The sequence below is a fragment of the Emergencia timonensis genome (assembly GCF_900086585.1).
Classification (GTDB): Bacteria; Bacillota; Clostridia; order Peptostreptococcales; family Anaerovoracaceae; genus Senimuribacter; species Senimuribacter timonensis.
In genome coordinates, this window is the sequence record NZ_FLKM01000008.1 from 517,921 (window position 1) to 633,263 (window position 115,343).

Consider the following 115,343-nt stretch of genomic DNA (forward strand, 5'->3'; position numbering starts at 1 on the left):
TTCCGTTGAAAGAGCCGCCCAGCCGTCGCAGATGATTTTTGTATTGTAAAAATAGGACTGTGAATTGCTCATCGTACAGTGAGTACGAGTATTGCCCTTGATTTCCAGTGCCGGCGGCGGTGTGGACATCAGTTCTTTCGGCTCAGGAATCTCATCACCGAAAGGCATGCCGTGGGACCAGATGACAGAATTGTAAACCCGCAGTGTTGCGTTTTCTTCTGCGGCAGTGGAGTATCTAGTTCTGCCGCTGGTGTTGATAACGGCGTTTTTAAGGGTCATGCTGGCGCCGCGCTTTACTGCTGCGCCGCTTGAGGGGCCGCCAATACCGCTGCCGTTTCCAGCGGTACTGATATATGCGCCGTCCACGGTAACCTTACTGCCGGGGCCTTCCGCATAGATGCCTCCGTCCCGGCCGTCGTAAGCAACGACTTTGACATTCTTCAGATTTTGATCGTCTATGGTTCCGCCGTATAATGCTTTGCTGTTAGAAAGGCTCTTATCAATTCTGCCGTCTCTGATGTGAATGGCAGCCTTGGCCTCTGGGTCGGGGGCAAACCAGTTTATCTCGGGTTTACCCGGATTAAGAACTGCATTGACGCCTTTGATGATATTTGTCATCATCAACATGTTGCTGGATTCTTTCCTTGCAGGCTTCTCCATGCGCATTCCTTTTATTGTCTTATTCATGTTATCTCCTTATATAATAAACCGTTTCCAACTGGTTCCTTTGTTACCTTAAATATACTAGATTCTGAGCCTTGTGTAAAATCGATAATTTGGTATAATTATTATAACTAAAAAAGTATTATTCAGAAAATTTTGATGTTTGGGATGGAGGGACAGAGATGAATGATTTACAGATCGATTATTTCTTGGCCGTAGCGAGGAATTTGAGCTTTACCAAAACCGCAGAAGAGATGTATGTATCGCAGCCTGCCATCAGCAGACATATTTCACATTTGGAAAAGGAATTGGGATTCGCCCTTTTTGATCGGAGCAAGAAGACGACGCAGCTGACTCCGGCGGGAGGCCTCTTTTACGATTTCTTCTCTGAGTACAGACAGAATTTGGCCAGGGCAAAGGAACAGGCCTACCGTTTGACCAATGCGCAGATCGGCAGTGTCAGATTGGCTTGTTTGGATGGGTGGAAAAACGTGGAGGCCATACCTATGGCACTGCAGAACTTTAAAAAGAGATTTCAGAATGTGGATATCGCTTTGAGCAGTTATGGCTTTCGAGGCCAGTTGAAGGCGCTGGGTTCAGACAAAGTCGATGTCATCCTCTCCTTAGAGGGCAATACAGATGACTATCCGGATATTATGACCAAGACGATCACCACTGTACCACTGAAGATGATTTATTCTGTCCATCACAAGTATGCTGGGCAGGAAGGTCTGACGCCTGTCGATTTTAAAGAAGAAAAGCTATTTGTGCCGACTACGGAAGAGACCAAACTGGCAGAAGTCAATAACAAGCGTTTTTGCAAACCTTTCGGTTTTGTGCCGACCCAGGTAAAGGTAGATAACATAGAGTCCATGCTGCTTAATGTACAGAATGGTTTTGGTATTGCGATTATCGACGAGTGGGCATTACAGTCAGCCGGAAAAGACTTTCTGTCTATCGATTTAGGCGTGTCTAACGATGTGATTCTGGCCTGGAAAGAAGGCAATCTGAATCCGGCAATCGGCGCGTTGGTCAGCGAGATGATCTTCATGTTTAATCAGGAAAAATAACTTTTCTGTTATAGATGGAAAAGATAAGCGACAGCGGGCAGGACGATGGGAACGAGCAAGGTCAATATGGTGCCCGTAATCAGGGTCACCAGACCAAGACGCACGCCGACGAATTTAGTGACGGGAGCCAGCATCGTATCCATATTGCCTGCAGCACCGCCTGCTATCGGACTGCCTAAGCTGATCTTTATGAGCAGGGGCATCAGCAGGACTGTAAAAAACTCTCTCAGTACGTTGACGATAAAACCGTAGGTGCCTATTTCCAATCCATAAGCCTGTGTCATATAAGCTCCAGTGATGCTGTAAAAGCTCATACCACTTGCTGAGATTACCGATACATAGAGAGGCAGTCTTAAAAGGATACCAGCGATGATTCCTCCCAGAATACTGCCCAGCAGAATTGCTGCTGATAACCAGATGATTCTAAAACCCAGGCGTTTTACAAATCGGAAGACTTCTCTGTTAGCTCCTTGGGAGATACCGACGCAGACGTATAAGACGATTAGGGAAATAGTAAAAATAGTATCCATTATATCTGAATTTAGATAAGAACGGAAGAAAATGCCAGCAAAAAGACCTGCAAGGATGCTGCAGGGCATGATCCAGACGAGATGACTGGTGCTTTTTTTCTCCGTTTCCTCTTGTCCGGCGGCACTGCTAAGGGTCAGATTTTTCTCGCTGAGTTGTTTGTCGAGATGATCTAAAGGCAAAACTGTCTTTTCACATAGAACAGTAAAGAGTACGCTGCCGCCAATGGCACATAAGGCAATGACCACGCAATGGATACCGATGGTGCCGAATTGCCTTATGACAGATTGATCTAATCCGATTCCTACGCCGATGGACAGCATTAGAAAGATTAGCGCGACAGTGGAAACTTTTTCTGATGCGGACGTAAATTTGGGAGCGGTGACAAAAAGACCGCAGATAATTCCCATACCGAGGCAAATAAAAGGTAAAATTGTCATAATTTCCTCCTTCTTCATCTGAATCGCAAGATTATACAGTAATAGTATTTGAAAAGTGACTTCGCTTCAACAAGCTGACCCTCAGATGCAGAAAATGCACTCGAAAAGAAAGTGCTTTTGGAATTGATAAGTCAGAAAGGGTATTCATGATTCATATTCTCATCTTGTGTAAAGAAAAAAAGGATATTGCTGTACTTTCGGACAGTATCTGCAGATGTGTTGAAGATTCGCTCTGTTTGATCTCCACTGTCGATCCAGAGGAGGCCAAAACGATCATTACGCGAAGAGAGATTACCTTCGATCTCTTTATACTGGGGGTGAGGCTGGGAAAAAGAAGCGGCTATATCATGGAGAAGATGATTCGTCAGTACCACATTTACAAGCAAACGCCAATATTGTTTATAACGGAAGAGAGCTATAATTTAATCGGATTTCCGCCCCTCGCAACCTTTCAGGCATATAAAAGATGCAATTACCTGTCTCTGCCTTTAGACAAGATAGATATACAAGCAAAAGTAAGTCTCTATCTGGACGCCATTGCTGACAGGCAGCGGCAAAACGAGGAATCCAGGCGGTGTTTGGATTTAAAGGGGTCTGGAGGAATTGAAAAGGTGCCTTTGAAAAGTATTTTGTACTTGGAAATTCAGAATAAGACCTGCTCGATCTATACGCTGCAGGGAAAGTATATTGTTAAGAGAACCAGCCTCATAAGGGTTCTGGAAGAAATCTGTTCGGATGATGTAATCAGATGTCACAGGTTTTTTGCAGTCAACATTAAAAACATAGATTTTGTTGAACGCCATGATTCGAGAATCTGGTATCTTCATCTTAAAGGGACCAATCAAACCTGTCCTGCGAGCAGAGTCTATCTGAAAGACATATTGCCTTTTGCGTGACAGAAATACAAAAGGGATTTCCTAGCATATTTGCATGGGAAATCCCTTTCTAATTTTATAATTCATCTTTAGCCCATTTTGCTATACGTTGAAATTTCAACACCAGTTCCCCGTCATAGATATTGACAGGGATGTCAGCGTTAATCGGGTAGATTGTGGGTCCAGTCTCGCTTTCGAAGAAATATACGATGACTCGCCCTTGATAAGGATCTACAATCCAGTATTCCCTCACCTCGGCAGCCGCGTATTTGGCAAGCTTGATGACGTGATCTCTCCGTTTCGTTCCCGGAGAAATAACCTCCAAAACGAAATCCGGTGCGCCGACAATGTTACGCCTTATAATTTGCTCTGCATCACAGATAATGATTACATCCGGCTGAATCATGGTCCTCTCGTCATTGTCCAGTTGCACATCCACAGGTGAGATAAACGGCGTACAATCTCCGCCTTGGTCTACAATAAAGTTGGCGATTTGCCGATATAGCTCTCCCGCCATCAACTGATGGAAGGTGGTAGGTGCCGCCATATCGTAGAAATATCCATCAATCAGCTCAACTCGCTGGTCTTCTGGGAGCGCACGGTAATCATCGATGGTATATTCTCCCGGTTTCTTGCGCACCTGATAGGCTGGTGTGTATTCCATTACTACCATCTTCTCCTTAAACACTCGTTCAAGCGCCATGACAGTGTCATACCGGGGGCTTTGGGTTTCACCACTAAAAATCTTCTGAACAGTGCCAAGGGGAACACCGGATAAATCAGCAATCTGTGCATATGTATACCCGTATTCTCTCTTCTTCTCTCTCATTTTTTCGATTTTCATAACAGACCCCCCCTAAACATCCACTACATTGCAGCAACGCTGTCAATATCGTTGTGTTCATTATACCATGACGATACCTTTGAAAATAGAATCGAAGGTCATGATTCAATGAACGCTTCCTTGCAGCAACGCTGTCAATATTGTTGTGTTCATTATACCATGAAGGGACCCGCTACAAAACCGAAGACTGTAAAAAAACGGTTAAATTTTGGTTATATCCATTTGATGAGTCCGCCGACAAGAGACGGATCTAAATTCCAAACGTGCTCATAGGCGGCTGGAATACCTGTATAATTGAATCTGTGCGTAATTAAAGGCTGGATATTTAATTTGCCGTAGTGGATCAAATCCAAGAAGACTCTGATATCTTCATCGCAAGTCCAGATGTCAGTACCAGTATATCTTTGCAGGTTGGCATTCATTATAGGCGGCCAAGCCCCTTTGATGACCAAATCTGCACGCTTGAGGGCAAACGGTTTGGAATTGACATAAGTGCCGATGAGGCTGGCGCCCTTCTGCATTAGATTATCGTCATAGTTAGGCATAGATTCCCCATGAACCTGGGAGATCATGACGACCCTTCCCCTTTCGCTGACCAGCTCGAAAGCCTGTTCCAGAGGCTGTCTGGAGCCGGTGGCCTCAAAGATGACAGGACAGCCGCCTCTGTCTAGGGATTTAACGACTTCAGCCAGCTTTTCTGGTTCTTTGGCCGGGTTGATGGCGAAGTCGACACCCATTTTTCTTGCCATATCCAGTCTTTCTTCATCTAAATCTGTTACAATGATAGGAAGCGCGCCGGCACATTTAGCACATTGTGCGGTAATTGCGCCGACAAAGCCCTGACCCATGACAATGGCAGGCTCACCCAGCTGCAGATTAGCCCTTCTGAGGGCATACATGCCGGTATGACCCAGGTTGAAAAAGGCGGCCTGCTCCATATCAATCCCCTTTGGCGCAGGGGTACAGTTGTATTGGTCCATAATTAGGTATTGGGCGTGCTCGCCAGTGGTGACCACATTATCGCCGGGCTTGAAATCGGTAACGCCCTCACCTGTTTCAATGACTTTTGCAGCCATACTGTAGCCAATGCTGGTTGGCAGCGGAACAATGTGTTCTCCCATAAGTCCGTTTTCTGTGCCTGGGCTCATGGTAGAGTATTGGGCTTCTAAAAGCAATTGTCCCGGACCTGGAGCAGGTAGTTCTTTCTCTTGTAAGACGACGCTGCCGGGGCAGGCCTGTGCATATATTGTTTTCATTTTATTATCTCCTATTTTATTTCTGGGACCAGTTTGGAAACTTTATACCTCGTGTTTATTGTTTCATATTTCCTGGGAAAATGCAAGAAAACATTGGAATTTCAAAGATATCGAAAAGCAAATGAGAAGTATAACAAAAAAGTAATTTTATTTTTCCTTAGATTTGAATCCTTTTGGTATATCAAACGGGTTTACTATTATAGAACGTTCGATTTAAAAAAATGAGTGCATGAGGTCCCTTCGCCCAGCCGTAAACGCGAACTAGCGAAAGCGGGGGCGTTCTGGCATGAGACCTGCATCAGCGCTGACTTCACCAGTCGCTGTGCCGGGGCTTCCAATGCACTTATGCCGCCCGCTAGGGGCGACGCTTCGCAAGGTACGTTCTTTGAAACATAGGGGATATGTCTTTTGAACGATAGTCCCTATGTTATAAAGAAAGGAGCTCCCCCGGTGAAAGACGCAGAATTAATTACGAGAATTAAACAGGGAGAAAGAGATCTGCTGGGAATTCTCATAGAAAGGTATTACGATCAGATTTTCAAATTCTGCTATTATAAGACAGGAGATGAAGCCTTGGCCTACGATTGCGCGCAGGATACCTTTCTGAGAATGATCCGCTACATGGACTCTTATATTGAAAAGGACCGGTTTAAGCCGTATCTATTTCAGATTGCCAGCAATGCCTGCAATGACGGTCTGCGCAAAAGGGACGACTGTTTTATTGAAGATGAGGCAGAGGCAAAAGAAGGGCTTACCGCTGCATTTGATAAAGAAGATATAGGGAATCAGATAGCCGTGGCGGATACCGTCAGGACGGCGCTGAATGCTTTGCCTCAGATGCAGAGAGATGTGATCATACTGCGTTTCTACAGTGATTTAAAGATCAATGAGATTGCTAAGGTTACGGGAGTTAACATTCCCACAGTGAAATCACGTCTCAGACAGGGAAAAAACAAATTAAAAAAAATATTAGAGAAGGAGGGACTGTTTTGAGGAGACACATGGAAGAGCAACGATTGCGGAAAGCACTGCGTCAATATACAGTGCCTGTCCCGAGACCAGAGCAGAAAGCAATGACAAAGCTGCTGGCTTCAAAGGCTCTTGCGAATAAGCCGCTGACACAGGGGAAGCCCTTTTTACAGCGGCTGAGAGAGCTGGCTGCATACATTTCCCCTACAACTTGGATTCTTCAGGCAATGGTACTCCTGCTCGTCTTGAGCGGACTTACAGGATCTAATGGGGCGCAGCTCTTTACAACGTTTTCAATCGTGACTCCCCTGTTGGGAATTATCGGCGGCTGCGAACTAATCAGAAGCTATGGACACAATATGTGGGAACTGGAAATGTCGTGCAGACATAATCTGCGGAGTATCTTTGCCGTGAAAATGTTGATTTTGGGATGTGTGGATTTTTTCGTTTTGGGCGCTGCCATCTTTATAACAGGACTTAGCGGCACAAAATTCGCTTTGACGGCTGTCATGATCCTTGTCCCGTTCAATCTTTCTAACAGCTTGTATTTATGGCTGATTGTAAAACTGCGCCACAGGTGTACCAATTACGTGTTGGCGGGAACAGGAGTTTTTTTATCTTTGATTATGCTGTGGATTAACGGTGCACTGAATCAGACCTTATTTGCGAAGATTTTTTCTCAGTACATGGTGGCGGTGCCAATACTGACAGCCAGTTTGGTACTGCTCATTGCTGCCGCAGCCATCTTATTGCGAAGCAGCGGAAAGGGGTATAACAAATGGAATTATATTTGAATCATATATCAAAAGTCTATGATACGAAAACAGCCGTAGATGACGTGACGCTGAAATTGGGACCAGGGATCTATGGGCTGCTGGGCGCCAATGGCGCTGGAAAAACGACTTTGATGAGAATTATCTGCGATATTCAGCAGGCTACGGGAGGCCGCGTGGAATACGATCATGAGGATATCACCGGTCTGGGCGAGGAGTATAGAAACGTTCTGGGTTATCTGCCACAGCATTTTGGTTATTATCCTGATTTTACTGCCTATAAATTCATGCTGTATCTTGCTTCTCTGAAAGGGCTGAGCAAGGGATATGCGAAAGAAAAGTCCCTGCAGCTTCTTGAAGAAGTAGGGCTCATGGAGGTGCGGAACAAGAAGATCAAAACCTTTTCAGGCGGTATGCTGCAGAGACTGGGTATCGCGCAGGCACTTCTTAACGATCCGCTGGTCATGGTTCTGGATGAACCGACTGTCGGACTGGACCCAAAAGAGAGAGTGAAATTCAGAAATATGATCAGTTCTCTGTCTTCAGACAAGATTGTCATCTTTTCTACTCACATCGTATCTGACATCGAGTATATTGCGGATCAGATTCTTGTGATGAAGAGTGGAAGGATTATGCATCAGGGACGGCCAGAGGAAATTACGAAAGAGGTTGAAGGCAAGGTATGGGAGTGCAGAGTACAAGGCAAAGAGGTAGACCGTTATGTGGCTGAATATAACGTGGGAAATTTAAAACACGAAGGAAGCGACACAGTGCTTCGTATTGTGTCGGACGAAAAGCCGATGGAAGAGGCGATACAGGTTGCGCCGACTTTGGAAGATCTGTATTTGTATTATTTTGAAGAGGCAGGTGAAGAACAATGAGCAGACTAATCGGATTTGAACTGGAGAAGATCTGCAGACGAAAGATCGTCTGGGCGGGGCTGGTTGCCTTGATCGGATTGAATCTCGTATTCTATATCTTTACCGCCATGCCGTCCATGGGCGTGATGAATGATCAGGGAGGATACAGCAAAGGCGCTGGAGCCATTGCCGTGGACAGGGAACTGACGAAACCCTATGAAGGCGTCCTTACTGACGATACCGTAAAGCAGATTCTGCTGGATCATCAGGAAAAAATCGAGAAAACAGATTTTTATGCGCGGATGGATTACGCCTATGACTCTGTAGGTAAGTTGTTTCTGGATGAAACGGGCAACTACAACGGATTGTCCGTCAAAGAACTTTATGGTGCAGACTCCTCCCACAGAGAGTTTCATTATGCCCGTGGAGAACAGCAGTTTTTGGGATATATGCCCATGCTGCTCCTGGTCATGGGGTATTTTCTCATCGTAGCCCTCTCTCCTGTCTTCTCGGATGAATACATGCGCGGCACAGATGCGCTGATTCTGACGTCAAAGATGGGAAAGAAGCAGTGCGCCATATCAAAGGTGACGGCGTCTTTGATTTTCACCGCAGTCGTTGCCGGCGTTGTCATTTTGGTCAACTGGCTGCTGATGGTGCTGTTTTTCGGCACAGAAGGATGGAGTATGAGTATTCAGCTCGAAATGACAGCGGGCGATTATTCCGGCGTGCCATACGCCATGACCATGGGACAGACCATCATCTATGCGGTGCTGCTCTGGATGACGGCGATGTGCGGACTTACCGGGATTGTGGTGATCTGCTCTTCCTTTGCAAAGTCATCCTTTATGGCGCTGATTACGGCGCTGCTGATTTATACCATTCCGCTTACGCTTTCCTCCTTGAGCTTCGAGTGGCTGCAGCGGATTCTGTCCTTTATGCCGGTGATCATGTCTACGGTGGGCAGCGTACTGCAGTTTCCGCTGGTGGAGCTGGGCGGCTTTGCCTTTAACTTCGGCTGTCTGCCGATGCTGACCATGGTTGCCGTCTGTATCCTGTCCTTTGTGGTGACAAAAAGGGTTTTTCGGCGGAAAATGGTGTAATTCTTTGATCGCAGTTTATTTGAATAGGCGGAAATAAATTAAGGCGGTATGCCAGTGCATACCGCCTATTGTAATTTTATATGAGATGGGATAAAATAAGTATCATAATATCACAGAGAAAAGGATGGCAACGATGGAAAAACCAACTTTGATTATAATGGCTGCCGGCATGGGCAGTCGCTACGGTGGTCTTAAACAGATCGATCCAATCAGCGATAAAGGAGAGATTATCTTGGACTTTTCTCTCTACGATGCTATGATGGCGGGCTTTGAAAAAGTCATATTTATTATCAAAAAAGAGAACGAAGAGGATTTCAGGGCTTTGATCGACGAGAGAGCGGGAAAACACCTGCAGGTGGAATACGCTTTTCAGGAGCTTACTGACATTCCTGAAGGCTACCAGGTTCCAGCAGAGAGGGAAAAGCCGTGGGGCACGTGTCATGCGGTACTCAGTGCGCGAAAACTCATAGACGGACCTTTTGCGGTAATTAATGCGGATGACTATTATGGTCCTGGCGCTTTTCAGTCTATCTACGACTACTTAGCGACAGCAAAAGACGATGAAAAATATAGATACTGCATGATAGGTTATCTGCTGGAGAACACTTTGACGGAAAACGGCCATGTGGCGAGGGGTGTCTGTGAGGTTTCCCAGGACGGCACTCTGCAGGATATCGTGGAGAGAACGAGAATCATGTGGCGCAATGGGGAAATCGCTTATACAGAGGATGAGGGTGATTCCTGGTACCCTTTGGCGGAAGGAACTACCGTCTCTATGAACTTCTGGGGCTTTACAGAGTCCTTTGTCAAGGAGATGGAAGCGAGATTCCCGGCGTTTTTGGATAAAGCGCTGGCGGAGAACCCGCTGAAGGGAGAATATTTTCTGCCCGGGGTGGTAGATCAGCTGATCAAAGAAGACAAGGCATCTGTCAAGGTGCTTCAATCACAAGACAGGTGGTACGGCGTCACATATAAGGAAGACAAGGAAGGCGTGGTAAGCGCCCTGCAGTCCATGAAGGACAAAGGGATTTATCCCGATAAGCTGTGGAAATAGGTCATGGCGCAGTCATAATGAGAAAGCTCGCACAATACCATAACGGTATGTACGAGCTTTTTTGACGTTACAGCCATTAGACTGTCATATCATATACGTAGAACTCCAACTCTCCTTTTTGACCCCTTATATTGACAAACTGCTTATGCTGCTGCTGACGTTTCATCCCCTGATGTTCGTAGAATCCAAAATTGCAGCTGGTATCTGTATATAAATAGAACTCTTTGATACCTTCGCTTTGCATATAATTCAGCAGGCATTGAAACAGTTTCTTACCGATGCCTAGTCCCCTGTATTCCGGGGATAATGCAAACAAAGAAATTTCGCCTTTGTAGTTTTTGCTGCACTTCTTTAGCAGCTGGCTGTCTATACCGTTGATATCCTTATAAAACTTTAAGATGTCACGGCCTTCTTTTGAAAGCAGCAGCCGTGTGATTGCACTGAACTGCCGCAGGCGGTATTTTAACGGGCACCGATGCTTTGCGATGTTTTTGCCTAGTATTAAACCGGCTGGAATTCCGTTCACTTCAGCAACCTGAGCATACGTTTGGTTCGCAAGGCAGGTTGATAAGTACACTCTGGCTAGTGTTTCAGCTGCTTTGGGAGTGGCGAATTTATCGTAACTCCATGTTTTTCTGATTACATTTTCCAGTGCTTTGAAATCTGCTTTCCTTAACGCTCTTAATACGATTTTTTCTGCCATATCTCTATTCCTTTCTATCTCCTTTTGTTTGGTATATACTAATGGTAAACTATCTAGTTGGTGTAAAGTCAAGGAGGGAATTTTGTGAAAAAAGAAATGATAAAACTGACAACGGCACAATTTGCAAGGCTGCATCACGTGAACAAAAGGACGCTGCATTATTATGACAATATTGGCTTGTTTTCCCCGGCACATAAAGGTGAGAACGGATATCGGTATTATGACTACACACAGAGCATAGAATTTGAATTTATACGAATGCTAAAAGAAATTAATCTCAGTATCAGCGAAATTCAAAAACTTGTGCATTTTTTTGATACAGAGGATTTCCTGCAGACCATCTTGCGTAAGCAGAAGGATATTGATGAAGAAATCAAAAAGCTGAAGAGGGTAAAGGCTGTGCTGGCACAAAAACAGGAACATCTTTTGCTCTGCCGACAGATTGACGACATGGAAATACAAATGATTGAGCAGAAAGCGGAGTATTTACGGACAGTTCCATATCAGTTCGAAGACGACGACTTTATAAAAGTATTTCAATATGTACAAGATACATGGCCTCCAGAACAATATCGCGCGGGAGTTGGCAGTTATATTTCTTTAGAAAAAGTGAAAAGTAAACAATTTGACAAGTATGATGGTTTGTATTCTCCGATTATGAACGGTGAAAAGGTGAAAAATGTCATGATCAAACCAAGTGGGGTGTACTTGTGCGGTTATTTAGAAGGCACATGGGACAGGCTTCCGGAGTTATATGAAAAAATGTTTGACTATGCAGATGAACGACAGCTAAGGTTAACTGGTTATGCGTTTGAAAAGGGCATCAACGATTTTGCCATGGCAAGTGAAGAGGAATACATCACGCAGGTGGCTATAAGAATCAAAGACTCTTCTAAATTAGTACCAGAAAAGAAAGCATAGAAAGCTTTGCAAAAATGTACTTGCATTTATCACTTGATATGTGTATAATAATAAGGCGTGTTTAAACGCAAGATCTCTGCATAAGCACAGGGCTTATGCCATTTAGTCCACAGGGAGGTGAAACCAATGACAAATTATGAAGTTATGTTCATTATCGATCCTACTTTAGAAGAGGAAAAAAGAGAAGCTACAATTGAGAAGGTCAAGACAATTATTGCAGCGGACGGAGAAGTCGACAAAGTAGATGCTTGGGGAATGAGAAAACTTGCTTATCCAATCGAAAAGAAATTCGAGGGTTACTATGTTGTAATGGAATTTAAAGCAAGCACAGAATTACCTATGGAATTGAACAGAAGAATGAGAATCTCTGACGATGTAATGAGACACATCATCATCAACAAAGACGCTAAATAGGAATGGGGTGTAGTTAAGAATGAATAGTGTAGTACTAATCGGAAGACTTACCCGCGATCCGGAAATCAGATACACTTCTGGAACACAGATGGCGGTAGCGACATTTACCGTCGCTATTGACAGGCCAGTTAGGGCTGGCGGCGAAAAGCAGACAGACTTTCCAAGAATTACGGTTTTTGGCAAGCAGGCCGAAAACTGTGAGAGATATCTTGCAAAGGGCAGATTAGTCGGTGTTCAGGGAAGAATTCAGACCGGAAGCTATCAGAATAAAGATGGCGTCACTGTTTATACGACCGATGTTGTAGCAGACAGAGTAGAATTTTTAGAGTGGGGAGACAGACCGTCAGGCGGCAGTTCCGCTCCACGACAGAATGCATCTTCAAATTATGGCGGCGGCAATGCTGGCGCCAGTGCTCCTAGAGGCAACGATATGCCTGAGGAGATGCCGGATTCATTCCAGGCAATCGATGAAGATGTTCCATTCTAAGGAAAGGAGATATGAATCATGATGGATAGAAGACGTGGTGGCATGAGAAGAAAAAAAGTATGCCAATTCTGCGCTGATAAAACAGAAGCAATTGATTACAAGGACGTAGAGAAGCTTAGAAAGTACATTACCGAAAGAGGTAAGATTCTTCCTAAGAGAATCACAGGAACTTGCGCTGTACATCAGAGAGAAGTAACGACAGCAATCAAAAGAGCAAGAATTGTTGCGCTGCTTCCATATGTTGCAGACTAATTTTATTTTATAAGATGCAATTGAAAGACTTTCCTAATTAGGAAAGTCTTTTTTAGTGCATTTTGCCAAAAATTTTACAAAAATATGTTTATTAAGCCAGACGTCTTTGCTGTGAGTTATTTTTCAGTTATTTATTGGAATTTCAATGTTTTTATTGCTCATAGTCCTTTACGAACGAGTAAGAAAAAGGTAAAATATCAAGTGTTATATTATGTAAAAATAACCAATTTGATATAGAGAAGTCAAACGTAAGGGAGAGTGTAAAATGTTAAAAAAGGGGAAGAAATTTTTTGTTGTCCTTCTGGCTATGTGTATGATATTTATCGCTGTCTGTCAGGTCGCCTTTGCAGAGGACCCGGCGGCAGATGGTTTAGGCGCTGGCGATGGAACAAATATCGCCGAAAATGGAGATGAAGGCCTTGGAGACGGTGACGCGGGGCAGATTGACGATGGCAATTCTGATGGGGAGACAATCGATAAACCGAAAGAAGACAGTATTGGTTCCGGAGAAAGTGGGAATGATTCGTCAGAAGACGAGAAAAAAGATGACGAACAAGACGTGATGAACAATGACTTTTCTGACTTTTTGACGAGATTTAGTTTCTATAATACCATTACTAAAGAAGAATATAGCAAAGAAAATCCGGTAAAGGACGGCGATCCCGTCGCGATTCGGTATGAATTTACTATTCCAAATCCGGAGGAGGTAGAGGAAGGCACAAGCTATGTTCTGCCAGCATTGCCAGAGCAGTTGGATTTGTCAGGGATTAATATTGACTACGATTATTCCGTAGGCAAAGACGGGTACGCTGTTTGGTCAATTAACGCAGAGCGAATGATCACTGTAAAGTTCACCAAAGCGCTGCCCGAAAACAATGTTTCCGGGCATTTGGAGATAACTTGCAGCGCTCAAGTAGATGAGTCAAAAGGCGGCACGATCAAGTTTGACCTAGGCAAATTCCCTGCCAATGTGGATAGCTTTGATATTTATCAGAAACCGGAAGAAGAAAAAAAGGAAATCACCGTCAAAAAGAAGGGTACACTGAACGATGATAACACTGTGACGTGGACCATTACAGCGACGCCGGATAAAGAAGATACCCTGGCTGGATATACCATTACAGATGCGTATAACAAAAATCATCTGACTTATGTTTCTGGCAGTATGAGAATGGAAGAGCAAGTCATTGCCGACGAATCACTGCATCTGACGGACGAAGGCTTTTCATACACGTTCCCCAATGATGTCAGCGAAGGTTCCCACGTACTCACTTACAGAACTACTGTCAGCGATACGGTTTGGTACACAGCAAAAGGCAGTGATCTCGATAACAGTGTGACAGTGAAAAACAAGGCGACCCTAAAGAGTGCTGATAATAAAGCAAAAGCAGAAGCAACTGCCCAAGTGAAGGTGCGAGATACCTTTGTGCAGAAGGGGAAAGATGGAGCAGTAAGCTGGGAAAAAAGGCTTGATAAGGATGGTAATTATCTTCTCACTTATAAAATCGAAGTCAGATACGGAAAAGGAAATGATCATTTTACCGCTGCAAAGATTGTAGACACGATTAATGCGCAGAGTGGTGCCGAATTTGTGGCTGACAGCGTAAGCATCAACTATACAAGAGATAATAAAGCAGAAGCAGAAGCAGTAACGCCTGAACTTGGCACGAATAAGGAAGGCAAACCGACGATGACCATTCCGCTGTCTGCGGATCATCAAAAAGCTTGGGTATATTACACGATTAAAGTCTTAAAAGACAATAATTTTAACAATGATGGTTTTACGGGTTTATCCATAAGTAACGTTGCCGCGCTGTGGGTGGATGACACGCATAAAATTGGCGGCGACTACGAGGACTGGGGGAACGCTCTCGGTCCGTATGATAAGCTTATCTACTTTGCAAAAAATGGCAAGTTTTCAACAAGTGAAGAGAAAAACTGGATTAATTGGACGATTAATGTTAACAATGGGAAAAAAGATTTAGTGAAACCAGTTACTATTACAGATACCATTGGTGATAAGCAGAAGCTGGACGAAAAAAGTATCAGCATAAAATATGATGGTGAGGAACAGCTTGGGAAGAATGTAACGTATAAAATAGATGAAGCAAATCCAAACAAAATTACTTTTACCTTAAATAATGTTGGAAATAAGGCGGTCAGCATCACCTATAGAACAGAAGTTACAGAATTCAGAGTAGAAAACGGCGGAAATACCACTGGTTTTGAGAACCGCGCAACACTCAAATATGAAGGAATTGACGAGCAGGAGATCAAAAAAGTAAAAGTTGATGTTAACCACTCTGCACTGCTGAAAAAAAATGGAACTTTTGACTCCTCAGCCAGTACGTACGGTGGAAAAGGTTATTTCGATTGGACGATTACCTTTAATGCAAATAAATATGCGCTGACCAATGGGATCATTACAGAGGCCCTGCCAGACGGCCACGATTTTGTCGAAGGCAGTCTCATGGTAAACGATGAGGCCATTGGAACAGCTGTTAGCAAAACGTCCCCTTATTATGAAATGAAGGACGGCAATCCGATTATTCATTTTCCTGGTTCCGTGAATGAGTCACAGACGATTACATTGAAGACCGCTTGCGATATTGCGGAGGGTACAGAAAGCTTGGATGTAACGAATAATTGCCAGGCGACAGCAAAAGAGTTTAAGGGCAGTCTAAAGGTAAAGGCACCCGTAAAGGTGAATTTCAAGCCTTCCTTAGATAAGAGCACCAATTATAAAGTGGGAAATACCGTTAACTGGGAAGTCAAGATTAATAAAAATGGAGCAAATATCACGAAACAGAATGCGCTGCTTACGGATGTTTTGCCTCCAGGACTTGAGTATCAGGATAAAAGTGCGAAGCTGTATGGTGCTGATGGAAACGAAATCAGCGAATTGACAACAAAATATGATGAGAACACTAAGACGCTTGAGATGAAGCTGCCTGCAGGGCTGGACTTGACCAAATCATATACCGTTAAATTTAAGACAGATATAACGAACAACCTGAGTGAAATCAAAAATACGATAGCTTTTGACGGTTCTGCTGAAGAGGTATATGCGACTAGCGGGTCTGTGGATTTAATGGCCGGGGGCCTTGACGGTTCCATCAGTGGTGATAATATCCGTTTAGAGATGACGAAAACAGATGCAGAAGACAGTTTAAAATTATTGCCAGGCGCTGAATTCACTCTGTATAATGAGGCTGGTAAAGCAATTGGAACTGCAACTAGTGACGAAGCAGGGAAGCTCGCCTTTGACAAGGGTATAAAATTCGGGAAAGAATATACCTTTAAAGAGACAAAAGCACCGAAAGGGTACATCCTTGACAATACCGTGCATACCATGGCTGTCGGTAATGTAACGGAGATTGGCGGGCAAAAAAGTGCAGAAATCATGATTGACGGGAAACCGTTTACTGCGGATTGTGATTCTAATAACACACTGCGCATCGGGATAACTGTTTTTAACACCGCCGAAGAAGATAAACCGACGCCTCCGCCCACACCAACGCCATTGCCTCCAACGCCTACACCGACGCCAGATCCTCTACCGGAGCCAGATCCTACGCCGGACCCGAAACCACTTCCGCCAGACGAGAACTTGGAGGACCCAGAAAATCCGGGCGGTGACGATGTGGTGAGACCTGAACTTCCGGACGATGAACATTTGGAGATTGACGAGACGACACCGAATAAGAGCAATGATGGCAGCAAGGCGACAGCAGAAAATTCCAACCAGCCGCAGACTGGTGACAGCGCCCAACTGATGTTGTGGACGCTGCTGTTAATCACTTCGCTGTCAGCAGCGGCAGTTGTGATGGTCTGCAGAAGAGAAGGAGAATAAAATACACGAAATAGAGGCTGCTATCAGCCTCTATTTTGCTTTTAGTGCCCAGCCCGCAGCATCCATTCTATTTCAGCCTTGACAAGGCGGCAATCTTTTGCTTTAATATAGTAATGTGATGAATTGATTTGTGTTTGAATATAGAAAAAGAGGTAACAAAATGAAGGTGATTAAGCAATCAAAAGAAAGGACCGCAGAGGACAATCGTGCCCTCCGTGATGCGGTGACTGCAATCATAGATAATGTATGTGCAAGGGGAGACGAAGCATTACACAAGTACAACGAACGCTTTGATGCCTGTAAAAGAACGTGCTTGAGAGTTAGTCGCGAAGAGATTGAGGAAGCCTATGACCAGATGACAGATCAGGAGCTTTTAGATTTGAAAGAAGCAAAAGCCAATATAGAGGGGTTTGCGGCAGCCCAGCGCGGCACGGTAACGGAACTTAAAAACTATTCGCCGCAGCCCGGCATCTATCTGGGACACAGAATCATTCCGGTGTCCTCCTGCTGCTGCTATGTTCCTGGGGGCGGCTATCCCCTCTACTCTACAGCTTTAATGTTGATTACGCCGGCAAAGGTGGCAGGGGTCAAAAGAGTGGCAGCCTGTTCCCCGACAGTCAAAGGTACGTCTAAGATTCACTATAAGACGCTGGTGGCAATGGATCTTGCCGGAGCTGATGAGATTTATGCAGTGGGAGGAGCGCAGGCGGTTGCGGCATTCTCTTACGGCACAGAGGAGATCAAACCGGTAGACATGATCGTGGGTCCGGGCAACCAGTATGTAACCGAGGCGAAACGTCAGTGCTATGGACAAATCGGCATCGACTTTGTGGCCGGACCAAGCGAGGTACTAGTCATTGCGGACGATAAAGCCGACAGCAAAACCATTGCGGCAGATCTGCTGGCGCAGGCGGAACACGATCCCAATGCGAAGGGCATCCTGGTGACGACTGATGGAGACTTTGCAAAAAACGTGATTGCTGATGTCGAAGCAGAGCTTGCAGTTCTTTCCACGGCGGGCATTGCGCGAAAATCATGGGAGGATTACGGTGAGGTCATCGTAGTGGATTCTTTGAAGGAGGCCGCGGCGATTTCTAATGATTATGCGCCCGAGCACTTGGAAGTCAATATTGAGACTCCAGATGATATTGTTGAACAGTTATATAACTATGGCTCTCTATTTATCGGAGGAAATACCGCAGAGGTATTCGGTGACTACGCTTCAGGCACCAATCACACCCTGCCGACGGTCAAAGCCTCCCGCTACACTGGCGGCGTCTGGGTCGGCACGTTCCTCAAGACCTGCACACACCAGAGCATGAGTTTAGAAGCATCGAAGGCGATTGCGCCTCTCGTAGCCAGGATGGCATACGGCGAAGGTTTGGAAGGCCACGCAAAGGCTGCCGAAGCGAGAAAATAATGATGACTCTGTTTCTGACCCTCCTAGATGCAAAAGAGGAAAAGAGTAAATTTGATAAGCTTTATGAGAAATATAGAAAGCTGATGCACTATGTAGCAAAAGGCATTCTTACCGACGACCAATTGGCAGAGGACGCGGTACAGGAGGCCTTTTTTCGCATTGCTAAAAATTTTTACAAGGTAGGTGAAATTGATTGTCCCCAAACTAAAAATTTTGTGGTTATTATAGTTAGAAACGCAGCGCTGACAATTGCAAAAAAGGAAGCGACAGCGGGCTCTATAGAAGATATTGACTTACTGCCCGATAGCGAACTGCGCCAAGATGACAGCGTTTTTGACAAGGTTGAAATCGACGAACTAATTAACGAAATTCTCAGCTTGCCGGAGACTTACCGATATCCGCTGTACCTTTATGGTGTATACGATTACAAGATAACAGAAATCGCAAATTTGCTGGGCATTACAACGGAGACGGCAAAGAAAAGAGTACAGCGGGCTCGGAAGATATTAAAGGATAACCTGGAGAAAGGAAGGTGAGGCAGATGGAAAAGCAGCTGCGGGCTGCGCTATTTGAGGCGGTAAAGCAAGAGTTTAGTTGTATTCCAGATGCAGATGATTTTAATGAGCAGGACACCTTTTCTGGCAGCTTTCAAACAGAAATGAAGCGGATATCCAGACTTGCCGACAGAAATTATGTCAGCGTAGGCAGACACCGGATTAGGAGGGCTGCTGCGATGGCGTTAATTGCAGCGATGCTTATGGCCGCAGCTGCTGGTGCTGCGGCTATCCGCAGGCCAATTGTCCAGTGGCTTACAAAGGACAATAAGGCAGAAGGCTCTTTAGACGTCTCCTTTAAAGTGGACGATCCCGACGGACTGACGAAACAGTTCACTTACATCAAGCCGGAGGTTCCTGCGGGTTATGAAGTCATCTACGAGGATAAAGTTGAAGGACAGCAGTATTCCATTATCTATCAAAACGAGGAAGGGGAAGAAATCTCATATCTTCAGACGGGTGATATTGAGGGGCTGGGATTGGGGCTGGATAAGGAGACAGGCGACTTGCAAGAGACGAAAGTAAACGGCTATAAGGGGTACGCCTACTCCAGCAACGACAACAATAGCCTCATATGGTCAAACGGAATCTATCTTTTTCATGTAGGAGGAACTTGCTCTATGGAGGTCATCAGGGAAATGGCGGAGAAAACATACTAAGACAATATTTCCTATGCTATAAAAAACCTCCCAGCCGATTGATCTAGCTGGGAGGTTTCTATTTTTAGGTTTCATTAGCGTTTACGTTCACTGACAGTACTTTTGTCACAGTTTGATACGGCGTGTATTGATTCTTAATAGAATATTGAATCTTATATTCGCCAGTCTGATTGAAAGTGTAGGCTTTTGCCTCACTTTGGGTATAACTGGTGTATTCCGTTTCCCCTGGAGCTAGAATACTGACCTTTACGCGACTTGTGACGTCTTTCCCATTATGTACTGCGGATACGCCCTCAAAGGCGTTGACGGCACCTATAAGGACGGTCCTGTCCGCAGGAATTGTGAGAACAGGCTTTTTGTTGACGGCACCTTGTTTTACGGTGATTTTAATCGTTTTTGTGGCCGCTTTGTATGGAGAGTACTTGTTTTTGACCACATATTTTACATAGTATGTCCCGGTCTTGCTGAAGACATATTTTTTGGCGCTGGCATTGGAGTAAACCCTATATTCGCTGCTGCCAGGCGCTTTGATATGTGTTTTTATGGCAGACGTTCTGCTGGCAGAAGCCTGCTTTGCGGTTACCTTGCCTAGTGCGTTTTTGTCACCCCAGGTTACAGTGCGGTTCTTTGCGCCTGATATGACCGGCGCTTTTAAATTATCGACCACTTTGATTTTAACGATCTTGGATGCAGACTTGCTGTACGGATCGTTAACGGTATAAGTAACTTTATATGTACCCAGAGACTTGGTCGTAAAAGACGCCTTCACATATTTTTTCTTTGTGGAAGAATACTTCTGCACCTTGCTGACCTTGATTCTGGACTTCAGATTCATGAAGGTATTTGGATCTTTTGCATTGACGTAGGATTTCAGGTCGTACTTACTGCCGTACTGCACGTTTAATTTCTTCTTAGAAGATACAGTGATTACTGGCTTTCGTATCTTAAAATACGGATTAGCCGGATCTGGATCTGTCGGGTCCCAGTAGGCATAACGGCTCTGAGACACCTTAATTGGCTTAGGTTTTCCCAGCGGACCTGAAGTAGCGCTTCTGTAGACTGTAACCTTGGTTCCCACTTTGCAGTTGTTATAAATCCATTTCGCATCCATGACCGAAAGCCTGATACAGCCGTGAGAGGCGGCGCTCCCTAACAAGTTGAACTGACTAGTCACCTGAGTATTTTTTTTGTAGCAGTCTTTGTAATATACCGAATGAAACAAAATATCCTCGGTGATGTGTGTGCAGTATTGACCGTAAACGTCGTTCATCAGCGCACCCCAGCGCCATTTCCCCTGTGTATAAAAAGTCCCCTTTGGTGTGGTGCCGCCTAATCCTGTAGAACAGAGCATCGCCCTGACCGGCTTCCACTTTCCATCAATCTTTTTATAAGCGGATACGACATTTCGTTGTTCATTGACTTTCAGCCAGTATTTACCTGTATAGGTAGCGGCATTTGAAACGGATACGACATTTCGTTGTTCATTGACTTTCAGCCAGTATTTACCTGTATAGGTAGCGGCATTTGAAACGGATACGCTGCTGAATACAATGGAGAATACCAGTGTCAGTATCAGCAATATGCTGAGTGTTTTTTCCCTTTTCATCATCTCTTTTTCCCCTATAAATATTTATGATTTTCCCTTACGGCAACGCCGTAAAGATTGTGGAACCATTATACCATGTGCATCCTTTCAAAAATAGAATCACAGCACATGATTCAATGGTTCCAACCTAACGATAACATCGAAAGATCGTGGAACCATTATACCATTTTTGCTCTAAGACAGTATAGAAAAAATCGAAATAAATATGGAAGATTTGTATATTTATTAAAAATTCCCCTTGCCTTATTCTGAAATCATGCTTTTTAGCTTTGTTTTTTTGCATGTACAATCAGCCTGGGAGAAAAAACTCACGCCGCCCTGTATTTTCAATCCTTTTACACACAGACGCATTGTATTTAATAAATATACAGGGTAAAGTGTTAATAGACTAAAGTTTTAAAGGGGAAAAATAAAAGGAGAAACTGGTAAAGAATTTTCTGAAATTATGCTTGAAAAGCTGATATTTTTAGCTTTTTTAGTAAAAAAGTATGGAGTTATATTCTGAAAAATTGTATAATATTAGTTATCAAAAAAACAAAGTGATTAGTTAATTATTATGCATTACCGCGCATAAAGATTTAAAGGAAATGGAGAGATTACTATGGCAGTTGTTATCAACGGACGTGACCTCACAGTTGAGGAAGTCATTCGCGTTTGCCGCGGAGATGAAAAAGTAGAAATTGCCCCTGAGGCACAGAAAGCAATACAGAAAGCAAGAGATTATATTGAAAAAAAACTGGAAGAAGGCGCCGTCATTTATGGCTTAACTACTGGTTTTGGTAAATTTGCTAATGTGTTGATTTCTAAAGAAGAAACGGCAGATCTGCAGAGGAATTTGATTATCAGCCATACCTGTGCTCTCGGGGAACCGTATCCGAGACAGTATGTGAGAGCAGCAATGCTGCTTCGTTGCAACGCTTTATCCAGAGGAAATTCAGGTATCCGTCTTTCCACGGTGCAGACTATGGTGGATATGCTGAATGCTGGGGTACATCCGGTCATTCCAAGAAAGGGTTCCCTTGGCGCTTCTGGCGACCTTGCCCCACTTTCCCATATTGCATTGGGCCTGATTGGACTTGGCAAGGTAGAGTATAAAGGCGAGACGGTAGATGCGGCAGAGGCTCTGAAAGACGCTGGTATTACACCGGTCGAGTTAGCGGCAAAAGAGGGCCTGGCCCTCAATAACGGCACACAGATGATGACCGCGGTAGGGGTCAATGTGCTCTGGGATGCCATGCGTCTGCTCAAGGTTGCTGATATCGCGACAGCTATGACGGCTGAAGCCTTGCATGGAATTACCAAGGCATATGACCCAAAGGTTCAAGAACTGAGAGGCCACGAAGGCCAGAAGATCGTAGCAGAAAATTTGCTAACCCTATTAGACGGCAGTAAGAATGCCTTTGATGTTCAGCCGACTAAAGTACAGGATCCGTATTCCCTGAGATGTATCCCGCAGGTTCACGGTGCATCGAGAGATGCCATCAAATATGTGTATGACGTCGTATCAAAAGAAATTAACGCAGTGACAGATAACCCGCTGGTATTCCCAGACGAGGATGAAGTCATCTCAGGCGGAAACTTCCACGGACAGCCCATGGCGCTGGCCTTCGATTTCATGAAGATGGCTATTTCTGAGCTGGCGGACGTCTCTGAGAGAAGAGCGGAGAGATTGATCAATCCAGCCCTTTCAGAAGGACTGCCAGGCTTTCTCACAAAGCATGGCGGCGTCTGCTCTGGCTTTATGATTGCCCAGTATGCGGCGGCATCTATGGTTTCAGAGAATAAGGTGTATGACCATCCAGCCTGCGTCGATTCGATTCCTTCCTCTGGAAACCAGGAAGACCATGTTTCCATGGGTACCACTTCTGCCAGAACAGCAGCAATGGTTCTCGACAATGCGCAAAAAGTGATCGGCATCGAGCTGGCATCTGCTGCACAGGGCATCTGGCTCAGAGAAGAGATTGGCGAGAGTAAGGTGGAAAATCTTGCGCCTGCCACAAAAGCTGCCTACGATTACATCAGAACGCTGTCTGATCCAATCGATCAGGACATCATCATGCACGACGAATTAGTCAAATTCGATGAAATGATCAAAGACAACAGTCTGCTCGAAGCAGTAGAAAAAGTCGTCACATTAAAATAAATAAAATATCAATTAGAATTTTTATAGAAGGAGGATTTAAGATGCTTGATAATAAAACAATTGCAGGCGCTATGACCATCAAATTGGATGCGGAATATCCTGACTATCCAGAGTTTGAGGAGGGAATCAGAAGAGCGCCGGACAGAGGTTTCAGACTGACTAAGGCGCAGACGAAGATCGCACTGAAAAACGCCCTTCGCTACGTACCAGAAGAACTGCACGAGAAACTGGCTCCTGAGTTTATGGAAGAGCTGACTACACGTGGCAGAATTTATGCCTACAGATACAGACCGACAGGCAGAATGTATGGGAAGCCAATTGACGAGTACAAGGGCAAATGCCTGGCAGGCAAAGCGTTCCAGGTCATGATTGAAAACAATCTGGACTTCGACGTTGCGCTGTATCCTTACGAACTGGTTACATATGGTGAAACCGGTCAGGTCTGCCAAAACTGGCTGCAGTATAGATTGATTAAAAAGTACTTAGAGGAATTGACGGAGGATCAGACCCTGGTAGTAGAGTCAGGCCACCCTTTGGGGCTTTTCCCATCAAAACCGACAGCGCCGAGAGTCATCATCACCAACTCCATCATGGTCGGACAGTATGACAATCTGGACGATTGGGAAATCGCAGAGGAGATGGGCGTTGCAAACTATGGACAGATGACAGCCGGCGGCTGGATGTACATCGGACCACAGGGTATCGTACATGGCACCTTCAATACGATTCTCAACGCAGGCAGAAAGTACTTAGGTGTAGCAGAACAGGGAGACTTGGCAGGACATACCTTTGTATCCTCCGGGCTTGGCGGCATGAGCGGCGCACAGCCAAAGGCGGCCAACATCGCCAATGCTGTAGGCATCTTTGCCGAGGTGGACTATTCCAGAATCGAAACGAGACACAGCCAGGGCTGGGTTGACGTTGTCATGGACGATATCGACGAGATCTTCAGGACAGCGAACGAAAAACTGGCTGCAAAGGAAAGCATTACTATCGCTTATCACGGTAACATCGTAGATCTCTTAGAGGCGGCAGTAGAAAAGAACTTCCACATCGACCTACTTTCAGACCAGACTTCCTGCCATAACGTATACAATGGAGGTTACTGCCCGGCGGGTCTGACCTTTGATCAGAGAACAGAACTGCTTCACGAAGACAGAGATTTATTCTGTAAGAAGGTGGATGAGACCTTGCACAGACATTATCATGCCATCAAAACATTGACAGAGAATGGAACCTATTTCTTTGATTATGGGAATTCTTTTATGAAAGCAATGTACGATGCCGGCATCAAAGAAATCTCTAAGAACGGACGCGACGACAAGGACGGATTTATCTGGCCTTCTTATGTAGAAGATATTATGGGACCGATTCTCTTTGACTACGGCTATGGACCGTTCAGATGGGTCTGCCTGTCAAGAAAGCCAGAAGATCTGGATGCGACAGACAAGGCTGCCATGGACTGCATCAATCCTGAGAGAAGAGCCCAAGACAGAGACAACTGGGTATGGGTGAGAGACGCAAAGAAGAACAAACTAGTTGTAGGAACCCAGGCAAGAATCCTCTATCAGGATGCAGAAGGCAGAAGAGATATCGCCTTGGCATTCAACAAACTGGTCAGAGAGGGCAAATGCGGACCGATTATGATGGGAAGAGACCACCACGACGTATCCGGTACCGACTCCCCATTCAGAGAGACTTCCAATATCAAAGACGGCTCCAATGTCATGGCAGACATGGCTGTACAGTGCTTTGCCGGAAATGCGGCAAGAGGCATGTCCCTCTGTGCGCTGCATAACGGCGGCGGTGTTGGCATCGGCAAGGCCATCAACGGCGGTTTTGGCCTGCTTCTGGACGGAAGCGAAAGAGTAGACGAAATCATCAACTCCGCGATGATGTGGGACGTCATGGGCGGCGTTGCCAGAAGAAACTGGGCGAGAAACGAAAATGCCGTTTCTACCTCAGTAGAATACAACAAGAATTACGACGGCAAAGGCCATATCACCATTCCATATATGGCCGACGAAGATCTCGTTGACAAGATGGTAGACGAATTTGTAAAATAAGATAAAAGCTGACGAGAGGCTGTATTTGTGCAGTCTCTCGCGGTATTATCACATTACACTTGGAGGAAAGCAACATGATTTATACACCTTTAACAGAAGCAGCGATGAAGATGGCATACAGAGGACATCACGGACAGACGGACAAGAGCGGTATCCCGTACATTTTCCATCCTGCCCATATCGCAGAAGAGATGAGTGACGAGACGACAACGTGTGTTGCACTGCTTCACGACATTCTCGAAGATACCATGTACAAAAAAGCAGACCTGACAGAAAAGTTTCCGCCGGAAGTTGTAGAAGCAGTCATTCTTCTGACCCACGGAAAAGAAGACTATTACGATTATATCAGAGCGATCAAAAGCAATCCGATTGCAACAGAAGTAAAAATCGCAGATTTAAAGCATAATTTGGACGAATCTAGAAATGCGCGTTCACGATCCGTTACCATCTCCCAAAAGGGCTGGTACAAAGAAAAGTACGAGAGAGCCTTAGAAATTCTTTTGGATGAGAAATAGATAGAGGATAAATAAATGGCGACATTATTAGTAAAAAATATTGGCTGCCTGCAGACGCCAGTTGGCAGTTACAGCCACAAGGGAAAGCAGCAGGCTGAGAATTTGAAGCTGCAGAATGCTGCAATTTTAATTGAGGACGGCATCATTAAAGAAATCACCTCCGATGGAATCCTTCCGTCAGAGGCAGAAGACGCAGAAACCGTCATAGACGCTGAAGGGAATTTGGTTACGCCGGGTCTGGTAGAGGGTCATACCCATATGGTCTTCGGCGGCTATCGGCAGAACGAGATTCCCCTTAAACTGAAAGGCGCAGGTTACTTAGACATTCTCAGAGCCGGAGGCGGCATTCTGGACACTGTCAGAAAGACCCGAGCGGCAAGTTTTGAGGAGCTTTATCAGAAGACAGAAGGTTTTCTCGATGAGATGATGGGCCTGGGCGTCACTACCTGTGAAGGAAAAAGCGGCTACGGCCTGGATTTTGACACCGAAGTCAAAATGCTTGAGGTTCTGAAAAAACTCAATGCTGACCATCCGATGGATATCGTGGCTACTTTTATGGGAGCGCATGCGATTCCAGAGGAGTACAAGGGCAGAGCAGATGAATTTATCAATATGCTCTGTGAAGAATTACTCCCTTATGTGAAAGAACACGGCTTGGCGGAGTTTGCCGACGTGTTTACAGAGGATTCCGTCTTTAACTATGAGCAGAGCAAGAAGTATTTGGAATGCGCCAAAGCCTGCGGCTTTGACCTGAAGATTCATGCGGACGAGATTGAGGCCATTGGCGGTTCCGTCCTGGCTGGAGAAATGGGTGCGGTTAGTTGTGAGCATTTGATCGCTATCAATGAGGAAGGCCTCACATCCATGGCAAAGGCGGGAACCACTGCAATGTGTCTGCCGGCCACCTCTTTCTATCTGGGGGCGGACTTTGCACCAGCCAGAAAGATGATCGAAATGGGCATTCCGGTCGCGATGGCATCGGACTTTAATCCGGGGTCCTGTCCTTCTCTCAACCTGCAGTTCGTCATGAACCTGGGCTGTCTGAAGTACAAACTGCTGCCGGAGGAAATTTTGACGGCAGTCACCATCAATCCGGCTTGCGCGATTAACAGAGGTCATCTGGTTGGAACACTGGAACAAGGCAAGCAGGGCGATTTGGTCATTTGGAATGCGCCGAACATGGAAATGTTATGTTATCGCTTTGGATCCAACTTAGCGTTACAGGTTATAAAGAAAGGAAACTTAGTATAATGAAATTAGTTGATATGCAGGTAAAGGAGTATCTCGACGTTTTAAAATCTGACGCGCCGGCGCCAGGCGGCGGTTCTGTCAGCGCCCTTGCCGGAGCTCAGGGTGTAGGCCTGTTCATGATGGTGGCCGACCTGACCCTTGGTAAGGAAAAGTATGCGGACTATCAAGAAGTATGCAAAAATGCTAAGGAAAAGGGCATGCCGCTCTACGAAGAGTTAGTAGAGGGCATCGACAAGGACACAGAAGCCTTCAATCTGGTTGCGGCTGCATTTAAAATGCCGAAAACGACAGATGAGGAGAAAGCGGCCAGAAAGCAAGCCATCGCTGATGGAACCCTGGTTTCTACAGAGGTTCCTTTCAGAACCATGCAGCTGGGTTACGAAGGTCTGATGCTGGCAAAGACCATGATTGGCAAGTCTAATCCCAACGCTGCCAGCGACTTAGGCGTCGCTATTCTCAATCTGACGGGCTGCATCAAAGGTGCCTGGCTCAATGTGAAGATCAACCTTCCGGGCATCAAGGATGAGGTGAAGGCGAAGTATTATGCAGAAGAGGGGCAGAAGATGTTTGACGAAGCGGACGGCATCGCTCATGAGCTTTATAATCAGGTAGCGGAAAGTTTATAAATTTGATAGTACGACTTGTTCCTATAGGAGGTAAAGAAAAATGGCACAGATTATTGAAAGTATTCCTAACATCAGTGAGGGAAGAAGACCGGAAGTTATCGAAGCGTGTGTGGATCAGATCAGAACGACACCGGGCTGCACACTGCTGAACTATTCATCCGATGAGAGCCACAACAGAACCGTCATCACCTATATCGGTGATGCAAAGGGTGTGGAAGAGGCCAGCGTCAAACTGGTAAAGAAGGCGGCTGAGCTGATCGACCTGACGCAGCATACTGGCGAACACCCTAGAATGGGCGCTGTTGACGTGATGCCGTTCCTGGCTATCAAAGACTGCACCACAGAGGATTGCGTGGAGCTTTCCAAAGTCGTGGGCGCAAGAATTGCAGAGGAAGCAGGCGTACCGGTATTCCTCTATGAATACTCAGCAACTAGGCCAGAGAGACAGAACCTGGTGAAGATCAGAAAAGGACAGTTCGAAGGCATGGCCGAAAAAGTGCAGGAACCGGATTGGGAACCTGATTTTGGCGGCAGAAAGATCCATCCGACTGCCGGTGTGATGGCTGTAGGCGCCAGACCGCCTCTCGTCGCATATAATCTGAACCTGAATACTGACGACGTACAGGTTGCCAAAGACATCGCCAAGATCATCAGAGAAAAAGACGGCGGACTCAAGTGCGTCAAGGCCATGGGCTTTGATATAGAGGACGAAGTGACTGGAAAGAAGTACGCCCAGGTTTCCATCAACATGACCAACTACGAGCAGACGCCGCTGTACCGTGTGACGGAACTGGTAAAGGCTGAAGCAAAGAGATATGGTGTCGTGGTTACGGGTACAGAAATCATCGGTCTCTGCCCTATGAAAGCGCTGGTCGACTCCGCAGAATACTATCTGCAGATAAAAGATTTTGACTTCCACACACAAGTACTTGAAAATCATATTCTATAATGATATAAATATAGGGTAGATAAATTTTCTAGTAACAAGGAGCGAAATATGACTGGCAGTAATCAATTCTCTAATACATTCTCACTGACTGACGAAATCGCCGATATTATCAGGGACAGAATCCTAAAAGGCGAATATAAGATTGGAGAAAAGATCAAGGAAAATCAGATAGCAACAGAACTCAGAGTGAGCAGGACTCCCATTAGAGAGGCTTTTAAGCAGTTAGAAAACGAGGGCCTGATCGACTACATACCAAATAGAGGTTGTTTTGCCAAGGGCTTTACAAAGCAGGATATCGAAGATATCTATGCAGTTAGAAAAGCATTGGAAGTCTTATCTGTAGAATGGGCTGTCAACAGGATTACGCCAGAGGAAATCAGCAACCTGCAGGATCAAAGTGACTTGATGGAATTTTATACGACGAGAAAAGACGGCAGGAAAGTATTGGAGATCAATACGGATTTTCACGATATCATCTATAATGCCACGGGAAGTCGTTTTATGGCGCAGGTACTGCGCTCCTATAAAGAATACATCGAGCAGACCCGGAAAGTATTATTCTATGAGAGCGAGTATCTGGAGGAAATCTTTGCAGAGCATAAAGCGATTCTCGACTCGATCAAAGAACGGGATGTTGTCAAAGCCAAAGAGGCCATGGCAAGACATCTGGACGGCTCCAAGAGGAGAGCGCAGGTTGTATATAAGATAAAGGATTAAAAGTAAAAGGGAATCTATGGCAGATTCCCTTTTTTTAAACATTTAATTTGTTTACAGCTACAATGTTGTAAATAATTAGAAAAAAATGAAAAAATTTGTTGAAGAAGAATGAGATATATACTATTATTAAATGACTAAGCAAATTAAAGAAGACGGAGGAAACCATGATATATAGTTTTTCTATCATACCGGTGATTGCTCTCCTTTGTTATACCTTTCAGTTATTGTCCCTTATAACGACAAAGAGAAATGAACAGATCAATGGATTTATGGGTCTCCTGCTTGTAATGATCATATGGACAGGCGGATCCTGGTTTATGCGAATGGGCTATTGGCCGTCAGTTAACTTCTGGTTTCACGTTTCTTTGACGGGGCTTTTGATGATTCCCCTCATGCTATTTCATTTTCTAAGAAGATTTATAGAGGTGCAGAAAACCTATCATGTGTGTTTCTGGTCGGCCGCTATTATATTGCTGCTGCTATTTAATTATACGACGGAATTTCTTTTGAAGGCTCCTACGGTCGTTAAAACCGCAGCCGGGCAATCCTATATCTACGATTTTTCATGGCCGGTTGTATTTCTTTTTATCGGCGCAGCCGGGGCTGTGGGCGAATGTGTCAAAATGGCCTATGAGAATAACGACAAAAATGCATTTTTAAGAAAGCAGCTGCGCCCCATTTGGCTGGGATTATTTATCTTGGCTGCTGGCAACGGATTGCTGTTAGTTCCCTTATTCAAAGGATTTCCCATCGATATTTGTTCAGGCATCCTCATGGCCGGATGTATATACTACGCACTCTATAAAAAGAGATTATTTAAACTCGATGCCCTGACGTCGAGAGCCAACTGTTATTGCGTTGCATTTCTTTTTTCCATGACAATCATCTACCGCATCATTCCCGATTACGAAGAATTTCTGCAGAAATCATTTTCTATGTCAGAAACGAAGACTACAATTTTTATATCCTTTACCGTTATCATTGTAACTATTATCATCTATATGCTGTTAAACCTGCTTCTCGATAAGCTATTTGAAAGAGAAGAGAACGTTCAATCCAAAAGTATTGTAGCGTTTAGCAAGAAAATGTCCTATCTCATGAGTTTGCAAGAAATTCTATCCGAAGTCATGAAAGTCATTGGCGATACGTTATCCTCAGAACATATCTACATTTTTCTGAGAGATGATAAAGGACGGTATCGACTAAAGCTGAGCAACGCGGAAATTTTCGGTGATTATTTGATCTCCAGTGAGGCCGGTTTCGTTCACTTGCTGAGCAATGCCAATGGACATATGCTGATGAAAGATTATATTGGAACCGCCTGCTATGAGAATTTGTCTGAAGAGGAGAAACAACGGCTGACAGTCAGTCAGATAGAATGCTTTGTCGGCATCAGCGACGGACCGGACTATGTTGGCATTATTTTAATGTCTGCGAAGAGCAATGGCCGCCACTACACACAGAAAGATATCAGCTTCCTCTCATCAATCAATTCTGTAGCTTCCATCGCTATCAAAAACTCTCGTCTATACGAAGCGGCCTATGAGGAAGCGAGAAGAGATTATCTGACAGGTGTCTCCAACCGCAAATGCTTCTACGAGACAATGGGAATATGTTGTACGCAGGGGAATTATGCTTTTGGCGCATTGCTTATGATCAATGTGGATGATTTTAAACTGTATAATCAGCTTTACGGCGATGAAGAAGGGGACGAGGCACTGAAACGGATTGCAAAGATCATTCAGGAAGAGGTTACTGGCGAATGTGTCATTGCCCGTTTCAGCGGAAAAGAATTTGCGGTACTTTTGCCTGAACGAACCGTAGAAGAAGTCAAATTACTGGCGGAAACGATTTCCCAGAGAGTGCGTGAGATGAACCATACGATAAATCATGCGGGAGAATACGCCATGAAAGCGTTGACGGTCAGCTGCGGTATTGCCACGGGAGTGTGCCCTCTGGACGACTATCACGAACTGATCAACCACGCCAATATGGCGGTATATTATGCAAAACAGGCCGGAAAAAACAGGGTGATGATTTATAAGGAAGGGCAAGATGGCAGTGAAGATAAATCCTTTGAGATGGCTTATCAGCCGGGAATCTATTCGGAGTATTCGACAACAATCTATGCGCTGACTGCTGCGATTGATGCCAAGGATCACTACACCTTCAGCCATTCAGAGAATGTGGCCTATTATTCTCGGGAACTGGCAAAGGCGTACGGCATGAATGAAGAAGGTATTAATATTGTCTATGAAGCAGGCCTTCTGCACGACATTGGAAAAATTGGCATAAACGAAGATATTCTCAATAAACCGGGCAAGCTGACAGAGGAAGAATACGAGGTTATGAAGACCCATGTAAGCCTTTCAATTGGAATCATCCGTCATCTGCCGTCTCTGGATTACGTCATACCTGCGGTTATCGGACACCACGAAAGATATGACGGACAGGGTTATCCCAGAGGAATCGGCGGAAAGGACATACCGCTTATGGCCAGAATCCTTTGCATTGCAGATTCCTTTGACGCCATGGTATCAAAGAGAAGTTATAAAGCAGAAATGGCTGTCGACAAAGCTTTGGATATTATTGCAAATGAGGCGGGACGGCAGTTTGATCCGCAGCTGGCGCCAATTTTTATAAATCTTATCAGAGACGGAATCATAGAAGTGAGATAAATATGGTGAAACAAAAGAGAGAGTTTGATGTGGTTCAAACTCTCTCTTCTCTTCGATTTCAATATAATCCCCTCGCAAAGCAGGTTACTTTTTAAAGACCCAAGCTAAGGTATCACCGTCTTTCAATATTTTTTCGTTTTCAGGTGTTTCAGATAGTTCTCCATTTATCTTGTACTGCCAATGTCTCTTAGCGGAGTAATCTCCGTTGTCTACGCCGTTGATGCCTTGGATAGACGCATCAGTGGTTTCAACCGTTACTGGCAGTTCGTTGACGTTACAGTAAAGTTGGATCGCATCCAGGACGGTGGAGTCTTCCTCGATTTTGAAATCTACCTCTTCCACATCGTCAAGTCCTGATTTAGCAGGATAATCGATGCTGATGGTAATTTTGATTGGATGTACGATTGGCGTCTCTTCTTTATCTTTGCCGCAGCCTGTGACAACGAAAATAGAAGAGCATACTAACATGCATATTATTAAATTGGTCAAAACTTTCTTTTTCATGTCCGTCTCCTCGCGCTCGGTTAGAAATATTGATACTAGTATAACATAAAACGAAGAAGATTATAACCGCATAGACAAAAGTATGTCGCACATTTCTTCTATGCATTCTTCATCTACATCATAAGCTATTTGACTGTCGATTACTGTCAAAGCGGCGTGCATCTTCGAAAATACTTCTAAATCAGTATCCAAAGGATTCTCCTCAAAGACGGTAAAGTCTGCAATCTTACCTTGCTCAATGCTGCCCAAGTCCTCACTTCGGCCGATGATTTCCGCAGCTTTTACCGTAAGCTGGTCGATGGCTTCGCTGACGCTGCGGCAGTGGCCGAAGACAGATTCGTTGAGGTAATCTGTCGGCCAGGTCGTAAGATATGGAGCGTCTTCTTCCGCTGCGACTTCTCCAGCGATAATGAGCGTGTTGCGCTTACAGCCTTTGGTTCTGACAAGATGGAAGCTGTTCGCTGCTTTTTCAAAAGATTCCTGGTCCACTGCATCCAGATGAATATGATAGCCTTTTTCAGCCGCAGCAAGGCAGATGGCATCTAATGCGTCCTGTGAGAAATAGGCTTGTTCTTCGTCCTGACTGACCTCCAGTTTCAGATGGTCATAAGTGATGAGACCTCCAAGTTCTGTACAGTTGGTTTTTCCTGTGGAGAGCTTGTGAAGGATTAATTCTGGATTCAGGGGACGATTGACGTACAGGCTGTTTATAAAGCGCTGTTTAAACGGCATGCTTTCGCCAATCATTGTAATCAGACAATCTTGATAAAGTGTACTGAGGTAATCCGGCGCGCATAGGTTCAATACTGCCGTAATGCCTCTATCCGCAAGATCTTGTGTATTCTGCAGGACAGCTCGCTCTACTTCCTCAAAATCAAAAGGAGAAAGGTAATTCAGGATATAGTCTGCTGAGATGTATTCCAGCCCCTCATCCTCAGCCGCTTCGGTAACCATGTCGCTGGCCAGAGTATTAATCCAGCAATGAACACCGCTGATGCCCAGCAGGACAACAGGGCGGTCTGTAACCGCTTCGTCCAAAAGTCTATGGGCTTCCGCAGGTTCCTCGTAATCTGCCAGGATATTCTCGTTATAACCATAAGCAAAAATCACCTCGTTGTCACAGTCTTCTGCATAGTCTGTCACCGCTGCAAGAACCGTTTCCAAATCCCAAACCGGGTCTATCACTAAATACTTGTCCTCAAATACTTTCAAAACCGGTGTTCCGTGAACATCAATAAATCCCGGGAACATATACTTCTCTTCTAAGTCGTGAATGACAGTCTCGTCAGAGCAGATTTCCTCCATCGCTTCGAAGTCTCCTACCGCTAAAACCCTGCCCTCTCTGCAGGCTACTGCGGCAGCCCATGGAAAGGCTGGGTCCTGCGTGTAAATGTGTCCGTTCATATATATGATATCCGCCGTGTTCTTCTTTTTAAAAATACCAAAAGCCATGATCCACCTCCTGCTTATTTGCTAAAACTATTTTACCACAAAAACGTTTTGTGGTAAACTTTGTATATGAAGATTGAAACATTTGAAAAGACGATTAAAGTCGACGAGTTTATCGAAGGATATGTCAATGTAGAAGAGTTCTTAGAATGCTGCAAAGTATGCGAGAACTACGAGCAGGTGTGGTCCTGCCCTACTTATGACTTTGATCCGGTCGACTACTGGAAGAGGTTCGAGAATCTTTATGTCGTGGGCAAGAAGATGATCCTGGAGGAGGAAGAAAAAGAAAACTGGGAAACGCTCATGGCAGAGGTAAAAGCAGATTTGACCGATCATCTCTACGCTTTGGAAAAACAATATCCCCAGAGCCGATCCCTCAGCGCTGGAAACTGCAAAATCTGCGGCGAAGGTAATTGCACGCGAAAAACTGGCGAACCTTGCAGGTACCCAGAAAAAATGAGATATTCTATCGAATCCCTGGGAGGAAACGTCGGTCTGACCGCCAGCAAACTGCTGGGCATCAACTTGCAGTGGATTGAAGCAGGACAGATTCCTGATTATTTTGTATTGGTAGGCGGCCTGCTTTATTAATCGGCGATTTCACCGATGTTGTTCAGAACCAGTCGCGGACGATAAGGGAACTGATCGATTTCGTCTCGGCTGGTCACGCCTGACAGCACTAATATAGGGTCTAAACCGCTTTCTACACCGCCGATAATATCAGTATCCATACGATCCCCGATCATTGCGGCCTCTTCGGAATGGACGCCCAATAAGCGGAGTCCTGTTCTCATCATCAGAGGATTTGGCTTCCCGATGAAGTAGGCTTGTTTTCCTGTTGCCATTTCGATGGGAGAGATCAGCGCTCTGCAGGCAGGGATGATACCTCTGCTGGATGGCCCTGTCAGATCTGAATTGGTACCAATCAGCTTTGCACCGCCGCGAACCAGTGTGACAGCCTTGCAGATGGCCTCGTAGTTGTAGTTGGGACTTTCACCGACGATGACGTAGTCAGGGTCTTTGTCTGTAATTGCGACGCCGCACTGGTAGAGTGCACCTACCAGACCTGGTTCCCCGATGACATAAGCGCTGCAGTGATGGGTCTGCTCGCTGACAAATTTTGCAGTAGCCAGGGCGCTGGTATAGAAGTGACTCTCATCCACATCCAGCCCCATGTTTTTCAGCTTCAGCCGCAATTCTAAGGGTGTCTGTCCGCTGTTGTTGGTCAGGAACAAAAACTCCTTATTTTCCCGATACAGCCAGTCTACGAATTCCTTTACGCCTGGAAGCAATCGGCCTCCCCAATAGATGACGCCGTCCATATCACAGATAAATCCTTTTTTTGCTCTTAATTCTTCCATAAAATCTCCTTTCTTTCACTTTATTATAAACCATTAAAGTTAAATTTAGTATATAGATTTTGTTAAGTCTTTGTGACTTGTGCAATAAATTAACAGAATTTTGTAAATGTAATGACAATACCAGTTTACATGAAAATAGTTATAAAAGACCTCGGACGTTTGGATTACAATAAAATTGGAAGCGAAAACTTCGCGCCGAGCGTTATTTTTGATAGGAGGTAGATTATGACAGAAGCAAAGAAACCGCGCCTTCCCAATAAGTTTGAGGCGTGTATCCCAATTATCGTATTGCTGGGTTTGATGATGTGCAATTATTTATTAGACTGGGGACAGGATCCTCACATACCGGTATTGTTAGCAGCTTGCACCGCCTGCTTTGTGGGCAAGTTCTGCGGACAGAAGTTCAAGAATATGCTTGCGGCAGGCATCGATTCGATCAGCCAGTCCATGGAAGCTCTTTTGATCCTGATCTTTGTAGGCTGCCTGGTAGGCTCTTTTGAGTGGTGTGGAACGATCCCGGCGCTTGTATTCTATGGATTGAAGATGTTTACTCCGGTTATCTTCCTGCCGGCAGTATGCATTCTCTGTGCCATCGTGGGTTTATCCCTGGGATCAGCGTATACGGTATCTGCAACCCTGGGTATTGCCTTTATGACCATTGGTGAGACCATGGGCATCAGCCCTGCACTGATCGCAGGGGCGGTTCTTTCCGGCGCCTGCACAGGCGACAAATTTTCACCTTTGTCTGACTCTACCAACCTGGCAGCAGCGTCAGCGCAGACAGGACTGTTCGACCATGTAAGAGCCATGACCATGACCACATTTCCTGCGTTCATCCTGGCACTGCTTGGATTCACGGCGGTTGCTATTTTCGGCGAAGTTGGCGAATACGATCCGACTATGGTAAATCAGCTTTCTGACGCGATTGAAGGAAACTTCAAGGTGATGAACCCTGTGTTGCTGCTTCCGATCCTGGTAATCATTGTGGTAGCAGTGATGAAGCTGCCTGCCCTTCCAGGCGTACTGCTGGTATCAGGTATCGGCTGCGTCTTTGCAGTAGTTTTCCAAGGGGCCTCCTTCAGTGATTGTATCACCATGGTGCATTACGGATACAGCGCAGAGACAGGGAATGAACTGGCGGATACTCTCCTCAACAGAGGCGGCATGGATTCTATGCTGTGGACCATTAACGTTGCCTTGATCGCTATCGGCTTCGGCGGCATCTACAGTCAGATTGGCGCAGTAGAGTCTCTGCTTGGAAAATTCATTAAGAGAGTGCATACGCCGTTCCAGATGGTGCTCACGACGATTCTGACGGCCATGTTCTGTATTGCGACCATGTGCGACCAGTATCTGGGTCTGATTGTACCGGCTACCATGTACAAGGAGAAATACGACGATTTAGGACTGGGCAGAAACCTGCTTTCCAGATCCATGGAAGACGGCGGTACCCTGTGGTCGCCGATGATTCCTTGGTCCTCCTGCGGCGCTTATCACTCCAGAATGCTGGGCGTGGATACTTTATCATACATACCATTCTGCTTCACCAACATACTGAACCCGATCATCTCCATTCTCACTGCGTGGTGGGGCGGTAATATCCTATATGCGGATGGAACGTATACCAACTTCTTTGGAAAGTTGAAAAAGGGCAGTCCGGCCGCAGCGCCTGAAGAGGCTCATGAGACGGCAATGGAAAACCTTGCTGAACGGCGGAAAAACGGAACCTATAAATCCTTGGAGTAACTTGTTATGATATATAAAGGCATTCTACAGTCCCGTTCACTGTATAAACGGATACTGATACTGACTGCGTGCGTAGTCCTGTTATATCTTGAGTTTGTAAGAGGGCAGTACTTATATATCGTGCTGACGCTGCTTTTGATATTGGCAGTATTTCATCGCAAGGAACACATTGTGTCGGAGGAAGGCGTAGACATCAAATATTCTCTCTTTGGCATGACGACGACCAACCGATGGACTTGGGATCAGATTACGGCGGTTCAGCCTGATTACATCAAAGAGCGGCCCAATGCAAGAGTTCTCTTTGAAAAGGATGCGGTCCTCCGCTCGTTTCTGTTTACGCCAGAAGACTGTCAGGACGTGCTGAAGCTGGCAGCAAAGATGAATCCTGAAGCCTTCGTCGATGATTATACGGCGGAGGAGCAGGAACAGATGGCAGAAGAAAAACGCAAGAAGCAGGAACAGTTGCGTGCGCAGAGAGTTAAGGCGAAGAAAGTAAAGAGAAAAGGTAAATAAGCATCAAAAGAAAGAGAGGGCGGATTTAATCCGTCCTCTCTAATTACTTATGCATGGGCTTTTTTCTCTTCACCTTTTTTGTCTTCTTCTCGGGATTGCTTTACCAACTCTGCGCCCAAGCGCATCGCTTTGATATTGAGTTCTTCCGTTCCTTTTGGAATGTGATTGAGAACGGCTTCTTCCAAGGACTTCACCGATGCAATCTGCAGCGCCTCGTTGACTGCACCGACTGCGATGATATTTGCCGCCATAGGATTTTTGATTACTTCCTTTGCAGAACAGAGAATCGGCAGGGACAAAACCTCGTGCTTAGCACGGAACCTCAGCGGTACGTCGATTTCTTCGTCTACGATGATGACCGTGTCCGGACCAATTTTCTTGGAATACTTGTTAAAAGAAATCTGTGTCAGGGATAAGAGCAGGGAAGGAATCTCCACCTTCGTATAATTAATATTCTTTTCATCTATGATGGTCTCAGCCTTGCACATGCCGCCTCTGGCCTCCGGTCCGTAGGATTGAGATTGAACGACCTTTTTTCCGTCGAGGAATGCGGCCTCTGCGATGATGATGGTGCCGAGGATGACCCCCTGCCCACCAGAACCTGTGAATCTGAGTTGTTCTTTAGCCATTATTTTGCACCTCCAGCTTTGCGAATGATTTCGTCATAGAGTTCTGTGTATTCAGGGCGAACTGTGCGGGACATTTCGCCGATGAGGACTTTGCCTTCTAATTCTTCTGGCGTCATCTTTTCTGCCTTCTTTATGTCTATGCAGTTCTGCTCCTGCCAGTGCATCATCTGCACTGCGCTGCCTTTCTTGTTTTTACGGCCATAGTAGGTCGGACAGATGCTGACGCCTTCTATGATTGAAAAGCCTTTGTTCTTGATACCGTTTTCGATCAATTTGATCATCTGTGGAACATGATAGCAGTCGCCTCTGGCTGTGTAAGTGGCACCGGCAGCTTCTGCCAGCTTCGGAATATCGAAATCTCCATCGATGTTTCCGTATGGAGCTGTGGTTCCCTTCTCGCCTGTTGGCGTCGTCGGAGAATACTGGCCGCCAGTCATACCGTAAATGCTGTTGTTAAATACGACTACAGTTAAATCTATATTTCTTCTGGCTGCGTGGATCAGGTGATTGCCTCCAATGGCAGTCGCATCGCCGTCACCCGTGATGACGATGACGTGCATGTCTGGCTGTGCCATTTTGATGCCGGTTGCAAAAGCGATGGGCCTGCCGTGAGTGGTGTGCAGCGTATTGTAATCCATGTATCCGGCGGCGCGTGAGGAGCAGCCGATACCGCTGACGATGCTGACCTTTTCTCTCTCTAAGCCCAGGTTTTCAATTGCCTGGCAGACATCTCTCATCAAAATGCCATGTCCGCATCCAGGACACCAGATGTGAGGAAGTCTCTTTGTTCGCATTGTGTTCTGTACTAATTGGCTTGGCATGTTATTCTTCCTCCTCTACTATTTTTCTGAAGATTTCTTTCGGGGAAATGGTAGTCCCATTGACTTTTCCGATAAATTCGACCTTTGTATCGCCTTTGATGATTCCTTCCACAGTGAGCAGGACCTGACCGTAGTTGTGTTCTACGACGATGAGTCTTTTCAGTTGTTTTGCACGTTCTATCAGTTCGTGCTCTGGGAAAGGCCATAGGGTTACTGGACGGAACATGCCCACTTTGTAGCCTTCTTCTCTCGCCATCTCGATGGCACCTTGGACGGCTCTGGTCGTTCCGCCGTAGCAGACGATGCCGATCTCCGCATCTTCCATTTCTTCTTCTTCAAATTCCAAAATGCCGCTGTACTTGTAGACTTTGATTTTTTCCATCAGCCTTGAGCCTTCTTCGCCGGCGATCTTGTTATCGTTGGTCGGAAAGCCTGCCGCATCGTGGAACAGCCCTGTGATGTTGTAGAGGTTGCCTTTGCCGAAGGAGGTCATATGTGGTACGTATTGACCTTCGCCGAAGGCATAGGGCATGGAACTGATCATCTGTGTGTTTCGATTGTGAATTTCCAGTTCATCTGTCGGAATCAGCTCGCAGCCCTCTCTCATGTGGCCTACGATTTCATCCATCAGCAGAATGACCGGTGTTCTGAACCGTTCAGCCAGATTAAAGGCTCTGACCGTCTGGTTATATGTATCTTGAACGGAACAAGGACAGATTGCAATGACAGGATGGTCACCGTGGGTGCCCCACTTTGCCTGCATGACGTCGCCTTGTGAAGGTGATGTTGGAAGTCCCGTGGAAGGACCGGACCGCATGACGTCGACAATCACGATAGGAATTTCGGCAATGGTCGCATAACCGATATTTTCCTGTTTGAGCGAGAACCCTGGACCGGAGGTAGCGGTCATCGCCTTCATTCCTGCCACCGATGCACCGAGGGCAGCAGCGATGCCTGCAATCTCATCTTCCATCTGCATAAATTTGCCGCCTACCTGGGGAAGTCTCACTGCGCTTCGCTCTGCAATTTCGGTAGAAGGTGTAATCGGATATCCGGCGTAAAACCTCATCCCGGCCGCAATTGCTCCTTCTACACAGGCTTCGTTGCCCTGCAGCAATTGAAATCTCTTCTGTTCGTTTGCCATGTTACATCGCCTCCTTTTCTACCCAGATCGCGTAGTCAGGACAGCGCTGTTCGCAGAGACCGCAGCAGATGCAGGCCTCGGGGCTCTTCACCACTATTTTTTCATGCTCTAATACCAGTACTTTTTTTGGACAGAACTCGACGCAGTATCCGCAGCCTTTGCACCATGCGGGTTCCACGACGAGTCTTTTACCATTCGCCATTTCTTTCACCTCTTAGTTCGTTTTCATTTATAAATATACCTTCAAAGGAAGGTGTTCATTTATGAATATAGCACAAATTCCCCGAAAATAGAGGAAAAAACATTTTCTATACGATTATACATTATACGAAATTTATGACGGTTTTTACTGCACAAATCTTCCAATAGCGCTGCAACAAAACGAAAGCAGTTTTTTGCCGCCAACAGGTTGGAAGTTATAGCGATTTTTAGTCGTAAATAATTTGCGGAAGTAGACATATTTGACGATGTTTTCCTCATAAAATATAAGAAAATCAAGTTTCAAATAGTATTTTATATTGAAATAATATTTTCATGAAAATTATTATAAATTGAAAAATGACTAAAAAAACATAACGATTGCAACGAATATATAATAAAACAGAAAATTTATAAAATAATGAAAATTAATTAATTTGACTTGACATTTGAATTGACGAAGCTTAGAATGAAGTTGAAATATTAATTTCTAATTTTAATAAAAACTGAAATTTTTATAACATTATTTCAGTGAAAAATAAGCATCACATTTAAAATTGCGGGAGGAAAAAACTATGGCGACATTGAACTTGAACGTCGAAAGGTGCAAGAGCTGCAGTTACTGCATTATCTCTTGTCCGAAAAAAGCGCTGCAACTTTCCGGCTCACTGAACAAGGAAGGTTACGACTACGTTATTGTTGATGATGACAAATGCATTCGGTGCGGGATCTGTTATACAGTCTGTCCGGACAATGTATTTGAAATCGCAGAGTAGGTGTTGGAGGTGAACGACATGAAAAAAATGTGGAAAGGCAATCACGCTATTGCCGAGGCGGCGCTGAGAGCAGGCTGCCAGTTTTATGCAGGATACCCTATTACACCGCAGACAGAAGTAGGAGAATATCTGTCCAGCAGAATGCCTGAACTGGGAAGGACCTTCCTGCAGGCCGAGAATGAAATGTCCGCAGTCTATATGATCTTCGGTTCCTACGCCTGTGGCATGCGCTCTATGACCAGCTCCTCCGGCCCGGGATTTTCTCTGAAACAGGAAGGTATCGCCTATATGTGCGCTAACAATTATCCGGCAGTCTTTGCTAACGTTCAGCGCTGGGGTCCAGGACTGGGGACGCTGGATTCTGCGCAGACAGATTATCTGAGAGATACGAGGGGCGGCGGCAACGGCGATTACAGAGTCATCGTCTATGCGCCAAACAGTATTCAGGAAACCGTTGACCTGATGTACAACGCCTTTGATGTGGCAGAGAAATACAGAAATCCGGTGGAAATCATGTCAGAAGCGGCATTGGGGCAGATGATGGAGCCTGTCGCTTTCCCTGAATTTAAGGAACGGACGGAGGATCTGGGCTGGACCTTTGACGGAACCAACAGACCGCATGGGAGAATTGAAAACCCAGAGAAACCCGGCTTTGTAAGAAACAAGATCAAGACCATGGAAGAAAACGAGCAGCAGTGGGAGAGCTACATGGTAGAAGATGCAGAATACATATTCGTCGCTTTTGGATTGCCATCGAGAACAACGAGAAATGCTGTAGAGCAGCTGAGGGCAAAGGGAGAGAAAGTGGGTCTGATCAGACCAATCACCGTATGGCCGTTCCCGGCAAAGGCCTTTGCAGAAGCAAAAGGGGATATCAAAGGCTTGATATCAGTGGAATCCACCGACGCGGGGCAGTTAATTGAGGACGTAGCCCTGACAGCAAAGAAGACAGGGCACGGAAATGCACCTGTTTATGGATTATTCTCAGGTCAGAATATCCCAAAGACAAAAGAAATTATTGAATACTTTGAAGGAATCAAAGCAGGACAGATGAAGGAGGTGTTCTAAGTGGCAGTATTAACAACACCAAAAATGGTGAGCATTCCCAACTCATTTTGTGCAGGATGCGGGCATGGCCTCCTGAATCGTCTGATTGCGGAGGTAATTGAAGAGAACGGATACGAGGATAAAACAATCATTACCCTGGGCGTAGGCTGTTCTTGCAATATGAACCACAGTTGGAACGGAGACAAAATACAGACAGCCCACGGCAGAGGCGCCAGCACGGCAACGGGTATCAAGGTGGCAAGGCCAGATCTCTTGTCCATCGCTTATCAGGGCGACGGCGATGCTTATGTCATCGGTCTCGCTGAAACGCTCAACGCGGCTTATAGAAATACTAACATCACCGTATTTGTGGTCAACAACAACAACTTTGCCATGACTGGCGGCCAGATGTCCTGGACCACCATGCCGGGACAGAAGACTACCACCAGTGAAGCAGGCCGAGATCCGCTGGTGACCGGATTCCCAATCAAAGTGCCCGAAATCGTCGCAGGTTTTGACCAGGTGGCTTATGTAGCCAGAGGATCAGTACATAGTGCAAAGGAAATAAACAATCTGAAAAAATATGTCAAGAACGCAATCGAAGCCCAGCTGCATAACGAAGGATATTCACTGGTAGAGGTGCTGGCGCCATGTCCGACCAACTGGGGCATGAACTTGGAAAAATCCGTCGCCTGGATGGAAAAAGAAGTTCTTCCATATTATCAGGTTGGAACATTGAGAGAAAGGACAGGGAAATAAGTATGGAAATAGTATTTGCAGGTTTCGGAGGACAGGGAGTTCTCACTTCTGGATTAATCGTTTCTGAAATGGCCCTGCAGGAGGGCATGAATGTGACCTGGATGCCTGCCTATGGCCCAACCATGCGAGGCGGCAAAGCGTACAGCGTTGTAAAATACTCTGACGGCCCTCTGGGCGGTCCGGATATGGAAGACATGGATATTCTCGTGGCCATGAACCAGCCGTCCCTGGAATATATGAAATACATGAAAGAAGGCGGTCTGGTCATCATGAACAGCGACAACGTGGCAGACGATGTGGAAATCGATGAAAAATATGATTCTGTCAGAATTCCGTGCATGACATTGGCTCTCAAGGTGAATAACCCGAAAGCGGCGAATATCGTCGCCATCGGTGCCATGATTAAAAAGTGCGGTCTATTTGAAGAAGAAAAGGCAAAAGAAGCTCTGAAAAAAATCTTCGAAGAAAAAGGAAAAGGCAAATTTACGGCAGCAAATGAAGCAGCCTTTATGGAAGGCTATCACAGCTTGTAAGCGAAGGCATTGACGGAGGAAGTAAAAATGAATTTAGAAAAGCTAATCAAGCCAAAGAGCATCGCCGTTGTCGGGGTCAGTGATAAACCGGGCTTTGGCAGCGGGGCGGCAAAGGGTGCTTTGGGAAGCCGCAATGCGGATCGGGCCTATTTTGTCCATCCAAAGAGAGAGGAACTGTTTGGAAAGAAGTGCTATCCTTCTATTTCAGATCTTCCTGAAGTGGTGGACTGTGTCGTACTCTGTACCCCCGCCCAAACGGTTAACGCCTTAGTAGAAGAAGCGGGCAGATGCGGTGTCGGCGCAGCCGTCGTCTTCGCCAGCGGATTTTCAGAAGAAGGCACCGACGAAGGAAAGCAGATGGAAGAAGAACTGAAGGAAATCGCAAGACGGCACGACATCTGTGTTCTGGGTCCCAACTGTTTCGGCATGCTCAACAATGTGGATAAAGTCAACATGTGGGGCGGTCACACCTTCTGGGATCTGGACGACGATTCTCACGGCATCGCCATTATCGCCCAGAGCGGATTCATTTCGGCAGAGATTTTGAACACCGACTTTTTCAACGTATCTTATGCCATCTCTTCAGGAAATGGAAATATCGTCACTCTGGAAGACTTCATGGAGTTCGTCATAGAGGATGAAAGTGTTTCTGTCGTCGCAATTTACTTAGAGGGCGTCAGGGACGCAGAGAGATTCGTCTCGTCTCTGAAAAGGGCGGCGGAAATCAGAAAACCAGTTATCATTCTCAAGTCCGGCAGGTCGGTCAGAGGCGCCATCTCCGCCGCATCTCATACGGGCAGTATGGCTGGCTCCAACAAATCCTATATGAGTATCTTCGAGAAATACGGCGTTATCGTAGCGGATACTTTAGAGGAATTCATGTGTCTGGCGCAGGCGGTCAGCGTGCTGAACGGCACATTTGCGACAAAGAAAGAATACGCAGTCATCAGCTTTTCCGGCGGCGAAAGCACGCTCAGCGCAGATATTGCCGAGGAAATGGGCGTGGAACTAGCAGAAATCTCAGAAGAGACAAAGCAGGAGATGAAGAAATACATTCCGGATTTTGCCCAAGCGAAAAACCCGCTGGATGCGACCACTTCTCTATTCCGCGACGACGAAAAGACCATCGGTCTGTTGAAGGCATTAAACGACGACCCGGCAGTAGGGGCTATCACCGTCGGAACCAATATCAAAAAGGACTTCGATGATACCACTGCGTCCCTCTGTGGCGCCATCGCAAAGGCCAAAGCGAGAGGCGTGGAGAAACCGGTACTGGCGATTCCATCGCTGGAGGGCTATCGCTATCGGGAGTCGAGAAAGATACTGGAGGATGCAGGCGTTCCACTGATGTCATCCATGGGAACCTCCTTCCAGGCCTTACGAAAACTGGCAAAATTCGCTGAATATGACTATCGGGAAAGAACCCTTGCAAGCGCGGTTCCTGGCGCTCACGGAGAAAAGACCGTCGCCCTGTCAGAGTTCGATTCCAAAGCGGAAATGAAAGCCAACGGCGTTCCAGTTCCCGCACAGGCAATTGCCAGGACGGAGGAGGAACTGACCGAAGCCGTGAAAGCGATGAAATTCCCATTAGTCATGAAGATCAATTCCTCGGAAATCCTTCATAAGACCGATGCCGGCGGTGTAAAACTCAATATTATGAGTGAGGAAGAGGCACTGGCGGCGAGGAAAGAGATTTATGCCAATGTCGCGAAATCCATGCCGAAGGCTTCGACAGACGGCATTTTAGTCCAGGAAATGGCGCCGTCAGGCGTGGAAATCATCATTGGCGTGACCAACGATAAGCAGTTTGGACCGATGCTCCTGGTCGGACTGGGCGGTGTGTTTGTAGAAGTATTCAAAGATGCAGCACTCTATCCGGCGCCACTGAACAAGACCGAGGCTCTTGCCATGCTCAAGGAGCTGAAATCTTTTAAGATGCTCACCGGCTATCGCGGATCAAAGCCGTGCGATATTGAGGCACTGACCGATATGATGGTGAACATTGCAGACTACGCATACAAGCATAAGGATGTAGTCAAAGAGATGGATCTGAACCCGGTATTCGTATATCCAGAGGGTGAAGGCGTCTGTGCAGTAGATGCTTTGATCGTAAAATACACCGATTAGGAGGGTGAAAAATGGCAGTAAAAACTATGACCGCTTCTCATGCAACCGGCAAAGGCAAACCGGACGCCAGCTTCAGTTCAGCAGGCAAGGGGAAGGTGGCAATTGCTAAATATGGAAAAGAAAATGTAGTGGACGCTACTTTGGGTGTCCTGAAAGACGATAACGGTGATTTTCTGACGCTGAAAGGCGTGGAGAAGATTTATCGGAATCTGCCGGGAAATGAACTGATGGATTACGCGCCTATTGAAGGACTGCGTGAATTCCTCGATGCCGCAACAGAATGCATCTTTCAGGGACATCAGCCGAAGAACACTTATACTTCTGCCGTAGCGACACCTGGAGGAACGGGCGGCATCCACCACATGATTTTCAATTATGTTGAGAAAGGCGAAACATTTTTGATTCCGGAATGGCACTGGGGTCCTTACAGAGAAATTGCAACGGAGGTCGAGAAGAAGTGGGAACTCTATCAGATGTTCGATGAAAAGGGAAACTTTACGCTGAAAGACTTGAAGGAAAGAGCGAAAAGACTTCTGGAAACCCAGGACAGCATCATGACCATCTTCAACACACCTGCCCATAACCCGTCCGGTTATACTATGACCGACGAAGACTGGCAGGAGATCATGGACTTTTATAAAGAGTGCGCCAAAGACGAGAGTAAAAAAATCATCGTCATCTGGGATATGGCTTACATCGATTACGCTGGAGATCCCGACGAGCTGCGGACCTTTATGAAGGCTTTCGAAGACATGCCGGAGAATATTCTCGTCGCCATCGCTTACAGCATGTCAAAGTCCTATCTGATTTATGGAATGCGTTCAGGGGCGCTGGCATGCCTGACTTCGGCAAAACACGTTGCCGATGAGTTTGAACAAGTAAATACCTACTCCAACAGAGCGACCTGGTCCAATGGCTCACGCGGCGCGCAGCGGCTGCTGGCCGAAATTGTCAAGGATCCGGCGCTGAAAAAACAGATCGATGAAGAACGACTGCAGTACAAGGAGATGCTGGAAAAACGAGCGGCAATCTTTGTAAAAGAAGCTGGGGAAGTCGGCCTCAATATTCTGCCTTATAAGTCAGGGTTCTTCATCACATTACCGGCAAAAGATTCGGCAGGACTTGCTGAAAAACTTGCAGAAGACAATATCTTTGTTATACCCCTCGCGAAAGCAATCCGTTTTGCCATCAGTGCAGTACCGACTTTCCAGGTGCCGGGTTTAGCAAAGAGGGTCAAGGACGTATTTGCAGGGCACGAAGTGTAACGCCTGCAAATAGGTTTTAGAACAGAGAATCGAAGCAGTTATTGTTATGATACGAGAGGAGAAGAAAATGGAACATAAAAATTACATACTCGTAGTAGCTGCAATTTATCTGTTAGTGCTTCTTGGAATCGGTTTCTGGGCAAAAAGAAGAGCAAAAAAAGTAAATGACTATCTGGTAGCTGGTAGAAAATTAGGACTACTGATGACAGCCTGCACAATTGCAGCAGTACAAATTGGATCAGGTGTCGTTGTCGGAGGCGCCACTACAGGCGCGGACTCTGGCGTATGGCCGGGCATGTATTATGCGCTGGGATGCGGACTGGGATGCATTTTTTCAGGTCTGTTCATCGCAGCAAAGATGAGGGCGGCAGAAGCGGTCGTCCCGATGGATTATTTTGAACTTCGTTATGGCAACAAAAAGCGGGTTCGCGCATGGGCTTGGTTCAGCAACGTGCCGTCCATGCTGGGAATCTTTGTAGCACAGCTTCTTGCGTGCGGCAGCATTTTATCTGCCTTCGGCATTCCATTCTGGTTAGGCGTAGTCGTATGTGCAGGTGTCATCCTGATCTACAGTTCCATGGGCGGGATGTGGTCCGTCGTAGTGGGCGATACCGTTCAGGTCATCATCATGATGGTCGGCGTGCCAGTAGCTGCAATCACAGCCTTGGTGGCATTGACCAAAGCAGGTGTTTCTCCATTTGAAGCAGTCTACGTGACGCCGTTTATTCCAAGCGGCATGTTTACCAAGTTCATCTACATGATTTCACCGATGCTGGTATCCATCGCAGTATCCTATGATGCTTTTCTAAGATACCAGTCGTCAAAAGACTGGCAGACCGCAAAATGGGGCTGTGTCTGGGGAGGCATCATCACCATCGTCATCGGCACCCTGGCTTCTACTGTGGGAGCCGCAGGTCGTATTCTGTTCCCGAACGTTGGCAGTGACGGTATCTTCGCTTATACCGTAGGCGAAATCCTGGGACCGGTCATGGGAGCCATCGTCATCACGGCAGTTCTGGCAGCGGCAATGTCATCAGGTAACTGCCTGCTGTTGAGCATGGGGGCATCCTTTTCAAAGGACTTGTACAACAAGGTGCTTCACCCAGATTCAAAGCTTGAAGATCTTCCGCACAGCAAAAGCATTGCAACGTGGACTATTATCATCGCCAGCATTCTGGGCGTACTGATCACCTTTAAGCTGACAAATATTTTGGACGCAATCATTCTATTTAACTATCCGTATATGGGCAGTGTGATCATTCCTCTATACTGTGCAGTGCTGTCTAAAGGAGCAACGCCAAAAGGCTGTTATGCCGGCATGATTACTGGCGCTATCGTGGGAATCATCTGCTTCCTGGCGGGCTTAGGCATCTTTGGCTTCAATGCTGACATGGGACTCTTTGCGGCCTATGTGGTATCAGGCGTGACCATTGCTGCATTCAGTGCGAGGGATAAGAATAAATTCCCGATGGTACAGCAGGATCAACACGTCGCTTAGAGAATAGACGAAAAATTATAGTAAGAACGAACAGTGTCTGGCATTGCCAATAGAGCGATGCCAGACATTATGTGCTAATAAAGATAGGAAACGTTATGAAGAATAAAAAAATATTCTATGGCTGGCTGCTCTGCGGCGCAAGTCTTCTGATGCTCATGGGCGGCACAGGCATCGTGATTAATTCAGCAAGCCAGTTTTTGAAACCAGTGACAGAAGCCCTTGGCGTAACCCGCGGGCAGTTTTCCCTATACATCACGTTTGTTTCCGTATCCTCCATGGCGCTCAGCCCCTTCGTCGGCAAGATTTATACCAAGTTCAGCCCGCGAATCGTCACCCTGGGCGGAGCGGTATTCATGGCTCTTGGCTGGATCTGTCTGTCCTGGGCCAAGAGTATCACTTTATTTTATGTCCTGGGACTGGGTATCGGCATCGGCTCGACGTTGTCCGGCATGATTGCGGTCAGCGTGATTATGAACAACTGGTTCCACATGAGCAAGGGAACCGCCATCGGCATCGCATCCACCGGCTCGGGAGTCGGCAGCATGCTGTTCAACCCCGTCGCCAGCAAGCTGATCGTAGCCCTTGGATATCAGGCGGCATACCGTTGGCTGGGACTTTTCTCCATTTTATGCCTGCTGCCAATGATCTTTTTGTACAGATATAAGCCGGAAGATATCGGGATGAGAGCGCTTGGATCTGAACTGACGGCAGAAGAGGGTGAGGAGGTCAGCTATGCAGAACCAGAGGGCATCATGCGCAGTGAAGCTCTGAAAACTCCAGCACTGTGGGGTGTGTGTTTTATCGCCTTTGCTTTGAGCGCCAGCTGCCAGGGAGTCTTTTCGCAGGCGCAGGCCTATTTTACAGATATCGGCTACAGTCCGGGAAAGGCTGCAGTATTTGTCAGCCTGATTAGCCTGTCTATGGCTCTCTGCAAGGTGCTCTTTGGATTTCTCGACGATCACCTTGGAACGAGAAAAAATTATGTTATAATGGTAATAGTATCCATAATTGGAATATTGCTGATGGAGCTTGCCAAAAACCAGGCAATCGTCTACCTGTCGGTCGTCGTATTCGGCTGTACTCTGGCTGCGACCTTTGTACTTTGTCCGATGATCACGATCTTCACCTTTGGTCCGAAAGATTACGCCAGCATTTACGGGCTGGTCACGTTTTTTATCTTTCTGGGACCGGCAGTGGCACCGCCGCTTTCCGGTTTGATTTACGACATCAACGGCAGTTATACTCTGGCGTTCATCATATATGCGCTGCTGTTGGCGGCAGCCCTGGCAGTCGGAATCGTTATTTTAAAGAAGAAAAGATATTAGGAGGGGAATATGAGGAAAGATGACTATACGCCGACGGAAAGAGCGGTAAAACTGATGGATATGTATTATCACTCCATGGCCTCCACTTCCATGGAATGGACGTACTGGTATACAAGAAAATTCAACGAGGAGGAGGGGGAACTCCCTCTCGTGCGGCGGGCCAAGGCCCTGGCCTGTGCCTTTGAGCACGATACCCCGGTCATCTATCCCGGCGAACTGCTGGTGGGAGCCAAGACGGGTTATCTGCGGGGAACCTTTCCCATGCCGTGGCTGATTCAATCCTTTTTCGTATCAAAGAGCAGTGAGCTTTATGGCAAATATAAAGAGGACGCCATGGCCAGCAACGCGGTGGACGCCAAAGCGAAGATCGGCATGGGCGGCGGCAACGTGACGGAAGACCAGCCGGGCATCATTTCCCTGGCCGGAAAGTTCGGCCTGCGGGCAAAGGAAGTGCCAGTGCTCAACAAGATTACAGAGTTTTGGTCGGGCAAGACAGTGGAAGAAATCGGTGAGCGTCACAGCAAATGGGTGCCGGAATTTGCTGTCAAAAACAATCTGAAACGAACATTGACGTCCAGAGCGGATTCTGCCTATACGGTTCCCGTAGGACGGGATGTGGTCAGCTATTATTATCCGCTCCAGTACGGTCTGGACGGCATCATTGCTTTCTGCGAGGAGCGAGCGAAAGAGGTTGCAGGCAATGCTGACGGAGACGGCCTGACAGGCATGGATCGCCTCTACTACTACGAATCCGTTGCGATTCTGACGAGAGGTATCGGTAAATGGATTGAAAACTATGCCAAAGAGGCTGAGCGCAGGATTCCTTTGACAGAATCAGAGCAGCAGAAGGCAGAATACCAGCAGATTGCAGACATCTGCCGCTGGGTCGCGCATAAACCGCCGAGAACCTTTCGGGAAGCCCTGCAGCTGACCTATTTTACTCATTTGGGCCTGCAGAACGAAGAAGTTGCCTCTGGTGTGGCGCCAGGCAGACTGGGGCAGGTCCTCTGGCCTTGGTATGAGCAGGATATTGAAGCGGGGAGAATTACGGAAGACGAGGTTCTGGAACTACTGGAGCTGCAGCGTGTCAAATTCACCGCTATCGACCTCTTTGTCAGCTCCGGTTCAAACAGCGTGCTCATGGGCAACACGTTTAACAATTTGTGCGTGGGAGGTCTGACGAGAAAGGGCCTGCCAGCTTGTAACAGACTGGAAGAGCTGATTCTTGAGGCGGGAAAGCGACTGCCGTCTCCACAGCCGACGTTGAGTGTGCTGTGGGATGAGCGACTGCCGGAACAGTTTGTCCTCAAGTGTGCAGAGGTGGTAAAGACGGGTACAGGGTATCCCGCCTGGATGAACAACCGCGTTGCTACGGACTTTTTGATGCAGCAGTATGGGGAAGAGGGCATGACCGTAGAAGAGGCGAGAGCCTTCTCTATCGGAGGTTGTCTGGAGACAGCGCCGGGATGCTGGAAAGAATTGACTCTGAACGGGAAGACCTATGAAATCCCTGTAGGCGCCAGCAATTCCACCTCCCTTGGCGTACACTTTATCTCTAACCCGAAGGTTCTGATGCTGACCCTGTTCAACGGAAAAGACCTCAAGAACGACTTGCAGATTCTGCCGCCTCACAACAAATCCCTCGATACCTATGAAGAACTCTGGGTACAGTATCAGGCATATTACGAGTACATCATCGAGGTGCAGAGAAAGTGCTGCAATATCCAGCACGATATCTGGCGGAAGGTCAACATTCCAATCTGGCAGTCGACCCTGAAACCGGACTGCCTGGAGAAAGGCCATCACGCTGGGGATATGGGATTCCGCTACAACGCTACCTATAATATCGAAACCACGGGCACCATCAATATGGTCAACTCTCTGGCTGCCCTGAAAAAGCTGGTCTATGAAGAGAAAAAATACAGCTTGGAGGAGATGAAACAGGCGCTTAAAGATAATTTCGGATATTATGAGCCGTCGGAAACCGAGGATCACAACGCGTCCATCACAGAGCAGAGACGGAAACCGGACGGAGCAAAGTACGATCAGATCCTGGGTGATTGCCTGGCTGTAAATAAGTACGGCAATGATGACGATTACACCAACACCATTCTTTACGATTACGAGGATTGGATCTGCAGTACGGCAAGAAAATTTGAGTCTCTCTTTGGCAAGAAGATGTACGCCTGTCAGATTTCCGTATCCAGCCATGGCCTCCTTGGTTCAGGATGTATGGCCACGCCGGACGGACGGCTGTCAGAGACGACCTTTGCCGATGCGTCCATGTCAGCCTTCCCGGGAACGGACAAAAACGGACCTTACGCCCTCTTTGAGTCGGCTACGGGCTGGGACCACAGTCAGTCCCAGAACTCGCAGATGAATTTGAAGATTCATCCAAACGCGATCAAAGGGGACATTGGTACAAAACACCTGGCTGACCTGGCGCAGTCTTACTTGAGAAGGGGCGGTTTCCACATCCAGTTTAACGTGATCGACAACAAGACGCTGCACAAGGCCCAGGAAGCGCCGGAAAATTACAGAGACTTGATGGTGCGCGTGGCAGGTTTCACCCAGTATTGGGTTGAAATCGGCAAACCGATTCAGGATGAGGTTATCGCTCGTACAGAATATGAAGGAGTGTAGGACTATGGAAAAATGTAAGCATAGTGATTGTCTGAACTGTGAAAGTGTGGATGTGATGAAGGGACTGTGCCTCCTCGACGAACAGTTTGTCCCTTTCGATGGTGATGGGTGCCCCCGCTTTGTCAGAAAGCCAAAATGCAAGTTCTGCCGCCACTATGAAGCTGGTGAGGAAGCTGATATGGGAGTGTGCGGAGGCTTAGGCGCTCCGTATTGGATTTCCGGGGAAATGATTGCAAAGACCTGTGAAAGCTATGTGGAGAAGCGAGATGAATGACGAAAAAGGTCTCATTTTTGATATACAGGGTTTTTCCGTCCACGATGGCCCAGGAAGCAGGACGACCGTTTTTTTAAGCGGTTGTCCTCTTCAATGCAGGTGGTGTGCAAACCCAGAAGGCTGGAAGGTCAAGCAGCGGCTGATGTACAGCAGACAGAAATGCCGCGCTGACCAGGAAGGCTGCCGGCGCTGTATAGATGCCTGCAGCAGAAAGGCAATCGGCAAGTGCGACGAGGGAATTGCCATCGACAGAACCTTCTGCGAAAGCTGTGAGGATTTTCGCTGTGCACAAAGCTGTTTTCAGGAGGCACTGCGGCTCTCAGGCAGATGGTATCATCCTGAAGAACTGATGAAAATTCTTGCGCGCGACCGCAATTACTGGACTGGCGGAGGGGTCACCTTTTCTGGCGGCGAACCGCTGATGCAGAAAACGTTTATCCTGGAGGTGCTGAAACGATGCAGAGCAGCAGGCATTCACACTGCAGTGGAAACTACTGCATTTGTAGAACCCGCCTTCTTCTTAGAGGCCATGTCGTATATTGACTTTGCTTTCATAGATATCAAGCATATGGACGAAACAATGCACAGAGCAGAGACAGGGGTATCCAACCAACTGATTTTGTCCAACATCAAAGCGCTTGCGCAGTCTCAGTGGCGGGGAAGATTCATATTGCGGATTCCGGTGATTAAGGGGTATAATGACAGTAAGGATAATATCCAAAAAGCAATAGACTTTATGGAAGAGACAAGACTGCAGGAAATCAACCTTCTTCCTTTTCATCGGATGGGCGACTCTAAATGGAGCCAGCTGGGGGAGCGATATGACTATAGAGATGCTGAGGTTCCCAGTGATGAAGAACTGCAAGAGATGCAGAAGTTATTTTCGCAGAGAGGGCTCTCCTGCTATATTGCCGAGGATGTAAATTACTGACGCAGGAGGATTGCACTATGAGCAGTATTACTGAGAGGATTCAACAGGCAAACCTGACGAAAAAAGAGCGCACGATTATTGAAAAGATTACCAGAGATATTGAAAAGACCGCGTTTCTGAACGGAATCGGACTGGCGGAGCGATACGATGTTTCGGCGACCTTTATTACTCGGCTGATTCAAAAACTAGGATACGAAAAATTTGCTGATTTTAAGAAAGAGTTGCGCGACCGCTATCAGAGAATGACTTTCCCCAAGGATATGTACAGACATTTTTTGGAAGGAGGAGGCGGCAATATCGTCAAAGCATCCATTACACGGGATGTGCAGAATATCTCCAACATGGAAACCCTGCTGGACAAGAAGATGCTGAACAAAGTCGTCAGCGCCATAGAAAGAAGTGATACGGTATACATGGTCGCCATGTTCGGCAGCGAAATAGCTGTCGACGCCCTCTTTTACTATCTGGGCAGACTAGGGATGAAACGTCGGAAAGTAAAAGGCGTCGGGCTGTCCAAAAAGATTGAATTCACCAATATTGGCAAAGACGATGTGTTAGTAGCGTTCAGCAGCCAGAGAATCGTAAAGGAAGTTGTCGCTGCGGCAGAGTATGCGAAAAAGCAGGGTGCGAAGACTGTGGCAATTACAGATAATGCCACGAATCCGCTGGCCTGCGCCTGCGATTACACGTTACTGTCGCCAGTCAAGGGTGTGGCCATCGACTACACCAATGCGGCCACCATTGCCATGATCAACGTCATCGTCAATTGTCTGGCGGAGAGAGATCCGGAAAAGGTACAGGCGCAATTGGAAGAGGACGAGAGACTCTGGAAGAACAAAGACATCTTCTGCATGTGATAGGTGAAGCGATGAAAATAAAAGCAGATAATTATACGATTGGGGATCTGGCCAAATTTTACGGAGTGTCCACGGATACCATCAGGCTGTACGACAAAAAAGGTGTTCTTCTTTCTCAAAAGAACGATGAGAACAATTACCGCATCTACAGCAGAGACGACATGATCATGATGGACTATATCGTCAAGCTTAGGATGCTGGAAATTCCCCTGACTGACATTAGAAAGATAACAGGCGACTTCAGCATTGCAGAAACTCGGGAATACTGCCTTCACAAGATAGAGCAGATTGAAGAAGAACTAGAGAGGCTGTCGGGTTTAAAAGCGAAGACGGAGAAATTGGTCACATCCGTAGAGGCCATCGAGACTCATCTGGACAAGATTACGGTGTGTGAAAGCCCGGTATTTATTCTAAGGGATATCGAAGAAGGCATTGCAGTGACAAATGAATTATTTGACGCTCTCCAGCTGGACACGATTCCCATGCTGACTGTTTATGGAAGCAATGCCTTCGCACCGGAAACGATGAAGATGGCCAGTCAAGCTGAAACCAGGGCCTCTGTGGCGGACTATTATATCAGTCAGGAGGATGACAGAGGAATTACAAAACGAGCGGATTTTCCCCACGACCAGTTCACCATTTTGCCGTCAAAACTAGGTATTCATACCATTATCAAGGCGCTGCCGGAGCAGGAATATCATTTTCACTATAGGATTAAAGAATATGCAAAGGCGCATTGCTTCAAACTTACAGGGGAAAATTTAAACAGAACTCTGCTGGCCAAAAGCAAAGGTGTTTACTGTGCAGACTATTACGAATGCTGGTATTTCATCGAGGAAGATTAGATTCTCAAAACCTTGGATTTGGTCAAAAGTTTTGAGAAATCAGGGCGGAAACAGGGTCTTTGTAATAGAAAATAAAGAGAATTTACGCAAAATTCAGCCGAAGAATGGCTGGATTTTCTGTTTTTTTGCTATTGACCTTTGACTAGGACTAAGATTTAATCTTAATTTAACAAAAAAATCTGAAATCATGAAAGGTTGGAATTATTATGAGTTTTAAAGAAATTTCTCAAAGCGGCGTCTTATATGTCTGCGTAGCAGTGGGGCTTTTGACTGTGGTTGCCATATCCGTTCTCTATCTGCGAAAGAGTTATAACCATGCTATCGCCTGTGGCGTATCGAAGGAAAAAATGAAGGGAATCATCAAGTCTTCTATCTCTTTTTCCATCGTACCGTCTATCGCTATCATCGCCGGGCTGATTTCCCTGGCAGCGGTCATCGGACTGCCCTATTCCTGGTTCAGACTTTCCGTGCTGGGTTCGGTAACTTATGAGCTGATGGCTTCCAACATGGCGCTGTCTTCCCTGGGACTGAACCTGAGCAATGCCACCGGGTATGCCTTTGGACTGGTCATGTGGGCGATGTGCCTGGGTATTACCATCGGAAACGTGTTTAATATCTTCATGTGTAAAAAAGTACATCTGGGTCTCAAGAAGCTGGGCGGCAGCGATAAGAAATGGGGCGTGCTTTCACAGTCTGTCTTTATGAATGCACTGTTTCTGATCATGATCGTGCCGATGATTGCAAGCGGCGGCGCCAGCCTGCTCACACTGATTACCAGCGCATGCCTGGGACTTTTCATCACCTTCATCGCCGAGAAGACTAACATGAAGTGGATTGGTAATTTCACCTTGGCAATCAGCCTGATCGGCGCCATGGCAGCATCCATATTCTTTGACGGCTTATTTTAAATATATAAGGAGGAAATAAAAATGAACAATTATCCAGATGCAAGAACGTATTATGACAAAATGCACAGACTAGGAAAATGGATGACCTTTATCACCCTGATCGTGTTCTGCGGCGTGCCCTTTGTCGTCTGCATGGTTTACGGTATTATGCCAAAAATCTCTGATGTCCTTCTGGCCTCCGGCGGCTTGCTGGCCATCTTTATACCAGCGGCAATTGCAGAACTGATTGCCGATACACCCGTCATGGGAACTTCCTTTTATCTGTCCAGCATCACGGGAAACATCATGAATCTGAAACTGCCGGCAGTGCTCAACGCCCTTAAGATTGCAGATGTCAAACAGGGAACCCAGGAAGCCGATGCGGTTTCAGGCGTGGCCGTAGCCGTGTCCTCCCTTACCACCATGATCATCATCGCCATCGGCGCACTGCTTCTGACACCGCTGAAGCCAATTTTGGAACTGCCGCAGGTAGTGACGGCAACGCAATACGTCCTGCCAGCTTTATTTGGATGTCTGATGCTCTCCATCTTCAGCAAAAACGCAGGTGGCGGCACTGTTTTCCACGGCCACCTGAAAGCGCTGATTATCCCTTTCATCATCGCTGCTGCGCTGTATTTGTACATCATTCCAGAATATTATGAGTTGTACCAGGGTTTCATCATCATCGGCTGTATTCCGCTGTTATATGCCATTACCAAGATCATGTACAAAAAAGGAATGATCAAAGTAGAAATGAAAGAGGAACAGGAAGGAGAGGAGAGAGATGCAGTATAGAGTGGACGAAATCGTAGAAGGGCTGAGTCAGGAATTACGTGAACTGACTTTGGCAATTCATTGTCATCCTGAACTTGGATTGGAAGAATATGAAGCCTGCGCATTGCAGGTGGAGATTCTCAAAAAATATGGGTTTACTGTCGAAGAGAAATACTGCGGCATGGACACCGCCTACAAGGCATCTTATATAGGAAGCAAACCAGGGCCGAAAATCGCCATGCTGGCCGAGTACGACGCCCTGCCCGGTCTGGGACACGGCTGCGGCCACAATTTGATTGCTATGATTGCAGTCGGTGCAGGCATCGCCATGAGGGAATTTGCCGACACGTATGGCGCAGAGATCCACGTCTTTGGCACGCCGGCAGAAGAATCTGTCGGAGGAAAAGTAATTATGGCAGATGCCGGTGCCTTTGACGATATGGATGTCGCCATGATGAGCCATCCTTCCCATATGGATGCGGAATCTATGAACACTTTGGCAATTGACTCCTATAAGGTCAGCTTTCACGGCAAGACAGCTCACGCTGCGGGTGCCCCGCATGAGGGAATCAATGCGCTGGATGCGGTCATTAACTTTTTCAATATGATTAACGCACTTCGTCAGCAGACGCAGGAGGATGCCCGCATCCATGGGATTATCACCAAGGGCGGTGAAGCGCCAAACATCATTCCTGATTACAGCGAGGCGATCATTGAAGCGCGAGCGGCAAAGATCGACTATCTGGAGGAACTCTGCCAGAAGGTTCTCCGCTGTGCAGAGGCTGCCGCAATAGGTACGGGCTGCACGGTAGAAATCGGCCCGGCAGGAGGAAAGTTTCTGGATACCAACAGCAATCTGACCTTATCAGCGCTTAATGCAAGGCAGATGAAAACTCTGGGACTGGATCTGGTGCCGCCATCTCCGGCGCCTTTGCCAGCTTCTTCGGATCTGGGAGATGTCAGCTATCGCTGTCCTGCCATCCAAAACACCTTTGCAATCATAGATGAGGCAGACGGCGGTCCTCACACTGCGGCATTTGCAGAAGCCGCGGGCGGCGACAGAGCCATTGAAAAAGGTTTGTTATTTATCAAAGGGTTCGTCCTTACCGCCATTGAACTGATGACCAAACCGGAAGAACTGAAGAAAATTAAAGCGGAGTTTGACAAAATCAGCAGAAGGCCTTGATTTAGATTTCCTTCAACCTTTGCCATTTCGTCTCAAAAATGCTATATTACAATTATAACATTTAGATGACGGAAGGTGCCGCTATGAAATACAAGCTGGACGACTATAAAGTGGGAGAAATTGCTAAGTTTTACGGTGTTTCGGTGGACACTGTCAGGTTCTATGACAGAAAAGGTGTGCTGAAACCGGAAAAAAAGAGCGACAACAACTATCGCACCTATAATAAAGAAGAATTCATCTCTATGGATTACATCATGAGATTGCGCAGCTTAGGCATTTCTATTGAAAATATTAAAAAAATGGCTTCCAACATATCATTGGAAGAATCCCTGGAAGTGGTCAGCGAAACAGAACGTGAAATTGAAGCGCAGATCAGACAGTTGGAAAATCAAAGGCGGATGATCAAAGGGTATAAGGCGAAGCTGAAAGACTGTGCTGAAAGATATGGCGTGGTCACAATGGAACAATCCCCGGCCTTTATCATCAAAGATATCAAAACGACCATGAAAGAAACGATGGACGCTTTTGAAAAGCTGCAGCTTTCCACCTTGCCGCTGCTGGGGATACTGATCGACAGTGAGCGCTATGACGACATGGAATTGTATAACTGCTTTATCGACCGTGCCCAAAGACAAAAAATCTGCAATTACATCGTGGCCGCGTCTGACTATGAGGGAATCAGTAAAAAACCTGATTTCCCTGCGGAAGAATTCGAAATCATCCCACCCAGACGATGTGTGCATATCATAGGAATGGACTATACCAATATCGATTATTCTTCTATCAAGCCAATTTATGATTTTATCGACACGAATCACCTGAAAATCATCGCGCCGCCCTTCCTCCGCATTCTTGCTTTGGAAAACAGAGGAGATGCCGGCGTGGAATATACCGAAATGTGGATTCCGGTGGAGTAAAAAACTGTCTGATTTTGCAGACAGTTTTTTTGTGTTTTGTATTGACCCTTGACCTGGTTCAGGGTTTAAAATAAGGTATACAGAAAATTCTTATAAAATGTAAAAGGAGGAATCATCCATGAGTTTTCAAGATATTGCAAACAGCGGCTTGATATGGGGCTGTGTCGTTGTCGGAATTATTCTCGTCGTCTTAATTACGCTGTATTACATGGTAGTCTGTTACAGGCACGCTATCAAAGTGGGTGTCGCCAAGGAGACTGTCAACGCAGTTGTAAAGTCGTCGGCGACCTTTTCCATCGTACCATCTATTGCCATCGTAGCAGGGCTGGCCACCCTGGCGGTTGTCATCGGCCTGCCCTACGCCTGGTTCAGATTGTCAGTATTGGGTTCTGTTACATACGAGTTGATGTCGGCTAATCTGGCGCTGAAGGCTTTGGGACTGGATGTAGCGACTGCAGATGCTTATGCCTTCGGACTGATGGCATGGGCAATGTGCATCGGAATTACCGTAACATTGCTCTTTAATATCTTCTTTGCAAAAAAAGTGCATCTGGGCACTTTAAAGCTGGGAGATAAAGATCAGAAATGGGGCGCTGTCTCTCAGACCGTCTTTATGACTGCGCTATTATGCGCCCTGATTGTACCGATGATCTTTGGCGGCATCGTCAGTCTGCTGACCTTTGCCAGCAGCGCAGTAATCGCCATTCTGATCACAGGGATTGCAAAAGTGGCGAAGGCCGACTGGCTCAATCAGTTTACACTGGCGTTCAGCTTGATCGGCGCCATGGCGTTGTCCGTGGTATATGACGGATTGTTTTAGCAGGGAAAGGAGAGAAAAATGAAATCTAGTGGAAATACTTACTACGACAAAATGCACAGATTGGGTAAATTCGTTACCGTGGGATCGATTCTGGTGTTCTGCGGTGTGCCTCTTGTCGTCTGCTTATATTATGGAATCATGCCCAAAATCGGCGACCTGCTTCTGGCAGCCGGGGGCTTATGTGCGATCTTTATCCCGACTGGGGTGGCGGAGGCCTTTGGTGAAATCCCTGTCATGGGGTCCTCTTACTATGTTGCCAATGTAACAGGAAATATTCTGAACTTGAAACTGCCAGCAGCCCTCAACGCGTTGAAAGTAGCCAACGTCAAATCAGGGACGGAGGCCGCTGATGCCATTACAGGACTTGCTGTAGCTGTATCCTCTCTGGTGACCCTGGTGATGCTGCTTCTCGGTATGCTTTTGATGACGCCGCTGGAGCCGTTCTTGTCGTCTCCGGCCGTTTCAACTGCTGCAGGTTATGTTCTGCCAGCTTTGTTCGGCTGCCTGGTTCTGAGTTTCCTCAGCAACGATGTGGGCGGCGGTGTAATCGTAAAGAAAAGACTGCTTGCAGCAATCTTCCCTTTCGCCTTGTGCATCATTTTGTACCTGATCATTCCTGATTATTATGATCTGGGACAGGGATTCGTCATGGTCATCTGTATCCCTATCGTATATGTCATTACGAAGATCATGTATAAGAAGGGCATCATCACTGTGGAAATGCCAGAAGAAGAAAAGAAAACAGAGGAGGAACACGCATAATGGAAAAGAGAGATTTTGATAGAATTGTAGAAATTACTGATGACTTGGCGCCGGAACTCAAGAAACTGGCGCTGGATATCCACGGGAACCCTGAGATGGGTCGAAAGGAGTTTCAGGCCTGCAAGTGGCAGATGGGACTGCTTGAGAAATATGGATTTGAAACCGAAGCAAATTTCTGTGAAATCGAAACTTCATATAAGGCGGTATATAAAGGGACGAAGCCGGGTCCGAAGATCGCCATGCTTGCAGAGTATGATGCATTGCCGGAAATCGGCCACGCCTGCGGACACAATCTGATCGCCATGATTTCTGTCGGTTCTGGCATAGTTATCAAGGAATTTGTCGATAAATACGGCGGAGAAATCCACGTCATCGGCACGCCGGCGGAAGAAACTCAAGGGGCAAAGGTGGAGATGTCACAAAAGGGTGCGTTTAAGGAATACGATGTTGCGATGATGGCACATCCGTTTGAACAAAATGGCAGTTCCATTAATACCATGGCGGTATATGCGAGAAGATTTGAATTCTTTGGCAAAACGGCGCACGCTGCAGCATCCCCCCATGAGGGCATCAATGCCCTGGATGCCATGATCAACTTCTTTAACATGGTCAATGCCCTGCGTCAGCAGACGAAACCAGACGCACGGCTCCACGGCGTCATTCTCAACGGAGGGGTCGCGCCCAACATCATTCCTGATTATACGGAAGCGCTGTTCTATGTGAGGGGCAACAAGGTCGCGTATGTGGAAGAATTACTGGACAAAGTCATCGCCTGTGCAGAAGGCGCGGCGAAAGGCACCGGCTGTACGTACAAAGTCAGCAAAGCGGAGGAAGACTTCAAGGATACGGACAGCAATATGGTGCTTTCTGATCTCGTCTGTGACCAATATGAGAAGCTGGGACATGAGATTCTGCGTGCGGGAAGAGCGGTTATGCCAGGATCATCAGATCTGGGCGATGTCAGCTACGAATGCCCGGCAGTACAGTTGATGTGCGGCATGGGGCCGCTGGCTGGCGGAGGTCACTACGGCGCTCACACTGTGGAGTTTGCACAGAAAGCCTGCTCGTCAGAAGCTCTGGCCAATGGAATCGAATTCGTCAAAGCTTTTGCGATGACGGCTGTGGAACTGCTGACGGATCCTTCCCATCTGGCAGCAATCAAAAAAGAATTTGAAACAGAGAAGGTAGATTCAATTTTGCCGGTATGACATTCTGTCCAGCAAGATGTTAATCGAGCTGCGAAATTGAATTTATGCCTGTGTTCCCCAGCCTATGGCTGGCTCGTAACGCGTCGTAGAAAGTGAATTTGATAAGGAGATTTAAAGCGAGGCCGGATCAATGCGTTCCGGTCTCGTTGTCTGTTTATCATCAAGTATTCATACTGTGTTTACATTCTCAGGAGCCTGATAATGTGTTCTGATTCAAAGACTTCATATACAATGCCCTGCTTTTTTAAACATTGGCAATAGATTGCATTTACAAAATAGATATGTTAAGATTTTTTTAAGACTTTTATTGAGGTTTTTTTAAATGAATGCCTCTATACTGAGGTTATCAATCGGGAAAGGGATATATATAATGAATGGGGAAACAATTTTAGTAGTAGACGACAACAAAGAAATCGTATATTCACTGGGCGAGCTTTTGAAATATGAGGGTTACGAAATCATCGCTGCCTATGATGGCATGGAAGCACTGGAGTGCCTGGAGAAATATCACGTTGATCTGATTCTGCTGGACGTCATGATGCCCCGTCTCAACGGTTTGTCCGCATTGATGAAGATTCGTGAGAAGTACAAGATTCCGGCGATTATCTTGTCTGCGAAGACGGAAGAGAGCGACAAAGTGTCGGGTCTGATTCTCGGCGCAGACGATTATATCAGTAAGCCCTACAATGCAGCGGAGCTGATCGCTCGGGTAAAGGCGCAATTGCGGCGGTATCATACCTGGGGCGGCAGCGCGCCAATGGCGAATGAAGATACCATTGTCAACGGCGGCCTGGTTTTAGATAAAAAACAGCGCCTGATCGTCGTAGAAGGCAAAGAGGTTAAGCTGACGGCTACCGAATATAAGATCGTTGAGCTGCTGATGTCAAATACGGGACAAGTATTTCCGGCGGAACAGATTTACGAGAGTGTGTGGGAAGAAACTGCTGACTTCACGGTGGAAAATACGGTCATGGTGCATATCCGCCACATTCGAGAGAAGATAGAAATTGATACGAAGAATCCGAAATATATTAAGGTGGTGTGGGGCATTGGTTACAAGATGGAAAAGTTCAATTAATAAAATCGTTTCATTTATACAATCGAATAAAAGACTGTTTTTGGGAATTTGCAGTGTGGCAATAGGTGCGGCCATATTCTATGCATTATTTGGCATGGCATACAGATATGGGGGTATGTCCACGAAACAGACCTGGTTCATGGGTTCTGTTCCAAATCTCTTTCTCGGCTTTGGCATCTGGCATATTGTCAGATATATTATGCTCAAGGTGTATGCCGACTGGATTCCAAAAGACGAAGCCTTCTACGAGGAGTGGAAAGATAAATGGTATAAACAGCAAATAACAATTGCCATTGTTTCTATTGGGACGTTACTATTTGCATATCTGATGTACTCTTCCAGTGAGTACAGGTATTACGCTTACAACCTTGCATACATGTATCTTTTGCTTGCAACCGTATTGATACAAAGCGTCATCAGCGAAATCTGCATAGTAGGATTCATGAAGAATCAGCTGAATCTTTTGATGGAACGAATGACAGAAATCAATCGGAAAAACCTGGAGGATGCGCTGGAAATTGAACGTGAAAGTATTGAAAAGGCCGCCAAAAGTGAACAGTTAAAGATAGATCTGATTTCCAACGTATCTCACGATCTGAAGACGCCGCTGACATCCATGGTCGGGTATATCGAACTGATGAAAAAAGAGGACCTGGACGATACCATGCAGGATTATGTGGAAGTATTGTCTGATAAGGCGGAAAAGCTAAAGGTCATGATAGAGAGCCTTTTTTCATTGGCAAAGGCCAGCAGCGGAAATATCAAAATGCACATGGAATCGATCAGTCTCAATCGGCTGATTGACCAGCTCTTGGCTGATATGGAGGATCGAATCGGCAGTTCCGACCTGCATTTCGTAAAGGTTATGGCAGAAGAGGACACCAGTTTTATCAGCGATAACCTTCATATGTACCGCATCTGTCAAAATCTGATTGAAAATGCGATTAAGTATTCTGCCAAAGGTACTAGAGTCTTTTTAAAGACTTTTGTAAATAAGGGCGGTGACAAGGAAAGAGTCTGCCTCGAAATTACCAATACAGCAGGCTATCTGATGGACTTTGACAAAGATGATATCATCGAGCGGTTTGCCAGGGCAGATAAAGCACGTACCAGCGACGGCAACGGACTTGGGCTTGCTATCGTCAGCACCTATACCAGCGCTTTAGGGGGCGCCTTTGATATCAGTATTGACTGTGATCAATTTAAAGCGACACTCTCCTTCGAGAAAGCAGAATGCGACTGCGCGGGCCATCACACAGAGGGGGTTTTAGAGCTTGAGGAATATTTAGACGCCGCAAATTGACTTATGCAAGCGGCAGAATCTGTTGTTCCTCTTCCTGAAATCTCTGGAGCAGTGGAGAGGGCTGTGCCAACATTTCCAGAGCTGCGTCCTGATTGTAGATCCAGTCTGCCAGATGTTCTTCCGGCACAATCAGCGGCATCCTGTCATGAACTGGACGCATGGAATCGTTGGCGCTTGTAGTGACGATAATGAAACGATCCTCCTCTGCGAACTGCCGGTAAAAACCGGCCATGAAAATGGTATGCTGATCAGCATATCGAAAGGCTATTTTGTTTTTTTTCTGATCCCATTCATAGAAATGTCTTGCAGGAATGAGGCAGCGTCTGTGCAGAACACTGTCCTTGAAGGTTTTTTTCTCTGCTGCAGTCTCTGCGCGGGCGTTGATCAACAGCCCCTTTCCGTCAAATCGAGGAAACCCCCATGGCATTGTCTCCGCATAGAAATTTGTATCTCTGCCGCTGAGAATCAGCGCCTGCTGCGAAGGATAGATATCGCCGGTGTTCGGCAGCTCCAGGTTGTCCGCAGTGCGCCCTGCTCTCCTCAGAATATCCGCTGCAATTTCGTTATCAGTATAAAATCTGCCACACATACTTTTATTTCCTCCGTTCCTCTCATTGTAGGGAGCATTTCCATTTTTAAATAAACTATACTTCGAATGCATCCTAAAAGTCAAATTGTTATAATTTTTTTTGTAACAAAATCCCCATTGCAACGATATATCTATAGATTATTACAAAACTGTGATTTTTCTGAGACTGCCTTGAGATAATACAATGCTATAGTTAGTAGTATAGACAGGAACCTTAAGAATTTTTAAGAAATAATTAAGAATTATACCTTTGAATATTAAGATTTTAGATGTATTATTAATTATGATAGAAAAAGGGTTTAGACAAAGAAGGGAATTTGGGATGGACTACAAGAACACAGTAAAGCTTCATACGATTTTGACTGTTCTCACGCTAGTGATCCTGCTACTGCCTCTTAGCCAGGGAGATTTCTTCGGCTCTGAGGGAGATTGGTACAGCCAGCATGTAGGAGCAGCAGAAAATCTCAGACAGACTATGCTGAATACTGGCTCGTTGTTTCCGCAGTTTTCTACAGGTGGGGGTGGATGCAACATCTACGATTTGGCATATTACGGGTTGCTGCGGCCAGACGTGCTGTTTTCCTGTCTGGTGCCGAATTTAGAGATGAAGTACATCATCGCCGGTTACGCATTGCTGGGGGCGATTGCCAGCGTCAACCTTTGCTACATTTGGCTGCGCCGCCAAAAATTGGCGCAGTGGGTCGCATTCTGCGGCAGCGTATTATTGGCAGCAGCGGCTTGCTTTTACCACGCACACCACCAGATCATCTTCATAAACTATATGCCGTTTCTAATATTGGCACTTATGGGTATTGACAAGCTCTTAGAAAAAGGAAAAGTATCGCTGATGGCGGTTTCACTTTTTTTGGTCTACATGCATAGCTTTTTCTACGCTTTTTCCTGCTTGGTCGTCTGTCTCGTTTACTTCTTGTATAAGAGCAATTGGAGACCAGATATAAAAAGCTTTGGCAAAGCAGTCCTTGCGGTCACAATTTCCATAGGAATGGCTGCAGTGCTGCTTCTGCCTACCGCGCTGAATATTCTGTCCACAACAAAGGACGCCGGCGGATTCATGTCCCAGCCGATGGATATGGTAGACCTAAAATTGGGCGGACTTCTATACTACCCGTATGGGTGCGGGCTGTCTTTACTAGCGCTGTATTGCCTGCTGCTTTCTCTCTGCAAGAAGAGGAGACGAATTCTGTCAGTAATCCTGCTGATCTGCATACTCGTACCGGCTGTTTCGCTAGTACTCAATGGATTCCTCTATCCGCGGGCAAAGATTTTAATCCCTTTTGTACCTCTCATCGTAATGCTCTGCACAGACACTTTGCAGGAATTGTTTGAGAAAAAACAAAAGTGGATGATCGTACCAGCCGTCCTCTGCTTTCTGCCAGCTGCTTTCTCGCCCTGGCAGGATCTGATGCTAATAGATGGCGGGATTTTACTGGCCTGGGTTTTGGTTCAGAGGTTTTTGTTAAAGTCCGAGCGGGCTAAAAAAAGCGCCTTTGTTTTGATTTTACTGGTTCCAATCATGGTCAGCATAGGTGTTAACAAAGAAGAGGATTATCTGCGGGCAGATGATGACAGGCAAAGTCATTTTACCTCGGCCGAAATCAGAGCTGCAGTCACGGATCTACGTTATCGCTTTGATGTGCTCGCCAACAATTACGTCAACAGCAATACGCTGCCAGGCGGCGGCATTAACAAGACAGCCATGTATTCTTCCATTGAAAACAAACTGTATGCCGACTTTTATTACAACGTCATGGGCAATCCGATCAGCTTGCGGAACCGGGTGGTGCTGATGCCAAATCAAAACAGCTGTTTCAACTATTTTATGGGAATTCGCTATCTTTTGACTGATATACACAACATTCCATATGGCTATCAGGCGATCGCTCAAAAAAAAGATTACGTATTAGCGGAGAATAAAGATGTTTTGCCAATGTGCTACGGTACGGACAAGCTTCTTTCAGAAGATGTCTATAAGGATTTGGTGTTTCCTTATAACATGGAGGCTTTGTGCTCGCAGGCAGTGGTCGAGGGACGGCATGGGGCGAAAGGATTTCAATCCGCCCTTACAGAACAGTCTCCGCAGGAGCTGCTGGCAGTGGATGCAGGCTTTACTTCGGAAGACGGCAAGACGCTGTCCTTTAAAAAAGCGGAGACCCTCACGCTGCCTTTAACCAAGGCCTTGAAGAATCAAATTATGATTATCCGTTTCGATGTAGAGAGCAAAAGGGGCAAAGAAGTAATCATCGAGATCAACGGTATGCGGAACAATCTGTCCGCGGAGAGTGCCCCATATCCTAATGAAAATCATACCTTTACTTACGTATTATCTGCTAATGAGGTCATGGACAAGCTGGAAATAGAATTTTCAAAAGGGGATTATGATATCAGCAGGCTTCAAGTCTATACCATGGACAGCGACCATCTGCAGCGAGATGATATAACACTTCCGTCCATGACGGAAGGGGGGAAGAAAGATGGAAAGACCGTCTTCGCAGGCTCTGTGGAAATGGAAAATGACGGTTACTTCATCACCTCTTATCCATATCGCAAAGGGTATCAAGTCTTTGTAGACGGCAAGAAAGCAAGCTACGAAAAAGTCAACGCCGCCTTTGTAGGATTTCCGGTTTCCGCCGGCGGTCACGAAATTGAGATTCATTATTACGCGCCGGGATTTAAAGCAGGGCTCGCCATCAGCATCTTATCTATGGTCGTCCTCTGTCTCATCATTTTAAAAGAAAGGAAGAAAGCTATATGAAAAAGCTACAGAATTCACAGATTATCCGTTATATCATGACTGGGGGCATGACGACGGTGATCAACTACATCATCTATATCCTGCTGACCGCAGTGCAGCTTGATTATCTCGTCGCCAACAGTATTGCTTGGCTGGGAGCTGTCATTTTTGCATACTACGCAAACAGGCATATGGTCTTTCGTTCTGGAGGCAATAAAAAGCAGGAGTTCATTCAGTTTTTCTCCCTGCGTCTTGCGACTTTGGTGGTTGAGAACCTGCTGCTGTTCATGTTCGTAGGATATATCGGCGCAGCAGAACTTCCGTCTAAGATCTTAGTCAGTGTAATCACTGTCGTACTGAACTACTTTGCCTGTAAATACAGCATTTTTAAAGAAGGAGGTGTTTCTCATGAGTAATACAAAAGAGAAAATCAGTATCGTCGTGCCTTGTTATAATGAAGAGGAGTCACTTCCGTTGTTTTACATGGAGACGACAAAGGTTTTGCTAGGCATGAATGAGGTGGACTACGAATTTGTCTTTGTCAACGACGGCAGCAGTGACAAGACTTTAGAGATTATGAAAAAGCTCCACGATGGAGACGCCCACTGTCGGTATGTGGGGTTCTCGAGAAACTTTGGAAAGGAGGCCGGAATGTATGCGGGATTAGCTGAAGCAGAAGGGGATTACTGTGTCATTATGGACGCAGACCTGCAGCATCCGCCGACCTTGCTTCCGGAGATGTACAAGGTGGTCAGTGAAGAGGGGTATGACTGCTGTGGAGGACTCCGCTGCGGACGGGAAGGCGATAGTGTATTGAGAGGTCTTTTCTCTAAGGCTTTTTATAAGATCAGTAAGGGACTGACTCATATGGATATGTCCGACGGACATGGGGATTTTCGCATGATGTCGAGACCGATGGTGGATGCCATTCTCGATATGAAAGAATACAACCGCTATATGAAGGGCCTTTTCTCCTTTGTTGGCTTCGATACGAAGTGGATAGAGTATGAAAGTGTGGAGCGTGCCTGCGGAGAGACCAAATGGAGTTTAAAGAGCCTTTTTGCTTATGCGTTTGAAGGCATTTTGGCCTTTTCAACAGCACCCCTGAAACTGGCGGGTCTCATAGGGTGTCTGCTGTTCTTGGCCGGCGTAATATTTATATCGATTAACCTGATTCAAAGTCTGTGGATTCCTGGCGCAGTCAGCAGTTTTGATATCATTATCACGGTGGTGCTCATGCTGGGCAGCCTGCAGATGTTGTTCCTATATATTTTGGGCGCCTATCTGTCGAAGGACTATTTAGAGAACAAAAAGCGTCCGCTATATATTGTCAGGGAAAGAAGCCAGTAGCTTCTTTAGTTCTTCCAGGGTCTTCACAGGTTCACTGCAGGTATGGCCTTGACAGAGATAATAATTGGTTCCGCTAAAGGGGATGGGATAGTTTTTCAGGAATGGCGCAGTTTCCTCCATGGAGGCTGCGTCTTCTTCTGTCTTCACCAGGATATCCAGATCAAATTGCCAGAGATCCTGCAGATCGAAAGCAGAGGAGCCGCTGCAGGTGCAGATCAACTGCCCTCTGTCTGCTAATACTTCGCTCATCTGCCAGAGGAAAAAGCTGTGACCTGCGGGATATTGTTTTGCCTCACCCATTAAAAAATCAGCTTGTTTTTCAAATGCCAGTCTCCAGGATTCCTCGCCTGTGAGGAAAGACAATCCTTTCATAACCAATGCCGCGACGGAATTGCCTGATGGCAGCGCTCCGTCATAAGTCTCTTTTGGCCGCATAAAGAGCTGCTCACTATCCTTAGCATAAAGATAGCAGCCGCCTTTTTCTTCGTCAAAGAATAAATCCACTAGACAGTTAGCGACCTTGACGGCCTTTTTCAAATAGGCGGGATGAAAGGTGCTCTTATAGCATTCTATCAGTCCCCAGGCGAAGTAAGCGTAGTCTTCAAGGGTTCCCGAAAATGCGGCTTCTCCATCCCTCCATCGAGCTAAAAGCCTGCCTTCCCCAATATGGAGTGTTTCCCACACGAAGTCTGCTGCATCCAGAGCTGCTGTAAGATAGGTTCTCTTATCCAGCAGCCGAGCTGTCCTGGCAAGAGCTGCAATCATCAGACCATTCCAGCTGGTCAGGATTTTATCATCCTTGTGCAGGGAGGCTCTTTGCAGGCGATAACGATACAGTTTCAACAGCATGTATTCTTCTGGCGGTTCCCCATACATCGTGTCTTTGATGAGATTGGGAATCCCTTTCCCTTCAAAATTACCCTCTTTGGTAATATCGTATCGTTTACAGAAGGCAGAACCGGCTTTACGCCCCAGTACTTCCAGCACTTCTTGAGGTGTGAACAGATAAAACTTTCCTTCGATGCCTTCACTGTCAGCATCCTGGCTGCAGTAAAACGCGCCGTCTTGATCGGTCAATTCTCTCAGCACATAACGGACCGTTCTTTCTGCAATGTCGGCATATAGCGTTTTTCCAGTTTCTTTGTAGGCTTGCCCGTAGGCGAGAATTAATAACGCGTTATCGTAGAGCATCTTTTCAAAGTGAGGAGCCAGCCACATGTCATCGGTGGAGTAGCGGCAAAAACCACCACCAACATGATCGAAAATCCCACCGCGATACATCTGCTGCAGCGTCTTTTCCGCCATGGCAAGCGGTCGGTCCTGTTTTTGGACCATGAGGAAAAGGAGGTTATGTGGCGATGGAAATTTTGGACTTTGACCAAAACCGCCGTATTTCGGATCAAAACTCTCCGCAAAATGTGTGAGCGCTTCTGAAATCAATTGCTGAGGATGAACGACGTCACGATTCTTTTCACCTGCTCGGGAATTGAGGAAAGCAGTAATCTTTTCACTTTGATCAAGCAGCTGTCGTCTGTCCTGCTTCCATTTTGCAGAGACTGCTGTGAGCAGCTCCAGCAACCCCATATGACCGTATTGATTATTCTTTGGCAGATAGGTGCCAGCAAAAAACGGTTTTTTGTCCGGAGTCATGATAATGGTTAGAGGCCAGCCGCCAGATCCTGTCATCGCCTGACAGACGGCCATGTAGACCGCATCAATATCTGGCCGTTCTTCTCTGTCGACTTTGACGGCCACATAGTCCTTGTTAATCACTGCGGCTACTTCCTGATCTTCAAAAGACTCATGCGCCATGACATGGCACCAGTGACAGACAGAATAACCGATACTTAAGAATACAGGTACGTCTCTTTTCGCAGCTTCGTGAAATGCTTCTTCACACCACGGATACCAGTCCACTGGATTCTCTGCGTGTTGTAGAAGGTAAGGGGATTTTTCCTGTTTTAAACGATTCATAACTTTTCCTCCGATCATTCCTTTGTAAATTAGAATCTATTATAAATAGTATGGACACATTCTTTCTTTCAGATACTTCCTAAGGCAGAATATGTTCTGAAGGTAATGCGGGGTGTTTACTGTTAAGCAGACCGCTGTTCTAGCGTCCAAAATCCGTAACCGAAGAAGCGATTTGGAACGATTCTGCGTAACGGAGGCATGTCCGGAGGGCGTTAGTTAAGCAGACAGCCGTTCTAGCGGTCAAAATCCGTAACAGAACAGGCGAATTGGAAGGATTCTGCGTAACGGAGGCATGTCCGGAGGGCGTTAGTTAAGCAGACAACGGTTCTAGCGGCCAAAATCCGTAACAGGACAGGCGAATTGGGAGGATTCTGCGTAACGGAGCATGGAAGAGAGGGAGTCTGTTAAGCAGATGGGCTTGATCTGCAGTCCATTGACTTAAGGAAACTGATGTGTTACTATAAAACCTGATAAAGGTGGAACCAAGATGAACAATATTGTAATAGATGAACTGAAAAGACGAATTCGCTCTATGCAAATGGTACCGATGAAACATTGTATAGAGCTATAACAAAAAGCATGGATGCTTTGGATTTCATCGGGAAATGAGGCGGACGCGTATGAGACATTACGTTATATTTCTGTACTTATTTTCCGAATCGGCAAAGTTTATGTGATTGGAGCTGTAGGCAATGTTTGCTTACAGTCTTTTGTTTTTAGAAAGGAATTTGTCTTATGAACTATAGAAATTGGAAAACTGCCATCACGGCCTTTTTAACGGCACAGATGATTTCATTATTGGGGTCGTCGCTGGTACAGTATGCGATTATCTGGCATATTACATTAACGACATCTTCAGGAAAAATGCTTACGATCTCAACGCTGTGCGGATTCTTACCGCAGATATTAATCTCTCTCATTGCTGGGGTATGGATCGATCGATATAACCGAAAGAAATTGATTATGCTTGCAGACGCGGCTATTGCTGCGTCAACACTGCTTCTGGCAGTAGCATTTTTGATGGGATATCGGTACAATTGGGCCTTGTTCATAGTGTTAGCTATCCGGTCAGCAGGTACCGGGATTCAGACGCCGGCAGTCAATGCGATTATCCCGCAGATTGTGCCTCAAGAGAAGCTCATGAAGATTAACGGCATCAACAGTACGTTGTCTTCCTTAATCATGTTTCTTTCCCCGGCAATCAGCGGAGCGATTTTGACTGTCGCATCATTGGAGGTGACGCTGTTTATTGATGTTATCACCGCGGCCATTGGCATCAGCATTACTGCTGCAATCTACATCAGACCTTATGAGCGAACAGAGAGAAGAGAAGGTTCCAGCCTGAAAGAAATTGGCATGGGATTTTCCTACCTGAACAAAAATCACTTTATTAGAAAACTTCTCGTCTACCAGGTTATAATTCTCTTTTTAATCAGCCCCTCTGCATTTTTGACGCCGCTTATGGTTAGCAGAACCTTTGGGACAGAAGTGTGGCGGCTGACTGCCAGTGAAATGACTTATAGCCTGGGAATGATTTTAGGCGGACTATTGATAACGGCGTGGGGCGGATTTTCCAAAAAAGTAAATACGACTATGGCGGCGGGCGCACTTTATGGCGTACTGATGATAGGTCTGGGTAATGCCCCTCAGTTTCTTATTTACCTGTCGTGCAATACCCTGATCGGCATTACCGCACCTTGTTATAATGGGCCGATTACCGTGACAATTCAAGAAAAGGTTGAGCCGCAGATGCAGGGGAGGGTATTTAGCTTTATGCAGATCGCGACCTCCTGCGCTTTGCCTTTAGGCATGGTCATCTTCGGTCCTTTGGCAGATATGATCTCCATACGGATTCTCTTGACCTTAGCAGGTGCTTTCGTCGTCAGCGTGTCTGCTGCAGTGTGGGGGCTAAAGTATTTTAATAAATAGACGCATCAAAAAAGAGGCCTGCGGCCTCTTTTTATTTTGATTAAGCTGTCTGCTGCATGATAAGTGTGGCAACGCGCAGCCCGAACAAAATGGCAGCAATCCACATGACTACAGGAATATCTTTTACCTTTCCTGTCAGCACTTTTAGGATAACCCATGCCAGAATTCCAAACATAATTCCGTTAGCGATGGAATAAGTGAACGGCATCATGATTAGCGCGAGGAAACCGCCGACTACATCAGCGATGTCACCGTCAAAATGCATGTTCCTTACGGCCCCGATCATCAAAAGTCCTACCCATACCAGCGCAGGAGCAGTAGCAAAGGATGGAATTGCCAGGAAAATCGGTGAGAAGAATAGCGCTACGATGAACAGCACAGCGGCAGTTACTGCTGTGAGACCGGTTCTGCCGCCGTTGGCGACACCGGCGCTAGATTCTACATAGCTCGTTACAGTGGATGTACCGATGCAGGCGCCAACGATCGTACCGCAGGCGTCAGCCATTAAAGCACCTTTTGCTCTCGGCAGATTTCCGTCCTCGTCTAAAAGGTTTCCCTTTGATGCAACGCCGATCAGTGTTCCGACAGTGTCGAACAGGTCCACATAGAGGAACGAGAAGACGATGACGATGAACTGAATGATGTTGTCAGCAATCCAGGCAAAATCGAATTCAAATAGCGCAGGTTTTGCTGGAATAAAGCTGGCTCCGCTGAAGCTTGGGAAGAGGGAGTAAACGCCTGCTTCCGGATCCACCACATACCAACCCGTTGCTTCGGCAATCATGCCTAAACCCCAAGTAACAAGAATACCGATCAGAATGTATCCTTTTATATTAAAATGATATAAAACAGCGACAATGATTAGGCCTACCAGTGCCAGTACGACCTGTGGCGAACTGAAAGAACCTAGGTTTACTAATGTGGAGGCATCGCCGATGACAATGCCGGCGCCTTTCAGACCGATCAAAGTGATGAACAGTCCAATACCTGCCGTAATGGCGTATTTTAGATTGGCAGGCACATCGTTGACCAGCTTTTCTCTGAAATTGCACAGAGATAGTAAGACAAATACAATACCTTCCGCTAAGACTGCGGCCAAGGCGATCTTCCAAGGATCTGTAACGCCCTTTGCGGCTAGGTCTCCACATACGGTGAAGGCGAAATAGGCGTTGAGTCCCATACCCGATGCCAGGGCTACAGGGTAGTTTGCAAAGAATGCCATAAATAGTGAAGCGATGGCGGCAGAGACTGCGGTTGCGGTGAAAACGCCAGCGCTGTCCATACCAGCTGCTGCCAGCATACCAGGGTTTACTGCTAAGATGTAAACCATGGAAAGGAACGTAGTAGCGCCGGCGATGACTTCTGTCTTGACGTCAGTGCCGTGTTCCTTGAGTTTAAATAGTTTCTCCATGTTGAACAATTCTCCTTTTATCCTTCATAATGAAATAAAATTACATTCTATATTATATACGTTAATGGACAAAAGTCCAAGATTTTGTTCAGTTATCTGTCGAAAATTTTTGTTAAATGGAGGTAATAGTGGGAATCTTAAGGTGAAAGAACGAACAAAAAAGTGTGAACATGTATATAAGGTTCATTTTATGATTGACAGATCGTAAGGTGGACGATATACTTTCCTCAAAAGGAGTAAATATATGAAAGTATTACATTATCTATTGGGACTGATTTTTTCGATTAGTATGATACTGGTATTGCTGGTTACATCCATAGAAGCAGTGCTCTACTGGTCTCCGGGTTATTTTGAAAAAGAATATCATAAATACCAGGTTACTGACGAAATTGACATAGAGATGGATGATCTGCTCCATGTTACGGACGTGATGATGGATTATCTAAAGGATAAAAGAGAGGATCTTCAAGTGGTCACCAGGGTGGGCGGAACACAGCGAACATTTTTCAGTCAGAGAGAACTGGACCACATGGTAGACGTGAAAAATTTGTTTATCGCAGGTCTAAACCTCCGGAGAGGCTGTTTACTGCTTGCAGTGGTCAGTGCAGGCCTGCTGTATTTTCTGAAAGGTAAATTATCGTCAATACTTCCCCTTGCAATGTGCGTTGGGACAGGCCTGTTCTTTTTGGCAGCCTGCCTATTGGCCGCCATCGTTAGCACAGACTTTACAAAATACTTTACGGTATTTCATGAGATATTCTTTGATAATGACCTTTGGCTCTTAAATCCCAATGAAGATCTCTTGATTAATATTGTTCCGGAACCGTTCTTTGTCGATACGGCGGCCCGCATTGCCACTGTTTTTGGCGGCAGCGTCCTCCTGCTTCTGGCAGCCTGTCTGCTCAGTCTATATTGCAGTAAGCGAAATAAACGCTGTCACCAAAACAATACGATTGGAACCGTCATGTAGTCTAAAGGACCAAAGTTATGATTCTAAGTACGAATAAGATACTGGAGATCCACATGACAGGAGGGATCTCCTTCATTTTGCCTGTAATCAGTTTAAGGAAAACCCAGGTCAGAATTCCAAACATGATACCGTTAGCCACAGAATAGGTGAAAGGCATCATGATCATGGCAAAAAAACCGCTGACAACATCGGCAATATCGCCTTCAAAGTCGATTTTTTTGATACAGTCCATCATTAAAAGACCTACCCAAACCAAGGCCGGAGCAGTAGCAAAAGATGGAATCGCCAGGAAGATTGGCGAGAACAACAAGGCTGCAAAAAAGAGGATGGCTGTCGTCACAGAAGTCAATCCAGTCCTGCCTCCGCCTGCTACACCGGCGCTGGATTCAATATAGCTTGTGACAGTAGAGGTTCCCAGTGCAGCGCCTGCAATGGTGCCACAGGCATCAGCTAAAAGCGCGCCCTTTGCCTTTGGAAGATTACCGTCTTTATCCAGCATATCCCCTTTTGAGGCGATACCAATTAGACCGCCTACGGTATCAAAGAGGTCCACATAGAGGAACGAGAAGGTGATGACGATAAAGTGAATGACGTTACCCGCTACCCAGCTGAAGTCAAAGGCCAGGAAATTAGGCGCCGCTGGCAGAGAAAAGCCTGCGGATATATTGGGAAACAGGGTATAGACCCCTGCTTCTGGATTTGGGACGTACCAGCCTGATGTTTCTGCGAGCATTCCCATAACCCAGGTGGCTAAAATGCCAATTAGTATGTATCCTTTGACATGAAAACGATAAAGGACGGCGACCAATATAGTGCCGGCAATGGCCAGAACAAATTCAGGTGAATCGAAGTTACCCATTTCTACTAAAGTGGAATCACTTTTTACGATGATTCCGGCTCCCTGCAGACCGATAAAGGTGATAAAGAGTCCTACTCCTGCTGTAATGGCGTATTTTAGATTTGACGGCACGTCATTAATGAGGCGCTCTCTGAAGTTGCACAGAGAGAGGATGACGAAAACGATGCCTTCTACAAAGACCGCCGCCAGCGCAACCCTCCAAGGGTCGGTGATTCCCTCTGCTGCCAGTTCCCCACATACCGAATAGGCAAAATAGGCGTTGAGCCCCATTCCAGAGGCTAAGGCGATGGGATAGTTGGTAAAAAAGGCCATAAACAGCGTGCTGACTGCAGCAGACACTGCCGTTGCAGTAAAAACGGCAGCGCTGTCCATGCCCGCATCTGCCAGCATGGCAGGATTTACTGCCAGTATATAGACCATGGAGACAAAGGTTGTGATGCCTGCCATGATTTCTGTTTTAACGTTTGTTCCATGCTCTTTTAATTTGAATAGTTTTTCCAATTCTTATGTTCTCCTTTGCTCGTACAAAATTCGCTAAGTCATATTATACATGGAGGTATTGAGAAATCCTATAATCAGTTTTGGCTTTCTTGATAACTTTGCAATAAATTTAATGTTGTATTGTGATAAAGTGGCGGCAAAACGAACGAAATAAAGTCACACCCGAAGCATTGTTCAGTAAATGAAAAGACTTCCGTTAACCGGACGCAGAAGTTCGGCTGAACGAAAGTCTTTTGTTAAATCTAAAAATCTATTTTTCTTCCATAATAGACGCATTCCAGTAACTTTTCCATTTTTTCATCGTCGATAGCTCTCGGATTGGAACCTGTGCAGGCGTCTGACACGGCGTTAGCGGCAATTGTCTTCTTTTTATCGAGGAATTCCTCTTCCTCAATACCAACCTCTTTCAGCGTATGAGGAATTTCCATCGCTTCATTTAAGCTGATAATCAGATGACAGAGTCTTTGAATCTTTTCTTCCCTTTTATCTCCTTCGATTTTCAGATAATCAGCGATTTCCTCATATCTCTTTGCAGCAGATAACTCTTCCGCGTTGTAAGTGATCACGTATGGCAGATACATCGCGTTGGCCAGTCCGTGAACGACATGGCCTGTTTTGAAAGCCGCGCCTGTCTTATGAGCCATGGAGTGGACGATACCGAGCAGTGCGTTGGAAAAGGCCATGCCGGCTAAGCACTGGGCATAATGCATCTGCTCTCTGGCACATTTGTCCCCGTTGTAGGACTTGATTAAATTGTCTTTGACCATTTCAATAGCTCTCAAAGCGAGAGGGTCGGTAAAGGCGTTGGCGGCAGTGGATACGTAGGCTTCAACCGCATGAGTAAAGGCGTCCATACCCGTGCAGGCGGCCAATGCCGGAGGCATGGTTTCCGCGAGGTCAGGATCTACGATGGCCACGTCCGGTGTCAGGTTAAAATCAGCCAGCGGGTATTTGATGCCGTTATCATAATCTGTGATGACAGAGAAAGCAGTAACTTCTGTGGCAGTGCCTGAGGTAGACGGAATGGCGCAGAACTTCGCCTTATTGCGCAGCGTTGGCAGGCTGAACGGTTTTGCTGCCTCTTCAAAAGTAAGATCTGGATATTCATAAAAAATCCACATCGCTTTCGCTGCATCAATTGGTGAACCTCCCCCGATGGCGACAATCCAATCAGGCTTAAATTTTCTCATATCTTCAGCGCCTTTTTTAACCGTTTCAATGGACGGATCTGGTTCGACTCCGGCGAAGACTTTCAGTTCCATACCGGCCTCTTTTAAATATTCTTCGGTCTTACCTAAGAAACCAAAACGCTGCATGGAGGCGCCTCCTGTAACAATAAAGGCTTTCTTGCCCTGCAGGTCTTTTAAATGGGACAGAGAACCTCTTCCAAAATAAATATCTCTGGGTAATGTAAATTGTGACATATGTTTCCCCTTTCTAATTAACAACTATTTTTTGTTAGTATGTCCTGCGGTGAAACGTTTTACTCTCTATACTTCGAGCTGGAAAAGAAATGACTTTCGTTTTTTCATGTGATAAAATGATGGTAATTGAGACAAATTAAGAGAGAAAAGGTGAAGACAGATGGAAAAAAATAAAAAAATTGCAGTCGTTTTTGCAGCCGTCTTATTGGTGGCGGCGATGAGCGCATGCTCAACCCATTCGAGCAAATCGTATACTTTTAAGGTTGAAACTGGCGATAAGATTAAAATTGAAATGGATACGTCTGGGGACTATTCCTTTGCGCAGGAAGAAGGGCGCTTCCGTGTCGAAAAAGGAGAAGATGAGATTCTGCAGGGCATGTTTATGACCAAAGAAGGTTATGATCAGTATCAAACCCTAAAGGATTCGAAAGAGGTAAAAATTCTGGCTGACGGGGAAAAAGACGGCAATACATACTTCTTCTACGAGTACGAGGGAGAGGCCGGAACGGAAACCAATTTTGTTCTATGGATCAAAGATTCCAGCACAGGTATGCTCATCGGAAGCCTGGCAGGAGAAAAAGAGGCGAAAGCCGCCTTTGAGAGACTGACGATTACGTTGGAATAAATACTAAAAGTATGTAGTGACAAAGAATAACAAAAAATGCCCTGGCAGGAGATGTTCCCGCCGGGCATTTTGTTTTGCTCACTTTTACTTTACATAAACTTTCGGCAGTCTCTGTCCGAAAGCGCAGCAGATTTCGTAGTTGATGGTCCCTGTGGCTTCTGCGATGTCGTCAGCCAGGATCGTGTTGACGCCATCGGAACCCATGACGATGACCTCGTCGCCGACTTTTACATTCGGCACGTTGGAAACGTCGATCATGCACTGGTCCATACAGATATTGCCGGCAATCGGGCATACCACGCCGTTTACGATAACCTTGGCCTGTGCGGAATATGGGCGAGGATAGCCGTCTGCATAACCTAAGGCGATTGTCGCAATTCTGGCAGGTTTTTCTGATATGTACTTTCTGCCATAGCCGACGGAGAAGTTTTCTGGAACATCCTTCAGATGAATGATGTTGGCTTTGACGGACATGACGGGTTTGATTGAAAGCTGTTTTTTATCGACCTCGTTTGACGGATAGCAGCCGTACAGAATGATTCCAGGACGGACAGCGTCAAAGTAGATGCTGGGCAGTTCCATAATGGAAGCGCTGTTTGCAAGCGTTCTCATTGGAACGTAGACTCCTGCTTTCGTCAAAGCCTCGTAAAAAGCGTTGTATTTGTCTTCCTGCTGATGAGAATAAGTTTTATCAGCGGCGTCGGCAGTGGACATGTGGGAGAACATGCCTTTGATCTTGAAATTTGGCAGAGCGGCAATCTTCTTGATATCCTCAATCGAAGTTTCTATTTCATCTGCCAAATAGCCGATTCTTCCCATACCGGTATCAATAGCAATCAGACCGAAAACGGTTTTGCCGATCTTTGCAGCGGCATCGCTGATTGCCTTGGCGTTGGCGGAATCGCATACTACAGGAGTAATGTCGTATTCTGCAATTACATCAGCATACATATCAGGGGTAAGGCCCAGCATGATGATCTCTTCTTTTGCCCCAGCGTCCCGCAGTGTAATTGCCTCCTGAAGTGTGGCGATTGCAAAGGTTTTTACTCCATTTTCCCTTAACACATTTGCACACATGACTGAACCGTGACCATAACCATCCGCCTTAATGACGCCGATAATCTGCTTATCTGCGCCGACCTTTTCTCTGATGCTTTTGATGTTGTAGTCCAGATTGCTCAAATTGATTTCTGCCCAAACGGGTCTGATTGCTTCTTTATACATGGCTGTACAAATACCTTCTTTCTTTAAAATTATAATAATGGTTCGCGTTTGATAATGTCTTCTCTTCCCGGACCATTAGATACGAGTGTAATTGGAAACCCGATTTGACGTTCGATCTCATTGACGTATTCCTGGCATGCCTTCGGCAATGCTTCCCATGTTCTGATGCCAGTCACATCGCTCTTCCAGCCAGGCAGTTTCTTAAGCACCGGCTTTGCCTGGTAGAGATAGGTGGTGTTGGGGAATTCTTGATGTTCTTCCCCATTGATTTCATATCCGATGCAAATGGGTATTTCGTCCAGGTAACCCAAAGGATCGATGACCGTCAAAGCCACTTCGGTAGTTCCCTGCATTTGGCAGCCGTATCGTGTTGCAACGGCATCGAACCAGCCTACGCGGCGAGGTCTTCCCGTGGTAGCGCCAAATTCGCCGCCGTCTCCTCCGCGTCGTCTTAACTCGTCGGCTTCCTCATCAAAGATTTCACTGACAAAGGCGCCAGCACCTACAGCCGAGGAATATGCTTTTACAACAGTCGTAACCTTTTTGATTTCGTATGGAGGGATACCTGCGCCTACTGCGCCGAATGCAGCCAATGTCGATGAGGATGTGACCATCGGGTAGATGCCGTGATCCGTATCTTTGAGGGCGCCCAGCTGACCTTCCAACAGTATATTCTTACCCTCTTTGATGGCTTCTTGCAAAAATACGCTGGTATTAGCAACATACGGTTTAATCATCTCCTTGTATTCCATCATCGTATGGTAGAGCTCATCTACCTTCAATGCAGGTTTGTGATACAAGTTCTCTATCATGATATTTTTTAACGTGCATACGTTTTCCAGCTTTTCTCGAAGCGCAGCCTCTACCATGAACAATTCATTGACTTGAAAACCGATTTTAGCATACTTGTCAGAATAACAAGGCGCAATTCCGCTTTTTGTGGAGCCAAAGGATTTGCCTGCTAAGCGTTCTTCTTCGTATTCGTCTAGTAAAATGTGGTAAGGCATGACAATGTGTGCCCGGTCAGAGACGAGAACCTTTGGCGCTGGAACGCCTCCTTCAATCAGCGCGTTGATTTCTTTGATTAAAAATGGAATGTTTAACGCTACGCCGTTGCCGAGAACGCTGGTGGTGTGGCGGTAAAATACGCCGGAAGGCAGCATGTGCAGTGCAAACTTGCCATAGTCGTTTTTGATGGTATGTCCCGCATTGCTTCCGCCCTGAAATCTGACGATGATGTCAGAGTCCTCGGACAGCACGTCTGTAATCTTGCCTTTTCCTTCGTCACCCCAGTTAGCGCCTACGATTGCTTTGATCATGTAAATTCCTCCTATTCATTATCGTATAGGAAATATTCTGTGAGTCAAAAGATTTCTTATACATTGATTTCAGCGGTAAGGCCGATCTGGTCCTCATTTGCTGATAGAATAGGCTTTATGACCCCGTTAAGAAACTCAGTTGTCTGTTCTATTGATCTTCCAACATAATTTTCTGGCTTCAAAACCTTCTGTAAAGCCTCTTTGGTTATATTAAAGGCTGGATCAGCTGCGATACGATCTAAAAGATCGTTGGGCTTACCCTGCTCTTTAACGACTTTTCCAGCATCCATGGAATGCAGGCGGATGCGTTCGTGAAGTTCCTGTCTGTCGCCTCCGGCGCGGACTGCGTCCATCATGATGTTCTCTGTAGCCATAAATGGCAGTTCAGCCATCAGGTGGGATTCAATGACCTTTGGATACACCACTAAGCCTTTTGAGACATTGATATATAGTTCAAGAATTCCATCGGTTGCGAGGAACGCCTCGCTGACAGCAATTCTCTTGTTTGCTGAATCGTCCAGGGTTCTCTCAAACCACTGGGTCGCCGCAGTAATCTGCGGATTCATGGCATCGCTCATCACATAATTGGCAAGGGATGCCATACGCTCTGTGCGCATCGGGTTTCTCTTGTATGCCATGGCTGAGGAACCGATTTGATGTTTTTCGAATGGTTCTTCTACTTCCTTCATGTGTTGAAGCAGTCTGATATCGTTTGAAAATTTGTGGGCCGACTGGGCGATACCCGCCAAGACGTTCAAAACTCTGCTGTCCACCTTCCGGCTATAAGTCTGACCGGACACCGGATAACAGCCTTTGAAACCCATTTTGTCGGCGATTCTTTGGTCTAAGACACGGCATTTCTCGTGATCGCCGTCAAAGAGTTCTAAGAAAGAGGCCTGCGTGCCAGTTGTCCCCTTTGATCCTAAAAGCCGCAGGGAATTGAGGACATAATCCAGATCTTCTAAATCCATGACCAGATCGTTCAGCCACAAGGTAGCTCTCTTTCCTACAGTAGTAGGCTGTGCAGCCTGAAAATGAGTATATGCCAGTGTAGGAAGAGACTTGTATTCCTCTGCGAATTCGGCAAGGGAAGCGATGGTGTTGACCAGTTTCTTTCTAATCAGCTGCAGCGCTTGACTCATGATAACGATGTCGGTGTTATCGCCTACATAACAGGAAGTCGCGCCCAAGTGAATGATGCCCTTCGCATTAGGACACTGCTGACCATAAGCGTAGACGTGGCTCATGACGTCATGTCTGACTTCTTTTTCTCTCGCTTTTGCAACATCGTAGTTGATGTCGTCCTGGTGCTGCTTCAGCTGGTCAATCTGTTCCTGGGTGATGGAAAGACCCAGTTCTTTTTCCGTCTCTGCCAAAGCGATCCAGAGCCTTCTCCAAGTTCTGAATTTCATGTCGGGTGAAAAAAGAAACTGCATCTCTTTGCTGGGATATCTCTCCGAAAGTGGGCTTGTATAATTATCTGTTGTCATACTGAACCTCCTCATATTTATGGAAACGTTTATCAAGAAACGTATTTATCATTGTAAAAAAATGAACATATAATTATAGCATTTTGTATGCAAAATATCAAGGGCTGAGGAAAATAGGGGCATAATATAAGAAATCGTCTGTAAAAAAATGAAAAGGAGAAGCGATGAGAAGAAAATTGTTCATAACAGGCATAATTGCTGCGGTTCTGGCGGTCTTTTTGTGGCTGCCTTTGTCAAATTACCCGATCAGTTTGGCAGTGATGAAGGTGTACAGCGGAATTCACAAGAGTAACAGCGTCATGGAACAAAAGGGCATTTCGCTGGAAATCCCAGGCGGGGGAATTACCCAGGAGAAAGACTGGTATCCTTTTGTCATGACCTTCAACGACAGCGCAGGATTTCGCCAATTTATCAGGGAAAAGGCTGGAAAACTGAATCTGGGTAAAAAAGATTCGCTGGAACTGACCATCCTTTATAACTTCCCCGCATTTGACTATTCTAAGGGATGCAGCCTGCTCTATAACCCCCAATCACCTTATTATAACAGTTTCTATGGTGCGTATTTGGTATCGGGAAGGACTGCGGAGGGCTTACCTTATGGCTTCACCGCCGATGGAAGTCTGGACCTGGAGTCTGCCTCCCAGGTTCCTCAGTTTGATTTTCAAAGGTTGGTACTGGCGGATTTAGGCATTCGAGCGAGTCAACAGGTCTTTGATTGGAAGATTGAATCGGTCAGCCAAAATGTGGATTATGTCGGCAGTAGCGGCTGGACCAGACTGGATGCGTCTCTAAGGGTCAATGGAGTGATTCATCGAGCAGAGGGCTTTCGCAGATCCTATCTGCAATACGGCAGATGTGCTTACGATCCAAAAGATTATGGACTGGAAGATTTTGCTCCAGTCCACATGAAGGGAAGACTATACGCCAAGTATTTTAGTGAGTGGGATACCAGTATCTTTTTCTATATTATGACGGGTGACGAGCAGGTCTTGGAACGCTGTGACGCTGAAATTCTGTCAAAAAGCATTCTGGTCACAGAATAAATCCTGCAACCACATAGCATACCAGGGAAATCCCACACCAGATCAAGCCATACGGCATGACTGTCTTGATATGGTCGTGCACGTCACAACCGACGATACCGCAGGTCATGTAAGTTGTATCGGATATTGGCGATATGTGATCGCCGAAGAAAGCTGCGCCCCAAACGGCAGCAATACAGAGGGGAAGATTCGCACCTGCGGCGATGGACCATGGAATGGCAATCGGCATCATGGTAGATACATTTCCCATGGCTGAGCCGGTGGCAAAACCGATCAAGCTGGTAATAAAGAACAAGATAGCAGGCAGTAAAGACGGCGACATGATACCGGAAAACAAATTTGCCAGATAGGTTCCTGTCCCTAAGGCGGAAATTACATCACCCAGCACGACAGCAGCGATGAGAATGATCAAAATCTGCATGGATTCTCCCATGCCGTCAATAAAGATATCGATGACTTCGTTAAACTTGAACTTCTTTGATGCGATATTCATGATGATGCATATCAAGGATGACAGAATCATGGCACAGAAAATGCCGCCGATGGCATCCCCCTCCAGCATATTGCCACCGCCGCTGTAGAACATATAGCCGATGGCAATGACGATAGAGGCAATGGCAGGTACAAATACGAAAGCAGCACTGGTGCTTTTTTCAATCTCTTCCTCAGCTTGTTCTGCCAACTCTACGATTTCTTCGGGCAATTCTTCTAAGACCGTGTTTCTGTGGTCAGGATTGTCCAACTGTCCAAATTTCTCCGCTCTCTCTTCTGCCTTTTTTAAGCCGCCAAAATCTTTTCCCAGCAAAATGAGGACTAGAGAAGAAAAGACTGCTAAAATACAGTAAAAGTTCAGTGCGGAAACCTGCAGCATGACTTTAGACGGATTGGCGATTTCTGCAGCCGTTATCAAGCCAAAGAGGATGCCTCCCCATTGCCCCAAAGGAATCAGACCACAGACTGGCGGCCCTGTAACTTTGATAATAAATGCCTGCTTTTCATGAGAAACCTTTAATCTGTCGTTGAGTGGCTTCATGACCACGCCGGTCAGAATTACACTGAGGGTGGTATTGGTATACAAAATCAGTCCGATCAGCCAGGTAAGAAAGCATGAACCTTTCTTTCCTTTGATAATCCTGTGTTTTTCCGTCAGAAATTCCACGAGACCGCGGCCGCCGCCAGACTTCTCGATCAAGCGGGACATGCCAAAAGCTAAGGCGATACTGATGATGACGATGACCGCCCAGCGGTCTGAAAATGCAGCGATGATGCCGTTCAGTATTTGGTCGAGAACCACCATTGGCGCCAAGCCGTAGAGAATCATATAACCGATAATGACTGCGGCGAAAAGTGCGACAATTGCATTTTTTGCTACAAACGCCAGTAAAATTGCCACGACTGGCGGTAAAACTGCTAATATTCCGTAATCCATAATCCCTCTCCTTTCAATAAGTCAGTATGTTCTTGGCACCAGTGCGCGATACATCAGATCTGCCATGGCGATGAAGTCAAAGACAGGCAGGCCCGTTTCTTCAGAAATCGCCGCCGCAAATGGCGGGATATCACTGCACTCCAGTAAAAAAGCGCCTATGGCAGGGTCTTTGTCTATCATATCTTTTGCAATCTGTACCACCTGCTGCTGAAAGCGGACTGTATCCATTTCCATCTTCCTCTGAAAGCGGATGCAATCCATGAATTCTGAACAAGTGTCCAGTTCCCCTATCACAAAAGGCATGTTTTCGTCGATACCGCTGGCGTCTAAAAAATGTGGTTCTTTGAGACGGCGGCCGGCAGCGGTGATAATTCCCAGCTTTTTCTGCCTCCCGATGATTTTGGAAAGCATGGGCGCCATCAGCAGGGGAGAGATGCATATGGGAATGTCCAACTCCTCGGCTGCCCGCTCCTGCCAGACCACGAATAATCCGCAGCCGGTGGTAATTGCTCGAACGCCCTCGTCCTGCAGCTCCTTTGCCGCGCCAATAAAGGTCTGATACTTTTCTTCGTTTAAGTCCTGCCACCAGCCGGTGGGAAGATCGACGACTTTGTAGCGGACTGGAAAGTCAAAAGAGGCTGCATGTGCCATGTTGCCGGGCATCAGCGGGTAGCGGGCGTTTAAAAGGAGAATGCCAATTGGCACGCCGCCAAAGGCGGTACCTCCTGAAATCATATTTGTCAAATTATTACCTCCTGTATAGATATTTTTGGCGATGCGTCTAACCTATATTTATACCAGCATGTAATGAAAAGAATATATAGTACGTTGGTGTATTGACTTCGTAGTCTCATTTTAACATAAAACGGGTAAATTGATAATAATTTTTTGAATATTCTGCTAAAAAATCTGCGATTATGTCATCCCTATCAGCCTCCTAAAAAACTAAATAATACTTTCGCCTGATTGCTTTTGCCCGAAAATCAGTGTAGAATGGACACAAGTTTAAAGAAAGAGGGGGGCAAGGTGATTGCAAGAATATGAAACAACTTATGTCATCGGGCATAAGAATCCGGATACAGATTCCATCTGTTCGGCAATTTGTTATGCCAATCTGAAGCATAAGATAGATGGGAAAAAGTACGAGCCTGCCAGGGCAGGACATATCAACGAAGAGACGAAGTTTGTATTGGACTATTTTGACGTACCAGCGCCGCGACTGATAGAAAACATTACGACCCAGGTGAAGGATATCGAGATTCGCAAGACCAAAGGCGTCTGCAAAAATCTGTCGATCAAGCTGGCATGGAACATGATGCAGGAACACGATATCTACACCATTCCGGTGGTGTCAGAAGGTGCTGTGCTGGAGGGACTGATTACGGTAGGCGATATCGCCAAGTCCTATATGAACGTTTACGACAGTAGCATCCTTTCCAATGCGAACACGCAATATTCCAATATTATTGACACGCTGAAAGGGAGCACGGTGGTCGGTGATGGGGCAAAGTATTTTAATCAGGGGAAGGTTTTAATTGCAGCGGCAAATCCTGATATGATGGAGAGTTTCATAGAGAAAGGAGACTTGGTGATTTTGGGAAATCGCTATGAGTCTCAGCTCTGTGCCATAGAAATGGAAGCGGCCTGCATCATCGTATGCGAGGGCGCGCCAGTTTCCCTGACGATCAGGAAGCTGGCACAGGCAAGGGGCTGCACCATTATATCGACGCCTTACGATGCCTTTACTGTCGCTCGTCTCATCAATCAAAGCATTCCGGTGGAATTTTTCATGCGCACAGACCACTTGATCGCTTTCGAAGATACGGATTACATCGATGAGGTCAAAGATGTCATGGCAAGTAAGCGGCATCGGGATTTTCCGATCATCGATGAAGATGGAAAGTATATGGGCATGATTTCCCGGCGGAATCTGCTGGGCGCGAAGGGAAAACCAGTCATTCTGGTAGACCACAACGAGAAGAACCAGACAGTGGAAGGCATTGAACATGCGGAAATCAAAGAAATCATCGATCATCACCGCATCGGCGCAGTGGAGACGATTTCGCCGGTCTTTTTCCGCAATCAGCCCCTGGGCTGTACTTCCACCATCATTTATCAAATGTACAATGAAGCAAATATAGAAATCGATCAGTTGACAGCAGGACTGCTGTGCAGTGCGATTATATCAGACACTTTGCTGTTCCGCTCACCGACCTGTACTGAGATTGACAAAGCCGCAGCGCTGAATTTAGCGTCTATCGCGGAAATTGACCCGGAGGAGTTCGCAGAAGAGATGTTTGCTGCGGGCAGCAATCTGAAAGGTAAATCCATAGAAGAAATTTTTTATCAGGACTTTAAGCGGTTTACGGCAGGAGAAACTTCCTTTGGCGTTGGCCAGCTGATCGCTACAAACCGCAGCGAACTGGAAGCACTGCAGGAAGATATGGTGCCTTTTATGGAAAAAGCCCGGGAACGTCATCAAATGGATATGATGTTTTTTATGCTGACGAATATTTTGACGGAGACGACAGGCCTGATCTGTGCAGGCAGCGGGGCAAGACAGCTCATTTTGGATGTCTTTGGCGAAGAATATGATGAGGCCTACGAGAGCGAACACATCATCAGACTGCCGGGGATGGTTTCTAGAAAGAAGCAGTTGGTTCCGAAAATCATCATGGCCTTGGGCGAGTAACCTCGCCCTTTTTTGATTCCGTCATTTCCACGTTTTTATTTCCAACAAGCGATATTCTTTTTCACAAACTGCTGGAATGTCTGTGGTTTCTTTCCCATGACTTGCTCGAAGTCAGCAGTGACATTTTTTGCGGCCCCAAAACGCGTCATCATATAGAGCATACTCATGACTGTGCAGTATTTTTTGTCCATGCCTCTGACATGGGTCCAGTATTTTTTTGTAAAGGCCGGTGCAGGATTCGTATAAATAATTTCTATGCCTAATTCCTCAGACAGAATTTTTGCAACTCGCCAATAATCGATCGCATCGGGGCCTGTTATAGAATAGGCTCTATTTTGGTGCAATTCTGGTTCGCTCAAAACTTTCGCAGTGATTTCGCCGATATCCTCCGTGTCAATAAAGCTAGTCAAGGCATTCTTTACTGGTACCACAACTCTGTTAAAGTGTTTGATTTCAAAGGCGTGAACGCCGCTGATGTTTTGCATGAAAAAACTGGGGCGTATGTGGCAATATGGCAGCCCTGCCTGTTCAATGTATTTCTCGATTCTATGGTGGGGCGGAACCGGATTTTTTTCTACGCCAAGGAGAGATAAGAAGCTGACAAGCCGGATGCTTCCGTGCTCTTTCAGCGCTTCCACAAAGGGTTTCAAGTTTTCGGGTTTGCCCAAATGTGGGGGTCGTATGATAAATACTCTGTCTGCATTTTCCAGAGCAGGCTTGAACGTAGCCGGGTCGGTGAAATCGAGATAAACGATCTTTGCAGTGTTGCCAAACATCTCTGTCAACGTCTCTGTATGGGTGCCGGCCACAGTAATCCCCTGTCCATTTTTCAGAGCATAGGCAGCAACGTATTTTCCGACATTGCCCGATGCTCCCGTAATTAAAATTCTACTCATCACCTTTTTCCTCCAATAAAATCTCATTTGCAGCCGTAAGCAGGCGGATGAATGTATCAAATTTCTCTTTTCCTAACCTTGTCTCCAGGAAAGACATGGTCTTAAAATAGTCATGATAGGTCTCCTCTACTAAACGAACCGCCTTTGCAGTGGGAATCAGTTCATAGCTGCGCCTGTCTGTTTTCAATTGTCTTTTCTCGATGTATCCCTTGGATGACAGGGATGTAGCCATGTTCGTTGCCATGGCTTTTGTAACATGAAAGAATTGGGCTGCTGCATGGGGTGTTTTTACTTCGTCTGTTTTCACAAGATAAATCAGCATCCCCATTTCACTGGAACGGATTGGCAGATCTCGTCTTGTATTGAGGTTGAGTCTGCAAAAGAGAGAGACCTGCTTTGATGACTCGATCATTTTATCCATAATACGACTCCTATTCTTATTAGTAAATTTGATGTACTATTTGTATGATAGTACACTTGATGTACTTTGTCAATGATACAGATAAATTTTCTAAATCGTGTTTCATTTAAGGATTTTTTAATAATTTACTTGTTATACTGATGCTATAATCGTAGAGGAAGAAAGGATTTTCATTATGTTAGGCAGAATATTAAAGAAGGATCTTAAGAAACGAAAGGGTGTTAACCTGATTCTTTTCTTATTTATCGCCATTGCTACGGTGTTCTTAGCCAGCAGTGTCAACAATATCCTGGTGGTAACGCCGGCAGTGGACTATTATATGGATTACGCCAACGTACCCGATGTCTATTTTAACATCGTCGGTACGGAGGAGGAAGAGGAGGTCGACCGCTGGCTTGCAAGCAGCAAAGCGGACATCGAAACCTATGGAAAAAGCACCATGATGACCATGGGGGATAAGGACGTGTCCTGCGTGACTGATGGAAAGAGCAAGTCATTCCAGACGGGCGGCTCTGACATCTATCTGGGGTCAGGTACAGAAAAATACTGCAAGGTCTTCGATCAGGATGGTAAGTCTTTCACCCTGGAAGAGGGGCAGATTGCGCTGAGCAAAGCGGCACTAGACAGAAACAAGTTGGAAATCGGAGACACTTTGATTCTCCGGTCAGGGGATATAGAAAAGAAATGCACCATCAAAGAGACGATCAAGGATGCGGCCTTTGGCAACGATATGGTGGGAATGATCCGGCTGGTCGTCAGCCAGGAGGATTTTGACCAATTATCCGGCAGCGATGAGGCGACATCCTTTATCCGTTATGATGTGGAGACCGACGATGCCGAAGGGTTCGCAGAGCGGCTCAATCAGCACAGCTTTGCCACCATGACCAATGCAGTGACGAGGGATACCTACAAAATGATTTACTCTTTTGACATGCTGATGGCAGCGTTATTGATCCTCATAGGGATCTGCCTGATACTGATTGCGCTGCTGGTGCTGCGTTTTACCCTGGTATTTACCTTGGAAGAAGATTATCGGGAAATCGGCATCATGAAGGCTACGGGTTTCAGAGATTTTCAGATTAAAAAAATCTATCTGGCGAAGTATCTGGCCTTGGTCACCAGTGGCTCTCTGATTGGACTTCTGGTTAGTATTCCGGTCAGTAAAGCCATGATCAAGTCTGTCAGCATCAATTTGATTATGGAGGACAGTAAAGCAAATCTATGGGTCAATTTGATCTGCACCGCTCTGGTGATTATGCTCGTCATGGCTTTCTGCTATCTCTGCACCAGGAAGCTGAACAAAGTCTCCGCCATTACCGCCATCAGGGGCGGGCAGACTGGAGAGCGGTATGGGCGCCGAGCAGGGCTCAGGCTGCATCATCACGGCAGGATGAGCGTACCGGTTTTTCTAGGGTTCAATGACATGGTCAGTCATGTGAAACGCTATCTGGTATTGATGATTACCTTCTGCATCAGCTTTATTTTGATCACCATCCCTCTGAATACCCTCAACACCATGCAGAGCGAAGAGATGGCGCTAAAATTTGCGTTGAATCCCGAAGCTGCCGCTTATGTGCGCAAAATTGAGGCCAAGGGAGAGCAGAGATATGAAAAAGAAGGCGACGTACAGCGCGGCATGACCCGTGTGGAAAAGGAACTGAAGGAAAAAGGATATGACGCGGAACTTTCCGCGGTGGTATTTTACTTCCTGAAATTTGGTTCTCAGGGGAAGAAGTCGGATACCAATTTGATGACGCTGCAGGTAGTCGGTCCAAAAGATGATTTCCTGACCTATGACGAGGGCAGCGCGCCAAAGCTCTCTAACGAAATTGCCGTTTCTAAGAAAATGTCGGAGAAGAAAGACTGGCACGTCGGTGATACCATTGAAACCAACCTGCACGACGGAAAGCACAGCTTTATCATCACAGGGCTCTATACCGACTATATGCAGGTGGGAGAGAGCGCCAGAATGAATCCCTCCTTTGACCTGAGCAAAGAGATGCTGGCGGATTACTGGAACATCGCCGTCCACACTGAGACGGATCTCAGCCAGAAGGAACTGGCGGCAGAGCTTGCAAAGGAACTGCCCGCCTATGAATGGAACAGCGCCCAGGATGTCGTCGACCGCAACGTGGGTGGGATACAGAAGATGCTGGAATCCATGAAGATTCCGATGACGGCTTTGCTCTGCGCTATTATCATGCTGATTACCCTGCTGATGGAAAAACTCTTTATTGTCAGAGAGAAAGGGGAAATCGCCATGCTGAAAAGCGTGGGGTTCAGCGACCGCAGCATTCAGTTCTGGCAGGTGGTCCGTATGGTCAGTGTGACCGTCTGCTCTATGATTGCCGCAATCCCGCTGTCCCTTCTCAGCAACCAATTTGTGCTGAAACCGATCTTTGCCATTATGGGCGCTGAGGTGAAAATCCAGGTAGTGCCATGGCAGGTATACGGGGTGTACCCATTGATTCTTCTTCTGGGCATCATTGCAGCAACAGTCATCGCATCCAGAAGCGTGAAACGAATTAACATACAGGAATTAAACAATCTGGAATAACGGAAAGGAAATGTTATGGAATCTTTAAAGGTATCGAATTTATGCAAGACCTATATTGTAAATAAACGGCAGAATAACGTACTGCGCAATGTGAATCTGGAAATCAGGGCTGGAGAGATGGCCGCCATCATGGGGCCTTCCGGTTCGGGAAAGACGACGCTTCTCTACACTGTCAGCGGCATGGACGATGCGACGGCGGGAAAGGTGGATTTTTACGGAAGAGATTTGACGTCATTAAAAGGAGACGATATGAGCAGACTTCGTCTGACGGAAATGGGATTTGTCTTTCAGCAGATGTATATGCTGAAAAATCTGTCCATCTATGATAATATAGTCATACCGGCATATCAGTCGCCGGAGGGGAAGAGCAGAGAAGGCAGGGCCGCTGTCAATGAGCGGGCGAAGCTTTTGATGCAGAAGCTTTCGATCAGCGAGGTGGCGGACAATGATATCAACGAGGTATCGGGCGGCCAACTACAGCGAGCGTGTATCTGCCGCAGCATGATCAACAATCCGAAGATTATCTTTGCTGACGAACCAACCGGCGCGCTGAACAAACAGAATTCAGCAGAAGTCATGGAAGAGCTGAACCACATCAACGAAGAAGGCACCAGCATCCTTCTCGTCACCCACGATATGAAGGTGGCGTCAAAATGCGAACGGGTCCTCTACATCGAGGACGGCGATATCAGGGATGAATTTGTCCTGGGAAAATGGAACAAGGCAGAAGGGGATGCGGCCAGAGAGCGCAGGCTCAACGAATGGCTGATTAAATTAGGATGGTAAAAGAATGAAAGATGTTTTACTGGTGGAAGATCACGTGGAACTGGCGGAGCTAATGACAGCTTTTCTGCAAAAGGAAGGCTGCAGCGTGCACCACGTTACATCAGGGGAAGAAGCGATAGACTATTTGCAGGGGCAGCAGGTGAAAGTGCTGCTCTTGGATATCATGCTGCCGGGGATGGATGGCTTTGCCGTCTGCCGCGCCGTGAGAGAAAGAGGAAATGTGCCGATTTTGATCCTCAGCGCCAGAGGGGAGAAGGCGGATAAGCTGACAGGCTTTGGCCTGGGAGCGGACGATTATATGGAGAAGCCTATCGACCCGGAGGTTCTCGCCGTCAAAGTCAAAGCGCTGATCCAGCGGACTTATGACAAAGAGGCTGCAGACTGCCTGCTCCTTTCAGGCGGCATCACCATTGACAAGAATGCCCGGAAAGTTTTTCTGGACCGAGAGCCCGTGGAACTCAACGTGAAGGAGTATGAGCTGCTCCTTCTGCTGGCGGAGAATGCAGGCAGGACGCTGCACAAGGATTTCCTCTTCAATCAAATTTGGGGTGCAGACAGCTTCAGCGAGAATCAGACGCTGACCGTTCATATCAAAATGCTCCGCACAAAGATCGAGGAAGATCCGAAGAAGCCGCAGCGGATTTTGACTGTATGGGGAGTGGGTTATCGTTATGAGAAAATATAACCGGCTGCTGTCCTTTTCTGTAGCGCTGTATGTGATCCTGGCGGTTTTGGCCGGGACAGTGTTTCTGAAAGGGGAAACTTCCAGCGGCAAAGAATATAAGGTGGAAATCAACCGCATCATAAATAGCTTATCCAAGGAAGCAAACCTGGATAAGCTTGATTTGCGTGGGTATCAATATGTGAAAAAGGCGGATTATATGCGCATCGGCGCGTCAGACCAGGCATATGAGGATTTTTTTCGGGAAAACGACGCCTATCAGGTTGAAATCGTTCCCGCATATAGAGACGGCGTGGTGGACGGATTCTACCGATTTGAATATATATCGCCTAATGACGATTATAGAGGTGGGCTCCTGCTGCTGGAAGCGGCCATGGCCATCATGTTCCTCTGCGTCATGGGGATTTTGCTGTATTTGAAATATAAGCTGATTGCGCCTTTTTACCGGCTGAGTACACTGCCGGGAGAACTGGCGAAGGGACACTTAAAGACGGAAATCAAAGAGGAAAAGAGTCGCTTTTTTGGCCGCTTTGTCTGGGGGATCAGCCAGTTGCAGGATACATTAAACGTTACCAGAAAGAGGGAGCTGGAACTAGTGAGGCAGAAGAAACAGCTATTGTTGTCGCTGTCACACGATATCAAAACCCCTCTGAGCACCATCGGCTTATACGCCAAAGCTTTAGAAAAAGAGGTCTATCATACAGAAGATGAGAAAAAACATGCTGCCCATCAGATTGGAGAAAAGGCAGTGGAAATCGAAAAGTATGTGGAAGAGATTATGCGGGCATCGAAGGACGATGTCATGGATATTCAGGTCGATATGGGTGAGTTTTATCTGGCCGATTTGGTAAAGAAGATTTTTTCTACCTACCGGGAAAAATGCGCTCTGCGTATGATTGATCTTGAGATAGGACCTTATGAGAACCTGTTACTTTGCGGCGATATGGACCGGTTGTGGGAAGTACTGGAGAATTTATTTGAAAACGCCTTTAAATATGGAGACGGCCGCCGCATTAAACTGGAATTTTATGAAGAGGACTACTGCCAACTGATCCGAGTGTTCAACACAGGAGAACCGGTCAGTGATAACGACTTTAATCACATCTTTGAAAGTTTTTTCCGCGGGAGTAATAGCAGGGGCAAGCAGGGCAACGGCCTGGGGTTGTACATCTGCAGGGAAATCATGCAAAAGATGGACGGCGAGATCTTTGCCCAGAAAGAAGAGGACGGGATGGCTTTCGTTTTGGTTCTGCGGTAAATATTTTTTTAATCTTCTCGAATTGCTTTTCTTTTGCGAATTAATAGGCGATCAAAAGAATCGTCAGCTTTTTCCATTGCAAAGCAGAAGGCAACGGCCTGGGGCGCAGGGAAGGGAGATATGCTGGTAAATTACTGGCATTTTCTGATCAATCTATCTACAAGTATAATTCTTAATTTGTGCATAGGAAAACCTCCTAGATAGCTTTATTATTTTAACGGTCCATCTAGGAGGTAGCCTATCGATGAAGCTTCACATATTATTATAACTGCTTACCATTATAATGAAGATGGGTTCAAGAGCCGGCTTCAATTTGCTGACGTGTAATTAGGGCGCTATTGTTTGGCTGAAACTTTCCATTCACACCAATTTTCATTACGAACAGGTTCTATAATATGATTCAATACAGCGCCGCTCCGAAGGTCTTTTATCATCTGCATTTCGTCCTCACTCATATCATATTCTAAATCTACGATGTTGCTTTTTAATTTGCCTCTGTAGATGACCCCGCTTTTGTCTATTATGGCACATTCAAGTGCTGCATTTCTGATATTGAATTCTGAATCGCCTATCAATAAGTTTTGAACTAAAGCCGCCTTGCCGTCTTTTGCTGCAACAGCCAGCCCCCTGTCGATACCATATTTAAATTTAGCACGAGAATTCTTTTTAGAAACCATCTCTGTATCAAAGAGCGCATTATCTAAGCCACGCTGAACTTTTCCACTGTAAAGAATTTCATACGGTTCATTCTCGCTGCCTGTTAAAGAAAAAACTGCAACATGCCCTTTGTGATTTGTCATCGCTAAACTTCCGTCCTCACCCCAAGCATATGTCATTTTTTCTGAGGCTGGAAATACTTCAATCGGACCATTGGAGGTCCAATTATCTGCATCAACCAGGTCCACAAAGTAAGTTCCATCTTTTACTGAGAAAACAGCTAAATATCTGTGATCACCGGATAAACTCATTTCTACATATTCAGCATCTTCATCTAGTGGATAAACCATGGCCAGTTCCTCGCTTAAAGGTTTCGGATTGGGTACTGTGGCGCTTCTTCTGCCCATCCGTATTGTTGCAGTGGCTTTTACATCAATGGGGAGTTCATATACGCCATAACCTTCGTCAATTTGAGAAACATCCACAGAAGCCCCCTTGGCTGTTTTATTATTGACTATGAAAAGCATTCTGTTTTTTAAGCCGTAGTCAGAGGCTGTTTTTCCCACATGAGAATCGTCAGCTTGATTTTCGCCGTCTGCTTTATATGACAGCCCTCCGGAAAGATCCGGATGAGACCACTTCTTTCCATCTTTGATATTTTCCTCCTGGATAACGAGTATGGGATCAAATTCATAAAAATCTTCACCTTGGCCCAACGGCTTTTCGATCTCTGTCTTATAACCCAAAGCTGTCTTGTAATCATAATCCTCTACTTTGGAAACCTTATATTTCTGATATTCATTCTCTATAACGGGGATTTTGAATACGCTATTCAAGGCTGTATACAGGTCCACCTCGCCATCATAGGCTGACGCGCCGTCTTCCGGAGAAAGCAGGCCTCTCCTATCATAGACCTTTAAACCGGTCAGAGCATTATCCGAATTATATATCTTAGTGCCAAATTGGAATCGGAAGTTTACCGGATAAAAATCCAAGTAGTCCTTCAGTCTAATCTTACCCTCTTCCCCAAGACCGCTCTTCGAGACTTTCTGCTGGATTTCGTTATAAAAAGCATGAATTTTTTTCTCCTGCAATCCGTCTAACCAGTCATATTTTAGCTGCGTAAAGTAAGGTACCGTGGACCATCCTGTGAAACGGATATCGTCATAGACTATAGAGTCAACATTTTTAGCAAGTTCGCCCCTTTTAAAAGAAGATTCCGTTTTCTTTGTGCTGTAATCGAAACGATTGGTCCAATGAAGACCATCGGATGAACTAGCTCTGAAGCCCACCGTCAATCCATCTGCCATATCGCTGTTGCCCGAGATTGTTTCTTCTGTCAGCGTGACTTCACCGACCTTGCCGTTCACGAAAGTCCAGCCATAAACAGTCATCCCAATGGAGAGGACCGTCACCGCCACAAATATTATAATTGACTTTTTCATAATAGATGACTCTCCTTTTATTCTTATCATCTTTCTCTCAGTATTACTTCATTTGATCAACAGCCTTTCTAATGCGGTCTGCCCTGTAATCATATTTTTCCTTTACAATTTCAATTAATGTACTTCCTGACTTTTCTATGTCGTCTACGCTGAGATCATCTATAATCTCACTTTTTCTTATGAGGATTGCCCTGTCAATATAATCTGCAATTTCCTCAATCAAATGAGTAGAGATGATAACTGTCTCGTCCTCATTTAAAACGCTTACCAAAACTTCGTAGAAGTCTTCCCTGTTAAACACATCGTTGCCGGCGAAAGGCTCATCCATGAATATGTAATCTGCCCCCTGGCTGATTGCCAGTACCACTTCAAACTGGTTTTGTTGTCCCAGACTGAACTCGCTAATTTTTTTCTTCGTTGGCAATTCAAAGAATTCCATCAGAGCCTCATATCTTTTTTCATTAAACTGGGGGAACTGCATCTTGTAAAACAACTTGTGATCCTCAGCTGTAATAGACGGAAAGAAAGAATGGTCGCCAGTTGCAAAAGACAACCTGGATATATTGCTTTCATCAATTTTTTTTCCATCCAATGTGATCTCACCTTCAAAGGTCAGGAAACCCATAATACATTTCATAAATGTGGTTTTTCCGGCACCGTTAGCACCAAAGAGACCGATGACCTGCCCCTTAGGAATTTGAAGATTGCAATTTGCGAGAGCAATCTTTTCCTTATATTTCTTAGATACGTTTCTAATCTCAATCATTTTCCGTCCTCCTTAATGATTCTGCTTAATGTCCGCAAGCGTCACCAAGCGGCCAGGCGCTAATTGCAGAATGGTAAAATGTGTGATAGGTAATCCGGATGAAGTGCAACTTCCGGTGTTCCGAGAACATACACGACTAAATCAATTGCGGTATGCAGGGTCATGATCATCGCTATAAAAAATGCCTGTATGACGGGTGAGACCCAAATCGTCCGTGGATACTCTTTTCTATTCGGCAGCCTCTTCATAACATATACGCTTTTCGTCTCCTTATTATAGTACTCATAATTCCAATATGCCTGAAGAAGGACTACCAGTAAAATTGCTATTATGTACCCGTAATAGGTGTGTTCCTGCATATCCCAGAAGTAAGGCATCCTTACGCCGGAGTCTATCGTTACCCCTTTGATGCTGTTTTTGATCAGATCCAGCTGCATCAGATATCTGCCAAAGAACAATAAATGTTCGGCAATCCCTATAAAAATACAAACGCCGAAGAAAAAGTTGGCTCTTTCCAGATTGCTCCCTAGGGGCATGAATCTGCGCCTCAGCCAGACTGGATTTAGCTTTTTCAGTCCGTTTCTCATGCCATGTTCCGTACCTCTGCCATATCGCTTAAGCAAGGACGGGTCATAGGTTTCAGCTGCGCTGTTGACTTCAAGACGAATGCTGTCATCAAATTCCGTACTGTCCAAGTCCATGATGCCTATGTATTTATTAACCATAAACGGATCGCCCTTAGGGCGTTTCTCTCTTGAAATCACATCTCCAAAGGAAAAGGCAGCGTAAAAAATTAGAAGCAGAATGGCCATAAGTATATAGCTGTTCTCAGAGAGATAAGTCCAAATAAGAAACATGGGAACGATTACCAGCGCCACGCCGGCTGATTGCCTTCCGTTATGCCAGCCGAAATAACATGACCTGGCACATTCGCCTGCTAAAGCCAGTGCGGCAACAATGTTAAAGATGATGATAGTTGGATGTGCAATGGGAATCAAAACATGGCCTATTTCTGTCCTTAATAGACCGAGAGCAAGTTTGGTGTCAATACCGGTGGCGCCTGCCATGGTCAGCCCTATCTTTCCAATCCCATATAAAGAAGCAATTGCCACGCCCCAAAATATAAGGATTATAGCAAGGTAGTAAAAGAAGATTATGAGAAAAGATGAAATCGGTGATAAGCCCAATCTTCTCATCGTGTATCCAATCGTTGCATGGGTCGCCTTCAGGGATTTCTTTCCATTTAATGAATTTACTACTGTCATCAGCCCTATCACGTTTATTGTAATAAACAGTAAGACAGCCCACACCCCACCGAAAGCGCGTTCCATGAGCATATAGGAACTAGTATCATAGGGGTTGCCGATTCTCAATAAGAAAATTACCAGAAAACTCAACGGAATGGCACCGACAAGGAGCAGAATTTTTCTGTGACTCGCTCTATTGTATAAGAAAATTAAAGATAAATATTTGTTCAATCAGGGTACCTCCTAACTTATAATGATGTGATGATTACGCATTTACCAATTTTGACATTAAAGTGTTTCGAAGAATTATCCTAATATGGTTAAAATATATTTAAGTATAACATATTTTGATGGAAATTTCAAATTATTCTGTTAAAAACGAAGAACGCTGTCTTATTAGAAGAGAATATTGTCCAATATGTCTCAAAGTTAAATATAACTACTTCTCCTCTATCATTTTCTCGATATCGATCTCATATTTCTCCAGCTTGTAGCGCAGATTCTGCCGGGTGATGGACAAAGCCCTGGCGGCGGCTGACAGCGTGCGGTGCTGCGTGAGCGTTTTGATGATGATATCCTTTTCGAAGGCTTTGACCCGTTGATCCAGCGACCTTGAGTCGTCATCTATCGGTGTATTTTCGTAATACTTGATGGAGGCGAGGAGATAGGCGGGGATGTTTTCTCTCGTCAGGAAGCCGTCATCTACAATATTGAAGCATCCTTCGATGATGTTTTTCAGTTCCCTGACATTTCCCGCCCAAGAATAGTTCCTCAGCACTTCCAGGGCATCCTCCGTAATTCCCAAAATATTTCGATGCATCGTCTTATTAAAATAATTGATAAAATAATCCGTCAAAAAAGGGATATCGCTTTTGCGCTCGCGCAGGGGCGGGATGGTAATTTGTACAGGGGAAAGGCGGTAGTAAAGATCTGTCCTGACTTTTCCTTGATTGAGAACGACTTCCGGCTTCTCATTGACGGCGGAGATAATGCGCACATCAAAAGCAACATCCTTTTCGCAGCCGATTCGTCTGACTTTTTTTTCTTCCAGAACCCGCAGAATTTTACTCTGCATGTTGATATCCATAGAATTGATTTCATCGAGGAATAATGTGCCGCTGTCTGCCAACTCGAAAAGCCCCTTGCGATTCTCGGCACCCGTGTAGCTCCCTTTGACGGTTCCGAAGAAAATACTTTCCAAAAGCGTATTTGGGATAGCAGAACAATTTTGCACGATGAACGGTCCGTCCTTCCTCTTACTGGCGCTGTGGATGGACTGCGCAAAGAGTTCTTTGCCCGTGCCCGTTTCTCCGTAAATTAAAACAGAAGAGCTGGTGGAAGCGATTTTGAGAAGATTGTCTTTTAGCTGGATCATATGCTCATCTTTGGTAATGATATCGCTGGCAGTGAACAAGTTGGCGGGGTTGGCAGGCTTGTTCTGCACAATGGAGAGGCGGTCGTGCTCGTTGGTGATATAAACGGAAACGTCGATGGCGCCGATCAACTGACCGTTCGCATCTGTCAGCGGCATGGTCGTATTGATCGCTTTGATCCGCACACCTATGCAGTTATCGTACTCCTGAAAATAATTTAGAATCGGCTCGCCCGTGCGCAGTACAGTGAGTAAAGTGCTGCTCTGCTCGTCGAGACTTGGAAAAACGTCCAGCACATGTTTATTCAAGGCATCTTCCGCGGAAAGCGGGTTGATGTTGGGCCGGTAATTAAAATAATATCTGATGATTCCTTCTTTATCGACGGCAGCCAGACCGTCGATATTTTTATAGAGCTTCATGGCCTTTTCTATATATTTCGATAACACGGAAAGCCTCCTTTCTCTACTAACTATAGTATAGTTGTGCAGACTTTTTTTACAAGAAGAAAATAATTATTTTACAAAATGCGCTTTTTGCAGAGTTGACAGGTGAAAAACCTTGAGATTTCACAAAAAAATCTTGGCACAGCTTTTGCTCATATATACGCAAAGTCATTAGAATGAGAAAGGAGAAAGAAAATATGCACGATACGTTAGAGAAGAAGGCCTTTGACCCCTTAGGCGGAGATAAATGGTTCCCAAAAGAAACCTGGTTTGAGGAAGATATGCCTGAATATTGGGGAGACTGGGGCTGCCATTCAGAGGTCGATGAGCTGAAAGCCGTTTTGATGCGAAGACCGGGAGCTGAAGTCGATGATTTTAACTTTCGAGAGGTGAGATTCCGCACGGAGATCGACCCTGCGCGGTTCAGAGCCCAGCACGATAAACTGGCGGATTTTTATCGGAGCAAAGGTATCGCCGTCCATTACGTGGAAGAGCAAAGAAAGGATCGGCCCAATGCCCTGTTTTGCAGGGATCTGCTTCTGATGACGCCGGAAGGTGCGATTATCTGCCGGCCGGCCATGGCGGCGAGAAGAGGGGAAGAGACGGCAGTTGCGAGAACCGTTGCCAACTTGAACATCCCTATCATCAAGACCATCAATGCGGACGGCTACTTTGAAGGCGCCAATGTCATGTGGGTCGATCGGGAAACCGTGATTTTGGCCATCGGTGCAAGAACCAACAGGGCGGGCGCTGAGCAAGTCGCCGCAGAACTGAAACGGATCGGCGTCAAAGAGATCATCTACATGCAGACGCCTTGCGGGCAGGCGCACATTGACGGCGTATTCAACATCGCCAGCCATGACCTGGTCTACATGTATCCCTCCCAGGTTCCATACAGCGTGGTTGACGCCATGAAGAAAAAGAGCTACAGGATTCTGGAGTGCCCGGATACCAGGGAGTGCAAAGAAGGCTTTGGCGTCAATTTTGTCGCGATCAGACCCGGGGAAATTGTCATGCCGGCAGGCAACGACAGATCCAGGGAAATTTTGGAGAGTAACGGCGTCAAAGTTCATGTGGTAGAATACGACGAAGTTGTCAAAGCGTGGGGCGGCATGCACTGCTGCACTGCTTTCCTGAAAAGGGGATAGCGATGAACGACATGCCAACCTTACTGCCGTCAATCTTCTTGCTGGTGATTTTCTTCCTGGGCTATTTTATACAACAGATTACAGGATTTGGCGCGGCCATCTTCTGCCTTCCCTTTGCACTGCTCGTACTGCCGAGAGAAGTCTTCATGCCAGCGGCATGGCTTTTTACAGGGGCACAGTCCATCTTCATTTTGATTCGTCAGAGAAAGAAGATAAATGTTCGACAGCTGATGATCGTGCTGACCCTGGCGGTTCTCTTTGGACCGATTTCGGCTGACTATCTGCTCGCTCACGTCTCTGAAGGGCTGATTAAAATTTGTCTGGGCTTGTTCATCATCGTGAACTCTGCCTATGAGCTTCATGGAATATACAAAGGGAAAAAGAAGAAGGGACTGAGACTTTGGCACTATCTTTATCCGATCGGAAGCGGAGCCCTGCAGTCGGCCTATGGTATCGGCGGCCCCTTGCTGATCGCATACCTGAATAAGACCATCGAGGATAAGGATGCGCTGCGCAGCACCGTCTGCGGCTACTGGGCAGTGCTGAATACCTTTCTTCTGGGCAAGTATATTGTTTCTGGTCAGATGACAAGTGTCTCGGCAGGGGTCTGCCTGATGCTGCTGCCAGCAGTCATCGCGGGCGCAATTGCGGGTGGTTTCGTATTAAAAAAAATTAACCAGAGAACTTTTTCGGTAGCGGTTCACTGTGTGCTGATGGGTTCCGCAATCTTTATGATCATTTAAATCAAGGAAAGAAAGGAGCAAAAAATGGAATATGGAATTTTATCAATTGTCCCTACGATTGTCGCAGTAGGACTCGCTCTTACGACGAAGAACGTCTATGTGTCGCTGCTGCTGGGACTTTTTATAGGGAATGTCATTATCTTTGACGGCAATATCCTCTCTGGTGTGGACGGCATCATCAAATCTGTCGAAACGGTCTTTGCCGATGGAAGCAATCTGACGACGATGCTGGCGATTTCTCTGATGGGCGGCATGATTCTGCTGATTCAGAAAGCAGGAGGCGTCAACGGTTTTATCGACTTTCTGACAGTAAGGACATCTCTGATCAAATCAAAGAAATCCGCTAATTTCATCACCTGGCTCATCGGCATCATCGTGTTTGTTTCTGCAAATATGAGCAGTCTGATCGCCGGTTCCATCATGAAACCGGTCAACGACAAGTATCTGACTTCCCCTGAAAAGCAGGCCTTTATCGTGCACACCGTTTCCGCACCAGTCTGCGCGCTGATTCCCTTAAGCAGTTGGGGCGCTTACATGATCAGCGTGCTGGAGAATTCGGGCGTTGAAGGTGCGGCGGGCATGATGATCAAATCCATACCGCTATCCTTTTATGTGGTGATCGCAGTGACAATCGTGCCGATTATGATTTTAACCGGCTTTGACTTTGGACCGATGAAAAAAGCGGAACTGCGTGTGATTGAGGAAGACAAACTGGCAAAGGCCAGCGGCGTTTACGAAAAGGGTGCAGATGAAAAGACGACAACCTGTCTGCTGCTGATTCTGCCAGTAGCGGCGATGATCGCCGTCACCATCATCGGCATGTACATCACTGGCGATGGGAATATCTTAAATGGAGCCGGCATGAGATCGTTCCTTTGGGGTGTATTGTCCGGCATTGCCATCGCGTTCGTCATGATTCTGGCAAAGAAAGTGATGACCTTTAAGGAAGCCAGCGCTTCGCTGTATGAGGGCTGGGTAGGCATGCTTCCGATTATCATCATTCTGACCTTTGCTCTGGGTCTGGGTGACCTGGTATCGACCCTGGGAACAGGCGAATACCTGGCTAATGCCTTCTCTGGTATTTTGAGTCCGGCGCTGCTTCCAGTCATCGCCTTTATCATCGCCTTGATTATCTCTTTCTCCACTGGAAGTTCCTGGGGAACGATGGCTGTAGTTCTGCCTCTCGTCATGCCGATGGCGTTCACCATGGGCACCAGCATTCCACTTCTTGCAGGCGCGGTTTGGAGCGGCGGCCTGTTTGGAGATCAGTCATCGCCAATTTCCGATACGACTGTCGTGGCATGTTCGGCGACAAAATGTGGCATCGCGGAACATATCAGAAGTCAATTTCCATATACGTTGTCAGTAGCACTGATTTCTGCTGTGCTGTACATTGTTGTCGGATTTATTATGTAAAAAGGTTAAGCGGCGGCCGTGTGGCCGCCGTTTTGTTCGCTTAATTACGTATAAAGCTGATTGCCATTTGTAGTGAATCAGCAATGGCGGCGCAAATGCGCTTTTTTTGGTATCAATGCGCCGCATTTTTGGCAGCATGAGAGCTATTCCACGGATGAACCATCCGAAATGCGCGAGTTTTGATCAAAACCGAGCGGTTTTTATAAATAGTTATATTATTATATCATAAAATATAGTATAGAAACCGACATTTTTCCTACTGATTTCTGTGAAATTTACCCTTGGACGCTTGGAAAACGGCGCTGTATAGCTTAAAAAGCATGGTTTACACCGTTTTGTTTGTGGCAGTGCTTTGGATCAGCACGAAGATCACTTGACAAATGCATCCGCAGGAAGTAATGTGTATATATTAGGAGATTATGATGGACATACTGATTCAGGCAATTGGATATATCGGCGTACTGCTGTTTATTTTTTCGTATCAGATAAAATCCAATCGAGCGTTGTTTTTTTGTCAGATATTGGGCAGCGCGCTGTTTTGCCTGCAATTTTTCCTGTTAAATGCCTTGAGCGGCTGTCTGAACCTGATGGTCATCATGTTTCGAAACGGCTTGTTGATGTGGTATGACAAATACGCGTGGGTCAGATGGAAAGGATGGATTGCGATTTTATCAGCAGTATGCATAGTGATCCTCGCTTTCACATGGAAGGGTGCGATCAGCCTGCTGCCCTTTGCGGCATTGATTGCCAGCAATGTCGGGTATTGGACAAATAACGCACAAAAAATTCGTTTGTCAAATTTGGCATGTGCTTCTCCATGCTGGCTCATATACGATATCCTTGTCGGCTCATGGGGCGGCGTGCTCAATGAAAGCATTACCCTGGGTTCCATACTCCTTTCCATTTACCGCTATGGCTGGAAAGCGATGGGGGATCCAGATTCCGAATTTCAAAAAAGATAAAGTGGGGCTGCGGCATTAGGATCGAACTAAATGCAGCAGCCCTTATCTGTATAAATAAAGGACTGCTGCGGCGACAAGAAAAGTGGACAGGAACATCATCAGAAGCTGGGCTTTGCCGTGCTTTACATGGCGGAGCTGCTTTGCAGCAATATAGACAGAAATAGAGATGAAGACTGCACCGATCAGGACAGCAGAGTAGATAAAGCGCTGCTCCGACAGGAGGAGTTTAGAAAGCAGGAAACAGACAGCGAGACAGAGAATAATGATGGACAGTACCATTTGCTGCTTTTTTTGCAACTTATTCATGATTTAATCACATCCTTTCGTAAAAGTCACTGACATCATTTTATTCTGTTGCTCGCGGAAATATGCCCTGTCCTCACGGAAGGAATATGATGGTGGTTTCCCCATTTAATTTGCTCTTTAACAGGTTTTGGCCGGAGGCATCTTTGATCCGTCCGTTTTCGACTAGCTCTCTGAAAGATTTTTGTGAAAGGTGCAATTTTTTCCTAAGCAGTGTGGAGACTTTGATCGGTAAGATATATTCACTGATCAATTTCACTTCGGCAGATTCTCCAGTGCCGATGTCATCGCCGACGATTGAAAAGGCAGGCAGCTCGTATTCCGCCCCGTTCTTGCGGAGCAGATCAAAGTCGAAAGCATAGTTTCTGGCCAGGGCTTGATCATTTTCCTGAAATTGATTGAGTTGTTCTGAAGTCAAAGCTTGCGGAGAAATGCGAGAAAAGATTGTTGCATTCCAAGTCGTATTGCACTTTGTACATTTGTAGATTAACCATATGTCCAGATATTGCCGCTGTGCATTGATGCGAAATTGGTCAGAGGATTTAAAGCGCGTTTTTTTGCCGCATTTTTTGCAGTGGCGATGGACTAGAGGTGTTGAATCATATTGTATTTTCCAAGTTACTTTTTTCATGAGTCAAGTGTAGCATGGCAGTATGGCAATTCCGACCTCATACTTTCTTCATAAATAAAAATGGGAAAAGAGGCGCTTTTATACTCATAAATCATGGAAATTGTTATCGCTGCGAAAGAAAAACTGCTGTCCGGATAGAGTCTTAATCTATCTGAACAGCAGATCCATTCATTCAATTTGTTGTTTTTTTAACTGTCCGACGATTCGCTGGATACTCTTGAGAGATAGAAAATATTTCTCAGCCAATGAGCCCATCTGCTCTCCAGCCTGGTAATCTGCAAAGATTTGCCTATTTCGCTCCTTCAGTTCCTGACGGATTGACGTGGTTTCACCCCAGTTCTTTTTGTTGTCAGAAATTCTTGGAATGTAGAGGAATTCTCCGTCTACATACTCTTGCACTTTTTCCAGCAAGTCCTGCGGCAGTATGTGTGTTGCTTTCTTATAGCCCATCTCGCGCTCCTCATTTTAGTGTTTCAACGGGAAGAGCAAGCACTATCTACAACACGTATTTCATTCCTAACGGCTGCGATAGTCTTGCTTACGCGGCCATAACGATAGGATTAAGCATAAATTGTCAGCCTCCTTGTTCTAAATATATTTGTAATAAAACTTATTTTAACATGGTAAGAGGAATAGGAAAACCCCATTTTTAATTACGAAAAGAAAATGAGACTTGATGGTTGCCAGAGCCTCGCTGCGACAAAGGGAAATAGGAATCTTTGATTCCGGTTATTTGAGATTTCTTCATACGAAGGCAGCAAGCTGCCGGAGTATCAAGAAAATCCACATTGGTTGTAGTCGCAGTGAAACTGCGACAAAGGGAAATAGGAATCTTTGATTCCGGTTATTTGAGATTTCTTCATACGAAGGCAGCAAGCTGCCGGAGTATCAAGAAAATCCACATTGGTTGTAGTCGCAGTGGAACTGCGACATGGGGAAATAGGAATCTTTAATTCCGTTATTTGAGATTTCTTCATACGAAGGCAGCAAGCTGCCGGAGTATCAAGAAAATCCACATTGGTTGTAGTCGCAGTGAAACTGCGACAAAGGGAAATAGGAATCTTTGATTCCATTATTTGTGATTTCTTCATACGAAGGCAGCAAGCTGCCGGAGTATCAAGAAAATCTACCTTGGCTGTTGTCATAGCGAAGCTAGGACATAAGGAAATAGGAATCTTTGATTCCATTATTTGTGATTTCTTCATACGAAGGCAGCAAGCTGCCGGAGTATCAAGAAAATCTACCTTGGCTGTTGTCATAGCGAAGCTAGGACATAAGGAAATAGGAATCTTTGATTCCATTATTTGTGATTTCTTCATACGAAGGCAGCAAGCTGCCGGAGTATCAAGAAAATCTACCTTGGCTGTTGTCATAGCGAAGCTAGGACATAAGGAAATAGGAATCTTTGATTCCGTTATTTCCGATTTTCTTACAATTCTCTTACGTTTCTTAAACTTCGTCAACTTTCGTAGATTTTTGTTCCTTTCGTATGCTATATTAAGATGGTATCTAAAGAAAGGGGAACGAAAATGTTAAGATTAGAACGTGTATCAAAATTCTACTCTGGGAACGGGCTGGTATCCACAGGATTCAGCAAAGTGGACCTGGAATTTGATATTGGCGAATTTGTCGCGATCACTGGTGAGAGCGGCAGCGGCAAATCCACCCTGCTCAACGTAATTTCCGGACTGGATTCTTACGAAGAGGGCGAAATGTATATCATGGGGCAGCCTACCAGTGGATTTTCCAAGGAGGATTTGGAAGAGTACCGCAAGAAATATATAGGCAGCATCTTTCAGACTTTTAACTTGATCAACAGTTATACAGTGTACCAGAACGTAGAACTGGTGCTTTTGATGAGCGGATACGACAAGAGTGAGATTCCTGGCAGAGTCAGAGAGATTATCGAGCAAGTCGGCTTGTCAGATTATGAGAAAACCAAGGCTTCCAAGCTGTCCGGCGGTCAGAAGCAGAGAGTGGCCATTGCCAGAGCGCTGGCCAAGGAGACGCCGATTATCGTGGCTGACGAACCGACAGGAAACTTGGACAGCCAGTCGGCGGCAGAGATTATCAAACTGCTTCACCAACTGTCAAAGGATAAGCTGATTATTGTCGTAACTCACAATTATGACCAGGTGGAACCTTATGTGACGAGAAAAATCGCCATGCATGACGGCAGAGTGGCAGAAGACAAGCGGCTGCGAGTGACCGCCATACAGGCAGACCAAAAAGAAACAGAAATAAAGACTGCAAAAGCAGACTCCCTCTCTTTTGGCAGTATGGTCAGGCTGGGTGTACGAAATACCTTTAATATCCCGGCGAAGTTTCTGCTCCTTTTGGTGGTGTTCATCTTCCTGTGTTCCGCAGTCTTTGCACAGTATTCTTCGTTTATGTACATGGGAGAGATGACCACTGGGGGTTATAACAACTACTTCTCAGATACCGATAAGGACCGCATCCTTGTGACAAAACCAGGGGGAGGGGAATTCACTGATGCGGATTATGCGAAGATAAAGCAAATTGATAACGTAGATAAGATCGTAGAATATGACTTGCTCCTTGATCTTGTGACCAACGTGACCGACGACAGCGAGAAGGGCGAGTATTATGTGACGACAAAGCTAGGAGAAGCAGCGGATTATGCAGACCAGTTGGAAGAAGGCAGGATGCCGAAAAACAGCAACGAAGCCATTATGATCTGCCCGCGGGACCAGTATGCCGCGCAATACATGGATGTAATCATGGACAAAAAAGCCGAAGTCATGGATCAAAACAGCGGCAATGCAATTATAAAAGATAAAATAAAAATAGTAGGCTATGGATATATGACCGAGGAGCAGCAAAAGGCCATGGAAGAGAGCGATATCTACCTGGAAGGCTATTTGTGTGTCAATGACGATACTATGGCAAATATCAGGCTGGCCGCTCTTGAACGTTACTGTACACAGGAAATCGAACTGGCAAATCACATTGCCGAGGGAAATTCTGCGGCCGGGGTTATGCCGATCCGTGCCTCTTCAAAGGTTCCAAAAGGAGAGATATACGTGCCAGAGGATGTGGATGCCATGGCAGAATCCGGCGCTGTAGGCAAAGAACTGAAACTGACCAACAAGAGCCTGTACTTCGAAGATACGTTCCAGTTCAAAGTCGGCGCGGTATACAATAAGAGCAATTTGAGCTATTATCTGGATCGGGACGATTTTGACGCCATCAGCGGCACTTTGTTCATTAACCCAGAGGACTACGGCAAAATGTTTAACAAAGGAAACTTCCAGTCCAGCGTAATCGTCAGCGATTATAAGACGGCAGAAGAGACCGCTGTGAAGATTCAAAAAGCAGGATTTAATACGTTTCATGTCAACGACGGCCTGATCAGCTATTCCCAAGGATTTGACATCATTCAGGAGACGCTGAGGACCATCATGCTGGTAGCGATGCTGCTGGTGCTCTTCTTCATCACGTATTTTATTACCAAGCTGATTTTGAAGTCGAGAAACGTCTACTTCTCTACGATCAGAATGCTGGGTGCGACGAAGGCTAACTGCAGTTCTCTGCTGAAGACCGAGCTGTTTGCAGTGTTTAACATCGCGTTCTTCTTCTGCATTGGAGTCATAGGAATCATAAAGGTAGGGAATTTCCAAGGCAAATCGTTGCTGCAGAATACCTCGATGAATGAAATGCTGTCCTTTCTGACGACAGGAGACTATGTCATTCTCTATGTGGTACTGTGCTTGATGGCTATTTTGCTGGCGGCGAGATATGCGAGACAGTTATTTAAGAAAACTGCCATGAACGCATACAAAGAGGAGGTGTAACGGGATGATCAGATTAGTAAAGGTAAACAAGTATTTCAATAAGAAAAAAAGCAATGAGATTCACGTCATCAACGATACCTCCATCGAACTAGAGAACAAAGGGCTGGTCACCTTCCTGGGCAACTCCGGCTGTGGAAAGACCACGCTGCTCAACGCCATCGGCGGTCTTGACAAGGTAGACAGCGGGGAAATTTATATTGACGACGATAGGATTACGACAAAGTCCAACGGCAAAAAAGACGAGATCCGAAATGTCAGCGTCGGCTATATTTTCCAGAACTATAACCTGATTGAAGACGACACGGTCTTTGAAAATGTGGCTCTGGTGCTGAAGATGATGGGGATCAAGGATAAGAAGGAAATCGAAGAGCGGGTCATGTACATTCTGAAAAGAGTGGGCATCGACAAGTACAAGAACCGTCCGGCAAAGATGCTTTCCGGGGGCGAGCGGCAGAGAGTCGGCATCGCCCGCGCCATCGTCAAGAACCCGAAAATCATCATCGCCGATGAACCGACGGGAAATCTGGACAGCAAAAATACCATAGAAATCATGAACATCATCAAAGCGATTTCCAGGGAGAAGCTGGTCATTTTGGTCACTCACGAGAGAGAAATTGCAGAGTTCTACGCATCGAGAATTATTGAGATTGTAGACGGCAGGATCGTCAGCGACAAGGAGAATGCACACGACGATGAATTGGACTACAGACTGGAGAACAAAATCTATCTGCAGGATATGCCTGTTCAGAAGGAGTTGGTGCAGGACAATGTGAAAGTCAGATTCTTCAGTGACAAAGAGGACGCGCCTCTGGAGATTAAGGTTGTCGTCAGAAACAACAATATCTATTTAGAGACGCCGAAGGGATTGGGAGAAGGCTCTGATGCCGTGGAACTGATTGACGATCACTATAAAAAGATATCAAAGGACATCTATGAGGACTACGAGTTCGATTACGACAAGCTGATTGACGAGAGCTTTAAGCCTCACTATACTTCCATTTTTAACTTGGGAACGCTTTTGATCAATGGATATAAGAAGATTTTTTCCTATTCCGTCATCAAAAAGATCCTCTTACTGGGGTTCGTTTTGGCTTCCATGTTTGCAATTTATGCAGTCAGCAATATTGCTGGGATTACCAACGTCACCGATGACAAATTTGTCCAGGTCAATCAGAACTACCTGACCATCAACACGGCAAAGCTGAGCCCGGCTTTTTATGAAAAATATGAAAAGCTGGCAGGTGTGGACTACGTTCTGCCAGGAGACTCCAATGCCAATTTCATCATGCCGATGGACGATTACTACCAATCGGCAGGCGCTATGACCATGGTCAGCGGTTCACTCTCAGACATTGATATGGTTAAAAAAGACAGCCTGGTTGCCGGAAAGCCTGCTGACAGTGAGAGGGGAATCGTCATCGACAAAATGGTCATTGACAGCATTCTCGGAAAATATGAGGTACAGCAGGTGGGCATATCCACATACGAGGATTTTGTCGGTCGACAATTAGAACTGAATCGCTTGGGCGAATTCACCATTGCTGGGATCACCGACCAGGGAAGTCCGTCCATATATACGGATAAGGACCTCTTCATCGACATCTTATGCAATCAGCCATCTCAGGGAGCCGAGGAAGGCCAGAGCATGGAGGATGTGGAAAACACAGAAGATCAAGTAGTCAATTATGATCTGATGAAGGACAGCAAAGATTTACAGATTACCAGCGGCAATGCGCCGAAAAACGACTATGAGGCTTTGATCAACGAAAACCATCGGTTTGAAGCCGCTATCGGCAGCGACCTGGACATGAAGATCAACGGCAAAAAGCTGACCGTCTGCGGTTACTATTCTGACAAGCGCCAGAGGAACGATATCTATGTGACTGCGAAGATGGCTAAATACTATTATATCGACAGTCAGCAGAGCATGATTCTTTCGCCAAAGGATAAGTCGGAGACTTTTGCGCAGCTATCCGACCGGAATATCAAAGTCACAGATAACTATGAGAACAGCAGAGAGCAATATATCGACAGCATCAAAAAGCAGGTCATGGCGACACTGCTGGTATGCGGAATCATTTTGCTGATCTCGCTCATAGAGATTTACCTGATGCTGAGATCTTCTTTCTTGTCTCGCATCAAAGAAGTGGGTGTACTGAGGGCCATCGGCCTGAAGAAAAAGGACATCTACAAGATGTTCGTCGGAGAGGTCATCGCTCTGACCACGCTGACCACTTTGCCAGCCATGGTGATCATGGCATATATACTGAACGGAATATCCAAGGTGCCGATGATCGGGGAACAATACCTGATGAATCCGGCAGTGTTCCTGATCAGTTTTGCTATCGTGGCGGTGTTTAACTTGGTCGCAGGACTGCTTCCTGTTTTCAGCACCATGAGAAACACACCGGCAGAAATCCTCGCCAGAAACGATGTAAATTAGTCATATTCAACAAAAGAAGCTTCAGACGGAATTCCGCCCGAAGCTTCTTTTGGTTTGAGATATATTTTAGAATGTGCATTTGCTGGTGTTTTTCCAGATTCCATTCTTTTCTGCTGCTTTGATCAGGTCTTCTCTGAAATCAGGATGTGCAACGTTGATCAGAAGTTCTGCACGCTCCCAAGTGGATTTTCCTTTCAGATTGGCAACGCCGTATTCCGTAACGATCATGTGGGTAGCGCTTCTCGGTGTCGTTACAATGGAACCCGGTGTCAACACTGGTGCGATGAGAGACTCCTTCGTTCCGTCTTTGAGGGTTCTTGTAGAAGGGGTACAGATAAAGCTCTGGCCGCCCTTTGAGTGATACGCACCCATGACGAAATCAAGCTGACCGCCAGTTCCGCTGATTTGCTGATATCCCCCAGACTCGGAACATACCTGCCCGTAGAGGTCTACCTGGATACAGCTGTTAACGGAGACAAAATTGTCCATGCTGGCGATGACATCTACATTATTGACATAGTCTACTGGCGCATTGCAGCAGATCGGATTGCCGTCAATGAAGTCATATAATTTCTTTGTGCCGCCTGCAAAGGTGTAAACTAAAGAACCTTTGTTGATGGCCTTGTTGTTGGTCAGTTTTCCGGCGTTAAACAGTTCCACGTAAGCGTCGACCAGCATTTCTGTATGGCCGCTGATGTTCTTGACATCGGAGTCAGCCAACATCTGTCCAATGCAGTTCGGAAGTCCGCCGATACCTAACTGGAGAGTGCTGTCGCTGCTGATTCTTTCTACTACGTGTGCTGCAATCTGTCTGTCGATCTCGGTAGCTCCCTTTGTTGGAAGCTCTGCCAGAGTCTCATTGGAGCCTTCCACGATATAGTCCACATCTGCCAGGTTGACCTGCGTCTGGAACCCTTGTGCGAGGGGCATATTCTCGTTGACTTCGACAATGATTTTTTTGGCACCCTCGATAACGCCTCTCATATCAGAGACCTGAGGCCCCAGGTTGAAGTTGCCGTTCTGATCCATCGGCGTTACCTGGAACATGGCCACGTCGATACCGCAGTCGTTGCCTACCCAGTAAGATGGCAGTTCGTTAAAGTTCATCGGGATGTACCAGCACCTTCCTTCTTTGCACATCTTGCGATCTGCGCCGCTGAAATGAGCGGATTCAAAACGAACCTGGTCATTGGACTGGGTCGCCAGATAAAGCTTGGATGGCGCTTTTCTGATGGTGATACAGCTTAGAATATGTACGTCTTTCAGGCTGTCGGCGCGTCTTGCCATGGCCTCATCCAGGTCTACGGGGCTGCCGCAGCCTGTTCCGTAGTGGACTCTGTCACCCGGCTTTACGATGGCGACGGCCTCGTCTGCTGTGACTAATTTCTTCTTGTACTCGTCTGCGAGTGTGGAAACCTTATACATTAGATCTTCTCCTTTTAACACATACTTATTTTTATCTAATAAATAGGAAATAACGTCTGGCGGCGATATTTCCTTATAAAACAAGGCGTTTACCTTGCAGAAAACTGTTTGTTTACTTTTTAACAATTGCTCTTCACATTTTACTACATTACCGTTAGGTAATCAACCTTAAATTCATAAAGTTCTGGCTTTTTTATGAAACATATTCTATAATTTGGTATTTAGCAAGAGATTACAACGCAAAAGAAAAACCGCCTAAACATTACATTAAAAGTTTAGACGGCTTTTGCTGGTATCCCCGGCCAGAATCGAACTGGCAATGACGCTTTAGGAGATGGACCCAGTGCATATATTCCCTATCAACGGAGATAAAGAAAATGCAGTTATATCAAGGCATTTCTCCACATTCACTGTAAACCTCGTACAAGCAAAATCAAGCAAAAACAAAGGATTTTAGCCCCCTATTGTTTGCACTCTGTTTGCAAAGGCGCGAATTTTAGCGTTAGCCAAAAGTTCAATTCCCGTCGGGACTTAATTATATTTATGGTCTCGTGGACATAGTCTACCATACATAGAGGCTCATTACAAGAGGTATTGAGCCAGTAAAAGTGCCTGTTTTATCTTTCCCAGGAAAGGTAGAGCAGGCACTTTTTTCATATCTAAACTTAGAAAGAAATGAGGTGAAATCATGAATACACAGATTATTGCCATAGCCAACCAAAAAGGTGGTGTCGGCAAAACAACCACTTGTGCCAATCTTGGAATTGGTCTGGCTCAGTCTGGGAAGAAAGTCCTTCTGATTGACGGAGACCCACAGGGAAGCCTGACCATCAGCTTGGGCAATCCCCAACCTGACAAGCTGCCCTTTACACTGTCAGACGCTATGGGCCGTATTTTGATGGATGAACCAATTCGTCCCGGCGAGGGTATCCTGCACCACCCTGAGGGCGTAGACCTGATGCCTGCGGACATCCAGCTATCTGGTATGGAGGTATCTCTGGTAAACGCTATGAGCCGAGAAACCATTCTGCGACAATATCTGGACACGCTGAAGGGGCAATACTCTCATATCCTTATTGATTGCCAGCCCTCCCTGGGTATGCTTACGGTCAATGCACTGGCTGCCGCTAATAGGGTTATAATCCCCGTCCAGGCAGAGTATCTTCCCGCTAAAGGTTTGGAGCAGCTTTTGCAAACTATCAATAAGGTTCGCAGACAAATCAATCCCAAGCTGCAAATTGATGGGATTCTGCTGACGATGGTAGACAGCCGAACCAATTTTGCCAAAGAAATCTCCGCTCTCCTGCGCGAAACCTATGGCAGTAAGATCAAGGTGTTTACATCAGAAATTCCTCATTCTGTCAGGGCTAAAGAAATCAGTGCTGAAGGAAAAAGCATTTATGCCCATGATCCTAATGGCAAAGTGGCTGAGGGCTACAAAAATCTGACGAAGGAGGTATTGAAACTTGAAAAGCAGCGCGAAAAAAATAGAGCTGGCCTCAGTAGATGACCTGTTTTCTACTGAAGAAAGTCGGCAAGACGAGCAACTGGAAAAAATTCAGGAAATTCCCCTATCTGAACTGCATCCGTTCAAGGATCACCCCTTCAAGGTCAAGGATGATGATGCAATGATAGAAACCGCAGACAGTATCAAAAAGTATGGAGTTTTGGTTCCTGCGATTGCCAGATCACTGCCTGATGGCGGTTATGAGCTGGTAGCCGGTCACAGACGCCGCAGAGCCAGCGAATTGGCCGGAAAAGAAACCATGCCTGTCATTGTGCGCGACTTGGATGACGATGCTGCCACAATTATTATGGTTGACAGCAATTTGCAGCGAGAAAATCTGCTCCCCAGTGAAAGGGCCTTTGCCTACAAAATGAAGCTGGAAGCCATTAAACATCAAGGAGCAAGAACA

General features: G+C 46.0%; 102 protein-coding genes (2 of these 102 only partly in view). 68 read left to right on the top strand and 34 right to left on the bottom strand.

Features of this window, described 5'->3' with window-relative positions; genetic code table 11:
- Positions 1-687, bottom strand: partial view of a hypothetical protein gene (locus tag BN6539_RS03655; protein WP_067534053.1) — the 5' portion only. The gene continues 720 nt to the left of window position 1, outside the view; 687 of the gene's 1,407 nt are visible here — the first part of the coding sequence; it begins with the start codon at positions 685-687; its stop codon lies beyond the left edge, outside the window.
- Between the two features lie 158 nt (positions 688-845).
- Between BN6539_RS03655 and BN6539_RS03660 the strand changes: the two genes are divergently transcribed.
- A complete protein-coding gene (locus BN6539_RS03660) occupies positions 846-1,733 on the top strand; it encodes a LysR family transcriptional regulator (RefSeq protein WP_067534060.1) in 888 nt (295 codons plus the stop codon).
- An 8-nt stretch (positions 1,734-1,741) separates the two neighbouring features.
- On the opposite strand, the gene BN6539_RS03665 is transcribed toward BN6539_RS03660, so the two are convergent.
- Positions 1,742-2,701, bottom strand: a complete 960-nt coding sequence (locus BN6539_RS03665; protein WP_067534062.1) for a lysine exporter LysO family protein — start codon at positions 2,699-2,701, stop codon at positions 1,742-1,744.
- A gap of 164 nt (positions 2,702-2,865) precedes the next feature.
- On the opposite strand from BN6539_RS03665, the gene BN6539_RS03670 reads away from it, so the two are divergent.
- On the top strand, positions 2,866-3,597 hold the full coding sequence (locus BN6539_RS03670) for a LytR/AlgR family response regulator transcription factor (protein WP_207645075.1): 732 nt from the start codon (positions 2,866-2,868) through the stop codon (positions 3,595-3,597).
- 55 nt (positions 3,598-3,652) lie between these two features.
- Here the strand turns inward: BN6539_RS03670 and BN6539_RS03675 are convergent, their stop codons facing one another.
- Both BN6539_RS03675 and BN6539_RS03680 read right to left on the bottom strand, forming a co-directional pair.
- Positions 3,653-4,420: a Uma2 family endonuclease gene (locus BN6539_RS03675; RefSeq protein WP_067534066.1), complete on the bottom strand. Its 768-nt coding sequence runs from the start codon at positions 4,418-4,420 to the stop codon at positions 3,653-3,655.
- Positions 4,421-4,632: 212 nt separating this feature from the next.
- Complete coding sequence (locus BN6539_RS03680) at positions 4,633-5,676, bottom strand: zinc-dependent alcohol dehydrogenase (protein WP_067534067.1); 1,044 nt, start codon at positions 5,674-5,676, stop codon at positions 4,633-4,635.
- A gap of 450 nt (positions 5,677-6,126) precedes the next feature.
- Between BN6539_RS03680 and BN6539_RS03685 the strand changes: the two genes are divergently transcribed.
- The 5 genes from BN6539_RS03685 to BN6539_RS03705 all read left to right on the top strand — a co-directional run bounded on the left by BN6539_RS03685 (position 6,127) and on the right by BN6539_RS03705 (position 10,435).
- Complete coding sequence (locus BN6539_RS03685; protein WP_067534072.1) at positions 6,127-6,669, top strand: RNA polymerase sigma factor; 543 nt, start codon at positions 6,127-6,129, stop codon at positions 6,667-6,669.
- Positions 6,666-7,439, top strand: coding sequence for a hypothetical protein (locus tag BN6539_RS03690; RefSeq protein WP_067534073.1), 774 nt, complete (start codon positions 6,666-6,668; stop codon positions 7,437-7,439). Before BN6539_RS03685 ends, BN6539_RS03690 begins: the two co-directional genes overlap by 4 nt.
- Entirely contained in the window at positions 7,424-8,299 is an 876-nt protein-coding gene (locus BN6539_RS03695; protein ID WP_067534074.1) for an ABC transporter ATP-binding protein, read from the top strand. The genes BN6539_RS03690 and BN6539_RS03695 overlap by 16 nt, the downstream gene beginning before the upstream one ends.
- The gene (locus BN6539_RS03700; RefSeq protein ID WP_067534077.1) at positions 8,296-9,381 is read left to right on the top strand and encodes a hypothetical protein; all 1,086 of its coding nucleotides are present in this window, start codon (positions 8,296-8,298) and stop codon (positions 9,379-9,381) included. Before BN6539_RS03695 ends, BN6539_RS03700 begins: the two co-directional genes overlap by 4 nt.
- A gap of 133 nt (positions 9,382-9,514) precedes the next feature.
- Positions 9,515-10,435 carry a sugar phosphate nucleotidyltransferase gene (locus BN6539_RS03705; RefSeq protein WP_067534078.1) on the top strand — a complete coding sequence of 307 codons (921 nt, stop codon included), beginning with the start codon at positions 9,515-9,517 and terminating at the stop codon, positions 10,433-10,435.
- A gap of 76 nt (positions 10,436-10,511) precedes the next feature.
- Here BN6539_RS03705 and BN6539_RS03710 read toward each other — a convergent pair whose 3' ends face one another.
- A complete protein-coding gene (locus tag BN6539_RS03710) occupies positions 10,512-11,138 on the bottom strand; it encodes a GNAT family N-acetyltransferase (RefSeq protein WP_067534079.1) in 627 nt (208 codons plus the stop codon).
- An 84-nt stretch (positions 11,139-11,222) separates the two neighbouring features.
- Here BN6539_RS03710 and BN6539_RS03715 point away from each other — a divergent pair, with 84 nt between their 5' ends.
- The 8 genes from BN6539_RS03715 (at position 11,223) to BN6539_RS03750 (ending at position 19,698) form a co-directional block, all read left to right on the top strand.
- The gene (locus BN6539_RS03715; protein WP_067534083.1) at positions 11,223-12,059 is read left to right on the top strand and encodes a MerR family transcriptional regulator; all 837 of its coding nucleotides are present in this window, start codon (positions 11,223-11,225) and stop codon (positions 12,057-12,059) included.
- A gap of 126 nt (positions 12,060-12,185) precedes the next feature.
- Positions 12,186-12,473, top strand: coding sequence for a 30S ribosomal protein S6 (gene rpsF / locus BN6539_RS03720; RefSeq protein WP_067534085.1), 288 nt, complete (start codon positions 12,186-12,188; stop codon positions 12,471-12,473).
- A 19-nt stretch (positions 12,474-12,492) separates the two neighbouring features.
- Entirely contained in the window at positions 12,493-12,960 is a 468-nt protein-coding gene (locus BN6539_RS03725) for a single-stranded DNA-binding protein (protein ID WP_067534087.1), read from the top strand.
- 18 nt (positions 12,961-12,978) lie between these two features.
- Positions 12,979-13,212, top strand: coding sequence for a 30S ribosomal protein S18 (gene rpsR / locus BN6539_RS03730; protein WP_330385052.1), 234 nt, complete (start codon positions 12,979-12,981; stop codon positions 13,210-13,212).
- Positions 13,213-13,477: 265 nt separating this feature from the next.
- Positions 13,478-17,065, top strand: coding sequence for a collagen binding domain-containing protein (locus BN6539_RS03735; RefSeq protein ID WP_067534089.1), 3,588 nt, complete (start codon positions 13,478-13,480; stop codon positions 17,063-17,065).
- Positions 17,066-17,225: 160 nt separating this feature from the next.
- Positions 17,226-18,485, top strand: a complete 1,260-nt coding sequence (hisD, locus tag BN6539_RS03740; RefSeq protein ID WP_067534092.1) for a histidinol dehydrogenase — start codon at positions 17,226-17,228, stop codon at positions 18,483-18,485.
- Entirely contained in the window at positions 18,485-19,021 is a 537-nt protein-coding gene (locus tag BN6539_RS03745; protein WP_082907344.1) for an RNA polymerase sigma factor, read from the top strand. Before hisD ends, BN6539_RS03745 begins: the two co-directional genes overlap by 1 nt.
- Positions 19,022-19,026: 5 nt before the next feature.
- Positions 19,027-19,698: a DUF4367 domain-containing protein gene (locus tag BN6539_RS03750; RefSeq protein ID WP_067534094.1), complete on the top strand. Its 672-nt coding sequence runs from the start codon at positions 19,027-19,029 to the stop codon at positions 19,696-19,698.
- Between the two features lie 64 nt (positions 19,699-19,762).
- Here BN6539_RS03750 and BN6539_RS03755 read toward each other — a convergent pair whose 3' ends face one another.
- On the bottom strand, positions 19,763-21,307 hold the full coding sequence (locus BN6539_RS03755; RefSeq protein ID WP_067534101.1) for a L,D-transpeptidase: 1,545 nt from the start codon (positions 21,305-21,307) through the stop codon (positions 19,763-19,765).
- A 598-nt stretch (positions 21,308-21,905) separates the two neighbouring features.
- Here BN6539_RS03755 and hutH point away from each other — a divergent pair.
- The 8 genes from hutH to BN6539_RS03795 all read left to right on the top strand — a co-directional run bounded on the left by hutH (position 21,906) and on the right by BN6539_RS03795 (position 32,249).
- Positions 21,906-23,447: a histidine ammonia-lyase gene (hutH, locus tag BN6539_RS03760; RefSeq protein WP_067534104.1), complete on the top strand. Its 1,542-nt coding sequence runs from the start codon at positions 21,906-21,908 to the stop codon at positions 23,445-23,447.
- 41 nt (positions 23,448-23,488) lie between these two features.
- On the top strand, positions 23,489-25,513 hold the full coding sequence (locus BN6539_RS03765) for a urocanate hydratase (protein WP_067534106.1): 2,025 nt from the start codon (positions 23,489-23,491) through the stop codon (positions 25,511-25,513).
- A gap of 74 nt (positions 25,514-25,587) precedes the next feature.
- Positions 25,588-26,028 (top strand): HD domain-containing protein, encoded by a 441-nt coding sequence (locus BN6539_RS03770; RefSeq protein ID WP_067534109.1) that lies wholly within the window; start codon positions 25,588-25,590, stop codon positions 26,026-26,028.
- A 15-nt stretch (positions 26,029-26,043) separates the two neighbouring features.
- A complete protein-coding gene (hutI, locus tag BN6539_RS03775) occupies positions 26,044-27,279 on the top strand; it encodes an imidazolonepropionase (RefSeq protein WP_067534112.1) in 1,236 nt (411 codons plus the stop codon).
- A complete protein-coding gene (locus BN6539_RS03780; RefSeq protein WP_067534115.1) occupies positions 27,279-27,905 on the top strand; it encodes a cyclodeaminase/cyclohydrolase family protein in 627 nt (208 codons plus the stop codon). Before hutI ends, BN6539_RS03780 begins: the two co-directional genes overlap by 1 nt.
- Positions 27,906-27,945: 40 nt before the next feature.
- Positions 27,946-28,854: a glutamate formimidoyltransferase gene (gene ftcD, locus BN6539_RS03785; protein ID WP_067534119.1), complete on the top strand. Its 909-nt coding sequence runs from the start codon at positions 27,946-27,948 to the stop codon at positions 28,852-28,854.
- A 48-nt stretch (positions 28,855-28,902) separates the two neighbouring features.
- A complete protein-coding gene (locus tag BN6539_RS03790; RefSeq protein ID WP_067534122.1) occupies positions 28,903-29,571 on the top strand; it encodes a GntR family transcriptional regulator in 669 nt (222 codons plus the stop codon).
- A gap of 164 nt (positions 29,572-29,735) precedes the next feature.
- On the top strand, positions 29,736-32,249 hold the full coding sequence (locus BN6539_RS03795; RefSeq protein ID WP_082907345.1) for a histidine kinase N-terminal 7TM domain-containing diguanylate cyclase/phosphohydrolase: 2,514 nt from the start codon (positions 29,736-29,738) through the stop codon (positions 32,247-32,249).
- 84 nt (positions 32,250-32,333) lie between these two features.
- Here BN6539_RS03795 and BN6539_RS03800 read toward each other — a convergent pair whose 3' ends face one another.
- A complete protein-coding gene (locus tag BN6539_RS03800; protein ID WP_067534124.1) occupies positions 32,334-32,753 on the bottom strand; it encodes a DUF4430 domain-containing protein in 420 nt (139 codons plus the stop codon).
- A 60-nt stretch (positions 32,754-32,813) separates the two neighbouring features.
- Positions 32,814-34,205 (bottom strand): amidohydrolase family protein, encoded by a 1,392-nt coding sequence (locus BN6539_RS03805; RefSeq protein WP_067534127.1) that lies wholly within the window; start codon positions 34,203-34,205, stop codon positions 32,814-32,816.
- Between the two features lie 66 nt (positions 34,206-34,271).
- On the opposite strand from BN6539_RS03805, the gene BN6539_RS03810 reads away from it, so the two are divergent.
- Positions 34,272-34,793 (top strand): DUF2284 domain-containing protein, encoded by a 522-nt coding sequence (locus BN6539_RS03810; protein ID WP_067534130.1) that lies wholly within the window; start codon positions 34,272-34,274, stop codon positions 34,791-34,793.
- Here the strand turns inward: BN6539_RS03810 and BN6539_RS03815 are convergent.
- On the bottom strand, positions 34,790-35,563 hold the full coding sequence (locus BN6539_RS03815; protein ID WP_067534134.1) for an HAD-IIA family hydrolase: 774 nt from the start codon (positions 35,561-35,563) through the stop codon (positions 34,790-34,792). The genes BN6539_RS03810 and BN6539_RS03815 overlap by 4 nt on opposite strands.
- Positions 35,564-35,788: 225 nt before the next feature.
- On the opposite strand from BN6539_RS03815, the gene nhaC reads away from it, so the two are divergent.
- Positions 35,789-37,309, top strand: coding sequence for a Na+/H+ antiporter NhaC (nhaC, locus tag BN6539_RS03820; RefSeq protein WP_067534136.1), 1,521 nt, complete (start codon positions 35,789-35,791; stop codon positions 37,307-37,309).
- Between the two features lie 6 nt (positions 37,310-37,315).
- Positions 37,316-37,822 (top strand): hypothetical protein, encoded by a 507-nt coding sequence (locus BN6539_RS03825; protein ID WP_067534139.1) that lies wholly within the window; start codon positions 37,316-37,318, stop codon positions 37,820-37,822.
- Positions 37,823-37,869: 47 nt separating this feature from the next.
- On the opposite strand, the gene BN6539_RS03830 is transcribed toward BN6539_RS03825, so the two are convergent.
- From BN6539_RS03830 to BN6539_RS03845, 4 genes are read right to left on the bottom strand one after another with little or no spacing between them, the layout of a single operon-like run.
- On the bottom strand, positions 37,870-38,451 hold the full coding sequence (locus BN6539_RS03830) for a 2-oxoacid:acceptor oxidoreductase family protein (RefSeq protein WP_067534141.1): 582 nt from the start codon (positions 38,449-38,451) through the stop codon (positions 37,870-37,872).
- Entirely contained in the window at positions 38,451-39,272 is an 822-nt protein-coding gene (locus BN6539_RS03835) for a 2-oxoacid:ferredoxin oxidoreductase subunit beta (protein ID WP_067534144.1), read from the bottom strand. The genes BN6539_RS03830 and BN6539_RS03835 overlap by 1 nt, the downstream gene beginning before the upstream one ends.
- 1 nt (position 39,273) lies before the next feature.
- On the bottom strand, positions 39,274-40,416 hold the full coding sequence (locus BN6539_RS03840) for a 2-oxoacid:acceptor oxidoreductase subunit alpha (protein WP_067534146.1): 1,143 nt from the start codon (positions 40,414-40,416) through the stop codon (positions 39,274-39,276).
- Between the two features lies 1 nt (position 40,417).
- Positions 40,418-40,618, bottom strand: a complete 201-nt coding sequence (locus BN6539_RS03845) for a 4Fe-4S dicluster domain-containing protein (protein ID WP_067534147.1) — start codon at positions 40,616-40,618, stop codon at positions 40,418-40,420.
- A gap of 571 nt (positions 40,619-41,189) precedes the next feature.
- Between BN6539_RS03845 and BN6539_RS03850 the strand changes: the two genes are divergently transcribed.
- The 22 genes from BN6539_RS03850 to BN6539_RS03955 all read left to right on the top strand — a co-directional run bounded on the left by BN6539_RS03850 (position 41,190) and on the right by BN6539_RS03955 (position 64,429).
- On the top strand, positions 41,190-41,390 hold the full coding sequence (locus BN6539_RS03850) for a 4Fe-4S binding protein (RefSeq protein WP_067534149.1): 201 nt from the start codon (positions 41,190-41,192) through the stop codon (positions 41,388-41,390).
- An 18-nt stretch (positions 41,391-41,408) separates the two neighbouring features.
- Complete coding sequence (locus BN6539_RS03855) at positions 41,409-42,458, top strand: 3-methyl-2-oxobutanoate dehydrogenase subunit VorB (protein ID WP_067534151.1); 1,050 nt, start codon at positions 41,409-41,411, stop codon at positions 42,456-42,458.
- The gene (locus BN6539_RS03860) at positions 42,459-43,196 is read left to right on the top strand and encodes a thiamine pyrophosphate-dependent enzyme (protein ID WP_227142541.1); all 738 of its coding nucleotides are present in this window, start codon (positions 42,459-42,461) and stop codon (positions 43,194-43,196) included.
- A 2-nt stretch (positions 43,197-43,198) separates the two neighbouring features.
- On the top strand, positions 43,199-43,729 hold the full coding sequence (locus BN6539_RS03865) for a 2-oxoacid:acceptor oxidoreductase family protein (protein ID WP_067534154.1): 531 nt from the start codon (positions 43,199-43,201) through the stop codon (positions 43,727-43,729).
- A 27-nt stretch (positions 43,730-43,756) separates the two neighbouring features.
- Positions 43,757-45,856 (top strand): acetate--CoA ligase family protein, encoded by a 2,100-nt coding sequence (locus tag BN6539_RS03870; RefSeq protein WP_067534156.1) that lies wholly within the window; start codon positions 43,757-43,759, stop codon positions 45,854-45,856.
- Between the two features lie 11 nt (positions 45,857-45,867).
- A complete protein-coding gene (locus BN6539_RS03875) occupies positions 45,868-47,121 on the top strand; it encodes a pyridoxal phosphate-dependent aminotransferase (protein ID WP_067534159.1) in 1,254 nt (417 codons plus the stop codon).
- Between the two features lie 67 nt (positions 47,122-47,188).
- Positions 47,189-48,619, top strand: a complete 1,431-nt coding sequence (locus BN6539_RS03880; protein WP_067534161.1) for a sodium:solute symporter family protein — start codon at positions 47,189-47,191, stop codon at positions 48,617-48,619.
- Between the two features lie 95 nt (positions 48,620-48,714).
- Positions 48,715-49,944 (top strand): MFS transporter, encoded by a 1,230-nt coding sequence (locus tag BN6539_RS03885; RefSeq protein ID WP_067534164.1) that lies wholly within the window; start codon positions 48,715-48,717, stop codon positions 49,942-49,944.
- Positions 49,945-49,953: 9 nt separating this feature from the next.
- Positions 49,954-52,587, top strand: a complete 2,634-nt coding sequence (gene hpdB / locus BN6539_RS03890) for a 4-hydroxyphenylacetate decarboxylase large subunit (RefSeq protein WP_067534167.1) — start codon at positions 49,954-49,956, stop codon at positions 52,585-52,587.
- 4 nt (positions 52,588-52,591) lie between these two features.
- A complete protein-coding gene (gene hpdC / locus BN6539_RS03895) occupies positions 52,592-52,861 on the top strand; it encodes a 4-hydroxyphenylacetate decarboxylase small subunit (protein ID WP_067534169.1) in 270 nt (89 codons plus the stop codon).
- Positions 52,854-53,792, top strand: coding sequence for a 4-hydroxyphenylacetate decarboxylase activase (gene hpdA, locus BN6539_RS03900; protein ID WP_067534171.1), 939 nt, complete (start codon positions 52,854-52,856; stop codon positions 53,790-53,792). Before hpdC ends, hpdA begins: the two co-directional genes overlap by 8 nt.
- 17 nt (positions 53,793-53,809) lie before the next feature.
- Entirely contained in the window at positions 53,810-54,649 is an 840-nt protein-coding gene (locus tag BN6539_RS03905) for a MurR/RpiR family transcriptional regulator (RefSeq protein ID WP_067534174.1), read from the top strand.
- An 11-nt stretch (positions 54,650-54,660) separates the two neighbouring features.
- Positions 54,661-55,494, top strand: coding sequence for a MerR family transcriptional regulator (locus BN6539_RS03910; protein ID WP_067534183.1), 834 nt, complete (start codon positions 54,661-54,663; stop codon positions 55,492-55,494).
- 206 nt (positions 55,495-55,700) lie between these two features.
- Entirely contained in the window at positions 55,701-56,402 is a 702-nt protein-coding gene (locus tag BN6539_RS03915; RefSeq protein ID WP_067534186.1) for a DUF5058 family protein, read from the top strand.
- A 21-nt stretch (positions 56,403-56,423) separates the two neighbouring features.
- Positions 56,424-57,176 carry a hypothetical protein gene (locus BN6539_RS03920; protein ID WP_067534189.1) on the top strand — a complete coding sequence of 251 codons (753 nt, stop codon included), beginning with the start codon at positions 56,424-56,426 and terminating at the stop codon, positions 57,174-57,176.
- Positions 57,166-58,341 carry a M20 family metallopeptidase gene (locus tag BN6539_RS03925; RefSeq protein ID WP_067534192.1) on the top strand — a complete coding sequence of 392 codons (1,176 nt, stop codon included), beginning with the start codon at positions 57,166-57,168 and terminating at the stop codon, positions 58,339-58,341. Before BN6539_RS03920 ends, BN6539_RS03925 begins: the two co-directional genes overlap by 11 nt.
- An 83-nt stretch (positions 58,342-58,424) precedes the next feature.
- Positions 58,425-59,258: a helix-turn-helix domain-containing protein gene (locus tag BN6539_RS03930; protein WP_067534196.1), complete on the top strand. Its 834-nt coding sequence runs from the start codon at positions 58,425-58,427 to the stop codon at positions 59,256-59,258.
- Between the two features lie 118 nt (positions 59,259-59,376).
- On the top strand, positions 59,377-60,078 hold the full coding sequence (locus BN6539_RS03935; protein ID WP_067534198.1) for a DUF5058 family protein: 702 nt from the start codon (positions 59,377-59,379) through the stop codon (positions 60,076-60,078).
- Between the two features lie 18 nt (positions 60,079-60,096).
- Complete coding sequence (locus BN6539_RS03940; RefSeq protein WP_067534200.1) at positions 60,097-60,840, top strand: hypothetical protein; 744 nt, start codon at positions 60,097-60,099, stop codon at positions 60,838-60,840.
- Positions 60,840-62,048, top strand: coding sequence for a M20 family metallopeptidase (locus BN6539_RS03945; protein ID WP_067534203.1), 1,209 nt, complete (start codon positions 60,840-60,842; stop codon positions 62,046-62,048). Before BN6539_RS03940 ends, BN6539_RS03945 begins: the two co-directional genes overlap by 1 nt.
- Positions 62,049-62,418: 370 nt before the next feature.
- Positions 62,419-63,126, top strand: coding sequence for a response regulator transcription factor (locus BN6539_RS03950; protein ID WP_067534206.1), 708 nt, complete (start codon positions 62,419-62,421; stop codon positions 63,124-63,126).
- A 55-nt stretch (positions 63,127-63,181) separates the two neighbouring features.
- Complete coding sequence (locus BN6539_RS03955; protein WP_242869370.1) at positions 63,182-64,429, top strand: sensor histidine kinase; 1,248 nt, start codon at positions 63,182-63,184, stop codon at positions 64,427-64,429.
- A gap of 1 nt (position 64,430) precedes the next feature.
- On the opposite strand, the gene BN6539_RS03960 is transcribed toward BN6539_RS03955, so the two are convergent.
- Positions 64,431-65,018, bottom strand: coding sequence for an SOS response-associated peptidase (locus tag BN6539_RS03960; RefSeq protein ID WP_067534219.1), 588 nt, complete (start codon positions 65,016-65,018; stop codon positions 64,431-64,433).
- A gap of 322 nt (positions 65,019-65,340) precedes the next feature.
- Between BN6539_RS03960 and BN6539_RS03965 the strand changes: the two genes are divergently transcribed.
- The 3 genes from BN6539_RS03965 to BN6539_RS03975 are packed head-to-tail and all read left to right on the top strand — an operon-like array spanning position 65,341 to position 69,120.
- Positions 65,341-67,791 (top strand): YfhO family protein, encoded by a 2,451-nt coding sequence (locus BN6539_RS03965; RefSeq protein ID WP_067534222.1) that lies wholly within the window; start codon positions 65,341-65,343, stop codon positions 67,789-67,791.
- On the top strand, positions 67,788-68,186 hold the full coding sequence (locus tag BN6539_RS03970) for a GtrA family protein (RefSeq protein WP_067534225.1): 399 nt from the start codon (positions 67,788-67,790) through the stop codon (positions 68,184-68,186). The genes BN6539_RS03965 and BN6539_RS03970 overlap by 4 nt, the downstream gene beginning before the upstream one ends.
- The gene (locus tag BN6539_RS03975) at positions 68,179-69,120 is read left to right on the top strand and encodes a glycosyltransferase family 2 protein (protein WP_082907349.1); all 942 of its coding nucleotides are present in this window, start codon (positions 68,179-68,181) and stop codon (positions 69,118-69,120) included. Before BN6539_RS03970 ends, BN6539_RS03975 begins: the two co-directional genes overlap by 8 nt.
- On the opposite strand, the gene BN6539_RS03980 is transcribed toward BN6539_RS03975, so the two are convergent.
- The gene (locus tag BN6539_RS03980) at positions 69,091-71,094 is read right to left on the bottom strand and encodes a thioredoxin domain-containing protein (RefSeq protein WP_242869371.1); all 2,004 of its coding nucleotides are present in this window, start codon (positions 71,092-71,094) and stop codon (positions 69,091-69,093) included. The genes BN6539_RS03975 and BN6539_RS03980 overlap by 30 nt on opposite strands.
- 735 nt (positions 71,095-71,829) lie before the next feature.
- Between BN6539_RS03980 and BN6539_RS03985 the strand changes: the two genes are divergently transcribed.
- Positions 71,830-73,023, top strand: coding sequence for an MFS transporter (locus tag BN6539_RS03985; protein WP_067534234.1), 1,194 nt, complete (start codon positions 71,830-71,832; stop codon positions 73,021-73,023).
- Between the two features lie 40 nt (positions 73,024-73,063).
- On the opposite strand, the gene BN6539_RS03990 is transcribed toward BN6539_RS03985, so the two are convergent.
- Complete coding sequence (locus tag BN6539_RS03990) at positions 73,064-74,434, bottom strand: NCS2 family permease (protein WP_067534237.1); 1,371 nt, start codon at positions 74,432-74,434, stop codon at positions 73,064-73,066.
- 244 nt (positions 74,435-74,678) lie between these two features.
- Between BN6539_RS03990 and BN6539_RS03995 the strand changes: the two genes are divergently transcribed.
- Complete coding sequence (locus BN6539_RS03995; protein ID WP_067534240.1) at positions 74,679-75,404, top strand: TIGR01906 family membrane protein; 726 nt, start codon at positions 74,679-74,681, stop codon at positions 75,402-75,404.
- Between the two features lies 1 nt (position 75,405).
- Here BN6539_RS03995 and BN6539_RS04000 read toward each other — a convergent pair whose 3' ends face one another.
- Together BN6539_RS04000 and BN6539_RS04005 are read right to left on the bottom strand one after the other, a co-directional pair.
- Positions 75,406-76,764, bottom strand: coding sequence for an NCS2 family permease (locus BN6539_RS04000; RefSeq protein WP_067534242.1), 1,359 nt, complete (start codon positions 76,762-76,764; stop codon positions 75,406-75,408).
- Positions 76,765-77,006: 242 nt separating this feature from the next.
- Entirely contained in the window at positions 77,007-78,188 is a 1,182-nt protein-coding gene (locus BN6539_RS04005) for an iron-containing alcohol dehydrogenase (RefSeq protein WP_067534244.1), read from the bottom strand.
- 160 nt (positions 78,189-78,348) lie between these two features.
- On the opposite strand from BN6539_RS04005, the gene BN6539_RS04010 reads away from it, so the two are divergent.
- The gene (locus tag BN6539_RS04010; RefSeq protein WP_067534246.1) at positions 78,349-78,813 is read left to right on the top strand and encodes a PIN domain-containing protein; all 465 of its coding nucleotides are present in this window, start codon (positions 78,349-78,351) and stop codon (positions 78,811-78,813) included.
- 84 nt (positions 78,814-78,897) lie between these two features.
- On the opposite strand, the gene alr is transcribed toward BN6539_RS04010, so the two are convergent.
- Genes alr through purB form a run of 3 tightly spaced genes read right to left on the bottom strand, consistent with a single transcriptional unit; the run spans position 78,898 to position 82,846 of the window.
- Complete coding sequence (gene alr, locus BN6539_RS04015) at positions 78,898-80,037, bottom strand: alanine racemase (protein ID WP_067534248.1); 1,140 nt, start codon at positions 80,035-80,037, stop codon at positions 78,898-78,900.
- A gap of 29 nt (positions 80,038-80,066) precedes the next feature.
- Positions 80,067-81,356, bottom strand: coding sequence for an adenylosuccinate synthase (locus BN6539_RS04020; RefSeq protein ID WP_067534250.1), 1,290 nt, complete (start codon positions 81,354-81,356; stop codon positions 80,067-80,069).
- Between the two features lie 56 nt (positions 81,357-81,412).
- Entirely contained in the window at positions 81,413-82,846 is a 1,434-nt protein-coding gene (gene purB / locus BN6539_RS04025; RefSeq protein WP_067534251.1) for an adenylosuccinate lyase, read from the bottom strand.
- A gap of 164 nt (positions 82,847-83,010) precedes the next feature.
- Here purB and BN6539_RS04030 point away from each other — a divergent pair, with 164 nt between their 5' ends.
- Positions 83,011-83,889 (top strand): hypothetical protein, encoded by an 879-nt coding sequence (locus tag BN6539_RS04030; RefSeq protein ID WP_067534256.1) that lies wholly within the window; start codon positions 83,011-83,013, stop codon positions 83,887-83,889.
- Here the strand turns inward: BN6539_RS04030 and BN6539_RS04035 are convergent.
- Together BN6539_RS04035 and BN6539_RS04040 are read right to left on the bottom strand one after the other, a co-directional pair.
- Positions 83,879-85,318 carry a GntT/GntP/DsdX family permease gene (locus tag BN6539_RS04035; protein WP_067534259.1) on the bottom strand — a complete coding sequence of 480 codons (1,440 nt, stop codon included), beginning with the start codon at positions 85,316-85,318 and terminating at the stop codon, positions 83,879-83,881. The genes BN6539_RS04030 and BN6539_RS04035 overlap by 11 nt on opposite strands.
- Positions 85,319-85,339: 21 nt before the next feature.
- A complete protein-coding gene (locus BN6539_RS04040) occupies positions 85,340-86,062 on the bottom strand; it encodes an aspartate/glutamate racemase family protein (RefSeq protein ID WP_082907350.1) in 723 nt (240 codons plus the stop codon).
- 286 nt (positions 86,063-86,348) lie between these two features.
- On the opposite strand from BN6539_RS04040, the gene BN6539_RS04045 reads away from it, so the two are divergent.
- Entirely contained in the window at positions 86,349-88,010 is a 1,662-nt protein-coding gene (locus BN6539_RS04045) for a putative manganese-dependent inorganic diphosphatase (protein WP_067534262.1), read from the top strand.
- 35 nt (positions 88,011-88,045) lie between these two features.
- Here the strand turns inward: BN6539_RS04045 and BN6539_RS04050 are convergent, their stop codons facing one another.
- Positions 88,046-88,906: an NmrA family NAD(P)-binding protein gene (locus BN6539_RS04050; protein ID WP_067534264.1), complete on the bottom strand. Its 861-nt coding sequence runs from the start codon at positions 88,904-88,906 to the stop codon at positions 88,046-88,048.
- Positions 88,899-89,327, bottom strand: a complete 429-nt coding sequence (locus BN6539_RS04055; protein ID WP_067534267.1) for a MarR family winged helix-turn-helix transcriptional regulator — start codon at positions 89,325-89,327, stop codon at positions 88,899-88,901. Before BN6539_RS04055 ends, BN6539_RS04050 begins: the two co-directional genes overlap by 8 nt.
- 175 nt (positions 89,328-89,502) lie before the next feature.
- Here BN6539_RS04055 and BN6539_RS04060 point away from each other — a divergent pair, with 175 nt between their 5' ends.
- From BN6539_RS04060 to BN6539_RS04075, 4 genes are read left to right on the top strand one after another with little or no spacing between them, the layout of a single operon-like run.
- Entirely contained in the window at positions 89,503-91,884 is a 2,382-nt protein-coding gene (locus tag BN6539_RS04060) for an ABC transporter permease (RefSeq protein WP_067534269.1), read from the top strand.
- A 15-nt stretch (positions 91,885-91,899) separates the two neighbouring features.
- Positions 91,900-92,670 carry an ABC transporter ATP-binding protein gene (locus BN6539_RS04065; protein WP_067534271.1) on the top strand — a complete coding sequence of 257 codons (771 nt, stop codon included), beginning with the start codon at positions 91,900-91,902 and terminating at the stop codon, positions 92,668-92,670.
- A 4-nt stretch (positions 92,671-92,674) separates the two neighbouring features.
- Positions 92,675-93,355, top strand: coding sequence for a response regulator transcription factor (locus BN6539_RS04070; RefSeq protein WP_067534274.1), 681 nt, complete (start codon positions 92,675-92,677; stop codon positions 93,353-93,355).
- Entirely contained in the window at positions 93,342-94,610 is a 1,269-nt protein-coding gene (locus BN6539_RS04075) for a sensor histidine kinase (protein WP_067534278.1), read from the top strand. Before BN6539_RS04070 ends, BN6539_RS04075 begins: the two co-directional genes overlap by 14 nt.
- A 335-nt stretch (positions 94,611-94,945) precedes the next feature.
- On the opposite strand, the gene BN6539_RS04080 is transcribed toward BN6539_RS04075, so the two are convergent.
- The 4 genes from BN6539_RS04080 to BN6539_RS04095 form a co-directional block, all read right to left on the bottom strand.
- On the bottom strand, positions 94,946-96,712 hold the full coding sequence (locus BN6539_RS04080; RefSeq protein ID WP_067534285.1) for a hypothetical protein: 1,767 nt from the start codon (positions 96,710-96,712) through the stop codon (positions 94,946-94,948).
- A 43-nt stretch (positions 96,713-96,755) separates the two neighbouring features.
- Positions 96,756-97,478 carry an ABC transporter ATP-binding protein gene (locus BN6539_RS04085; protein WP_067534289.1) on the bottom strand — a complete coding sequence of 241 codons (723 nt, stop codon included), beginning with the start codon at positions 97,476-97,478 and terminating at the stop codon, positions 96,756-96,758.
- A gap of 59 nt (positions 97,479-97,537) precedes the next feature.
- The gene (locus tag BN6539_RS04090) at positions 97,538-98,956 is read right to left on the bottom strand and encodes a hypothetical protein (protein ID WP_067534292.1); all 1,419 of its coding nucleotides are present in this window, start codon (positions 98,954-98,956) and stop codon (positions 97,538-97,540) included.
- A gap of 208 nt (positions 98,957-99,164) precedes the next feature.
- The gene (locus BN6539_RS04095) at positions 99,165-100,544 is read right to left on the bottom strand and encodes a sigma-54 interaction domain-containing protein (RefSeq protein ID WP_082907351.1); all 1,380 of its coding nucleotides are present in this window, start codon (positions 100,542-100,544) and stop codon (positions 99,165-99,167) included.
- A 194-nt stretch (positions 100,545-100,738) separates the two neighbouring features.
- Here BN6539_RS04095 and BN6539_RS04100 point away from each other — a divergent pair, with 194 nt between their 5' ends.
- From BN6539_RS04100 to BN6539_RS04115, 4 genes are all read left to right on the top strand, one after another.
- Complete coding sequence (locus BN6539_RS04100; protein WP_067534295.1) at positions 100,739-101,689, top strand: dimethylarginine dimethylaminohydrolase family protein; 951 nt, start codon at positions 100,739-100,741, stop codon at positions 101,687-101,689.
- Between the two features lie 2 nt (positions 101,690-101,691).
- Positions 101,692-102,432, top strand: a complete 741-nt coding sequence (locus BN6539_RS04105; RefSeq protein WP_067534298.1) for a sulfite exporter TauE/SafE family protein — start codon at positions 101,692-101,694, stop codon at positions 102,430-102,432.
- 24 nt (positions 102,433-102,456) lie between these two features.
- Positions 102,457-103,848, top strand: coding sequence for a Na+/H+ antiporter NhaC family protein (locus tag BN6539_RS04110; protein ID WP_067534301.1), 1,392 nt, complete (start codon positions 102,457-102,459; stop codon positions 103,846-103,848).
- Positions 103,849-104,267: 419 nt separating this feature from the next.
- Positions 104,268-104,810, top strand: a complete 543-nt coding sequence (locus BN6539_RS04115; RefSeq protein WP_067534304.1) for a YgjV family protein — start codon at positions 104,268-104,270, stop codon at positions 104,808-104,810.
- Between the two features lie 42 nt (positions 104,811-104,852).
- Here the strand turns inward: BN6539_RS04115 and BN6539_RS04120 are convergent, their stop codons facing one another.
- The 4 genes from BN6539_RS04120 to BN6539_RS22250 all read right to left on the bottom strand — a co-directional run bounded on the left by BN6539_RS04120 (position 104,853) and on the right by BN6539_RS22250 (position 107,117).
- The gene (locus tag BN6539_RS04120; protein ID WP_067534307.1) at positions 104,853-105,116 is read right to left on the bottom strand and encodes a hypothetical protein; all 264 of its coding nucleotides are present in this window, start codon (positions 105,114-105,116) and stop codon (positions 104,853-104,855) included.
- A gap of 73 nt (positions 105,117-105,189) precedes the next feature.
- Complete coding sequence (locus BN6539_RS04125) at positions 105,190-105,744, bottom strand: DUF1062 domain-containing protein (protein WP_067534309.1); 555 nt, start codon at positions 105,742-105,744, stop codon at positions 105,190-105,192.
- 168 nt (positions 105,745-105,912) lie between these two features.
- Positions 105,913-106,194, bottom strand: coding sequence for a CD3324 family protein (locus tag BN6539_RS04130; protein ID WP_067534311.1), 282 nt, complete (start codon positions 106,192-106,194; stop codon positions 105,913-105,915).
- A gap of 323 nt (positions 106,195-106,517) precedes the next feature.
- A complete protein-coding gene (locus BN6539_RS22250) occupies positions 106,518-107,117 on the bottom strand; it encodes a hypothetical protein (RefSeq protein ID WP_207645076.1) in 600 nt (199 codons plus the stop codon).
- Between the two features lie 156 nt (positions 107,118-107,273).
- On the opposite strand from BN6539_RS22250, the gene BN6539_RS04140 reads away from it, so the two are divergent.
- Complete coding sequence (locus BN6539_RS04140) at positions 107,274-109,559, top strand: ABC transporter ATP-binding protein/permease (protein WP_067534315.1); 2,286 nt, start codon at positions 107,274-107,276, stop codon at positions 109,557-109,559.
- A 4-nt stretch (positions 109,560-109,563) separates the two neighbouring features.
- Entirely contained in the window at positions 109,564-112,002 is a 2,439-nt protein-coding gene (locus tag BN6539_RS04145; protein WP_067534318.1) for an ABC transporter ATP-binding protein/permease, read from the top strand.
- A 66-nt stretch (positions 112,003-112,068) separates the two neighbouring features.
- Here BN6539_RS04145 and BN6539_RS04150 read toward each other — a convergent pair whose 3' ends face one another.
- Positions 112,069-113,427, bottom strand: a complete 1,359-nt coding sequence (locus BN6539_RS04150) for an acetyl-CoA hydrolase/transferase family protein (RefSeq protein ID WP_067534322.1) — start codon at positions 113,425-113,427, stop codon at positions 112,069-112,071.
- Between the two features lie 688 nt (positions 113,428-114,115).
- Between BN6539_RS04150 and BN6539_RS04155 the strand changes: the two genes are divergently transcribed.
- Together BN6539_RS04155 and BN6539_RS04160 are read left to right on the top strand one after the other, a co-directional pair.
- Positions 114,116-114,937 carry a ParA family protein gene (locus tag BN6539_RS04155; protein WP_002569249.1) on the top strand — a complete coding sequence of 274 codons (822 nt, stop codon included), beginning with the start codon at positions 114,116-114,118 and terminating at the stop codon, positions 114,935-114,937.
- Positions 114,894-115,343 carry the beginning of a ParB/RepB/Spo0J family partition protein gene (locus BN6539_RS04160; protein WP_002569248.1) on the top strand. Its footprint extends 480 nt past the window's final position, so 450 of the gene's 930 nt are visible here — the first part of the coding sequence; it begins with the start codon at positions 114,894-114,896; its stop codon lies off the right edge, out of view. Before BN6539_RS04155 ends, BN6539_RS04160 begins: the two co-directional genes overlap by 44 nt.

What these genes read in the sequence shown, in the direction of transcription:
- BN6539_RS03660 (WP_067534060.1), top strand. Translation starts at nt 846, where the DNA reads ATGAATGATTTACAGATCGATTATTTCTTGGCCGTAGCGAGGAATTTG.
- BN6539_RS03665 (WP_067534062.1), bottom strand. Translation starts at nt 2,701, where the DNA reads ATGACAATTTTACCTTTTATTTGCCTCGGTATGGGAATTATCTGCGGT.
- BN6539_RS03675 (WP_067534066.1), bottom strand. Translation starts at nt 4,420, where the DNA reads ATGAAAATCGAAAAAATGAGAGAGAAGAAGAGAGAATACGGGTATACA.
- BN6539_RS03680 (WP_067534067.1), bottom strand. Translation starts at nt 5,676, where the DNA reads ATGAAAACAATATATGCACAGGCCTGCCCCGGCAGCGTCGTCTTACAA.
- BN6539_RS03695 (WP_067534074.1), top strand. Translation starts at nt 7,424, where the DNA reads ATGGAATTATATTTGAATCATATATCAAAAGTCTATGATACGAAAACA.
- BN6539_RS03700 (WP_067534077.1), top strand. Translation starts at nt 8,296, where the DNA reads ATGAGCAGACTAATCGGATTTGAACTGGAGAAGATCTGCAGACGAAAG.
- BN6539_RS03705 (WP_067534078.1), top strand. Translation starts at nt 9,515, where the DNA reads ATGGAAAAACCAACTTTGATTATAATGGCTGCCGGCATGGGCAGTCGC.
- BN6539_RS03710 (WP_067534079.1), bottom strand. Translation starts at nt 11,138, where the DNA reads ATGGCAGAAAAAATCGTATTAAGAGCGTTAAGGAAAGCAGATTTCAAA.
- rpsF (WP_067534085.1), top strand. Translation starts at nt 12,186, where the DNA reads ATGACAAATTATGAAGTTATGTTCATTATCGATCCTACTTTAGAAGAG.
- BN6539_RS03725 (WP_067534087.1), top strand. Translation starts at nt 12,493, where the DNA reads ATGAATAGTGTAGTACTAATCGGAAGACTTACCCGCGATCCGGAAATC.
- rpsR (WP_330385052.1), top strand. Translation starts at nt 12,979, where the DNA reads ATGATGGATAGAAGACGTGGTGGCATGAGAAGAAAAAAAGTATGCCAA.
- BN6539_RS03735 (WP_067534089.1), top strand. Translation starts at nt 13,478, where the DNA reads ATGTTAAAAAAGGGGAAGAAATTTTTTGTTGTCCTTCTGGCTATGTGT.
- hisD (WP_067534092.1), top strand. Translation starts at nt 17,226, where the DNA reads ATGAAGGTGATTAAGCAATCAAAAGAAAGGACCGCAGAGGACAATCGT.
- BN6539_RS03745 (WP_082907344.1), top strand. Translation starts at nt 18,485, where the DNA reads ATGATGACTCTGTTTCTGACCCTCCTAGATGCAAAAGAGGAAAAGAGT.
- BN6539_RS03750 (WP_067534094.1), top strand. Translation starts at nt 19,027, where the DNA reads ATGGAAAAGCAGCTGCGGGCTGCGCTATTTGAGGCGGTAAAGCAAGAG.
- BN6539_RS03755 (WP_067534101.1), bottom strand. Translation starts at nt 21,307, where the DNA reads ATGATGAAAAGGGAAAAAACACTCAGCATATTGCTGATACTGACACTG.
- hutH (WP_067534104.1), top strand. Translation starts at nt 21,906, where the DNA reads ATGGCAGTTGTTATCAACGGACGTGACCTCACAGTTGAGGAAGTCATT.
- BN6539_RS03765 (WP_067534106.1), top strand. Translation starts at nt 23,489, where the DNA reads ATGCTTGATAATAAAACAATTGCAGGCGCTATGACCATCAAATTGGAT.
- BN6539_RS03770 (WP_067534109.1), top strand. Translation starts at nt 25,588, where the DNA reads ATGATTTATACACCTTTAACAGAAGCAGCGATGAAGATGGCATACAGA.
- hutI (WP_067534112.1), top strand. Translation starts at nt 26,044, where the DNA reads ATGGCGACATTATTAGTAAAAAATATTGGCTGCCTGCAGACGCCAGTT.
- BN6539_RS03780 (WP_067534115.1), top strand. Translation starts at nt 27,279, where the DNA reads ATGAAATTAGTTGATATGCAGGTAAAGGAGTATCTCGACGTTTTAAAA.
- ftcD (WP_067534119.1), top strand. Translation starts at nt 27,946, where the DNA reads ATGGCACAGATTATTGAAAGTATTCCTAACATCAGTGAGGGAAGAAGA.
- BN6539_RS03790 (WP_067534122.1), top strand. Translation starts at nt 28,903, where the DNA reads ATGACTGGCAGTAATCAATTCTCTAATACATTCTCACTGACTGACGAA.
- BN6539_RS03795 (WP_082907345.1), top strand. Translation starts at nt 29,736, where the DNA reads ATGATATATAGTTTTTCTATCATACCGGTGATTGCTCTCCTTTGTTAT.
- BN6539_RS03800 (WP_067534124.1), bottom strand. Translation starts at nt 32,753, where the DNA reads ATGAAAAAGAAAGTTTTGACCAATTTAATAATATGCATGTTAGTATGC.
- BN6539_RS03805 (WP_067534127.1), bottom strand. Translation starts at nt 34,205, where the DNA reads ATGGCTTTTGGTATTTTTAAAAAGAAGAACACGGCGGATATCATATAT.
- BN6539_RS03810 (WP_067534130.1), top strand. Translation starts at nt 34,272, where the DNA reads ATGAAGATTGAAACATTTGAAAAGACGATTAAAGTCGACGAGTTTATC.
- BN6539_RS03815 (WP_067534134.1), bottom strand. Translation starts at nt 35,563, where the DNA reads ATGGAAGAATTAAGAGCAAAAAAAGGATTTATCTGTGATATGGACGGC.
- nhaC (WP_067534136.1), top strand. Translation starts at nt 35,789, where the DNA reads ATGACAGAAGCAAAGAAACCGCGCCTTCCCAATAAGTTTGAGGCGTGT.
- BN6539_RS03825 (WP_067534139.1), top strand. Translation starts at nt 37,316, where the DNA reads ATGATATATAAAGGCATTCTACAGTCCCGTTCACTGTATAAACGGATA.
- BN6539_RS03830 (WP_067534141.1), bottom strand. Translation starts at nt 38,451, where the DNA reads ATGGCTAAAGAACAACTCAGATTCACAGGTTCTGGTGGGCAGGGGGTC.
- BN6539_RS03835 (WP_067534144.1), bottom strand. Translation starts at nt 39,272, where the DNA reads ATGCCAAGCCAATTAGTACAGAACACAATGCGAACAAAGAGACTTCCT.
- BN6539_RS03840 (WP_067534146.1), bottom strand. Translation starts at nt 40,416, where the DNA reads ATGGCAAACGAACAGAAGAGATTTCAATTGCTGCAGGGCAACGAAGCC.
- BN6539_RS03845 (WP_067534147.1), bottom strand. Translation starts at nt 40,618, where the DNA reads ATGGCGAATGGTAAAAGACTCGTCGTGGAACCCGCATGGTGCAAAGGC.
- BN6539_RS03850 (WP_067534149.1), top strand. Translation starts at nt 41,190, where the DNA reads ATGGCGACATTGAACTTGAACGTCGAAAGGTGCAAGAGCTGCAGTTAC.
- BN6539_RS03855 (WP_067534151.1), top strand. Translation starts at nt 41,409, where the DNA reads ATGAAAAAAATGTGGAAAGGCAATCACGCTATTGCCGAGGCGGCGCTG.
- BN6539_RS03865 (WP_067534154.1), top strand. Translation starts at nt 43,199, where the DNA reads ATGGAAATAGTATTTGCAGGTTTCGGAGGACAGGGAGTTCTCACTTCT.
- BN6539_RS03870 (WP_067534156.1), top strand. Translation starts at nt 43,757, where the DNA reads ATGAATTTAGAAAAGCTAATCAAGCCAAAGAGCATCGCCGTTGTCGGG.
- BN6539_RS03875 (WP_067534159.1), top strand. Translation starts at nt 45,868, where the DNA reads ATGGCAGTAAAAACTATGACCGCTTCTCATGCAACCGGCAAAGGCAAA.
- BN6539_RS03880 (WP_067534161.1), top strand. Translation starts at nt 47,189, where the DNA reads ATGGAACATAAAAATTACATACTCGTAGTAGCTGCAATTTATCTGTTA.
- BN6539_RS03885 (WP_067534164.1), top strand. Translation starts at nt 48,715, where the DNA reads ATGAAGAATAAAAAAATATTCTATGGCTGGCTGCTCTGCGGCGCAAGT.
- hpdB (WP_067534167.1), top strand. Translation starts at nt 49,954, where the DNA reads ATGAGGAAAGATGACTATACGCCGACGGAAAGAGCGGTAAAACTGATG.
- hpdC (WP_067534169.1), top strand. Translation starts at nt 52,592, where the DNA reads ATGGAAAAATGTAAGCATAGTGATTGTCTGAACTGTGAAAGTGTGGAT.
- hpdA (WP_067534171.1), top strand. Translation starts at nt 52,854, where the DNA reads ATGAATGACGAAAAAGGTCTCATTTTTGATATACAGGGTTTTTCCGTC.
- BN6539_RS03905 (WP_067534174.1), top strand. Translation starts at nt 53,810, where the DNA reads ATGAGCAGTATTACTGAGAGGATTCAACAGGCAAACCTGACGAAAAAA.
- BN6539_RS03910 (WP_067534183.1), top strand. Translation starts at nt 54,661, where the DNA reads ATGAAAATAAAAGCAGATAATTATACGATTGGGGATCTGGCCAAATTT.
- BN6539_RS03915 (WP_067534186.1), top strand. Translation starts at nt 55,701, where the DNA reads ATGAGTTTTAAAGAAATTTCTCAAAGCGGCGTCTTATATGTCTGCGTA.
- BN6539_RS03920 (WP_067534189.1), top strand. Translation starts at nt 56,424, where the DNA reads ATGAACAATTATCCAGATGCAAGAACGTATTATGACAAAATGCACAGA.
- BN6539_RS03925 (WP_067534192.1), top strand. Translation starts at nt 57,166, where the DNA reads ATGCAGTATAGAGTGGACGAAATCGTAGAAGGGCTGAGTCAGGAATTA.
- BN6539_RS03930 (WP_067534196.1), top strand. Translation starts at nt 58,425, where the DNA reads ATGAAATACAAGCTGGACGACTATAAAGTGGGAGAAATTGCTAAGTTT.
- BN6539_RS03935 (WP_067534198.1), top strand. Translation starts at nt 59,377, where the DNA reads ATGAGTTTTCAAGATATTGCAAACAGCGGCTTGATATGGGGCTGTGTC.
- BN6539_RS03940 (WP_067534200.1), top strand. Translation starts at nt 60,097, where the DNA reads ATGAAATCTAGTGGAAATACTTACTACGACAAAATGCACAGATTGGGT.
- BN6539_RS03945 (WP_067534203.1), top strand. Translation starts at nt 60,840, where the DNA reads ATGGAAAAGAGAGATTTTGATAGAATTGTAGAAATTACTGATGACTTG.
- BN6539_RS03950 (WP_067534206.1), top strand. Translation starts at nt 62,419, where the DNA reads ATGAATGGGGAAACAATTTTAGTAGTAGACGACAACAAAGAAATCGTA.
- BN6539_RS03960 (WP_067534219.1), bottom strand. Translation starts at nt 65,018, where the DNA reads ATGTGTGGCAGATTTTATACTGATAACGAAATTGCAGCGGATATTCTG.
- BN6539_RS03965 (WP_067534222.1), top strand. Translation starts at nt 65,341, where the DNA reads ATGGACTACAAGAACACAGTAAAGCTTCATACGATTTTGACTGTTCTC.
- BN6539_RS03970 (WP_067534225.1), top strand. Translation starts at nt 67,788, where the DNA reads ATGAAAAAGCTACAGAATTCACAGATTATCCGTTATATCATGACTGGG.
- BN6539_RS03975 (WP_082907349.1), top strand. Translation starts at nt 68,179, where the DNA reads ATGAGTAATACAAAAGAGAAAATCAGTATCGTCGTGCCTTGTTATAAT.
- BN6539_RS03980 (WP_242869371.1), bottom strand. Translation starts at nt 71,094, where the DNA reads ATGAATCGTTTAAAACAGGAAAAATCCCCTTACCTTCTACAACACGCA.
- BN6539_RS03985 (WP_067534234.1), top strand. Translation starts at nt 71,830, where the DNA reads ATGAACTATAGAAATTGGAAAACTGCCATCACGGCCTTTTTAACGGCA.
- BN6539_RS03990 (WP_067534237.1), bottom strand. Translation starts at nt 74,434, where the DNA reads ATGGAGAAACTATTTAAACTCAAGGAACACGGCACTGACGTCAAGACA.
- BN6539_RS03995 (WP_067534240.1), top strand. Translation starts at nt 74,679, where the DNA reads ATGAAAGTATTACATTATCTATTGGGACTGATTTTTTCGATTAGTATG.
- BN6539_RS04005 (WP_067534244.1), bottom strand. Translation starts at nt 78,188, where the DNA reads ATGTCACAATTTACATTACCCAGAGATATTTATTTTGGAAGAGGTTCT.
- BN6539_RS04010 (WP_067534246.1), top strand. Translation starts at nt 78,349, where the DNA reads ATGGAAAAAAATAAAAAAATTGCAGTCGTTTTTGCAGCCGTCTTATTG.
- alr (WP_067534248.1), bottom strand. Translation starts at nt 80,037, where the DNA reads ATGTATAAAGAAGCAATCAGACCCGTTTGGGCAGAAATCAATTTGAGC.
- BN6539_RS04020 (WP_067534250.1), bottom strand. Translation starts at nt 81,356, where the DNA reads ATGATCAAAGCAATCGTAGGCGCTAACTGGGGTGACGAAGGAAAAGGC.
- purB (WP_067534251.1), bottom strand. Translation starts at nt 82,846, where the DNA reads ATGACAACAGATAATTATACAAGCCCACTTTCGGAGAGATATCCCAGC.
- BN6539_RS04030 (WP_067534256.1), top strand. Translation starts at nt 83,011, where the DNA reads ATGAGAAGAAAATTGTTCATAACAGGCATAATTGCTGCGGTTCTGGCG.
- BN6539_RS04035 (WP_067534259.1), bottom strand. Translation starts at nt 85,318, where the DNA reads ATGGATTACGGAATATTAGCAGTTTTACCGCCAGTCGTGGCAATTTTA.
- BN6539_RS04050 (WP_067534264.1), bottom strand. Translation starts at nt 88,906, where the DNA reads ATGAGTAGAATTTTAATTACGGGAGCATCGGGCAATGTCGGAAAATAC.
- BN6539_RS04055 (WP_067534267.1), bottom strand. Translation starts at nt 89,327, where the DNA reads ATGGATAAAATGATCGAGTCATCAAAGCAGGTCTCTCTCTTTTGCAGA.
- BN6539_RS04060 (WP_067534269.1), top strand. Translation starts at nt 89,503, where the DNA reads ATGTTAGGCAGAATATTAAAGAAGGATCTTAAGAAACGAAAGGGTGTT.
- BN6539_RS04065 (WP_067534271.1), top strand. Translation starts at nt 91,900, where the DNA reads ATGGAATCTTTAAAGGTATCGAATTTATGCAAGACCTATATTGTAAAT.
- BN6539_RS04070 (WP_067534274.1), top strand. Translation starts at nt 92,675, where the DNA reads ATGAAAGATGTTTTACTGGTGGAAGATCACGTGGAACTGGCGGAGCTA.
- BN6539_RS04075 (WP_067534278.1), top strand. Translation starts at nt 93,342, where the DNA reads ATGAGAAAATATAACCGGCTGCTGTCCTTTTCTGTAGCGCTGTATGTG.
- BN6539_RS04080 (WP_067534285.1), bottom strand. Translation starts at nt 96,712, where the DNA reads ATGAAAAAGTCAATTATAATATTTGTGGCGGTGACGGTCCTCTCCATT.
- BN6539_RS04085 (WP_067534289.1), bottom strand. Translation starts at nt 97,478, where the DNA reads ATGATTGAGATTAGAAACGTATCTAAGAAATATAAGGAAAAGATTGCT.
- BN6539_RS04100 (WP_067534295.1), top strand. Translation starts at nt 100,739, where the DNA reads ATGCACGATACGTTAGAGAAGAAGGCCTTTGACCCCTTAGGCGGAGAT.
- BN6539_RS04105 (WP_067534298.1), top strand. Translation starts at nt 101,692, where the DNA reads ATGAACGACATGCCAACCTTACTGCCGTCAATCTTCTTGCTGGTGATT.
- BN6539_RS04110 (WP_067534301.1), top strand. Translation starts at nt 102,457, where the DNA reads ATGGAATATGGAATTTTATCAATTGTCCCTACGATTGTCGCAGTAGGA.
- BN6539_RS04115 (WP_067534304.1), top strand. Translation starts at nt 104,268, where the DNA reads ATGATGGACATACTGATTCAGGCAATTGGATATATCGGCGTACTGCTG.
- BN6539_RS04120 (WP_067534307.1), bottom strand. Translation starts at nt 105,116, where the DNA reads ATGAATAAGTTGCAAAAAAAGCAGCAAATGGTACTGTCCATCATTATT.
- BN6539_RS04125 (WP_067534309.1), bottom strand. Translation starts at nt 105,744, where the DNA reads ATGAAAAAAGTAACTTGGAAAATACAATATGATTCAACACCTCTAGTC.
- BN6539_RS04130 (WP_067534311.1), bottom strand. Translation starts at nt 106,194, where the DNA reads ATGGGCTATAAGAAAGCAACACACATACTGCCGCAGGACTTGCTGGAA.
- BN6539_RS22250 (WP_207645076.1), bottom strand. Translation starts at nt 107,117, where the DNA reads ATGACAACAGCCAAGGTAGATTTTCTTGATACTCCGGCAGCTTGCTGC.
- BN6539_RS04140 (WP_067534315.1), top strand. Translation starts at nt 107,274, where the DNA reads ATGTTAAGATTAGAACGTGTATCAAAATTCTACTCTGGGAACGGGCTG.
- BN6539_RS04145 (WP_067534318.1), top strand. Translation starts at nt 109,564, where the DNA reads ATGATCAGATTAGTAAAGGTAAACAAGTATTTCAATAAGAAAAAAAGC.
- BN6539_RS04150 (WP_067534322.1), bottom strand. Translation starts at nt 113,427, where the DNA reads ATGTATAAGGTTTCCACACTCGCAGACGAGTACAAGAAGAAATTAGTC.
- BN6539_RS04155 (WP_002569249.1), top strand. Translation starts at nt 114,116, where the DNA reads ATGAATACACAGATTATTGCCATAGCCAACCAAAAAGGTGGTGTCGGC.